At 72.0% G+C, this 115,343-nt stretch carries 95 protein-coding genes and 2 riboswitches (1 of these 97 cut by a window edge); of the genes, 57 read left to right on the forward strand and 38 right to left on the reverse strand.

Going from position 1 to position 115,343, the window contains the following annotated elements:
• Positions 1-422: the beginning of a serine hydrolase domain-containing protein gene (locus H293_RS0114555; RefSeq protein ID WP_028807847.1), read on the reverse strand. The gene continues 622 nt to the left of window position 1, outside the view; only the first 422 of its 1,044 coding nucleotides appear in the window; its start codon is at positions 420-422; its stop codon lies beyond the left edge, outside the window.
• 352 nt (positions 423-774) lie between these two features.
• Here H293_RS0114555 and H293_RS0114560 point away from each other — a divergent pair, with 352 nt between their 5' ends.
• The 10 genes from H293_RS0114560 to H293_RS0114600 all read left to right on the forward strand — a co-directional run bounded on the left by H293_RS0114560 (position 775) and on the right by H293_RS0114600 (position 16,817).
• Positions 775-2,973, forward strand: a complete 2,199-nt coding sequence (locus H293_RS0114560; protein ID WP_020118596.1) for a serine/threonine-protein kinase — start codon at positions 775-777, stop codon at positions 2,971-2,973.
• 174 nt (positions 2,974-3,147) lie between these two features.
• Positions 3,148-5,841 (forward strand): protein kinase, encoded by a 2,694-nt coding sequence (locus tag H293_RS0114565; protein WP_199790161.1) that lies wholly within the window; start codon positions 3,148-3,150, stop codon positions 5,839-5,841.
• Positions 5,842-5,993: 152 nt separating this feature from the next.
• The gene (locus tag H293_RS0114570; protein WP_020118598.1) at positions 5,994-7,688 is read left to right on the forward strand and encodes a serine/threonine-protein kinase; all 1,695 of its coding nucleotides are present in this window, start codon (positions 5,994-5,996) and stop codon (positions 7,686-7,688) included.
• 718 nt (positions 7,689-8,406) lie between these two features.
• A complete protein-coding gene (locus tag H293_RS0114575) occupies positions 8,407-10,086 on the forward strand; it encodes a serine/threonine-protein kinase (protein ID WP_020118600.1) in 1,680 nt (559 codons plus the stop codon).
• A 122-nt stretch (positions 10,087-10,208) separates the two neighbouring features.
• Positions 10,209-11,780 carry a serine/threonine-protein kinase gene (locus H293_RS0114580; protein WP_020118601.1) on the forward strand — a complete coding sequence of 524 codons (1,572 nt, stop codon included), beginning with the start codon at positions 10,209-10,211 and terminating at the stop codon, positions 11,778-11,780.
• Between the two features lie 15 nt (positions 11,781-11,795).
• Positions 11,796-12,152 (forward strand): DUF3710 domain-containing protein, encoded by a 357-nt coding sequence (locus H293_RS61650; protein ID WP_078612576.1) that lies wholly within the window; start codon positions 11,796-11,798, stop codon positions 12,150-12,152.
• A complete protein-coding gene (locus tag H293_RS0114585) occupies positions 12,056-12,301 on the forward strand; it encodes a DUF3710 domain-containing protein (protein WP_259294471.1) in 246 nt (81 codons plus the stop codon). The genes H293_RS61650 and H293_RS0114585 overlap by 97 nt, the downstream gene beginning before the upstream one ends.
• A gap of 33 nt (positions 12,302-12,334) precedes the next feature.
• Positions 12,335-13,270: a serine/threonine-protein kinase gene (locus H293_RS0114590; protein WP_020118603.1), complete on the forward strand. Its 936-nt coding sequence runs from the start codon at positions 12,335-12,337 to the stop codon at positions 13,268-13,270.
• A gap of 126 nt (positions 13,271-13,396) precedes the next feature.
• Entirely contained in the window at positions 13,397-15,010 is a 1,614-nt protein-coding gene (locus H293_RS0114595; protein WP_020118604.1) for a succinic semialdehyde dehydrogenase, read from the forward strand.
• Between the two features lie 28 nt (positions 15,011-15,038).
• A complete protein-coding gene (locus tag H293_RS0114600; protein WP_020118605.1) occupies positions 15,039-16,817 on the forward strand; it encodes a GMC oxidoreductase in 1,779 nt (592 codons plus the stop codon).
• Positions 16,818-16,975: 158 nt separating this feature from the next.
• Here the strand turns inward: H293_RS0114600 and H293_RS59170 are convergent, their stop codons facing one another.
• Complete coding sequence (locus H293_RS59170; RefSeq protein WP_020118606.1) at positions 16,976-18,004, reverse strand: LPXTG cell wall anchor domain-containing protein; 1,029 nt, start codon at positions 18,002-18,004, stop codon at positions 16,976-16,978.
• A 178-nt stretch (positions 18,005-18,182) separates the two neighbouring features.
• Between H293_RS59170 and H293_RS0114610 the strand changes: the two genes are divergently transcribed.
• Positions 18,183-19,328: a hypothetical protein gene (locus tag H293_RS0114610; protein ID WP_020118607.1), complete on the forward strand. Its 1,146-nt coding sequence runs from the start codon at positions 18,183-18,185 to the stop codon at positions 19,326-19,328.
• Between the two features lie 535 nt (positions 19,329-19,863).
• Here the strand turns inward: H293_RS0114610 and H293_RS0114615 are convergent.
• On the reverse strand, positions 19,864-20,118 hold the full coding sequence (locus H293_RS0114615; RefSeq protein WP_020118608.1) for a chorismate mutase: 255 nt from the start codon (positions 20,116-20,118) through the stop codon (positions 19,864-19,866).
• 314 nt (positions 20,119-20,432) lie between these two features.
• Between H293_RS0114615 and guaA the strand changes: the two genes are divergently transcribed.
• The gene (gene guaA, locus H293_RS0114620; RefSeq protein ID WP_020118609.1) at positions 20,433-22,010 is read left to right on the forward strand and encodes a glutamine-hydrolyzing GMP synthase; all 1,578 of its coding nucleotides are present in this window, start codon (positions 20,433-20,435) and stop codon (positions 22,008-22,010) included.
• A gap of 3 nt (positions 22,011-22,013) precedes the next feature.
• Here guaA and H293_RS0114625 read toward each other — a convergent pair whose 3' ends face one another.
• Positions 22,014-22,481 carry a pyridoxamine 5'-phosphate oxidase family protein gene (locus H293_RS0114625; protein WP_020118610.1) on the reverse strand — a complete coding sequence of 156 codons (468 nt, stop codon included), beginning with the start codon at positions 22,479-22,481 and terminating at the stop codon, positions 22,014-22,016.
• A gap of 151 nt (positions 22,482-22,632) precedes the next feature.
• Between H293_RS0114625 and H293_RS0114630 the strand changes: the two genes are divergently transcribed.
• Entirely contained in the window at positions 22,633-23,406 is a 774-nt protein-coding gene (locus H293_RS0114630; RefSeq protein WP_020118611.1) for a class II aldolase/adducin family protein, read from the forward strand.
• 34 nt (positions 23,407-23,440) lie between these two features.
• Here the strand turns inward: H293_RS0114630 and H293_RS0114635 are convergent, their stop codons facing one another.
• Entirely contained in the window at positions 23,441-24,340 is a 900-nt protein-coding gene (locus H293_RS0114635; RefSeq protein ID WP_020118612.1) for a DUF4429 domain-containing protein, read from the reverse strand.
• Between the two features lie 232 nt (positions 24,341-24,572).
• Here H293_RS0114635 and H293_RS0114640 point away from each other — a divergent pair, with 232 nt between their 5' ends.
• Together H293_RS0114640 and H293_RS0114645 are read left to right on the forward strand one after the other, a co-directional pair.
• Positions 24,573-25,862: a hypothetical protein gene (locus H293_RS0114640; RefSeq protein WP_028807849.1), complete on the forward strand. Its 1,290-nt coding sequence runs from the start codon at positions 24,573-24,575 to the stop codon at positions 25,860-25,862.
• 119 nt (positions 25,863-25,981) lie between these two features.
• Positions 25,982-26,512, forward strand: a complete 531-nt coding sequence (locus H293_RS0114645) for a DoxX family protein (protein WP_020118614.1) — start codon at positions 25,982-25,984, stop codon at positions 26,510-26,512.
• A gap of 83 nt (positions 26,513-26,595) precedes the next feature.
• Here H293_RS0114645 and H293_RS0114650 read toward each other — a convergent pair whose 3' ends face one another.
• Both H293_RS0114650 and H293_RS0114655 read right to left on the reverse strand, forming a co-directional pair.
• Entirely contained in the window at positions 26,596-26,865 is a 270-nt protein-coding gene (locus tag H293_RS0114650; RefSeq protein ID WP_020118615.1) for a hypothetical protein, read from the reverse strand.
• Positions 26,852-28,375 carry a PspC domain-containing protein gene (locus tag H293_RS0114655; protein WP_020118616.1) on the reverse strand — a complete coding sequence of 508 codons (1,524 nt, stop codon included), beginning with the start codon at positions 28,373-28,375 and terminating at the stop codon, positions 26,852-26,854. The genes H293_RS0114650 and H293_RS0114655 overlap by 14 nt, the downstream gene beginning before the upstream one ends.
• Positions 28,376-28,553: 178 nt before the next feature.
• Between H293_RS0114655 and H293_RS0114660 the strand changes: the two genes are divergently transcribed.
• Both H293_RS0114660 and H293_RS0114665 read left to right on the forward strand, forming a co-directional pair.
• The gene (locus H293_RS0114660; RefSeq protein WP_033415423.1) at positions 28,554-29,846 is read left to right on the forward strand and encodes an ATP-binding protein; all 1,293 of its coding nucleotides are present in this window, start codon (positions 28,554-28,556) and stop codon (positions 29,844-29,846) included.
• Positions 29,843-30,568, forward strand: a complete 726-nt coding sequence (locus H293_RS0114665; protein WP_007384162.1) for a LuxR C-terminal-related transcriptional regulator — start codon at positions 29,843-29,845, stop codon at positions 30,566-30,568. Before H293_RS0114660 ends, H293_RS0114665 begins: the two co-directional genes overlap by 4 nt.
• A gap of 18 nt (positions 30,569-30,586) precedes the next feature.
• On the opposite strand, the gene H293_RS0114670 is transcribed toward H293_RS0114665, so the two are convergent.
• Positions 30,587-31,648 (reverse strand): C40 family peptidase, encoded by a 1,062-nt coding sequence (locus H293_RS0114670; protein ID WP_020118618.1) that lies wholly within the window; start codon positions 31,646-31,648, stop codon positions 30,587-30,589.
• 454 nt (positions 31,649-32,102) lie between these two features.
• On the opposite strand from H293_RS0114670, the gene H293_RS0114675 reads away from it, so the two are divergent.
• Complete coding sequence (locus H293_RS0114675) at positions 32,103-32,456, forward strand: hypothetical protein (RefSeq protein ID WP_020118619.1); 354 nt, start codon at positions 32,103-32,105, stop codon at positions 32,454-32,456.
• Here H293_RS0114675 and H293_RS0114680 read toward each other — a convergent pair.
• Both H293_RS0114680 and H293_RS0114685 read right to left on the reverse strand, forming a co-directional pair.
• Positions 32,434-33,417 (reverse strand): tellurite resistance/C4-dicarboxylate transporter family protein, encoded by a 984-nt coding sequence (locus H293_RS0114680; RefSeq protein ID WP_028807850.1) that lies wholly within the window; start codon positions 33,415-33,417, stop codon positions 32,434-32,436. The genes H293_RS0114675 and H293_RS0114680 overlap by 23 nt on opposite strands.
• Positions 33,418-33,541: 124 nt before the next feature.
• Positions 33,542-34,675: a C40 family peptidase gene (locus H293_RS0114685; RefSeq protein WP_020118621.1), complete on the reverse strand. Its 1,134-nt coding sequence runs from the start codon at positions 34,673-34,675 to the stop codon at positions 33,542-33,544.
• An 8-nt stretch (positions 34,676-34,683) separates the two neighbouring features.
• A riboswitch (cyclic di-AMP (ydaO/yuaA leader) is annotated at positions 34,684-34,853 on the reverse strand.
• Positions 34,854-35,326: 473 nt separating this feature from the next.
• Here H293_RS0114685 and pcrA point away from each other — a divergent pair.
• A complete protein-coding gene (pcrA, locus tag H293_RS0114690; RefSeq protein WP_020118622.1) occupies positions 35,327-37,807 on the forward strand; it encodes a DNA helicase PcrA in 2,481 nt (826 codons plus the stop codon).
• A gap of 25 nt (positions 37,808-37,832) precedes the next feature.
• Here pcrA and H293_RS0114695 read toward each other — a convergent pair whose 3' ends face one another.
• Both H293_RS0114695 and H293_RS0114700 read right to left on the reverse strand, forming a co-directional pair.
• The gene (locus H293_RS0114695; RefSeq protein ID WP_020118623.1) at positions 37,833-39,359 is read right to left on the reverse strand and encodes a M23 family metallopeptidase; all 1,527 of its coding nucleotides are present in this window, start codon (positions 39,357-39,359) and stop codon (positions 37,833-37,835) included.
• Positions 39,360-39,651: 292 nt separating this feature from the next.
• Positions 39,652-40,521, reverse strand: a complete 870-nt coding sequence (locus tag H293_RS0114700; RefSeq protein WP_020118624.1) for an esterase/lipase family protein — start codon at positions 40,519-40,521, stop codon at positions 39,652-39,654.
• 562 nt (positions 40,522-41,083) lie between these two features.
• Between H293_RS0114700 and H293_RS0114715 the strand changes: the two genes are divergently transcribed.
• Positions 41,084-41,500, forward strand: a complete 417-nt coding sequence (locus tag H293_RS0114715) for a cobalamin B12-binding domain-containing protein (protein ID WP_020118627.1) — start codon at positions 41,084-41,086, stop codon at positions 41,498-41,500.
• A gap of 96 nt (positions 41,501-41,596) precedes the next feature.
• Here H293_RS0114715 and H293_RS0114720 read toward each other — a convergent pair whose 3' ends face one another.
• Together H293_RS0114720 and H293_RS0114725 are read right to left on the reverse strand one after the other, a co-directional pair.
• Entirely contained in the window at positions 41,597-43,219 is a 1,623-nt protein-coding gene (locus H293_RS0114720) for a DUF5691 domain-containing protein (RefSeq protein ID WP_020118628.1), read from the reverse strand.
• Positions 43,220-43,260: 41 nt separating this feature from the next.
• A complete protein-coding gene (locus H293_RS0114725) occupies positions 43,261-44,616 on the reverse strand; it encodes an SWIM zinc finger family protein (protein WP_033415403.1) in 1,356 nt (451 codons plus the stop codon).
• Positions 44,617-44,772: 156 nt separating this feature from the next.
• On the opposite strand from H293_RS0114725, the gene H293_RS0114730 reads away from it, so the two are divergent.
• The 7 genes from H293_RS0114730 to sucD all read left to right on the forward strand — a co-directional run bounded on the left by H293_RS0114730 (position 44,773) and on the right by sucD (position 55,880).
• Positions 44,773-45,903, forward strand: coding sequence for an ATP-binding protein (locus H293_RS0114730; RefSeq protein WP_020118630.1), 1,131 nt, complete (start codon positions 44,773-44,775; stop codon positions 45,901-45,903).
• 333 nt (positions 45,904-46,236) lie between these two features.
• Entirely contained in the window at positions 46,237-48,768 is a 2,532-nt protein-coding gene (locus H293_RS0114735; RefSeq protein ID WP_051138107.1) for a DUF5682 family protein, read from the forward strand.
• A gap of 259 nt (positions 48,769-49,027) precedes the next feature.
• Entirely contained in the window at positions 49,028-50,230 is a 1,203-nt protein-coding gene (locus tag H293_RS0114740; RefSeq protein ID WP_020118632.1) for a vWA domain-containing protein, read from the forward strand.
• A gap of 231 nt (positions 50,231-50,461) precedes the next feature.
• A complete protein-coding gene (locus tag H293_RS0114745; protein WP_028807852.1) occupies positions 50,462-51,424 on the forward strand; it encodes a hypothetical protein in 963 nt (320 codons plus the stop codon).
• A gap of 173 nt (positions 51,425-51,597) precedes the next feature.
• The gene (locus H293_RS60105; protein WP_020118633.1) at positions 51,598-53,349 is read left to right on the forward strand and encodes a hypothetical protein; all 1,752 of its coding nucleotides are present in this window, start codon (positions 51,598-51,600) and stop codon (positions 53,347-53,349) included.
• Between the two features lie 446 nt (positions 53,350-53,795).
• The gene (gene sucC, locus H293_RS0114755; protein WP_020118634.1) at positions 53,796-54,974 is read left to right on the forward strand and encodes an ADP-forming succinate--CoA ligase subunit beta; all 1,179 of its coding nucleotides are present in this window, start codon (positions 53,796-53,798) and stop codon (positions 54,972-54,974) included.
• A 21-nt stretch (positions 54,975-54,995) separates the two neighbouring features.
• Positions 54,996-55,880, forward strand: coding sequence for a succinate--CoA ligase subunit alpha (gene sucD, locus H293_RS0114760; RefSeq protein ID WP_020118635.1), 885 nt, complete (start codon positions 54,996-54,998; stop codon positions 55,878-55,880).
• A 120-nt stretch (positions 55,881-56,000) separates the two neighbouring features.
• Here sucD and H293_RS0114765 read toward each other — a convergent pair whose 3' ends face one another.
• Positions 56,001-56,885 (reverse strand): RNA polymerase sigma factor, encoded by an 885-nt coding sequence (locus H293_RS0114765; protein WP_020118636.1) that lies wholly within the window; start codon positions 56,883-56,885, stop codon positions 56,001-56,003.
• A gap of 96 nt (positions 56,886-56,981) precedes the next feature.
• Here H293_RS0114765 and H293_RS0114770 point away from each other — a divergent pair, with 96 nt between their 5' ends.
• On the forward strand, positions 56,982-58,610 hold the full coding sequence (locus H293_RS0114770; RefSeq protein ID WP_020118637.1) for a cell division protein PerM: 1,629 nt from the start codon (positions 56,982-56,984) through the stop codon (positions 58,608-58,610).
• A gap of 27 nt (positions 58,611-58,637) precedes the next feature.
• Here the strand turns inward: H293_RS0114770 and H293_RS0114775 are convergent, their stop codons facing one another.
• Entirely contained in the window at positions 58,638-59,471 is an 834-nt protein-coding gene (locus tag H293_RS0114775; RefSeq protein WP_028807853.1) for a hypothetical protein, read from the reverse strand.
• A gap of 291 nt (positions 59,472-59,762) precedes the next feature.
• On the opposite strand from H293_RS0114775, the gene purN reads away from it, so the two are divergent.
• Together purN and purH are read left to right on the forward strand one after the other, a co-directional pair.
• The gene (purN, locus tag H293_RS0114780) at positions 59,763-60,410 is read left to right on the forward strand and encodes a phosphoribosylglycinamide formyltransferase (RefSeq protein WP_020118639.1); all 648 of its coding nucleotides are present in this window, start codon (positions 59,763-59,765) and stop codon (positions 60,408-60,410) included.
• Positions 60,407-61,981 carry a bifunctional phosphoribosylaminoimidazolecarboxamide formyltransferase/IMP cyclohydrolase gene (purH, locus tag H293_RS0114785; RefSeq protein WP_020118640.1) on the forward strand — a complete coding sequence of 525 codons (1,575 nt, stop codon included), beginning with the start codon at positions 60,407-60,409 and terminating at the stop codon, positions 61,979-61,981. Before purN ends, purH begins: the two co-directional genes overlap by 4 nt.
• A gap of 22 nt (positions 61,982-62,003) precedes the next feature.
• Here the strand turns inward: purH and H293_RS0114790 are convergent, their stop codons facing one another.
• From H293_RS0114790 to H293_RS0114805, 4 genes are all read right to left on the reverse strand, one after another.
• Positions 62,004-63,659 (reverse strand): serine/threonine-protein kinase, encoded by a 1,656-nt coding sequence (locus H293_RS0114790; protein ID WP_020118641.1) that lies wholly within the window; start codon positions 63,657-63,659, stop codon positions 62,004-62,006.
• A gap of 282 nt (positions 63,660-63,941) precedes the next feature.
• A complete protein-coding gene (locus H293_RS0114795) occupies positions 63,942-65,501 on the reverse strand; it encodes a serine/threonine protein kinase (protein WP_020118642.1) in 1,560 nt (519 codons plus the stop codon).
• Positions 65,498-66,238: an FHA domain-containing protein gene (locus H293_RS0114800; RefSeq protein ID WP_020118643.1), complete on the reverse strand. Its 741-nt coding sequence runs from the start codon at positions 66,236-66,238 to the stop codon at positions 65,498-65,500. Before H293_RS0114800 ends, H293_RS0114795 begins: the two co-directional genes overlap by 4 nt.
• A gap of 140 nt (positions 66,239-66,378) precedes the next feature.
• Entirely contained in the window at positions 66,379-67,044 is a 666-nt protein-coding gene (locus H293_RS0114805) for an RDD family protein (protein ID WP_020118644.1), read from the reverse strand.
• Between the two features lie 239 nt (positions 67,045-67,283).
• On the opposite strand from H293_RS0114805, the gene H293_RS0114810 reads away from it, so the two are divergent.
• The 6 genes from H293_RS0114810 (at position 67,284) to H293_RS0114835 (ending at position 73,421) form a co-directional block, all read left to right on the forward strand.
• On the forward strand, positions 67,284-68,138 hold the full coding sequence (locus tag H293_RS0114810) for a bifunctional methylenetetrahydrofolate dehydrogenase/methenyltetrahydrofolate cyclohydrolase (protein WP_020118645.1): 855 nt from the start codon (positions 67,284-67,286) through the stop codon (positions 68,136-68,138).
• 262 nt (positions 68,139-68,400) lie between these two features.
• On the forward strand, positions 68,401-68,970 hold the full coding sequence (locus H293_RS0114815) for a DUF3017 domain-containing protein (RefSeq protein WP_020118646.1): 570 nt from the start codon (positions 68,401-68,403) through the stop codon (positions 68,968-68,970).
• Between the two features lie 240 nt (positions 68,971-69,210).
• On the forward strand, positions 69,211-69,696 hold the full coding sequence (locus H293_RS0114820; RefSeq protein ID WP_020118647.1) for a helix-turn-helix domain-containing protein: 486 nt from the start codon (positions 69,211-69,213) through the stop codon (positions 69,694-69,696).
• A gap of 236 nt (positions 69,697-69,932) precedes the next feature.
• Positions 69,933-71,123 (forward strand): helix-turn-helix domain-containing protein, encoded by a 1,191-nt coding sequence (locus H293_RS0114825; RefSeq protein ID WP_020118648.1) that lies wholly within the window; start codon positions 69,933-69,935, stop codon positions 71,121-71,123.
• Between the two features lie 317 nt (positions 71,124-71,440).
• Complete coding sequence (locus tag H293_RS0114830; RefSeq protein ID WP_020118649.1) at positions 71,441-72,430, forward strand: malate dehydrogenase; 990 nt, start codon at positions 71,441-71,443, stop codon at positions 72,428-72,430.
• Between the two features lie 127 nt (positions 72,431-72,557).
• Positions 72,558-73,421, forward strand: a complete 864-nt coding sequence (locus H293_RS0114835) for a hypothetical protein (RefSeq protein WP_020118650.1) — start codon at positions 72,558-72,560, stop codon at positions 73,419-73,421.
• Between the two features lie 358 nt (positions 73,422-73,779).
• Here H293_RS0114835 and H293_RS0114840 read toward each other — a convergent pair whose 3' ends face one another.
• A complete protein-coding gene (locus tag H293_RS0114840; RefSeq protein WP_020118651.1) occupies positions 73,780-75,186 on the reverse strand; it encodes an MFS transporter in 1,407 nt (468 codons plus the stop codon).
• A 92-nt stretch (positions 75,187-75,278) separates the two neighbouring features.
• Here H293_RS0114840 and H293_RS0114845 point away from each other — a divergent pair, with 92 nt between their 5' ends.
• A complete protein-coding gene (locus H293_RS0114845; protein WP_028807854.1) occupies positions 75,279-76,235 on the forward strand; it encodes a LysR family transcriptional regulator in 957 nt (318 codons plus the stop codon).
• Here H293_RS0114845 and H293_RS0114850 read toward each other — a convergent pair.
• Positions 76,187-77,083 carry a bifunctional helix-turn-helix transcriptional regulator/GNAT family N-acetyltransferase gene (locus tag H293_RS0114850; RefSeq protein WP_020118653.1) on the reverse strand — a complete coding sequence of 299 codons (897 nt, stop codon included), beginning with the start codon at positions 77,081-77,083 and terminating at the stop codon, positions 76,187-76,189. The two genes, H293_RS0114845 and H293_RS0114850, sit on opposite strands and share 49 nt — an antisense overlap.
• 140 nt (positions 77,084-77,223) lie before the next feature.
• Here H293_RS0114850 and H293_RS0114855 point away from each other — a divergent pair, with 140 nt between their 5' ends.
• The 8 genes from H293_RS0114855 (at position 77,224) to H293_RS0114890 (ending at position 87,906) form a co-directional block, all read left to right on the forward strand.
• Positions 77,224-79,005 (forward strand): hypothetical protein, encoded by a 1,782-nt coding sequence (locus tag H293_RS0114855; RefSeq protein ID WP_028807855.1) that lies wholly within the window; start codon positions 77,224-77,226, stop codon positions 79,003-79,005.
• Complete coding sequence (locus H293_RS0114860) at positions 78,992-79,348, forward strand: hypothetical protein (RefSeq protein ID WP_020118655.1); 357 nt, start codon at positions 78,992-78,994, stop codon at positions 79,346-79,348. The genes H293_RS0114855 and H293_RS0114860 overlap by 14 nt, the downstream gene beginning before the upstream one ends.
• 96 nt (positions 79,349-79,444) lie before the next feature.
• Positions 79,445-80,629 carry a hypothetical protein gene (locus H293_RS60110; protein ID WP_259294473.1) on the forward strand — a complete coding sequence of 395 codons (1,185 nt, stop codon included), beginning with the start codon at positions 79,445-79,447 and terminating at the stop codon, positions 80,627-80,629.
• Positions 80,630-80,796: 167 nt separating this feature from the next.
• On the forward strand, positions 80,797-82,323 hold the full coding sequence (locus H293_RS0114870) for an aldehyde dehydrogenase family protein (RefSeq protein ID WP_020118657.1): 1,527 nt from the start codon (positions 80,797-80,799) through the stop codon (positions 82,321-82,323).
• A gap of 61 nt (positions 82,324-82,384) precedes the next feature.
• On the forward strand, positions 82,385-83,914 hold the full coding sequence (locus H293_RS0114875) for a GMC family oxidoreductase (protein WP_020118658.1): 1,530 nt from the start codon (positions 82,385-82,387) through the stop codon (positions 83,912-83,914).
• Positions 83,914-85,020: a quaternary amine ABC transporter ATP-binding protein gene (locus H293_RS0114880; protein WP_020118659.1), complete on the forward strand. Its 1,107-nt coding sequence runs from the start codon at positions 83,914-83,916 to the stop codon at positions 85,018-85,020. Before H293_RS0114875 ends, H293_RS0114880 begins: the two co-directional genes overlap by 1 nt.
• Positions 85,020-86,957 carry an ABC transporter permease gene (locus H293_RS0114885; RefSeq protein WP_020118660.1) on the forward strand — a complete coding sequence of 646 codons (1,938 nt, stop codon included), beginning with the start codon at positions 85,020-85,022 and terminating at the stop codon, positions 86,955-86,957. The genes H293_RS0114880 and H293_RS0114885 overlap by 1 nt, the downstream gene beginning before the upstream one ends.
• Position 86,958: 1 nt before the next feature.
• Positions 86,959-87,906: an ABC transporter substrate-binding protein gene (locus tag H293_RS0114890; protein WP_020118661.1), complete on the forward strand. Its 948-nt coding sequence runs from the start codon at positions 86,959-86,961 to the stop codon at positions 87,904-87,906.
• A gap of 6 nt (positions 87,907-87,912) precedes the next feature.
• On the opposite strand, the gene H293_RS0114895 is transcribed toward H293_RS0114890, so the two are convergent.
• Genes H293_RS0114895 through H293_RS0114905 form a run of 3 tightly spaced genes read right to left on the reverse strand, consistent with a single transcriptional unit; the run spans position 87,913 to position 89,599 of the window.
• Positions 87,913-88,635: an isocitrate lyase/PEP mutase family protein gene (locus H293_RS0114895; protein ID WP_020118662.1), complete on the reverse strand. Its 723-nt coding sequence runs from the start codon at positions 88,633-88,635 to the stop codon at positions 87,913-87,915.
• Positions 88,632-89,075: a carboxymuconolactone decarboxylase family protein gene (locus H293_RS0114900; RefSeq protein ID WP_020118663.1), complete on the reverse strand. Its 444-nt coding sequence runs from the start codon at positions 89,073-89,075 to the stop codon at positions 88,632-88,634. Before H293_RS0114900 ends, H293_RS0114895 begins: the two co-directional genes overlap by 4 nt.
• Entirely contained in the window at positions 89,072-89,599 is a 528-nt protein-coding gene (locus tag H293_RS0114905; RefSeq protein WP_020118664.1) for a carboxymuconolactone decarboxylase family protein, read from the reverse strand. The genes H293_RS0114900 and H293_RS0114905 overlap by 4 nt, the downstream gene beginning before the upstream one ends.
• A gap of 46 nt (positions 89,600-89,645) precedes the next feature.
• Between H293_RS0114905 and pdxR the strand changes: the two genes are divergently transcribed.
• On the forward strand, positions 89,646-91,037 hold the full coding sequence (pdxR, locus tag H293_RS0114910) for a MocR-like pyridoxine biosynthesis transcription factor PdxR (protein ID WP_020118665.1): 1,392 nt from the start codon (positions 89,646-89,648) through the stop codon (positions 91,035-91,037).
• Between the two features lie 92 nt (positions 91,038-91,129).
• Here pdxR and H293_RS0114915 read toward each other — a convergent pair whose 3' ends face one another.
• The gene (locus H293_RS0114915) at positions 91,130-91,993 is read right to left on the reverse strand and encodes a hypothetical protein (RefSeq protein WP_028807857.1); all 864 of its coding nucleotides are present in this window, start codon (positions 91,991-91,993) and stop codon (positions 91,130-91,132) included.
• 309 nt (positions 91,994-92,302) lie between these two features.
• Here H293_RS0114915 and H293_RS0114920 point away from each other — a divergent pair, with 309 nt between their 5' ends.
• Positions 92,303-93,154 (forward strand): LLM class flavin-dependent oxidoreductase, encoded by an 852-nt coding sequence (locus H293_RS0114920; protein WP_020118667.1) that lies wholly within the window; start codon positions 92,303-92,305, stop codon positions 93,152-93,154.
• 110 nt (positions 93,155-93,264) lie between these two features.
• Positions 93,265-93,354: riboswitch (ZMP/ZTP riboswitch) on the forward strand.
• A gap of 40 nt (positions 93,355-93,394) precedes the next feature.
• A complete protein-coding gene (locus H293_RS0114925; RefSeq protein WP_020118668.1) occupies positions 93,395-94,846 on the forward strand; it encodes a glycine hydroxymethyltransferase in 1,452 nt (483 codons plus the stop codon).
• Between the two features lie 38 nt (positions 94,847-94,884).
• On the opposite strand, the gene H293_RS0114930 is transcribed toward H293_RS0114925, so the two are convergent.
• The 3 genes from H293_RS0114930 to H293_RS0114940 form a co-directional block, all read right to left on the reverse strand.
• The gene (locus tag H293_RS0114930; RefSeq protein WP_033415425.1) at positions 94,885-95,535 is read right to left on the reverse strand and encodes a hypothetical protein; all 651 of its coding nucleotides are present in this window, start codon (positions 95,533-95,535) and stop codon (positions 94,885-94,887) included.
• A gap of 368 nt (positions 95,536-95,903) precedes the next feature.
• Positions 95,904-96,797, reverse strand: a complete 894-nt coding sequence (locus H293_RS0114935) for a hypothetical protein (protein WP_020118670.1) — start codon at positions 96,795-96,797, stop codon at positions 95,904-95,906.
• Positions 96,790-97,350 carry an RNA polymerase sigma factor gene (locus tag H293_RS0114940; RefSeq protein ID WP_020118671.1) on the reverse strand — a complete coding sequence of 187 codons (561 nt, stop codon included), beginning with the start codon at positions 97,348-97,350 and terminating at the stop codon, positions 96,790-96,792. Before H293_RS0114940 ends, H293_RS0114935 begins: the two co-directional genes overlap by 8 nt.
• Before the next feature lie 142 nt (positions 97,351-97,492).
• On the opposite strand from H293_RS0114940, the gene trpS reads away from it, so the two are divergent.
• Together trpS and H293_RS0114950 are read left to right on the forward strand one after the other, a co-directional pair.
• On the forward strand, positions 97,493-98,506 hold the full coding sequence (trpS, locus tag H293_RS0114945) for a tryptophan--tRNA ligase (RefSeq protein ID WP_028807858.1): 1,014 nt from the start codon (positions 97,493-97,495) through the stop codon (positions 98,504-98,506).
• Between the two features lie 187 nt (positions 98,507-98,693).
• Complete coding sequence (locus H293_RS0114950; RefSeq protein ID WP_020118673.1) at positions 98,694-99,278, forward strand: 2'-5' RNA ligase family protein; 585 nt, start codon at positions 98,694-98,696, stop codon at positions 99,276-99,278.
• Between the two features lie 65 nt (positions 99,279-99,343).
• Here H293_RS0114950 and H293_RS0114955 read toward each other — a convergent pair whose 3' ends face one another.
• Together H293_RS0114955 and H293_RS0114960 are read right to left on the reverse strand one after the other, a co-directional pair.
• Positions 99,344-100,099, reverse strand: coding sequence for a decaprenylphospho-beta-D-erythro-pentofuranosid-2-ulose 2-reductase (locus H293_RS0114955; RefSeq protein ID WP_020118674.1), 756 nt, complete (start codon positions 100,097-100,099; stop codon positions 99,344-99,346).
• Positions 100,100-100,165: 66 nt separating this feature from the next.
• On the reverse strand, positions 100,166-101,539 hold the full coding sequence (locus H293_RS0114960; RefSeq protein ID WP_020118675.1) for an FAD-binding oxidoreductase: 1,374 nt from the start codon (positions 101,537-101,539) through the stop codon (positions 100,166-100,168).
• 226 nt (positions 101,540-101,765) lie between these two features.
• Between H293_RS0114960 and H293_RS0114965 the strand changes: the two genes are divergently transcribed.
• On the forward strand, positions 101,766-102,677 hold the full coding sequence (locus tag H293_RS0114965) for a YihY/virulence factor BrkB family protein (RefSeq protein WP_020118676.1): 912 nt from the start codon (positions 101,766-101,768) through the stop codon (positions 102,675-102,677).
• On the opposite strand, the gene H293_RS0114970 is transcribed toward H293_RS0114965, so the two are convergent.
• Positions 102,622-103,917 (reverse strand): D-alanyl-D-alanine carboxypeptidase family protein, encoded by a 1,296-nt coding sequence (locus tag H293_RS0114970; RefSeq protein WP_020118677.1) that lies wholly within the window; start codon positions 103,915-103,917, stop codon positions 102,622-102,624. The genes H293_RS0114965 and H293_RS0114970 overlap by 56 nt on opposite strands.
• A 91-nt stretch (positions 103,918-104,008) precedes the next feature.
• Here H293_RS0114970 and H293_RS0114975 point away from each other — a divergent pair, with 91 nt between their 5' ends.
• The 3 genes from H293_RS0114975 (at position 104,009) to H293_RS0114985 (ending at position 107,335) form a co-directional block, all read left to right on the forward strand.
• Positions 104,009-104,269, forward strand: coding sequence for an SCO4848 family membrane protein (locus H293_RS0114975; RefSeq protein WP_007384221.1), 261 nt, complete (start codon positions 104,009-104,011; stop codon positions 104,267-104,269).
• 6 nt (positions 104,270-104,275) lie between these two features.
• A complete protein-coding gene (locus H293_RS0114980; protein WP_020118678.1) occupies positions 104,276-105,583 on the forward strand; it encodes a metallophosphoesterase in 1,308 nt (435 codons plus the stop codon).
• A 195-nt stretch (positions 105,584-105,778) separates the two neighbouring features.
• Positions 105,779-107,335, forward strand: a complete 1,557-nt coding sequence (locus H293_RS0114985; protein WP_028807859.1) for an ABC transporter substrate-binding protein — start codon at positions 105,779-105,781, stop codon at positions 107,333-107,335.
• Between the two features lie 32 nt (positions 107,336-107,367).
• Here the strand turns inward: H293_RS0114985 and H293_RS0114990 are convergent, their stop codons facing one another.
• Both H293_RS0114990 and H293_RS0114995 read right to left on the reverse strand, forming a co-directional pair.
• Positions 107,368-108,822, reverse strand: a complete 1,455-nt coding sequence (locus H293_RS0114990; RefSeq protein WP_020118680.1) for a sensor histidine kinase — start codon at positions 108,820-108,822, stop codon at positions 107,368-107,370.
• Positions 108,819-109,520 (reverse strand): response regulator transcription factor, encoded by a 702-nt coding sequence (locus tag H293_RS0114995; RefSeq protein ID WP_007384225.1) that lies wholly within the window; start codon positions 109,518-109,520, stop codon positions 108,819-108,821. Before H293_RS0114995 ends, H293_RS0114990 begins: the two co-directional genes overlap by 4 nt.
• Before the next feature lie 163 nt (positions 109,521-109,683).
• Here H293_RS0114995 and H293_RS0115000 point away from each other — a divergent pair, with 163 nt between their 5' ends.
• A complete protein-coding gene (locus H293_RS0115000; protein WP_020118682.1) occupies positions 109,684-112,095 on the forward strand; it encodes an MMPL family transporter in 2,412 nt (803 codons plus the stop codon).
• 5 nt (positions 112,096-112,100) lie between these two features.
• Here the strand turns inward: H293_RS0115000 and H293_RS0115005 are convergent, their stop codons facing one another.
• From H293_RS0115005 to H293_RS0115020, 4 genes are all read right to left on the reverse strand, one after another.
• On the reverse strand, positions 112,101-112,853 hold the full coding sequence (locus H293_RS0115005; protein WP_020118683.1) for a TetR family transcriptional regulator: 753 nt from the start codon (positions 112,851-112,853) through the stop codon (positions 112,101-112,103).
• Positions 112,854-112,864: 11 nt separating this feature from the next.
• Entirely contained in the window at positions 112,865-113,371 is a 507-nt protein-coding gene (locus H293_RS0115010; protein WP_020118684.1) for a thiol-disulfide oxidoreductase DCC family protein, read from the reverse strand.
• Positions 113,368-113,763, reverse strand: coding sequence for a hypothetical protein (locus tag H293_RS0115015; RefSeq protein ID WP_020118685.1), 396 nt, complete (start codon positions 113,761-113,763; stop codon positions 113,368-113,370). Before H293_RS0115015 ends, H293_RS0115010 begins: the two co-directional genes overlap by 4 nt.
• Positions 113,764-113,880: 117 nt before the next feature.
• The gene (locus H293_RS0115020; RefSeq protein WP_020118686.1) at positions 113,881-114,291 is read right to left on the reverse strand and encodes a VOC family protein; all 411 of its coding nucleotides are present in this window, start codon (positions 114,289-114,291) and stop codon (positions 113,881-113,883) included.
• Between the two features lie 128 nt (positions 114,292-114,419).
• Between H293_RS0115020 and H293_RS0115025 the strand changes: the two genes are divergently transcribed.
• Positions 114,420-114,842 carry a TM2 domain-containing protein gene (locus H293_RS0115025; protein ID WP_020118687.1) on the forward strand — a complete coding sequence of 141 codons (423 nt, stop codon included), beginning with the start codon at positions 114,420-114,422 and terminating at the stop codon, positions 114,840-114,842.
• A 7-nt stretch (positions 114,843-114,849) separates the two neighbouring features.
• Positions 114,850-115,260: a DUF2752 domain-containing protein gene (locus tag H293_RS0115030; RefSeq protein ID WP_020118688.1), complete on the forward strand. Its 411-nt coding sequence runs from the start codon at positions 114,850-114,852 to the stop codon at positions 115,258-115,260.
• Positions 115,261-115,343 lie beyond the last annotated feature (83 nt).

Genomic DNA, 115,343 nt, shown 5'->3' on the forward strand with positions numbered 1-115,343 from the left:
CCCAGGGTGTCCGTGGTGAAGTCGTGCAGGCCGCTGGTGTGGGTGAGCAGGGCGCGCAGGGTCAGCGCGCGGCCGTCGTTGCCCGCTCCGCGCACCAGGCCGGGCAGGTGCTGTTCCACCGTGTCGGACAGCTTCAGCCGGTGTTCCGCGGCCAGTTGGAGGACGACCGTCGCGATGAAGGTCTTGGTGATGCTGCCGGCGCGGAAGTGGTCGGCGCGGGCGATTCCCGGGCCCGCCGCTGCGTAGCGGGTGCCGCTCTGCTCCTCGGCCAGGAGTGCGGCGGCGGGAGCGCCGCCGTGGGCCACCAGCAGCGGAAGCAGTGCGTCCGGAGTTCGGGCCGCGGGGGCCGGGGAGGCAGCCGGGGCCAGGGCGAGCAGCACCAGGGCGGCCGGGACGGCCAGTAGTGCCCGAAGCGGCGGCATCGCGGATCCTCCCTTGTCGGAGGCCATCATGCAGTGTCGCGGAGCGGAATGGGCACCCGGTTCTTGCGGGGGTGCGCGGGGTGGTTCCGGAGGCGGGGCGCGGGCGGGTGCGAGGGACTCTCGGGGGTCCTGCGCGGAAGGGGACGGGGGGCGGCCGGTGCCCGCGGGGGTGAGGGATCTGTAAGCGGGTGGGAACTGTGCGTGGAGAGGGGACTTGGGCCGACGGGACCTGAGTGCCGACATCCAGGGGTCGTGCCGCGGGCGAGGCGGAGTCAGGGGCACCCGGGGCGTCGGGCACTTGTCGGGTGAGGGACAATGGAGGCTCTGTCAGGGCGGGTTCATGAGGGGACGCATGTCGGACGCGGAGCGGGCGGGAGCATCCCGGCAGAACGAGAACGAGCGTCTCCTCGCCGGGCGGTACCGGCTGGGAGGAGTGCTCGGCCGCGGAGGCATGGGCACGGTGTGGCGCGCCGAGGACGAGACCCTTGGCAGGACGGTGGCCGTCAAGGAACTCCGGTTCCCGTCCAGCATCGACGAGGACGAGAAGCGCCGGCTGATCACGCGCACCCTGCGTGAGGCCAAGGCGATCGCGCGGATCCGCAACACCAGCGCGGTGACCGTGTACGACGTGGTCGACGAGGACGACCGGCCGTGGATCGTGATGGAGCTCGTCGAGGGCAAGTCGCTCGCCGAGGTCATCCGGGAGGACGGGCTGCTGGAGCCCAAGCGCGCGGCGGAGGTGGGCCTCGCGATCCTCGACGTGCTCAGGTCCGCGCACCGCGAGGGCATCCTGCACCGGGACGTGAAGCCGTCCAACGTGCTGATCTCCGAGGACGGCCGGGTCGTGCTCACCGACTTCGGCATCGCCCAGGTCGAGGGCGACCCCTCGATCACCTCGACCGGCATGCTCGTCGGCGCGCCCTCCTACATCTCCCCGGAGCGGGCGCGTGGGCACAAGCCGGGCCCCGCGGCAGACATGTGGTCGCTCGGCGGGCTGCTGTACGCGGCGGTCGAGGGCGCCCCGCCGTACGACAAGGGGTCCGCGATCGCGACCCTCACGGCGGTGATGACCGAGCCGCTGGAGGAGCCGAAGAACGCGGGTCCGCTCAAGGACGTCATCTACGGACTGCTCACCAAGGACCCCGCCCAGCGCCTCGACGACAGCCGCGCGCGGGCCATGCTCACCGCGGTGATCCACGCGCCCGAGCCGAAGCCGGCCGAGCCGGAGCCGGCGGCGGACGCGACCCGGGTGGTGCCGTTGCCGGCCCAGCCGCAGGAGCGTGCGGGCGGGGAGCGGCTGCGCGGGGCGCTGCGTTCCGTGCGCAAGGTCACCGGGGCGGCGGCGACGTCCGCGGCCGCGTCCCGTGCCAAGTCCGGTAGCGGTACGGCGGGTTCGGGCACGGGGGGTTCGGGCGCGGCAGGCTCGGCTTCTGCGGGTTCGGGGGGAGGGAAGGTGCCCGCCCAGGCTTCCGAGGCTGCTCCGGCGCCTTCGGCTTCTCCGTCCTCTCCGGCGGCTCCGGCCTCTCCGACCGCATCGGCCTCGCCGACCGCATCGGCCTCTCCCTCTTCCTCGGCGCCTTCCGCGTCTCGGGGGAAGGGCACGGCGGGGGTGCCGGCCGCGTCGGGGGCGGCCTCCGCATCGGCTTCGACCTCGGCCACGACCTCGGTTTCGACCGGTGCGGCCGGAGTCCGGGACGGGAAGACGCGGCAGACCGACGCGGTCTCGGACGGGCGGAGTTCGGGATGGCCCGTGATGACGCCGCCGCCGGACATGGCGCCGAGGCCGGTGCCCAGGGCGCCGCTGACCGACGTGGTGCCGCGGCGGACGCTGGTGATCATCGCGGTGGTCGTGGCGCTCGCGGTCATCGGCACCGTGCTGGCCCTCACGCTCGGCGGGGACGACGGCGGCGACGGGGCCAAGGGCGGCGGTGCCAAGGTGACGGCGAGCACGAGCGCCGACACCAAGGAGGACGAGAGCGGGGGCACCCGGACCGCCGGGTCCACCGCCGGGTCCGCTTCGTCGGGGGCGGGCAACGGGTCCTCGAACACGCCGAGTACGGAGGAGAGCGGCCGGAGTTCGGAAGGTTCCTCCGGTTCGGGGGGCTCCGCGGACGACGGTGCGGTGACCTCCACGTACAAGGGCGGCCAGGGGTACTCGATCGGGCTGCCCAAGGGGTGGAAGTTCCGGACCAGCAGCTCCGCGGGCGACCGGTTCAGCGGGCCCGACGGGCAGAAGCTGCTCGTCGCCTGGACCAGCACGCCCAAGGGCGACCCGGTGGCGGACTGGGAGAACCAGGAGCGGGGCATGCGCCGCTCGCAGTACACCAAGATCCGAATAGAGAAGGTGGACTACCGGGGCTGGAACACGGCCGACTGGGAGTTCACCTACGAGGATGGTGGGACGAAGTACCGGACGATCGACCGTGGATTCGTCGTCAATGACCATCTCGGATATGCCTTGATGTACACCGCGAAAGCCGCGAACTGGGGCACTGAGCTGCGCAAGGACACATGGCAGACACTCGCCCGCACCTTCGAACCGAAGTCGTGAAGCGCCGTGCGGTAAACGGTCATGTGTTTGAGCCCTGATATCTGGAATCCCCTCTTTGCGGGTTGCCTCCGGCACGTATCGTGAGTGTTCGTGGACCGTCCGCATCCAGGTTCGGATACGGAACGGGCCGCTAGGCGAACGGAATTGACCAACCGGGCGGCCGGGGGAGGCAACGTGGACGACTATGCGGGTCGGGTGCTCGCCGACCGCTACCGCCTGCCGCTGCCCCCGTCCGACGAGTACGAACTCACCGAGACACGCGCCTTCGACACCTACAGCGGTCAGGAAGTCCTGGTCAGGCAGGTCCCGTTGCCCGAGGTCGTCGAGGCCGAGGTGCTCGACGCGGAGGGGCTGCCCGACGGGTTCACCGCCCGCGACCCCCGCGGTGCGCGGCGGACCCCGGGGCGGCGCGGCGCGCGCCGGCCCACCGAGCCCGCCGTGCGGCGGGCCGTCGAGGCCGCGCAGGCCGCCGCCCGGATTCCCGACCATCCGCGCCTCGACCAGGTCTTCGACGTGTTCGCCGAGGGCGGTTCGCTGTGGGTCGTCAGCGAGTTGGTGGCCGCGCGGCCGCTGTCGGCGCTGCTCACCGAGAAGCCGCTGACTCCGTACCGGGCGGCCGAGGTCGCCTCCGACGTGCTCATGGCGCTGAGGGTGCTGCACGCGCACGGCTGGGTGCACCGCAACATCACCGCCCGCACGGTGCTCGTCTGCGACGACGGCCGGGTCATGCTGACCGGCCTCGCGGTCGGCGCCGCCGAGGAGGCACTGTGCGGATACGACCCCGTGCCGGCCGAGGCGGGTGAATGGGGCTCCGGAGGCGGGGAGCCCGGGGCGGACGACGGCACGGTCGGTGGGACGGACGGGCGTGGGGGGCCCGGTGCACTCCCGGTTCCCGGACAGTCGACGGGCCCGAACGGCGGGCCGGGCGGTGCTCGTACGGCGGTCGAGGACGGCGTCGCCGACGCGGCCTTCGGACTGGGCGCCCGGAGCGCCGGGCCGGGCCCGGGCGATGCCGTCACCTTCGGCGGAGGCGATCCCGAGGCCGCCCGGCGGGCCGCGATCGAGGCCCGGGAGGCCCGCGGGCTGCCCAGCGCCGGCGTGGAGACGGCGAACGCGAACGGGAACGGCGCGTCGGCCGAACTGGTCCGCAGGGAGCCCGACGGCGGTACGGACATCCGCGCGGCGCGGGCCGGGGCGATCGCCGCCTATCGCGCGGGCGCACGGGCCGCGGCCCGGGTCCAGGAGGCGCAGAACGGCAGGGCCGCCCTGCCCGGAGCCCGCCCCGCACCGGAGGCCGACCCCGCCGCACGGACGCGGGGCGCCGACCCCGCCGTACAGCCGAACGTCAGGTCGCAGTCGCCCTATCCCTCGGCCAACGGCCTTGCGCAGCCGTCGTATCCGGGCCTGGACGGCGTTGAGCAGGTGCCCGGCGCCGGGGCCGGGGCTCCGGGGCGGACAGCCGACCCCTACGGAGTGCGACCCACCCCCTGGCACGGTGCCGTGCCGCGCGGTGCGGGTGCGGTGCCCGTGGGGGAGGGACCCGTCGCCGACGCTGCGCCCGCCGTGGAGCAGGCGCCGGCGCCCACCCGTTGGGAGGACCTCCCGCCCACCGATGCCCCCGCCCGCCGCGGCCCCGCCACCGCGCTCGCGGCCGAGCGGGCACGGCAGGCCAGGATGGCAGTGGTGGGGCCCGTCACCGAGCGCTGGGCGCCGGAGCAGGCCGGGCCGGTGCACGAGAACTGGCAGCTCGCCGCACCCATCGGTCCCGCGACGGATCTGTGGGCGCTCGGGGCGTTGTTGTTCCGGGCCGTCCAGGGGCACGCGCCCTATCCCGAGGAGTCGACGGCCGAGCTGGTGCAGTTGGTGTGCGCCGAGCCGCCCGCTTTCGCGGAGGAGTGCGGGCCGCTCAGGCCGGTCGTGGAGACGTTGCTGCGGCAGGACCCGACCGAGCGGCTGGACTTCGAGGAACTGCGCGGCTGGCTGCGGTCGCTGGTGCGGTCAGCGCCCGAGCCGGAGGCCGGCGCCCATGTGGTCGCCGCGCCGCCCGTGGACGCGAGCCGGCTGCCGATCGTGCGGCGCCGGGGCGAGTTGGTGCGCAGGCGGCGCGCCGGGCTGCCCGCGACGCACGGGCGGCACAAGCGGGCCCGGGAGGAGGCCCCTTCACCCCGTCGGCTCGGCCGCAATCTGCTGCTGCTCATCCTGCTGGTGATGGCCGCGGCGATCGCGTACGCCATGTACTTCATGCCGAAGTCGGGCCCCGACGACAAGGGCGCCGGCAAGGAGACGGGGTCCACCAGCCAGGCCGGTACGGCGCAGTCCCCCGAGGCGGGCGGTGAGCCCCGGCCCGAGCCGACCACCCCCGAGCCGTCGCAGTCCAGTGGTGCCGCCGAGACCCAGACCGCCGGGCCGGAGGTCGCCGACGGCTTCACGCTGCGCACGGACCCCGAGGGCTTCAAGGTCGCCGTGGCAGCCGGCTGGGACCGCACGCCGAGGAACGGCCGTGGACAAGTGGTCTACTCGCACGGCGACTTCGAGCTCATCGTCGTCCCCGGGCGCGACACCGCGGCCGCCAACGGCGAGGATCCGATGGCCTATCAGCGGGACAAGGAGCCCGAGCTCCAGCCGTACCGCGACTCCAGTTGGGCCACCGCCACCGGGCTGAAGTCGATCCAGGTGGGCACCAGGAGCATGGCCGAGGGGCAGTTCACCTGGACCGACGGCGACGGGCGTGAGCTGTACGTGCGCAATCTCGCGATCCTGATCGGCGGAAAGTACCACGTGGTGCAGGTGCGCGGGCCCGAGGCGGAGCGGGACGAGGTGACCCGGCTCTACGAGCAGGCGTCGGCCACGTACCAGGTGACCGGCTGACGGACGCCGTACGGGCGGCGCGGGTTCACTCGTGCTTCGCGGAAGCGACAACCGTCACAGTGAGGTCTCCTTGACGCCCCCCTGGTTCCCCTCGGCGCGGGCCGGTCCTTAGTCTGACTGCGTCAAGAGCATTGCGGGGAAACGTGAATCAGATGCAGGGCCTGCTCCTCGCGGGGCGCTACCGGCTCGCCGACCCGATAGGCAAGGGCGGCATGGGCCGGGTCTGGCGTGCCCACGACGAGGTGCTGCACCGGGCCGTGGCGATCAAGGAGTTGACCGCCGCGCTCTATGTTTCCGAGAGCGACCAGGCCGTTCTGCTCGCCCGTACCCGCGCCGAGGCCCGCGCGGCCGCCCGGATCAACCACTCGGCCGTAGTCACCGTGCACGACGTGCTCGACCACGACGGCCGGCCCTGGATCGTGATGGAGCTGGTCGAGGGCCGCTCGCTGGCCGACGCCGTCAAGGAGGACGGCCGTATCGAGGCGCGTGAGGCGGCCCGAATCGGGATGTGGGTACTGCGGGCCCTGCGCGCCGCGCACTCCGCAGGCGTCCTGCACAGGGATGTGAAACCCGGCAACGTCCTCCTCGCGCGGGACGGCCGTGTCCTGCTCACCGACTTCGGGATCGCCCAGATCGAGGGCGACACCACCATCACCCGTACCGGCGAGGTCGTCGGCTCGGTCGACTACCTCGCCCCCGAGCGGGTCCGAGGCGCCGACCCCGGCCCGTCCGCCGACCTGTGGGCGCTCGGCGCCACGCTCTACACGGCGGTCGAGGGACGCTCGCCGTTCCGCCGTACGACCCCGCTGACCACCATGCAGGCCGTCGTGGACGAGGAACCCGCCGAGCAGCGCAACGCCGGTCCGCTCGGGCCCGTCATCGCCGCCCTGCTGCACAAGGACCCCGCCGTGCGGCCCGACGCGGCCGAGGCCGAGCAGATGCTCGCCGAGGCGGCGGAGGGACGGCGCTCGGCGGCTGCGCAGGCGTATGTGCCGACGGGGTCGGTGCGGTACGAGACGGGGAGCGCGACCGCCGGTGTCGGCACCGGAACCGGTACCCGGCCGGTGCAGACGGCCGCTGCCACGCCCTACCCCTCGGCCGTTGGCACGCCCTACCCCCCGGTCACGGCCACGCCCTACCCTCCGGTCACGGCCGCGCCCTACCCTCCGGTCACGGCCGCGCCCGTGCGGCGGAAGCCGCGGCGCCTGCGCACGGTCGCCCTGCTGGTCGCCCTCGCGGCGATCGTCGGCGCGGGTACCTTCGTCGCGTTGCAGCAGTTCGGTACGGCCGGCCTCACCGGCTCCGGCGCCGCCTCGCAGACTCCGAGCGCCACTCCGACCGATCAGGGCGACCAGCCGGGGGTTCCCGCCGACTGGCAGCGCCACAACGATCCGGCGGGCTTCACCATCTACCTGCCCCAGGGATGGAAGCGGTCCATCTCCATCGACCAGGACGGCCTCACGCAGGTCGACTACTCGCCCGACCAGGGCAAACACCTCGTGCGCGTCGCCGTCGACACCGCCCCGGACTTCACGACCTCGTACGAGCACATGCGCAACCTGAACGCGCAGATCTCAGGGCTGCAGAACTACCAGCAGCTGAGCCTCAAGAAGGCGCTCTTCCGCGACCTGCCCGGCGCGCGCTGGGAGTACACGTGGAATGCGCTGGCCAAGGACCCGCCGCATTACTTCGCGGCTCCCTACCACGCCATCGATGTCGGGTTCATGGAACGCGACGGCACCGAGTACGCCATCTACGCGTCGTCGCCGACCGCCGACTGGGCCACCACACGTAAGCAGTTCGACTTGATTCTGCGGAGCTGGCAAGAGGGCGACGTGCAGCAGTGAGAGCAACACGCCTTCGGCGGAGCTCCGTACGCTGGCTCCGCCGAACAGGATCGTGAAGGTGGACCGGATTGTCGTGCGGGGGGGGCTCAGGCCCAATCCGAGCAAGTGAGCTCGCCGACTATGTGGTCCCCCTCAAAGACCGCCACGTGCACACCGACATCGCGGAGCGAACCATCCGCCGTATTCATGACGCCTGGGCCAATAGGTTACGTTGGGAAGGTTGTTGGTGGAGATGAGCTGAATGGCCACATGATGGCCATCGGCAGCGGTGTCCTTGACCCAACCGCTGATGTCCACGTAATTGCTCGACCAATTGGTGAATGTCATGCTCCCCGTGGCGCCGGTTGTGGAGCACGAGGCGCCGCCACTCGCTGCGCTGGCACTGGTCACCGTGGTCGTGGCGAATATGGCCACCGCCGCGACACCCGTGACCGAAAGGCGCTTCCATGTGTTTCCCATGGGGGAACGCCAAGGCTTCCATGATTCACAAGACAGCAAGATTCCAGTCACCCGGTTTGCCGAATATCGGGCGTATGTCCTGGTGTTGTGCCACGCTTTGCCTCCATTCAGAAACGGGTCACGGCTGGAAAGGGGCGCTCTTGGGCGCGAGTGAGCTCGAGCTCGGCGTGGCGCTGGATCACCACCTCCGGGAGGGTGATTCCCACTTGGCCGGTCAGCGTCCCGGAAGGGGTCCGTCCGGCGCGGCATCATGGGGCGCATGAGCACCCCGGGGGACGACTTCCGCGTGATCGCGGGCCGCTACCGCCTGGAGGCGAGGATCGGCCGCGGCGGCATGGGCGTGGTGTGGCGCGCGACCGACCAGCTGCTCGGCCGGCAGGTCGCCGTCAAGGAGATCCCGCTCGACGAGACGCTCTCCGCCGAGGACGCCCGGCTCCAGCGGGACCGCACCCTGCGGGAGGCCGGCGCGGTCGCCCGGCTGAGTCACCCGCACATCATGGTGGTCCACGACGTCGTCGAGCAGGACGAACGGCCGTACATCGTCATGGAGTTGATCGACGGCGGCTCCCTCGCCGACCGGATCTCCGCGCACGGCCCGGTCGACGCCGCCGAGGCCGCCCGGATCGGCGCCGACCTGCTGAGCGCGCTGCGCGCGGCGCACGCGGCCGGGGTGCTGCACCGGGACATCAAGCCCGCCAACGTGCTCGTCGAGTCCGGCACCGGCCGGGTCGTCCTCACCGACTTCGGCATCGCCCAGGTCGCGGGCGCCACCACCCTCACCGAGACCGGCTCATTCGTCGGCTCGCCCGAGTACACCGCGCCCGAGCGGATGTCCGGGGCCAGGACCGGCCCGGAGGCCGACCTGTGGTCCCTGGGCGCGCTGCTGTGCACGGTCCTCAGCGGTGAATCGCCTTTCCGGCGCGACTCGTTGGGCGGCATCCTGCACGCCGTCGTCATCGACGAGATCCGGCCGCCCGCGCAGGCCGGGCCCCTCCTTCCGGTCGTACGGGGCCTGCTGGAGCGGGATCCCGAGCGGCGGCTGGACGCGGTGGAGGCGGAGCGGATGCTGCGGGCCTTCCTGGAGACGGGCCGCACCCCTCCCCGGCGGGCTCCCGAGCGCGCGTACACGCCGACCCAGCGGGATCTTCCGCTACGGCGGCCCCCAGCGCCCGAGCGGTCGAGAAGCGGCGGGCTCCTGGCGTCCGTCCGGTCGAGGCGGGGCGTGCCCGCGGCGGCGCTGCTGGTGGCCGTGCTGGCGGGAGCGGGGGTGTCGGCGGCGGTGCTGCTGATGGACCGGGACGGCCGGGACGGGGGTACGACGGCCGGCAGTTCCGCGCCCGGGAAGCCGGGTGGGCCGGCGTCCGGGTCGGCCGGTGGTTCGTCGCAGGAGACGCCAGGTGGTTCGTCGCAGGGGACGCCCGGTGGTTCGGCGCCGGGGTCGTCCGCGGGCAGCTCCACCGGAACGGCGGAGCCCGCACCCACCGCGACCCTGCCCTCCGCTCCCTCCGGTTACCACGTCGCCCAGGACCCCGCCGGGTTCGCGCTGGCCGTGCCCGACGGGTTCAGGCGTGAGCCGCAGGGGGAGCGGGTCTTCTACCTGTCCTCCGGGGAGACCTTCCGCCTCGGCGTCAAGGCCACCGATCCCCAGCCCGGTGGCCCGCTGGGCGTGATGCGGCGCGCGGCCGCCAAGGGGCCGGAGGCCAACCCCGGTTACCGCGACGGGCGGGTCACCTCGGTCACGCACCGCGGACACCCCGCCGCGTTCTGGGAGTTCACCTGGGACGGCTTCAGCGCGGCCGAGGGCGCCCGGCACACCTACGACGTGTGCTGGGAGGAGAACGGGCGGCTGTACGACGTGTGGGTGTCGGCGCCGGTCGGCAAGGTGCGGGAGGCCAAGGAGCACTTCGACGTGGCCGTGGACACGTTCACCGTGCGGTAGGGATACCGCACAACGCGCGGTTGGGATACCGCACACCGCGCGGTAGGGGATACGTCACGGGTGTGTGACCGGAACGCGTCACCTCTGGCTGCCTGCCTGTCTGGCGCGATATGGATGAACCCATGAGCAGCAGCGGGGGAGTCGGCCACGAGTCCGACGAGACGACGAGTTATGTTCTGCAACCTCCCAGACCCCCTCAGCAGGAGTCGGGCGTCGGCCGGCTCATCGCGGGCCGGTACCGGCTGCTCGCCAAGCTCGGGCACGGCGGGATGGGCACGGTGTGGCGGGCCAAGGACGAGACGGTGGACCGCGAGGTGGCCGTCAAGGAACCCCGCGTCCCGGACCATCTCCCGGAACGCGAACGAGGCAACGCTTTCGAGCGGATGCGGCGGGAGGCCCGTGCCGCGGCCCGGCTGGATCACCCCTCGGTCGTGAACGTGCACGACGTGGCGGTCGTGGACGGCCGGCCGTGGATCGTGATGGAGCTGGTGCAGGGCCGTTCGCTGGGTGACGCGTTGCAGGAGGGCACTCTCGGGGCACGGGAAGCGGCGAGAATCGGCCTCGACGTGCTCGGCGCGCTGGAGGCCGCGCACGCGGCGGGCATCCTGCACAGGGATGTGAAACCGGACAACGTCCTCCTCGGCCGCCATGACCGGGTCGTCCTCACCGACTTCGGCATCGCCCAGATCGAGGGCGAGACCAGCCTGACCGACACCGGAGGCTTCGTCGGCTCGCCCGAGTTCATCGCCCCCGAGCGGGTGCTGGGCCAGCGTCCCGGTCCCGCCTCCGACCTCTGGTCCCTCGGTGTGGTCCTGTACGCGGCGACGGAGGGCGTCTCGCCGTTCCGCCGCAGCAACACCCCCGCGACCCTCCAGTCCGTCCTCAACGCCACGCCCGCGCCGCCCGCCGCCGCGCACGGCCCGCTGGCCGACGCCATCAACGGCCTCCTCCAGAAGGACCCGGCGCGCCGCCCGAACGCCGCGCAGGTCAGGGCACTTCTGGAGGCCACCGCCCACCCGCCCGTCCCGGAGCCCACGCAGATCGTGCGGACCCTGGAGGTCCCGGTGCGCGGTGGTCTCCGGCTGGGCCGCAAGGCGTGGTTCGGGCTCGGCGCGGCGGTCGTCGCGACCGCGCTGGCGGCGTATCTGGTGATCGCGGACCCCTTCGCGGGACCACTGCCGGACGGCTGGACGACGAAACACACCAAGGACGTGGCCGCGACGCTGGCGGTGCCGGCGGACTATCAGCCCACCACGCCCGACCGGAAGACGGACAAGACCCACTGGATCAGGTACACCGACTACAGCGGCGGCATCTGGATCCGCCTGAGCCTGCAGCGCAGGGCCGAGGACACCGCGCACAACATCGCGGGGTCCGCGGCGGCCGAGATGTACGACGACGACGGCCAGTTCAAGGAGAGCGGCGATTACGACCTCAGCATGCCGGACACCGCGAAGACCCGGCCCGAGGACCAGACGTACCAGGGCCGGAAGGCCGCCAAGAACACCGTCACGTACAACACCACCGACAGCCAGAACTCCCGCCCGCGCGAACTCCAGATCTTCTACTACCGGACCACCACCGGCGACATGTACAAGCTCACCGTCAGCTATCCGGGCAAGGGGGACTTCACGAAGAGGGGGCGGGAGGTCGCCAGGACGGCGATCGCGAATGTGGGGGTGGACCGGCTCTGAGGCGGGGGACGGGACATGTGCGAAGACGAAAGCAGCGGTGCCGTCGGACCGTGGGACGAGAGCGATGCCCGTCGGCCGCGGGGCGGTGAGCTGGTCGATCTCGGGGGCCTGTTGGTGCCGACCCGGGCCGGAGCGGAGATGCGGCTCATGACATCCCGTGACGGCTCCCTCGTCGCCGTCGCCGTCATCCGTGGCCGGACGGCGATCCAGCTTCAGGCGTTCCGCACGCTGGGGGACACCTCCTGGCGACCGTCCGTGAGGATCTGGCCCGTTCGGTGCGCGGTCGGGCGGTCGGGGCGGTCTCGCGGAGGAGTCAGGCCACGCGCGTGCTCGGCCACGACGGTCCGGGGTGGATCCTGCGGGGCTTCGTGACGGGAGTCGGCGCGGAACCCGACAACACCGAGGAGTGGCCCTACGACACCTTCCAGGGCACCGTCGTCCGTATGCCGGCCGAGCCCCGGGGCACCGCACCCTCGTCCGGCTGCGCCGGCCGGAGTCCGGTGTCTGAGCCCGCCGCTTAGACAAGGGCATGACCCGCACGGTACTCATGTGCCATGAGTGAAGACGGCGAACTCCCGCTCGACGGACGTCTGATCGGTGGGCGTTACCGGCTCGTCGAGCGGGTCGGCTCCGGGCCGAACGGCACGGTGTGGCGGGCACGTGACGAGCAGGACGAGCGGTACGTCGCCGTCAAGGAGCCCCGGCTGACCGGGGATCCCGAGGACGAGGAGCGGCGTCGGGCCGCGCACCGGCTGCCGCACGAGGCCCGGGCCGCCGCACAGGTCGACCATCCGGCGGCCGTCGCCATTCACGACGTACTCCTCGACGACGAACTGCCCTGGATCGTCATGGAGTTGGTGGAAGGGGAGTCGCTGGACGCGGCTCTGGCCGGGCGGGGGCCGCTGGCGGACGCCGAGGCCGCCCGGATCGGGCTCGCCGTCCTCGGCGCGCTGCACGCAGCCCACCGCGTGGGCATCGTCCACCGCGACCTGAAGCCGTCCAACGTCCTCCTGGAGGCCCGGAGCGGACGGGTCGTCGTCACCGACTTCGGGATCGGCGGCGCCGGACACTCCGGTGGCCGGGAGACCTCCACGGCGTTCGCCGCCCCGGAGTGCGCGTCGGGGCCCGGCGCGGGGCCCGCCTCCGATCTGTGGTCGTTGGGGGCGCTGCTGCGTGCGGCCGTGGCGGACCCGCAGTCCGGTCGGCTGGGGCCACTGCTGCAGCGGCTCCTCGTCACCGAGCCGGAGGAGCGGCCCCTGCCGGAGGACGTCGCCCGGGTGCTGGCCGAGGTCGCCGGGACGGGTCTGCCGAGGTGGGCCGAGGAAACAGTCGCTTCGCCTGCGGCCGCGGAGACGCCCACCTCGGCACCAGCCCAGGAAGCCCCGGCACCCACCCCCGCTCTCTCCACCTCCATCACCCATGAACCCCGTCGCCTCTCCGCCCTCTCCGCCCTCGGCCTCCTGCTGCAGAAAAAACCCGAACGCGGCTGATCAACCCTGCCCAACCCCCTGATCAGCACATTCACCGCCAGTCATCACTGGCAAGGTGTGTGTATGTCGTGAGCGCCCGTTACCGACGGGTACCCAAAGCCCCCGCTCCCGCATACCCTGCGGCTCATGACGGACGCGCAGGCCCCGGCCAAGACCGGCACGAACCCCCTCGCCCCCGCCCCGGAGGGCGCCCGTACCGCGGCCGACGTGGTTACCCCGGAGCTGGTCGCCCAGCTCACCAAGGGGGTGAGCGGGTCCGGCCGTACCGCCAACCACACGCCGTTCACCGGCGAGAAGCTGGCCGACCTGCCCGAGTCGACGCCCGAGGACGTGGAGAAGGCGTTCGAGGCGGCCCGCCGGGCACAGGCGGTGTGGGAGCAGACCCCCGTACGGCAGCGCGCGGCCGTCCTGCTCCGCTTCCACGACCTGATCCTGGAGCGCCAGGCGGAGGTCCTCGACCTCATCCAGCTGGAGACCGGCAAGGCCCGGCTGCACGCCCACGAGGAGGTGCAGGCGGTCGCCGTGGCCGCCCGGCACTACGGCCGCAAGGCCCCCGCGTATCTGCGGCCGAAGCGGCACACCGGGGCCGTGCCCACCCTCACCAAGGTCACCGAACTGCGTCACCCGCGCGGTGTCGTCGGCCAGATCGCCCCCTGGAACTACCCGCTCGAACTGTCCGTCGGCGACGCGCTCCCCGCCTTCGTCGCGGGCAACGCCGTCGTCATGAAGCCGGACACCGAGACCTGCCTGACCGCCCTGTGGGCGCGGGATATGCTGATCGAGGCGGGCCTGCCCGCCGAGGTGTTCCAGGTCGTCCTCGGCGACGGCCCCGTCGTCGGCCCCGAGGTCGTCCGGCACGCCGACTACGTCTCCTTCACCGGCTCCACCCGCACCGGCCGCGAGGTCGCCCAGGGCGCCGCCGCCCGTCTGGTCGGTGTCTCGCTCGAACTCGGCGGCAAGAACGCCATGCTGGTCCTCCAGGACGCCGACATCGAGAAGGCCGCCGCCGGTGCCGTCCGCGCCTGCTTCTCCTCCGCCGGCCAACTCTGCATCTCCATCGAGCGGTTGTACGTCCACGAGTCGATCGCGGACGCGTTCCTGGAGCGTTTCGCCGCCCGTACGAAGGCCATGCGGCTCGGCACGTCCCTCGCCTACGGTGCCGACATGGGCTCCCTGGTCGGGGAGCGGCAGCTGGAGACCGTCACCCGGCATGTCGAGGAGGCCGTGTCCAAGGGGGCGAAGGTCGTCGCCGGCGGTGTCGCCCGCCCGGACATCGGCCCGTACTTCTTCGAGCCGACCATCCTCGACGACGTCACCGAGCCCATGGCGGTCTGCGCCGAGGAGACCTTCGGCCCGGTCGTCTCCCTCTACCGCTTCAAGACCGAGGACGAGGCGGTCCGGCTCGCCAACTCCACGCCGTACGGGCTCAATTCGTCGGTGTGGACGAAGGACGGCAAGCGCGGTCGCGAGATCGCCTCCCGGGTACGGGCCGGCACCGTCAACGTCAACGAGGGATACGCCTCCGCCTACGGCAGCGTCCAGTCCCCGATGGGCGGCATGAAGGACTCCGGCCTCGGCCGCCGGCACGGCTCCGAGGGCATCCTCAAGTACACCGAGGCCCAGACGGTCGCCCAGCAGCGGCTGCTGCCGATGGCGCCCTCGCTGGGGATGGACGACGAGAAGTACGCCCAGTTCATGAGCCGGAGCCTGAAGGTGATGAAGGCCTTCCGCTTCAAGTAGAAACGTTCGTTCTCAACGAGGAGAGCACGTGCCACAGGACACCTACGACTACGACGTCATCGTCGTCGGCTCCGGCTTCGGCGGCAGCGTCACCGCCCTCCGCCTCACCGAGAAGGGCTACCGCGTAGGTGTCCTGGAAGCCGGCCGCCGCTTCACCCGCGAGACGCTTCCCAAGAACTCCTGGGACCTGAAGAACTACCTCTGGGCGCCGAAGCTCGGCATGTTCGGCATCCAGCGCATCCACCTGCTGGGCAACGTCATGGTCCTCGCGGGGGCGGGCGTCGGCGGCGGCTCCCTCAACTACGCCAACACCCTCTACGTCCCCCCGAAGCCCTTCTTCGAGGACCCGCAGTGGCGTGACATCACGGACTGGCAGGAGGAGTTGAAGCCGTACTACGACCAGGCCCGGCGCATGCTGGGCGTGCGGCTCAACCCGACGATGACCCCCTCCGACGTCCACCTGAAGGCGGCCGCGGAGCGGATGGGCGTCGGCGACACCTTCCACATGGCCCCGGTCGGCGTCTTCTTCGGCGACGGCGAGGACGCGGAGGGCACGCGGAAAGCCGCCCCCGGCGAGCAGGTCGACGACCCCTACTTCGGCGGCGCGGGCCCTTCCCGCAAAGCCTGCATCGAGTGCGGCGAGTGCATGACCGGTTGCCGGCACGGCGCCAAGAACACCCTGAACGAGAACTACCTCCACCTCGCCGAGAAGGCGGGCGCGGTCGTCCACCCCCTCACCACCGTCGTGTCGGTCACGGACGACTCCCAGGGCGGCTACGCGATCGCGACCCTGCCCACCGACGACCGCCGCAAGGCTGGCGGCCGCACCTTCAAGGCCCGCAAGGTCGTCATCGCCGCCGGCACCTACGGCACCCAGACCCTGCTGCACCGCATGAAGGCGGGCGGTCAACTGCCGTACATCTCGTACCGGTTGGGCGAGCTCACCCGGACCAACTCCGAGGCCCTGGTCGGAGCTCAGACCGACAACCGCCGCTACCGCAAGGCGACCGGTGCGCCGAAGGTCGACTTCACCCAGGGCGTCGCCATCACCTCGTCCATCCACCCGGACGAGAACACCCATATCGAGCCGGTCCGCTACGGCAAGGGCTCCAACTCGATGGGCGGTCTGTCCATCCTCCAAGTCCCGTACGCCGAGGGCTCGTCGAGGGTCCTGGCCTGGCTGGCGAACGCGGCGAGGCACCCGCTGCTCGTGCTGCGCTCCCTCTCCAACCGCCGCTGGTCGGAGAAGACCATCATCGGCCTGGTCATGCAGTCGCTGGACAACTCCCTGACGACGTACCTGAAACCGGACGGCGTCGGCAAGGGACTGCTCACCGCGCGCCAGGGCCACGGCGCCCCCAACCCCAAGCAGATCAGGGCCGCTTCGAAGGCCGCGTCCGCGATCGCCGCCGACATCAACGGCTTCGCCGGCTCCAATGTCGGCGAGCTGATGGGGGCCCCGCTCACCGCTCACTTCCTCGGCGGCTGCCCCATCGGCGCCTCCCGCGACACCGGTGTGATCGACCCGTACCACCGGCTCTACGGCCACCCCGGGATCTCGGTCGTCGACGGCGCCGCGGTCTCCGCCAACCTCGGCGTGAACCCCTCGCTGACCATCACCGCGCAGGCCGAGCGGGCGATGTCCTACTGGCCCAACAAGGGCGAGGAGGACCCGCGTCCGGCGCAGGGCGAGGCGTACGTCCGTCTCAGCGCCGTCGAGCCCAAGGCGCCGGCGGTCCCGGCGGAGGCCTTCGGCGCGCTGAAGCTGCCGTTCCTGGGCATACCGGCGGTCCCGAAGAAGTCGTAGCCCACGAAAAGCACAAAGAGCAAGGACAAAGAGCAAGGACAAAGAGCAAGGACAAAGAGCAAGGACAAAGAGCAAGGACAAAGAGAAGGACCCGCACCCCCCTCCGAGTGCGGGTCCTTCTCCTGTCCTGCGTCAAGCGGTGTCCACCGCGCTACGACTCAGGCGTGGGCGCCGGCCGCACCCTTGCGCCGCTTCACCGCGAAGACCACACCGGTACCGGCGACGACGGCGAAGCCGCCGACGAGGCCGAGGACCGGCAGGGCCGAGCTCGAACCGGTCTCGGCGAGCTGGCCGTCCACGTCGACGCCGTTGACGTCGGAGATGGGGCTCTTGCCACCGGTCTGCGGCTTGGTGTCGTTAGGCTTGCCGGCGTCGGAACCGGCCGGCAGGACCTCGAAGTAGTAGATGCCCATGTTCTCGTCGGCGGAGACCCAGCAGCCCTTGTCGTCCGAGTACTCGGCGAGACCGATGGCGATGCCGATCGCGCTCGGGACCTCACGGTCGACCTTCACGCGCAGCTGGTAGCTGAGGGAGTCGCCGCCGTCGAGGTCGAAGGCGTTGAACGAGCCGCCCTCGCCGAACTGCGTGGCCACGTCGACCCAGCTGCCGCCCTGCTTCACCTGCACGGTGACCAGGTCGCTGTAGTCCTTCTCGAAGTCCCAGTCGACCGCCCCGACGCCGACGATGGGCTGAATGTCCTTGATCGTCTCGTCGCCGGAGTTGCTGACGTTGAACTTGAAGTTCGTCCAGCCGCTGCCCGCCACGATGCTCTCGGGCAGACCGGTCAGCGAGCTGTGCAGCACGTCGCTGTCGCTGATGACCGGGTCGTCGTCCTCGTCGACCTCGCACTGGTCGACGGGCTCGTCGCTCGTGCTCGGGGAGGGGCTGGCGCTGGTGGTGGCCGAGCTGGACGCGCTCGCGGACGGGCTGCTGCTCGTGGTGGCCGAGCTGGACGCGCTGGTCGAGGGGGTGCTGTCGGCGGGCGTGCTCGCCGGGTCCGCCGGGGTCGACGCCGGGTCCGCGGGGGTGCTCGCGGGGTCCGTCGGGGTGTTCTCGCCTGCGGGCGTGCTCTCGGCCGCGGCCGGCGTGGGGGACTCGTCCGCGAAGGCGCTCGGCGCGGCGAACAGGGCCAGCGGCGCTATCGCGGCGGTCGCGGCCGCGGCGGCCAGTGCACGACGAAGCTTCATGAAGACCTCGGAAGTCAGGTGCGCCGCACAGTGCGCGGCACGCGTCAGGGAGAGGCCTCCGCGTGTGGGGCGCGGGTGGGGCCCTTGATTCGTGAGGTTTGATCCATGAACCCTGTGAAAGGTTGTGCAGGCATTCACAGAAAACTTATGTGGGCTGAGTCACACACGGGTTCTCCTTGTGAACGGGCTTTCCAAGGCCCTAGAACTGACCGACGTGTCAGAAGACCCCAAGATCCCGGACGACGTCTGGGCACAGTTCGCCCGTGACACCGAACGGGACATCCGAGACTCCGCCCCCAAGGAACCCTCCGCACGGGCCCGTGAGGTGACGGAGCGACTGCGGCGACAGGAAGCGCGCGGCGAACTGCCGGAGGGCTGGCGCACCGGACCGGCCTGGCAGCAGAAGAAGAGCCGACGGGGCCTGTGGAGCGTCCTCGCTGTCGCCGTCGCGGCCGGGGTGGCCGTCGTGGCGGTGAAGCCCTCGCTGGTGCCGGGTGACCCCTTCGGCGCCAGGATCACCTCTTCCGGGGCCGCGTCCTCCCCGCTGCCGCAGGAGACGGCGGCACCGACCGCCGCGCCCTCCGCCGAGCCCTCACAGGTCCCCACCCTGGACGACCCGTTCGCCGGTTCGCCCGCCAAGCGCTGGGCCGACGGGGCCGCCGGGATCGCCGTACCGAAGGCGAAGCCCGTCGGCGGCCGGTCCGAGGCCAAGGTCCAACAGGCACTGGAGCTGACCAAGAAGCTCCTCGTCGAGTCCAACCTCGACCCGGCGACGCTGCGCGGCGAACGGCCCCGGGTGGCGCTCGATGTGCTGGACCCGCAGCAGAAGGACGTCCGCGGACTCCTGGAGACCGGCCTGCGCAAGCCGGACGAGAAGCACGACCCGCTGTGGATGTTCAGCCGCTTCGACCCCGGGGAGGTCCGGCCGGTCGGCGAGGTCGTGAAGACCCGGGGCCGTATGACCTTCAAGGCCGGCGACCACGCCTCCGTGGCCGTGCACGCCGACTACACCTTCGTCTACCCGGTCGTGCAGACCAACGGCTCCACCGAGGTCACCCGCACCATCATCCGCCGGATCCTCGACGTGGAGATCTCGGACCCGGCCAAGTACCGGGTCACCCCGGGCAAGCTCAACGTCGTGAACTGGGACCAGGACATCAACAACTCGGCCTGCGAGGTGTACGACGGCTATCTGCACCCGTCGTTCAGCTCGGCCGAACCCACGGGACCTGACCCCACCGGACCGACCTCGGACCCGTACGACCGCAGCAAGCCCCTCGACGTGAACCGTGACAAGAGCTGCGGAACCGTCTCCCGCGTCTGACCCCTGAAATCCGGGCATGGGAAGGGCCCCGCGGGACGGAGTCGCGGGGCCCTTCTTTCGTCAGCACCGACGTCAGGGCAGCGCCGGTGCCTGGGAGCGGCGCCGGGGGGTTGCGCCGCTTGCTCTGCGTGCCGTCGTGCTCGCCGCCCCTGTTGGTCTGGACCTTTGGCAGTACGGCGAGACAAAACGAATACGGTTGTCTGCGGAGGGACTTGGGGGCTTTCTAGGCATCGTGCTGGATGGGCGCGGCCTCCGCAACCGTTTGACCCAGCCTTGTGCCGGTACTTACCCCGCCGGCCGGCCCCGGGCGTCCCCGGAGCCGGCCGTTCTCTTGGGTGACCGGGCTGCTGTCCCCTGCCGTCCGGTCACTTCCTGGAGCGAGGTCCCACGGCGCACGGCGTGATCCGTGCGCCTCATCGCTCCAGCGAGCCACGCGTGGTTCTGTCGGGCCCGCCCCTGGCTGGCACGGACACCACCACCAACGAGGCGGTGCGGGCCGCGGTCACGCGCCGTACGGGTGAGGTGGGGCCCGAACTCAGATGCGACCGCGGCTCAGTTCGAGCAGCGTCATGGCGAGGGAGGTGCCTGGCCTGCCGAGGGCGTCGCGGTAGCGGCCGAGGATCTCCATCTCGCGGGCGAGGTGGACCCGTCGGCCGCCGGAGGCGAGCCGGGTCCGCTGGACCACGGACGAGACGGCCATCCGTTCCTGGATCAGACCGATGATCCGGTCGTCGAGCGCGTCGATGCGCTCACGGGCGTCCGCGATGGTCGCTTCCGGTGTGGTGGTCACGTAGGGCTCCTGGGTGGGGTGGATGCCCCGGAGCGGCAAGGTCCGGAAAACACGGGCGCCCCGGACCTTGTCGGCCCGGGGCGCCTGGGAAGTCGCTTGTCAGTTGCTCAAGCAGCACGACCATGGCAGCCGGCGGGCCGGGTGCCATAGGTAAACAGGAAGGTCGTCTGCGGGAGCATGGCAGCAGTATGCCGGGCCCTCGGGGAGTGTCCAAGCCGGCTCGCATCCTGAGACGAGCCAGGCCCCGATCCGGCCCCGCGGCTCCCGGTAGACTCGCTACCACACACACCTCGCTCACCGCCGGAAGGCAACCCGTGTCATCAGCGAACCCCGCCGCCGCCCCCGACACCGTCCTGGTCGTCGACTTCGGTGCGCAGTACGCCCAGCTCATCGCCCGCCGTGTCCGCGAGGCCCGGGTCTACAGCGAGATCGTGCCGAGCACCATGCCGGTCGCGGAAATGCTCGCCAAGAACCCGGCGGCGATCATCCTCTCCGGCGGCCCCTCGTCGGTGTACGCGGAGGGCGCCCCGCGCCTGGACCGCGAGCTGTTCGAGGCCGGTGTCCCGGTCTTCGGCATGTGCTACGGCTTCCAGCTGATGGCCACCACCCTCGGCGGCACCGTCGACAACACCGGCGCGCGTGAGTACGGCCGTACACCCCTGCACGTCTCGAAGTCCGGCTCGACCCTGTTCGAGGGCACCCCGGACGAGCAGTCGGTGTGGATGTCCCACGGCGACGCCTGCTCCGCCGCCCCCGAGGGCTTCACCGTGACCGCGTCCACGGACGTCGTCCCGGTCGCCGCCTTCGAGAACGACGAGAAGAAGCTCTACGGCGTCCAGTACCACCCCGAGGTCATGCACTCCACGCACGGCCAGCAGGTGCTTGAGCACTTCCTGTACCGGGGCGCCGGTCTGAAGCCGGACTGGACCACCGGCAATGTGATCGAGGAGCAGGTCGCCGAGATCCGCTCGCGCGTCGGCGACAAGCGCGCGATCTGCGGTCTCTCCGGCGGTGTGGACTCCGCAGTGGCCGCGGCCCTGGTCGCACGGGCCATCGGCTCCCAGCTGACCTGCGTGTACGTCGACCACGGCCTGATGCGCAAGGGCGAGACCGAGCAGGTCGAGAAGGACTTCGTGGCCGCGACCGGCGTGAAGCTGGTCGTCGTCGACGCGGAGGAGCGCTTCCTGACCGCGCTCAAGGGTGTCTCCGACCCCGAGGAGAAGCGGAAGATCATCGGCCGGGAGTTCATCCGGGTCTTCGAGCAGGCCCAGGCGGAGATCATCGCGGACGAGGGTCCGGCGGTGGAGTTCCTCGTCCAGGGCACGCTCTACCCGGACGTCGTCGAGTCCGGTGGCGGCACCGGCACCGCCAACATCAAGTCCCACCACAATGTCGGCGGCCTTCCCGAGGACCTCGAGTTCCAGCTGATCGAGCCGCTGCGCAAGCTGTTCAAGGACGAGGTGCGGATGGTCGGCCAGGAGCTCGGGCTCCCCGACGAGATCGTCCAGCGCCAGCCGTTCCCCGGCCCCGGCCTCGGCATCCGCATCGTCGGCGAGGTCACCAAGGAGCGCCTGGACCTGCTGCGCGACGCCGACGCCATCGCCCGCGAGGAGCTCACCGCGGCCGGCCTCGACCGCGACATCTGGCAGTGCCCGGTGGTCCTGCTCGCGGACGTCCGCTCCGTCGGCGTCCAGGGCGACGGCCGCACCTACGGCCACCCGATCGTCCTGCGCCCGGTGTCGAGCGAGGACGCCATGACGGCCGACTGGTCGCGACTGCCGTACGAAGTCCTCGCGAAGATCTCGACGCGGATCACCAACGAGGTGGCCGACGTCAACCGCGTGGTGCTCGACGTGACGTCGAAGCCGCCGGGGACGATCGAGTGGGAGTAGGCCCTACGCGCGCTTTCGGGTGCGCAGGGGTTCGCCGGGCCGCCAGAACTGGACGACGAGGTACGTGTCGTCCTCGACGTAGGTCCTCACGACCTCGGTGAGTTCGGTGCGGAAGAGGTGGAACGGCTCCGGCGGTTCCACCTCTTCGGTGTATCCGGCCTTGGCCGCGGAGTCCTCGACCTCGATCGCCCGCCCCGCGATCCGTACGTCGCCGCCGCCCATCCCGGTGCCTTCCCCCGGATTCGCCTGGAGCGCGAAACGCGGGTCCCGGCGCAGGTCTCGCGCCTTGAGCGAGTCCGGCATCATGCCAAGCCAGAGCTCGCCGTTCAGGAAGCGGACCTCCAGGCCGGTGGTGCGGGGGGAGCCGTCCTTGCGGAGGGTCGCGAGGGTGTGGTGTGTGAAGGCGCCGAAGCGGTCTTCGACCGTCCTGGCGAGGTCGGGCTCCGTGGCGGAGAAATCTGCCCAGTTCATATCGGGCAGTCTGGCGTCGATATGCGACATCTTCTGTCAGGTATCCGCTGTGTGCGTCATCTTTACAAACCACCTCTGTTCTCTTGCGCCGCCCGACGGTAACTTCCGCCCCGTGACGCAACACGGGACGCCCCTCGGGCCCACTCCGCCGATGCCGCTGCCCACCGAGAAGCTCCAGTTCGCGATGCCGCCGATGCACGACTCCGTCGAGGAGGAACGCCGGCACCGCAAGGAGCGTCTCGCCGGCGCGCTGCGGATCTTCGGCCGGCTCGGCTTCGAGGACGGGGTGTCCGGGCACATCACCGCTCGCGACCCGGAGTTCACCGACTGCTTCTGGGTCAACCCCTTCGGCATGCCCTTCAAGCACGTCACCGTGAGCGACCTCGTGCTCGCCAACTCCGAAGGGCAGGTCCTCGACGGCCGCTACCACGTCAACCAGGCGGCCTTCACCGTGCACTCCCAGGTGCACGCAGCCCGCCCCGATGTCGTCGCCGTCGCCCACTGCCACTCGGTGCACGGGCGGGCGCTGTCCGCGCTCGGCGAGCTCCTCGACCCGATCACCCAGGAGAGCTGCGCCTTCTACGAGGACCACGCCCTGTACGAGGCCTACACCGGGGTCGCCGTCGACGCCGACGAGGGCCGCCGGATCGCCGCCGCGCTCGGCTCCCGCAAGGCGCTGGTGCTCCGCAACCACGGCCTGCTGACCGTCGGGGACTCGGTGGACGCGGCCGCCTGGTGGTTCCTGTCGATGGAACGCTCCAGCCAGGTGCAGCTGCTGGCCCGGGCGGCGGGACGCCCCGTGCTCATCGACCACCGGGCCGCGGTGGCGACCCGGGAACAGCTGGGCGGGGACCTGGTGGCGTGGATCAACTACCAACCGACGTGGCAGGACATCAGCCGCAGCGAACCGGACCTGCTGAGCTAGACCCCCCGTATGAGCTGAAAGGTACCCGTATGAGCTAAAAGCCCCGCAGTACGGCGGCCTTCGTCCTCGCGAACTCCTCGTCCGTGAGCACCCCGTCGCGGTGCAGCTCACCCAACTCCCGCAGTCTGCGGAGCAGCACGTCGTGATGGTCGGCCGACGGGGGAACGGCGGCCGCTGCCAGCCGGGGGCGGTGGGCGCGTTCGTCGCCGTGCGCGAGCTCCCCGCGGGTGGACGGGTGCGGCAGCCGGGCCGTGACCGCCGTCGCGACGAGGGCCGTGAGCAGGTCGCGGCGGGTGCTGCCCCACAGGTCGAGGGCGTACGGGTCCTTCTCCGGCGGCAGTTTCGAGAAGGACGTCTCACGGGTCACGAACCGCATGAAACCGTCCTCGTAACCGGAGTTGGGCAGCCACTCGACCTGGACGAGGTCGCCCACGTCGATGATCCGCGGGCCGGTCGCCCGCTTGACCCGGTCGGAGGTGTCGGCCCAGTCGATGCGGACCTGGGTGCCGTCGAAGGAGACCGTGCCGTCGGAGGAACGCACCGAGACCGGGACCGGCGGGCCGGGCAGCAGATACGTCTTCGTCGGCTCCTTCGGGATCTGGTCGAGGAGCAGGGCGTGGCGGATCTCCTCGGCCATGTACTCGGCGACCCCGGCGCGGTCGACGTCCACGAGCAGGCGGTACGGATCGGCCGGGTCCGGCAGACGTCCGCCGGTCGCGTGCAGCAGGGGGTCCGCGCCCTCGCGCAGCCGCATCCGCAGCCGGCCGCGCCTGCGTTCCGGCTCGAACGCCACGCCCGCGACGGCCTCCAGGGGCACGGCGACCTCGCCGTACGTCTGCCGGAAGAGCGGTACGGAGCGGTGGAGTCCCGGTGTGATCCTGACCGTTGTGCCGTCGAAGGCCCAGGTCCCGTCACGCTGGATGATCTCGGCCATACGGAAATTCTCGCAGCCGGGTCAACACGGCGGGCCCGGCTTCACCCGCGCTGACCACACCTGCCGGACGGGGGCGGTGTGCTGTAGGGCACAATTCGCTGACATCACGGGGGAGTTGTCCGGGGCTTCTCCGGGGCGTGGGGCGCGAGGCGTTCGCGGGTGGTGCGGCCGGTCGGCCGTGAGGTCATGTGGGGCCAGGGAATCAGGAATCGTGGGAAGGCGGGCGTCGGGCGTGGCGGTGCAGGAAGCGAGACAGAGCGCGGCCGGAGGTGTGCCCAACGGTGCGCACGAGGGCGGCTGCAGCTGCGGGGACTGTCCGCACGGGGCGCGGGCCGGTCATCGGCGGGCGGTGGCCGCGTTCCTCCTCAAGCGTGACGAGTTCGCCGCCGGGCAGGGCCTGCCCGCGGCCGTCGCGCACTCCGCGTCGGCCTCCCGACAGTGGGTCTCCGAGGAACTGACCCAGTCCGCCGAGGCGGTGGCCGAGCGGGGTCGCGCCGAGGGGGCCGCCTGGCTCGCGCGGCTGTGGCGTCGTACCGCGTTCGCCGTGTGGGCCGCTGTCGTGGTGCTGCTCCTCGTCCAGGCGCTGACGGCCATCGGGGCGGGGTGGACCGCGGCGCGTACGGCCGGGCTGGTGGCGGCGCTCGCGGTCGCGGCCTCGCTGACCGCCGCGTCCTGGTTCCACCGGGCCCGGGGCGGGGTGCTCGCTCCGGTCATCGGTGAGGACAACCGGCTGTCCACCTCGCGGGCCGTCGCGGTGGCATGGGTGCTGTTCGTCGCCTACGCCGTGCTGGTGCTGGTGGCCCGGCTGGCCGCGGCCTCCGACAGCCGTGAGCGGGACGCACTGATCTCCGGGCTCGAACTGGCCCGGGGCGCGGGGGTCGTGACCGTGCTCGCCGTGGTGTGCGCGATCGCCGTGCTGGTGCGGCGGGTGGTGGGGCTGCGGGTGCTCGGGCAGCGGCTGCAGAAGGTGCGGGCGGACCGGCCCCGCGCCGCCGACCTGCTCACGGACGACTCCGGGCGCGGGACCTTCGCCGACATCCAGTACGTCGTGATCGGTGGGGTCGCCCTGCTGTTCGCGGCTGTGCGGCTGGCCCGGCGGCCGGACCAACTGCCGGATCTGCCGTGGGGACTGGCCGTGGTGGTGCTGGTGTCCGCGGCAACCTATGTGGCGGGGAAGTACGCGGAGGGCGGGCGGCCGGTGATCCTCTCCGTGGTGCGGTCGCGTGAGGCGGGTGACCTGGACGGGCCCATCCGCACCGGGGACGACATCGAGATCCGGGGCGCGGGGTTCGTGCCGCCGGGGGCGCAGCGCGCGGATCGGCTGTCCCGGATGGTGGTGCGGATCGGGCCGGTCAACGTCCATGTGCCCTTGGTGCCGGTGGCCGGGGGATTCAGCAACCCCACGGACGAGGTGCTGACCGTGCCGGTACCGGCGGATGTGGAGCCGGGGCGGGTGGAGGTGCAGGTGGTGACGGCTGCCGGGGCGGAGACGAACCGGTACGCCATCGACGTGACGGACTGAGGGCAGAGGCCGCGTCCTGACGGGCGCGGAAACTCGCTGTCGTATTGAGCATTGCCGCCCCCTCGTTCGTATGGTCTGGTGAGGGGTCTCGGCTCGCTGGTGAGAGGCGGCTCGAAGCGATGACTCACGGTTTTCGTACGGACACGCACACCCCCTACTACAACGAAGAACGAACCTGGCGTGACAGCCTCGGCCAGTACGCCCTGCTGCCGTTGCGCATCTTCCTCGGCGTCACCTTCATCTACGCCGGCCTGGACAAGCTGACCGACAGCGCCTTCATGAAGAGCTCCGGCTCGGGCTCCATCGGCGACATGATGCGCAGCGTCCGGGACTCCTCGGCCATCCCCGCACTGGTCGACCTGTCCCTGAAGAACCCCGTCGGCTTCGGCTACGCCATCGCCTTCGGTGAACTCGCCGTCGGTATCGGCACCCTGCTCGGCATCCTCGCCCGCCTGGCGGCGCTCGGCGGTGCGCTGATCTCGCTCAGCCTGTGGCTGACCGTGAGCTGGGCGTCCGATCCCTACTACTACGGCAACGACCTCGCCTACCTGATGGCCTGGCTGCCCCTCGTGCTCGCGGGCGCCTCCGCGTTCTCCGTGGACGCCGCCCTGCGCTCCCGACGACGGCAGCGGGCGGGAGGTTACCGGTAGCTCCGGTCGGCGGAGCCACCGGTGGGACGCCTTCCTCAGCCGTCCTGCCCGTGCTCAGTGCTCAGTGATCAGTGATCGCGGGCTCAGCGCGGCACGGGCGGCACGGGTGGCTGGGGCGGCGTCCGGTCTGCCTCCGGTGGTGTGCTCGTACGGCGGCTGTCGCGGCGGTTGCGCACGGCCCGGGCCAGCAGGCCCACCACGCCCGCCAGGCAGAGGCCGCCCACGACCATGGGGATCACCGCGAACCACGGGGTGTCCCAGGCGTCGCCGGCGTCCCCCGCGTAGGTGATGCCCGCGACGGTCAGGAAGAGGCCGGCGACCAGTTTTCCCGGCCGGAACTCATGACGCAGCACGGCTCACCTCCGCCTGGCCGATGCCCACACGTAGGCCGAGGTCGAGGGTGGCGGTGTTCTTGGCGCCCGAGGCCGGTTTCAGGGTGATCTCCTTGCGCTTGCCCGGTGCCACGTCCACGTCCCGCTGGTCGTCGCCCGGCAGTTGGATGTCGCCCACTCCCACGTCGATGACCGCCTTCACGGTCACGTCCGGCGGCACGATCACCACCAGTCGCCCCACCCCGACCTCGGCCTCGGTGGTCACCGTCCGGCCCTTGGCGAAATCGACGCGGGACAGGTCCAAGGTGCCCACACCGGTGCCGAGTTCGTAGTGCGGGTGGATCGTCTGCGTGGCTGCCGGTGTCCAGTTCGTGCGGACCCAGCGGGTGGTGATGTCCTTCGGGAGCGCGGCCGACGTGGCGAGCAGGCCCGCTGTGATGATCGCCAGGAGGATCGAGCCCGCTCCGGTGCGGCCCAGGAAGGAACTGACCGCTATGCCCAGGCCCAGGACGATCAGCGCGCAGGACAGACCGGTCTGCAGGCTGGTGCCCAGGGCGTGGTCCTCCCAGGTCGCTCCGGTGCCGAGGCCGCCCGCCAGCAGGGCGAGCAGGAAGACCCAGCCGCCGATCCACCGGGGGCCGCGGGGCTTCGGTGCCGGGAGCCGGGCCGCACGGATGTCCTCGCCCCGGCTCCAGGAGACGCCCCGGCCGATGTTGACGGCCGCCGCGATGTCACGGTCGCGGGAGTCGCTCGGGCCCCACAGATAGCCCGTGCCGCCGACGTGGGTGCCGTCCTTGACGATGGGGTCGCGCCACCAGGACGGGTAGCCGGCGGGCACCGGCGGGGCCTGGGCCTCCGGCGGGGCGTCGGCGACGGCCTGGGCGGCGAGCGGGTCGGGGTCGGGGGTGCCGCGGTTGCGCGACCAGTACCCCGCGCCCGCGAGGAGAAGGGAGAGGACCACGGCGAAGGTCAGCACGCTGGTGTTGCTCAGCATGGTGAGGAACACCCCGCAGCCGACCAGGGCGAAGAGCACGCCGGTCAGGGCCTGGCCGTCCACCCGGCCGGTGAGCAGCTTGCGCACCTCGTTCTCGTCCTCGTCCTCGTACGGGACGAAGAGCCAGGCGAAGCCGTAGAAGATGAGCCCGATGCCGCCGGTCGCCGACAGCACGGCGAGCGTGATCCGGAAGATCACCGGGTCCATGTCGCACTGCCGCCCGAGTCCGGCGCACACCCCGGCGAGCAGCTTGTGCCGCCGGTCCCGCCGGAAGCGCAGGGGGGCCGCGGCCACGTCCTCGGGGGTGGCCGTGTCCTGGGGGGTGGCGGCGGGCGGGGCGGGGGCGTCGGTCGCCGTCCGGCGCCCGAGGGGCTCGGGGTGCGGGTCAGCCGGTGTGCCTCCTTCCTGCCGTGTGCCCGCCCGCCCGTGCGCGCGCGAGGCGTCGCCGGTGCCGGCGGGCGTGCCCGCGCCGGGGCCGGTGCCCGGGTCCGGTCCTCCGCCGGATCCGGCGCCCGCGGCGTGCTGGTGATCTGTCATGGGTCCATGGTGACGGGCCGGGAGGCGTGACGGGAGTCGGAACGACCCTGGCCGGACCCTGATATCGGCCCTGAGAGGGGCGGGGGAAGCGTTCGGAGGGCGCGCCGTTCGAAGATCAGGGGAGTCTCGGGGGCCAACCCTGATGCCCGCGCACCCGGGTCGTGTGACCATCGATGCCATGCCGGAAGCCGCAGCAGCGCCCCTCGTCGAACCGCGGCCGCCGCGCAAGCTCTACCGCAGCAGTGACGGACGCTGGCTGGGTGGTGTGGCGCGGGGGCTCGCGGGGCATCTCGGGCTGCCCGTGATCTGGGTGCGGCTCGTCTTCGTCGGCCTGTTCATGGCGGACGGGCTCGGTGCGCTGCTGTATGCCGCGTTCTGGTTCTTCGTGCCGCTCGGCGTCGGCGGGGTCGGTGGGCAGCGGCCCCCGGCCCTCGTCACCACCGAGACCTCACCGGACGGCCGCCGCAGACTGGTCGCCCGCCGCCCCGACAAGGGCCAGATCGTGGCCCTGCTGCTCATGGTCGTCGTGGCCATGGTCTTCGTCGGCAATGTCAATGTGGGCAACGGGGCGAAGGCCTACCTCTGGCCCGCCGTCCTGGTCGGCGCGGGCGTCGCCCTGGTCTGGCGCCAGGCGGACAACGCCCGCCGGGCCCGCTGGATGGAGGTCGGCCGCCGCAGGCGCACCCTGAGCCTGCTGAGGGCCGCGGGCGGTGTCCTCCTCGTCACCGCCGGTGTCACCGGGGTCTTCGTCCTCCAGGGCTCCGCCGCCCACCTCGGCTCCGTCCTCCAGGCGGCCCTCGCGGTCCTCGTCGGGATAACGCTCCTCGCGGGGCCGTATCTCGTCCGCATGACCCAGGACCTCTCCGAGGAGCGCCTGATGCGCATCCGTGCCCAGGAGCGCGCGGAGGTCGCGGCCCACGTCCACGACTCGGTGCTGCACACCCTGACCCTGATCCAGCGCAACGCGGAGAACGCGAGCGAGGTGCGCCGCCTCGCCCGCGCCCAGGAGCGCGACCTGCGCACCTGGCTGTACAAACCCGAGGGCACCGGCAAGGACGAGGCCGACGAACCCACCGACCTCGCCGACGCCGTGCGGCGCAACGCGGCCGAGGTCGAGGACAAGCACGGCGTCCCCATCGAGGTCGTGGTCGTCGGCGACTGCCCGCTCGACGAGAGAACCGGCGCGCAGATGCAGGCCGCGCGTGAGGCGATGGTCAACGCCGCCAAGTACGGTGGCGAGGGCGGGGCCGTACAGGTGTACGCCGAAGTCGAGGGCAGGAAGGTCTTCGTGTCCGTGCGGGACCGCGGCCCCGGCTTCGACCTCGACTCGATACCCGCCGACCGGATGGGTGTCAGACAATCGATCATCGGCCGCATGGAGCGCCATGGCGGCACGGCCCGGCTGCGTGCGGTGCCGGGCGGCGGCACGGAGGTCGAGCTGGAGATGGAGAGGGCGGAGAAGACGTCATGAGCGACCCCACCGAGGCGAACACCGAACCCGTGGAGCCGACGCCGGCCGGCGGCGCGGGAGAGCGGCACGTGCGCGTGGTCCTCGTCGACGACCACCGCATGTTCCGTACGGGCGTCCAGGCCGAGATCGGCCGGACCGAGGAGACCGGTGTCGAGGTCGTCGGGGAGGCCGCGGACGTCGACCAGGCCGTCACCGTCATCACCGCGACCCGTCCCGAGGTCGTCCTCCTCGACGTCCATCTCCCGGGCGGCGGCGGGGTCGAGGTGCTGCGCCGGTGCGCGCCCTTGATGGCCGACGCCGAGCAGCCCGTCCGCTTCCTCGCCCTGTCCGTCTCGGACGCGGCAGAGGACGTCATCGGAGTGATCCGGGGCGGTGCGCGCGGCTATGTGACGAAGACGATCACCGGCACGGACCTCGTCGACTCCGTCTTCCGCGTCCAGGAGGGCGACGCGGTCTTCTCGCCGCGCCTGGCCGGCTTCGTCCTGGACGCCTTCGCCTCCACCGACGCCCCGCCGGTCGACGAGGACCTCGACCGCCTCACCCAGCGCGAGCGCGAGGTGCTGAGGCTCATCGCGCGCGGTTACGCCTACAAGGAGATCGCCAAGCAGCTGTTCATCTCGGTGAAGACGGTCGAGTCCCATGTCTCGGCGGTGCTGCGGAAGTTGCAGCTGTCGAACCGTCATGAGCTGACCCGGTGGGCGACGGCTCGCCGACTGGTCTGACGCGGGTACCGCTCGCGCTCACACCACGCGCGTGGCGCCCGCGAACGGCATCTGGTCGATCGGTGCCACCCGCACCGGAGCCGACGGGTTCGGGGCGTGGATCATCTGCCCGTTGCCGATGTAGAGGCCGACGTGGCTGATGCCCGAGTAGAAGAACACCAGGTCTCCGGGGAGGAGCTCGGAGCGGGAGACCCGCCGCCCGGCGTCGATCTGGGCGTAGGTGGTGCGGGGCAGGGAGATGCCCGCGGAGCGGTAGGCGGCCTGGATGAGGCCCGAGCAGTCGAAGGCGTCCGGGCCGGTGGCGCCCCATACGTAGGGGCTGCCGAGCTTGGCGTAGGCGTAGGAGACGGCCGCCGCGGCACGGGAGTTGGGAGCCTCCGTAGTGGCGGCGCCCGGGGTCGCCAGCTCCTCGCGTGCGCCCGTCGTGGCCCGTGAGGCGCGGTCCCCGTCGCCGCCGAGCACCGCCCGTTCCTCGGCCGGCAGCTGGGACAGCAGCCTGCGGGCCGCGCCCAGTTTCCCGGTGATCGTCTTCTTGTGCCGCTTCAGCTCCGCCTGGCGCGACTTCAGCGAGGCCAGCTCGATGTGCGCGGCCCCGCGCAACTGCTCGATCTCCCGCAGCTGCCGGCGCACGTTCGCCACCGAGGCGGCCTGGCGGGTACCGGCCCGTTCGACGAACTCGGCGCTGTCCAGGTACCGGTCGGGGTCGTCGGTCAGGGCGAGCTGCATCGCAGGGTCCAGGCCGCCGCCGCGGTACTGCGCCGCGGCGATCGAACCCAGCGCGTCCCGCGCCTCGTTGAGCTGTTCCGTCCTGCGGGCCGCCTCGTCCCGCAGGCCGTCCAGCCGGTTCTCGGCCGCCTCGGCCTGCTCCTTCGCGCCGTTGTACTTCTCGGTGGCCGCCTCGGCCTCCTGGTACAGCTGGTCCACCTTCGCCTTGACCTGGGCCGGGGTGAGCTGCGGCTGGGCGTGTCCGATCCCGTCGAAGCCCGTCGCGGTCGCGGCCCCCGCGAGGGCGATCGTCGCTGCCGTACGGACCGTATGGCCGCCGGCCGAGCGCCTGCGGGGCTTGCGGTGCGCTGCCACGTGGACTGCACGTCCTTTCGTACGTTCGTCCGCCCCGGACTCGGGACGTACGAACGCCAGGGGGGAGCGGCCGTACGACCGCCCGGGGCGGTGTGCGCGTCCGGCGACGGCCTGCACAGGGGGAGCGGGCCGCCGCCGGACCTTCTCGGCGGTGGTGGCCGACTGCCGCCCCTGGCCCGGGCGGCGGTGGGGAGCCGGTCACCTGGTGGAGGACGCTAAACCTGACCGTGTCCGAGAGGTGACGGGTTGTGCGGAACTGCCGTCAGGGGACCGCCGGGTGATCGAAGGTGACCGTGCTGCCGGGGTGCCGCCGTCGACTTCGCGCGGGGCGGTGACCGAACTCCGGATTCCAGGAGCCGTGACGGGCGGGGAGTGCTATAGGGCGCATATATGCAAGATCTGCTCCAGGGGCCGGTGCGAGCGTCCCTGGGGCCCCGGCATAGGCTCCGGCCTCATGGACGTACTCATCCATCTCTTCGTCGGCCTGCACATCATCGGCATCGCCTCGCTGCTGGGCGGCTTCCTCACCCAGATGAAGGCGATGGGCCGGGGCACCGCCCGCTTCGTCCCCGCGATGCTGCACGGCGCCGCGACCATGCTGGTCACCGGGGTGATCCTGGTCGGCCTCAACCAGGCCGACGACCAACACGTCAACAACATCAAGATCGGCGTGAAGCTGGCCCTGCTGATCGTGATCCTCGGCCTCGTCTATGTGAAGCGGGACGACGAGACGGTGGACAAGCGGCTGTTCGGCCTGGTCGGCGCGCTGACCACGGCCAATGTCTTCATCGCGGTGCTGTGGACCTGACGGCGGCGAGGGCGGAGCCGACCGCCCCAGCGGCGACGGCCAGCCAGGCCGCAACCGAGATCCACAGCAGCACCTCACCCGGGGTCCGCGGCCACGGCACGTCCGCGGCGGCGGGGACCGACAGGGTCGCGACCGCCGTCATCCCCATGGGGAACACGGTGGCCCAGCGGCGTACGTCGTAGCGCGGTCGCGGCCGTACGCACTCGGCCGCCAGCAGGACGACGTACCAGGCCAGAGAGAGAACCAGCAAGGCGACGGTCACCGCGCGCAGGACGCCGTGGTCGTCGTCGTTCCACAGGTACAGGCGCGTGCTCTCGGCGGCGAGGAGCCTCGAGCCGGCGAGCGCCGAGATGGCGAGCGCGCCGCCCGCGATCCACTGGTCGCCCGGTCCGACCAGCACCTGGCGCAGGTCGAAGAGGTAGAGCGCGACGCCGTAGAGGACCAGGCCGAGCCAGAACAACGTGAGCGCCGTGTGCGCGAGCCATGCCGCCGACTCGGCCGCGGCGAGCGTGGCGCACAGGACCGCGAGGCCCTGGGTGGCCACACAGCACAGGAACACCCCGCCGGGCATCTTCCGCTTCCAGTGCCGCACGACGAGCACCGTCAGCACCGGCCACAGCAGCGCGGACAGCGCCAGCAGCGCCTCGGCGAGGGTCTGCCGGCCCAGCGCGGAGAATCGGATGCCGAGCACGGTGGTCGCCGCCACGGCCGTCAGGCCGCCCGGTGTCCCGGCGTCCGCGGCCCAGCGCGCGCGCTCCCCCAGCAGTCCTGCGGCGAACTCGGCGGCCAGCCCCAGCCAGGCCGCGCAGCCGATCACCAGGGCGATCCGCGACAGCGTCTCGTGGCCGGCCAGATGGAGCCCGACCGACAGGATGCCGGTCGCCATCACGGCGGCCCCGGCCGCGGGCGGGCGCCGTGTCCACCAGGCGCGCAGGGGGGAGTGGGGGGAGGGAGCGGGCATGGGTCGATGCTAGGAAGCTCCCCGCGCCGTGCGAGCGGGGCGCGCACGCGCGTGCGGGGAAATGCACGCGAGTGCGGGCTCTGAGCGACCGGCCGAAGAGCCCTGGTCCTCAGAGCCCGAGTCCTCAGGCCGGGCGGACCACGCTGTGGATCCCCGACTCGCCGTCGTAGTAGATCGACTCCTCACGGACGTACGCGCCCGGCTTGGGGGCGTGGATCATCATGCCGTTGCCGATGTAGAGGCCCACGTGGCTGATGTCGTCGTAGAAGAAGACCAGGTCACCGGGCTGCGCGTCGGCCAGGGAGACCGTGGTGCCGGCGTTGACCTGGTCGTAGGTGACGCGGGGGAGGTCGACGCCGGCGGCCTTCCAGGCGGCCTGGGTGAGCCCTGAGCAGTCGTAGGAGTCGGGGCCGGTGGCCCCCCAGACGTACGGCTTGCCGACCTGCGCGCGGGCGAAGGCGATGGCCTTGGCGGCCTTGGTGGCGTACGAGGAGTCGGGCGCCGTCGACGTGCTCTCCTGAGGGGCGGTGGCCTCCTGCGCGGCTTTCTCCGCCGCCGCCTGCTGCTGCGCCAGCTCCGCCGCCTTGCGGGCCGCCTCCTGCTGCTTGCGCTGCTCGATCGCCGCGAGACGCGCCTTCTCCTGGGCGGTCAGCTCCGACAGCAGCTCGCGCGCGTCGGCGAGCTTCTTCTGGACGGTCGCCTTGGCGGTCTTCAGGTCGCTCTGCGTCTCGGTGAGCGTCCGAAGGCTCTGGGAGGCCTCCTGGCGCTTCTTCATCGTCGTGGACTGCTCGGAGACGTAGTCGTCGACGGCGCCCTTCTGGCGGCTCGTCAAGCGGCCCATCAGCTGGGTCTGGTCGAAGTAGTCCTGCGGGGTGTCGGCGAGCAGGAACGTCGCCGTGCCGGGCGCGGCGGCGCCGGTGCGGTACTGGGCCGCGGCGAAGGAACCGAGTTCCTCCCGTGCCTCGTTGAGCTTCTGGGTGCGCTGGGCGACGTCCTCCAGGAGCGTGTCCACCTGCTTGCGCTGCTTGGTGGTCTTCTCCTTGGCGGCGTTGTAGTTGTCGGTCGCGGACTCGGCCTGGCGGTAGAGGTCGTCGACCTTCTTCTCGACCTCTTCGAGACTCGGCCTGTCATCGGCCGGCGCGGCGTTCGCCGACTGGGACAGCAGGGCCACGGAGGTGAGGGCGGCCGTCGCGAGGGCCGGGGTCCGTATGCCTGCTACGCGCGTACCGACGGGACGCGACTTGCGGTGCGACGCCAAGGGAGGCGACTCCTTCCCGTGCTCCGCCTACCGGGTTAGCTGTCGGGTTCGGGCGAGGTGCTTCGGAAGGTTTGCCCTACGGCCCTTCCCTGCGTGGGAGTCGGCCGATTCACCCCGGGTTCGGTGGGTCCCCGGCTCCGGGCGCGCGGCGGCGCTGCGGACTCGGCGGAGGCCGTGCGGCCCGGCGAGGTTCGCCGGAGGGGGTCGTACGGCCTGCCCGGAACGGTAGCCAACCGGTGTGGCCCGTGTGAAGGTTGATGTTCGATATGCCCGATACATTTTCGTGACCTTGGTCCCCAGGCGTCGCCGCGCGTGGCCAACCCGGGGTGAACTGTGATGATTTGGGTCTGTTTCCTCCGGGAGTGACGGGTGACGGGTGACGGGTGACGGGTGACGGGTAAGGCGGTGCGGGACGGCCGTGCCGTGGTGACCAAGGTCTCGCGGGGCGAGCGCACCAACCTGCGGGTGCCGTTCCCGGCGGGCGTCGCCGTCGGCCCTGCGGCGGCCGGACCCGCCTCTCGGCCCGGTCGGTCGCGGACAGCGTCCGGGGGTGCCGGAGGGCAGGTCCGGAAGATCATCGGCTGTTGATACCGGTGGATGTTCTCAGGGCGGCGGCGGTGTGTCAGTGGGGCACCCTAGACTCGGAGAGCGATGAGCAGCCTCTTTGACGACAGCTTCCTGGCGGACCTCCAGGCCCCTCGGGCCCACGGGGAAGAACCGCCGCCGCCCGAGGACGAGCACGGACCGGAGCAGGTTCCGGACGACCTGTTCGGCGGGAAGTTCGACGTGCCCCCGGACCGGGACGCCTACTACCGCGACGGAGCCCCGCGCCCGGTGGTGGACCCGGCCGCCCTCCTGGAGGGGCTGAACGAGAACCAGCGCGCGGCCGTCGTGCACTCCGGCACCCCGCTGCTCATCGTGGCCGGTGCCGGCTCCGGCAAGACCCGGGTGCTCACCCACCGCATCGCCCACCTCCTCGGCGAGCGCAATGTCCACCCGGGCCAGATCCTCGCGATCACCTTCACCAACAAGGCCGCGGGCGAGATGAAGGAGCGCGTCGAGCAGCTCGTCGGCCCGCGCGCGAACGCGATGTGGGTGATGACCTTCCACAGCGCGTGCGTGCGGATCCTGCGGCGGGAGTCGAAGAAGCTCGGGTTCACCTCCTCCTTCTCGATCTACGACGCCGCCGACTCCAAGCGCCTCATGGCGCTGGTCTGCCGCGACCTGGACCTCGACCCCAAGCGGTACCCGCCGAAGTCCTTCAGCGCCAAGATCAGCAACCTGAAGAACGAGCTGATCGACGAGGAGGACTTCGCCGCCCAGGCCACGGACGGCTTCGAGAAGACCCTCGCCCAGGCCTACGCCATGTACCAGTCGCGCCTGCGCGAGGCGAACGCCCTCGACTTCGACGACCTGATCATGACGACGGTCAACCTGCTCCGGGCGTTCCCCGATGTCTCCGAGCACTACCGCCGCCGTTTCAGGCATGTCCTCGTCGACGAGTACCAGGACACCAACCACGCGCAGTACGCCCTGGTCAGGGAGCTGGTCGGGACCTCCGAACACCCCGTGGACGTACCGCCGAGCGAGCACGACCTGCCGCCCGCCGAGCTCTGCGTGGTCGGTGACGCCGACCAGTCGATCTACGCCTTCCGCGGCGCGACCATCCGCAACATCCTCCAGTTCGAGGAGGACTACCCGGACGCGACGACGATCCTCCTGGAGCAGAACTACCGCTCCACCCAGACGATCCTCACCGCCGCCAACGCCGTCATCGAGCGCAACGAGTCCCGCCGCCCCAAGAACCTGTGGACCAACGCGGGCGCGGGCGCGCGCATCACCGGCTATGTCGCCGACACCGAGCACGACGAGGCGCAGTTCGTCGCCGACGAGATAGACCGCCTCACGGACGCGGGCGACGCGAAGGCCGGCGATGTCGCCGTCTTCTACCGCACCAACGCACAGTCCCGTGTCTTCGAAGAGGTCTTCATCCGCGTCGGCCTGCCCTACAAGGTCGTCGGCGGCGTCCGCTTCTACGAGCGCAAGGAGGTCCGGGACGTCCTGGCCTACCTGCGCGTCCTCGCCAACCCCGAGGACTCCGTACCCCTGCGGCGCATCCTGAACGTCCCCAAGCGGGGCATCGGCGACCGCGCCGAGGCGATGATCGACGCCCTGTCCCAGCGCGAGAAGATCAGCTTCCCGCAGGCGCTCAAGCGCGTCGACGAGGCATACGGCATGGCCGCGCGCTCCACCAACGCCGTGAAGCGCTTCAACGTCCTGATGGAGGAGCTCCGCACGATCGTCGAGTCCGGCGCGGGCCCGGCGACCGTGGTGGAAGCCGTCCTCGAACGCACCGGCTATCTCGCCGAGTTGCAGGCCTCCACCGACCCGCAGGACGAGACCCGCATCGAGAACCTCCAGGAACTCGCCGCCGTGGCCCTGGAGTTCGAGCAGGAGTCCGGCGAGGAAGAGGCGTCCGGCTCGCTCTCCGACTTCCTGGAGCGGGTCGCGCTCGTGGCCGACTCCGACCAGATCCCCGACGAGGACGAGGACGGCTCCGGCGTCATCACCCTGATGACCCTGCACACCGCCAAGGGCCTGGAGTTCCCGGTCGTCTTCCTCACCGGCATGGAGGACGGCGTCTTCCCGCACATGCGCGCCCTCGGCCAGGCCAAGGAGCTGGAGGAGGAGCGGCGCCTGGCGTACGTCGGCATCACGCGCGCGCGTGAGCGGCTGTATCTGACCCGGTCCTCCCTGCGCAGCGCGTGGGGGCAGCCGTCGTACAACCCGCCCTCCCGCTTCCTGGAGGAGATCCCGGCGCAGCACGTCGACTGGAAGCGCACAGGGGCGGTCGGCGCTCCGGCGGGGCCGGTCTCGGGAGTCGCCGCGTCGCTGTCCTCGTCCCGGTCCCGCTCCTCGGCGTCGGGCGCGTCCGGCTTCGCGACGCGCAGGAGCGCGGAGAAGCCGGTGGTGTCCCTGGCCGTCGGCGACCGGGTCACCCACGACCAGTTCGGTCTGGGCACGGTGGTCGGGGTGAAGGGCACGGGCGCGAACGCCGAGGCGACGATCGACTTCGGGGAGGCGAAGCCGAAGCGGCTGCTGCTGCGGTACGCGCCGGTGGAGAAGCTGTAGCTCCGAAGGGGGCTGGGCCCGGGGGTTACGTCGGGTCCAGCCCGTGGCTGCGCAGCCACGGCAGCGGGTCTATGGCCGAACCGCCCGCCGGGTGCACCTCGAGGTGCAGGTGGGGGCCGGTCGAGTTGCCGGAGTTGCCGGAGTAGGCGATCGGGTCGCCGGCCTTGACCGTGGTGCCGGAGGCGACGCGGTAGCTGGAGAGGTGGCAGTACCACGTCTCCGTGCCGTCCTTCGCCGTCACGACCATCATGTTGCCGTACGCGCTGTTCCACTGCGTCCGGACGGTGCCGTCGGTCACGGCCATCACCGTTGTGCCGTACGACACCGGGAAGTCGATGCCGGTGTGGACGGACATCCAGTTGACGCCGGCCTGCCCGAAATAGGCGCTGAGTCCCCGCTGTGCGACCGGAAGCGCGAACTTCGGGCGCAGCCGCTCCTTGCGGGCCGCCTCCTCCGCCGCCTTCCTCTTCTCGGCCACCTGCTGGGCCTTGAGGTCGATGCGTTCCTGCGTACGGCTGGCCCGGTCGGCGAAGTCGTCGGCACCGGCCGCAAGGCTCTCGAGCTGGGTGTCCAGCTTGTTGTTCGCGATGGCCGGCTGGACGGCGGTGTCCGCGAGGGTCGTCGAGGTGTCCTGGTCGTCGCCGGTCAGCGTGCCGACCGAGGCGGCGGCCATCCCGGCGACACCCATGACGCACGCCGAGGGCACGGCGATCGTCAGCAGCGCGGAGCGCTTGGCGGGCATACGGCGGCGGGAGCGGTTGGCGTTGCGCGCGGCGACGCGGGAGCCCGGGGCGGGGGCCGTGGTCGGAGCGGCCTCTTCCTGGTCGTCCAGGAGCGGGACGTCGGCGTCGTGCACCGCGGGCATCTCGCCAGTGGCGGTGGCATCCGTGGCGGCGCTCGGCTCGTCGTCGTGCGAGGTGTGTTCGCCGTAGGCGTCGCCGTAAGGATTCGCCTCGCCGTACGCGTGGGTCTCGGCGTAAGCGTGCGTCTCGTCGTACCCGGCCTGCTCGAAGGCGGCCGTCGGCTGCGGCTCGGCCGCCGTGCCGTCGGAGTTCCACTGCGTGGCGTCGTACGTCCCGGTGTCGAAGGTCTGCGTGCCCCATTCCCAGTGCTGGGTCTGGTCGGCCTGGCCCGCGGACGGGTCCGCCTGGTGCCAGGAGCTCGCGTCCCACTGGCCGCTGTGATCGGGGCTGCCTGCCTGCGGCGGGATCGCGGCGAGCTGCTGCTCGGCGCCCCACTGCGTGGCGTCGTACGCGCCGGTGTCGTAGGCGGCGTGGTGCTGGGCCGCGTACATGTCGTAGTTCAGGGTCTGGTGACCGCCCGTGGTCCACGGCGAGGCGTCGTACGAACCGGTGGCGTCGCCCGGCATGTCGCCGAAGAGCGGGTCGGCCGCGAAGGTGCTGGTGGCCTGTGCGCAGGTCGCGCCCGTGGCGTCGAAACCGGTGGCGTCGTAGCCGCCGTACGGGGTGAAGTCGCCGTACTGGGCTTCCTGGGTGCCGTACGACGCGTAGTGCGACGAGTCGGCGTCGGAGGCCGGAGTCGGGGTGGTCATGGTCCCCGACGGGTGACGGTCGTTCACCAACTTCTCTTTCGCCTCGACAACAGGGGCTGCCAGAGCAGTGCGGCGACTGTACCCGGCGGTATGCGGGCGCGACAATCTTCAACTGGTTTTACGCGCGCAGGAAACGGGCATTCGGCTGTGTTTCGGGGGACTGCGGGCGCGACTTTGGCTCTGTGTTCGACGTTTGTTCGATGTCGGTCCCCGGTCCGGTGCCTGTCGGTGGGCTGTCGCGGGCCTGTGGGACGAGCTGCGGGCGGCCCGCGTGCGACGGCCGATACGACCGTTACGCCACGGTCAGTCCGCTCGCGCGGTCGGCCGTCTCCTCCCCGGCCCGCGCGGTGTCGAGCACCTGCCGTATGCCGGTCGCGACCGCGGGGTGCACGGGCAGGGCGAGATGTCCGATCCCGCTCACCCGGACGTTCTGTGCCATCAGGTCCTCATGGTCGATGCAGGCGGCCTCCAGCGGGTCCATCACATGGTCGAGGTCGCTCCAGAAGCTGACGAAGTGCGTACGGCAGCCCGGGGCCGGCTGGGTGAGCTCTTCGAGCACCTCCGAGCCGGGGCGCATCTGGCGCACGATCGGGTGCGCGTTCGCCAGGGGCGCCACCCGGGTGCCGGAGTGCGGGGTGCCGAGCGTCACCAGCGTGCGGACCCGGGAGTCACCGCCCAGTCGCTGCACGTAGTACCGCGCGATCAGGCCGCCGAGGCTGTGCCCGACCACGTCGACCCGCTCGCTGCCCGTGCGCTCGCAGATCCCCTCTATGTGCCGGCCGAGCAGCTCCGCCGCGGCGCGGATGTCGCAGGTCAGCGGGGAGTAGTTCAGCGACTCGATCTGCTGCCTGCCGTGCTGGGCGAGGCTGCGGCGCAGGAGCACGAAGACCGAACGGTTGTCGATGAAGCCGTGCAGCAGGACGACCGGGGGCTTGGCCTCCGTCGGCAGTTGCGCGGCGCCGTTCTCCGGTGCGGGGAGCGGGGGCAGGGGGGAGCGGCGCTCCTGGGTGATGCCGGACGGGTAGAGCAGGAGGTGTCCCGCGAGGATCGCGATCTCGAGCGCGGTCGCCTTCAGGAGGGCCAGGGAGACTCCCGCCAGCCTGCCGGGAAGCAGTCGCTGGCAGAGCGGAAGAAAGGGCAGCGCCGCCCTGGTGACCTTCATGGCCGACCTCCTGTCGGCACACGGGAGGACTGCTCCGTCCCCCGTGTGCGCTCATGGGCAGTCGCGGCGAAGGTCGTCGTCGACACCGGCGTGGCGCGAGAGGGGCATGGAGGGTGGGTGCGGCGGTCGGCGCTCGGTCCCGGGACCGCCGATGCGGTCGGCGGAGCTGACGGAACCGGTGGTGCGGGCGACGCCGACGGTACCGGTGGCTGTGCCGGCCGTATCGGTGGTGCCGATGGTGCTTGTGGTGCTGGTGTTGCGCCGGTGACGTGAGGAGTCGCCCTGTCGGTGTGGCGACGAGGCTCCCCGCTGTCGTGCCTTACCTGTCCTGCGTGCCCTTCGTGCCGTCGCCGGCGCGCCGCGCCACCGTGACGCGCGGCCTGCGGCGCGGCGGTGCGGCGACCTCGTTGCGGCTCCCGAACGTGTCCCACCATGAGATTTCCCCCTCGGTCACCACTGGAAACTGCATCGTGCGAGATGGTGGCGATAACGTTCGTTCACATTCCCGGTCTGTGCGGTACTAGTCGGTAGGAATGGACGCAGTCGCTTCATGGAGGCAGTGATGGGTGTGTCAGCCGGTCCGATCCGCGTAGTGGTGGCCAAGCCGGGCCTCGACGGCCATGATCGCGGAGCCAAGGTGATCGCGAGGGCCCTGCGCGACGCGGGGATGGAGGTCATCTACACCGGCCTCCACCAGACTCCCGAGCAGATCGTCGACACGGCGATCCAGGAGGACGCCGACGCGATCGGGCTCTCCGTCCTCTCCGGCGCCCACAACACCTTGTTCGCCGCGGTGATCGACCTGCTCAAGGAGCGGGAGGCCGAGGACATCCTGGTGTTCGGCGGCGGGATCATCCCGGAGGCGGACATCCCTCCGCTGAAGGAGAAGGGGGTCGCCGAGATCTTCACGCCGGGGGCGACGACTCAGTCGATCGTGGACTGGGTCCGGGAGAACGTACGGCAACCGGCCGGCGCGTAGGACCCGCCTGCCGGATCCCGGGGGCGGGCCGGTCGGGGCGGCGGGAGCGCACCGACTCTCGTGGCGCGGCAGATTTTCCTCCCCCGCGGCGAACGTCTACGTGCCCTCCAGCTCCTCCGCCATCGCCGCCCGCAACCGCAAGGTCGTCACCAGCCGCTGGAACGCCTCGGCCCAGTAACCCCCCGCCCCGGGACTCGCGTCCTCCCCCTCGTCCGGCACCGCCATCAGCCCCTCCAGCCGCCCCGCCTCGGCCGGATCGAGACACCGCTCCGCCAGCCCCATCACCCCACTGAAGCTCCACGGGTAACTCCCCGCGTCCCGAGCGATGTTGAGCGCGTCGACCACCGCCCGCCCGAGCGGCGGGGCCCACGGCACCCCGCACACCCCCAGCAGCTGGAACGCCTCGGACAACCCGTGCGTCGCTATGAACCCGGCGACCCACTCGGCCCGTTCGGCGGAGCCCAGCGTGCCCAGCAGCTTGGCCCGCTCCGCCAGCGACACCGCCCCCGGGCCTCCGGCCTCCGGTGCCGCGGGCGTCCCGAGCAGTGCCCGCGCCCATCCGGCGTCCCGCTGCCGTACGGCGGCCCGGCACCACGCCGCGTGCAGTTCGTTCCGCCAGTCGTCCGCCACCGGCAGCGCCACGATCTCCGCGGGCGTCCGCCCGCCGAGCCGCCCCGGCCACCCGCCCAGCGGCGCGGCCTCCACCAACTGCCCGAACCACCAGGATCGTTCCCCCCGGCCGGAGGGCGCCTTCGGTACGACGCCGTCGCGCTCCATGCCCGAGTCGCACTCGTGCGGCGCCTCCACGACGATCGTCGGCGTGTCCCGCGTGTGGTCGACGGCCACGCACGCCCCGGCCCTGACCGCCATCCGCGCCGCCAGCGCCGAATCCGGCAGCGCGGACAGCAACTCCGCGGCGGTGGCCCGTACGTTGCGGCTCCGGTCGGCCAGCGTCTGCTCCAGGAACGGCTCGTCGTCCGGCCCCAGCCCCGTGCGCAGCGAGTCGAGGAACATCAGCCTGTCCTCGGCCCGCTCGGTCGTCCACGTCGTCGCGAGCAACTCGCGCGCGGCAGCGGGGTCCCGGGCCCGTATCGCCGCCAGGAGCGCCACCCGCTCGGCGAACAGGCCCTCCTCCCACAGCAGCCGGATTCCCGCGGTGTCCTGCGCCGGCGGCAGCGCGGCGCCGCCACCGGGTGTCGCCCGCAGGGCGAACCGCCAGTCCGGGTTCAGCCGGGCGAGCCAGGTGGCCCGCGAGCCCGCGAACGCAAGCACCGCCGGCCGCAGATCCGTACGTCCCCGGGCCGCGTCCAGCAACGCGGGCAGCAGCTGCGGGGGCGCCGCGTAACCGTGGGTGTTCGCCGCCGCGAGCCACTGCGGGAGCAGCTCCATCAGATCCGGTGCGGTACCCCTGCGGCTACCGCCGCCCGTGCCCGGCCGGTCGGCGAGCAGCATCGCGAGCCGGCGCCCCGCCGCCGCGGGCAGCTCAGGGCGCGGGTCCTCGGGCGCCGGCTGCGGCCGCTGCACCGCGCGCGCGGGCCGCAGCCCGGCCCGCCGCCGTACCGTCTCCATTGCCGCCGCGTCCAGCAACGCCACCGGCGCCTCGGGACCGGGCTCGATGCCGGGTGGCGTGCGGCGCGCGGTGCCGAGCAGGGCCGAGGTGACGAGTTCCTCCCAGGCGTCCGGCGCGGAGGTCGTGTCCCTCGCGGAGGTCCTGTCCATGCGGTTCCTTTCCGTCCGGTCGGGTGCTGGGTCGATTCCGTTCAGCACAGCCGCACCGCCTCGCCCGCGCCCTCCGGCCACGCCGTCAGCGGGGTGAAGCCGCGGTGGCCGCACTCGCCGAAGACCTTCACCGGGGCCCCGCCGGAGAGCGCGACCAGGCGCCACAGGCCCGGACGGGAGCGGGCGGAGGCGGTGAGCGGCAGGGCCGAGTCGCCCTCCGCGTCGGCCAGTTGCCAGGAGTCCCCGTCCGGGGCGGGTATCACCCGGTCCAGGGTCACGGGGACGGAGTCCAGCCACGGGTCGTCGCGCAGTGCCTCGCCGTAGCGAGCGGCCGCCTCTTCGGTTGTCATCCCCCGCGGGCGGGCCGCCGACGGCGCGGGCGGTGCGAACCGCTCGCCGAGCGCCGCCCGCGGCTGACCGGTACCGGGATAGGGGGACACCTCCGCCTCCAGCTCAAGACCCACCGGCAGCGCCAGTTCGGGGGCGCGACCGGCCGCGCCGTAGGAAAGGAGCAGTGCCGTGCGGCCCGAGTCCGTGCCGTGCAGCCAGATCCGGCGGGTCGTCAGACGGGAGTCCGCCGTGTCGTACTGGGCGAGGACCAGCCAGCGGTCCCGCATCGCGGGGCCGTCCGCCGAGGCGGGCAGGCCGATCCGGGAGCGGACCGTCGACGCGAGGCCGTCCGGCAGCCGCTCGCGGCGCAGCCAGCCCCGGTCGAGGAGGTGGAGGAGAGCGCACTCCTCCAGCAGCCGCACCGGCCAGCCCGGACCGGACGACGGGATCGACCCCAACTCCCGCACCCGCGCCGCCAGTCCCGGCGCCTGTGCGTCGACCATGCGCGCGGCCGTCTCCTCCCACATGCCGTACCCCGCCTGCTCCGCTCCCGCCAGACCACCGCGCAGCAGATCCGCCAGCCGCTGCTCCAGCTCCGTCGCGCCCGCCGTGATCCGCACGGCCCGGCGCTCCGCCCTGCGCCGGGCCGCCTCCGGATCACCGGCCCCTGAGGCGGAACCGGCCGCGTCCGTCGCCCGCTTCTCCTGCGCCCGCCGCCGTCTCCCCTCTATCCACTGCTCCGCCCAGTCCGGCGCCGGTCCCGGCGGCACCGCACCCTCCCCACCGGCCCAGAGCAGCAACAGCCCGAGCGCGTGCTTGCACGGGAACTTGCGGCTCGGGCAACTGCACTTGTATGCCGGACCTGCGGCGTCCGCGATGTCGATGACCGTCTGATACGGCTTGCTGCCAGTGCCCTTGCACAGCCCCCACACCGTCCCCTCGTCGGAACTGCCCGCCTCGGACCACGGCCCGGCCGCACCGAGTTTGCTTCCCGCTTTGCGTGAAGCGGCGTCAGGAGCCAGTGCCAGCACCTGATCCGCCGTCCAGCGCACCCCCTGCTGAGTCATGTCTTCGACGGTAGATCCCCCCACTGACAATCGGACCCGGACCGACCGCCGCTGCGGCCCCGTGGGCGCGTTTGCGCAGGTCGGATCGCATTGTCAGTGGCGTGGTGCACGGTTGGTGACAGATCCGAACCGGCCGAGCTGGAGGGGGCCTCAGCCATGTCTGTGTCCGTTGAACCGACGACCGTGGAACCGAAGCGGGGAGAACCGGCCGAGGCGTTGCGGCCGCATGCCGAGGAAGCCTTCGCCGGTGAGCTCGCCGCGCTGGCCGCGCGGGACGACCGCCCGCGCCCGGCCCGCTGGAAGCTGTCGCCGTGGGCGGTGGCGACGTACCTCCTCGGCGGCACCCTGCCGGACGGCACGGTGATCAGCCCGAAGTACGTGGGCCCGCGGCGCCTCGTCGAGGTCGCCGTCACCACCCTCGCCACCGACCGCGCCCTGCTTCTCCTTGGTGTGCCCGGCACCGCGAAGACCTGGGTCTCCGAGCACCTGGCCGCGGCGGTCAGCGGAGACTCGACGCTGCTCGTGCAGGGCACGGCGGGCACACCGGAGGAGGCGATCCGGTACGGCTGGAACTACGCGCAACTGCTCGCCAACGGCCCGAGCCGGGACGCGCTCGTGCCCAGCCCGGTGATGCGGGCCATGGCGGAGGGGATGACGGCGCGAGTGGAGGAGCTGACCCGTATCCCGGCCGACGTGCAGGACACGCTGATCACGATCCTGTCCGAGAAGACGCTGCCGATACCGGAGCTGGGCTCGGAGGTGCAGGCGGTCCGCGGCTTCAACCTCATCGCCACGGCCAACGACCGCGACCGCGGGGTCAACGACCTCTCCAGCGCCCTGCGACGCCGTTTCAACACGGTCGTGCTGCCGCTGCCGGAGAGTGTCGAGGCCGAGGTCGGCATCGTCTCGCGCCGCGTCGACCAGATCGGCCGCTCCCTCGACCTGCCGGCCGCGCCCGACGGCATCGCCGAGATCCGCCGTGTCGTGACGGTCTTCCGGGAGCTGCGCGACGGGGTGACGTCCGACGGCCGTACCAAGCTCAAGTCACCCAGCGGCACGCTGTCGACGGCCGAGGCCATCTCCGTCGTCACCGGCGGCCTCGCCCTCGCCGCCCATTTCGGCGACGGCGTCCTGCGGGCGGGCGACGTCGCCGCGGGCATCCTCGGCGCCGTCGTCCGCGATCCGGCGGCCGACCGGGTCGTCTGGCAGGAGTACCTGGAGGCGGTCGTCCGCGAGCGGGACGGCTGGAAGGACTTCTACCGGGCCTGCCGGGAGGTGAGTGCGTGAACGACGGCCCAGGGCGCTCGCGGGTGGTTTCGGGGAGGGCCGTTCAAGGGTGCGGAGACGGCGGAGACAAGGGGACGGTCGTGACTGGTGTGGAGCGGGGCGGCGGCAACGGGACCGGGTGGGGCGACCGGGACGACTCCAAGTGGCCACGGAGGGGAGGGGGTCGGCGTGACGGGCGTGGGTGAGGTCGAGAGCGGAGCGGCGAGCGGTTCCACAGGGGCCGGGGGCGAGGGGTCGACCGGTGGGACGGGGCCGGGGGACGGGGGAGCGGTTCGGGGCGGTGCGTCCGGGGACGGGGGAGTGGTCGTCGCGAGCGTTCACGACGGTGAGGGTGTGGTCGGCGTCGGCGTTCAGGGGAGCCGGAAGTCCCGGTCCGGGCCGTTGCTGCTCGGCGTGCGCCATCACGGGCCCGGGTCGGCGCGGGCCGTGCGGGCGGCGCTGGACGCGGCCCGGCCCCGGGTCGTGCTGATCGAGGGACCGCCGGAGGCCGACGTGCTGATCCCGCTGGCCGCCGAGGAGGACATGCGACCGCCGGTGGCGCTCCTCGCCCATGCCGTGGACGAGCCCGGCCGCTCGGCGTTCTGGCCGCTGGCCGAGTTCTCCCCGGAGTGGGTGGCGATCCGCTGGGCGCTGGAACACGAGGTTCCGGCCCGTTTCATCGACCTGCCGGCCACCCACACCTTGGCGTGGGGCAGAGACGAGGCGGGCGAGGGGCCGGCGGACCGACCGGACGAGCCCGCCGCCGAACCCGCCGCCGAGATGCCGGAGCCGACCGGGTCCGAGGCACCGGACGGTGGGGGCACGGACGGGACGGAGGAGTCCGCCGGCGGGGACACCGCTCCGGGCGACGGGGCCGCCGTTCACGACACCGTCCGTGTCGATCCCCTCGGGGTGCTTGCCGAGGCCGCCGGATACGACGATCCCGAGCGGTGGTGGGAGGACGTCGTCGAGCACCGCGGCGCGGGGCAGGGGGAGGTGTTCGAGCCGTTCACGGTGCTGGAAGAGGCGATGGAGGTGCTGCGGGAGACGTACGGAACCGGCGGCCACGACCGGGACCTCGTGCGGGAGGCGTACATGCGGCTCCAGCTGCGGGCGGCGCAGCGGGAGTTCGGGGACGACGTGGCCGTGGTGTGCGGAGCTTGGCACGTGCCCGCGCTGCGGCGGAGGAGCACGATCGCCGCCGACAAGGCGCTGCTGAAGGGGCTTCCCAAGGTCAAGGCGGACATGACCTGGGTGCCGTGGACGTACCGCAGGCTCTCCCGGCGCAGCGGCTACGGCGCCGGGATCGACTCGCCCGGCTGGTACGGGCACCTGTTCGGCGCGCCGGACCGGCCCGTCGAGCGGTGGCTGACCAAGGTGGCGGGGCTGCTGCGGGACGAGGACCGGATCGTGTCCTCGGCGCACGTCATCGAGGCCGTACGGCTGGCCGAGACGCTCGCGGCGATGCGCGGCCGCCCCCTGCCCGGCCTGAGCGAGACGACCGACGCGGTGCGGGCGGTGATGTGCGAGGGCTCGGACGTGCCGTTGGCGCTGGTGCACGACCGGCTGGTGGTCGGGGACGTCCTGGGGGAGGTGCCGCAGACGGCGCCGGCGGTGCCGTTGCAGCGGGACCTCGACCGCAGCCAGCGGCGGTTGCGGCTCAAACCGGAGGCCCTGGAGCGGGAGTTGGAGCTGGACCTGCGCAAGGAGAACGACGCGGAGCGCAGCAGGCTGCTGCACCGGCTGCGGCTCCTGGGCGTCGCGTGGGGTGAGCCGGCGGCCTCGCGGGGGAGCACGGGCACATTCCGGGAGACGTGGCGACTGCGGTGGGAGCCGGAGCTGTCGGTGCGGGTCGCCGAGGCGGGGGTGTGGGGCACGACCGTGCTCGCCGCCGCCACGGCCAAGGCGGAGTCGGACGCCGTCTCCGCGTCCGGGCTCGCCGACGTCACCGCCCTCGCGGAGCACTGTCTGCTGGCCGAACTCCCGGACGCCCTGCCCACGGTGATGCAGATCCTCGCCGACCGCGCCGCGCTGGACGCGGACGTCGGCCATCTCGCCCAGGCCCTGCCGGCCCTCGTCCGGTCCCTGCGCTACGGCGATGTGCGCGGTACCGACACCGGCGCCCTGACGGAGGTCGCGGCGGGCCTCGCCGAGCGGGTCTTCGTCGGTCTGCCGCCGGCCTGTGCCGCGCTCGACGCGGAGGCGGCGGCGGAGATGCGGAGTCATGTGGACGCGGTGCACGGGGCGGTGGGGCTGCTGGTCGAGGTGGCCGCCCCGGGCCGGGGTGGCGGGGATGACGCGCCCGCTCAGGCTCACCGTGGCCTTCGCGGCCGTTGGCAGGCCGTGCTCAAGGTGTTGTCCCTGCGGGACAGCGTGCCCGGTGTCATTCGGGGACGGGCTGTGCGACTGCTGCTGGACGACGGGGAGTTGGCGCAGGACGAGGCGGCGCGGCTCATGGGACTCGTCCTGTCGCCGGGGACGGAGCCGGCGGACGCGGCCGCGTGGATCGAGGGCTTCGTCGGGGGCGGGTCCGGCGGCGGGATGCTCCTCGTGCACGACGAGCGGCTGCTCGGGCTGGTCGACGCATGGCTGACCGGGGTGTCGGCGGCGGCGTTCACCGATGTGCTGCCGCTGCTGCGGCGCACGTTCTCGGCGTACGAGCCGGGAGTGCGCCGGACCCTGGGCGAACTGGTCCGGCGGGGCCCGGGACCGCGGGGGAGCGCGGCGGGAGCCGCTTCCGGGATACCGGGCTTCGGGGCCGGCCTCGACAGCGACCGGGCCGACGCGGTGCTGCCGGTGGTGCGGCTGCTGCTCGGCCTGGACGACGACCACGACGACGACTTGGCGCACGCCGACGACAACGACCTTGCGGGGGTGGCGGGATGACGACCGAGGTATCGCGGACACCGAGGGGCGGGGCCGACGGGACTGCCGCCGCTGCCGGGGGCGGGCGCTGGGGCGCACCCGGGAACAGGGCGGGGTCCCGGACGAAGCACGGCTCGGTGACGAGCGTGGCCGTGGTCCCGCTCTGGGACCGGTTCCGGACGGGGGTACGGGCATGACGACCGAGCCGAACAACCAGGCGACACCAGCGGCACCGGCGACGCCGAGGACGGCAGAACCGGCCGCGAGTCCGCAGGTGCCGATGAAGGTCCCGGTGCGGCTCCCAGCGGAGGTCCAGGCGATCGCTTCCGGTGCTGCCCCGGCCGACGAGCGGCTGCGGCGGTGGCGGCTTGTGCTGGGCGGGGAGGCGGCCGATGGCACCGGGTGCGCGCTCACTGGGCGGGACGCCGCGATGGACGGGGCGTTGACCGCGCTCTACGGCAGGGGAGACGGGAAGGGGCAGGCGGGGAAGGAGCGTTCGGCGGGGCTCGGGGCCTCGGCTCCGTCCGTGGCGCGGTGGCTGGGGGACATCCGGACGTACTTCCCCTCCTCCGTCGTCCAGGTCATGCAGCGGGACGCCATCGACCGGCTCGGGCTGTCCGCCCTGCTGCTCGAACCGGAGATGCTGGAGGCGGTCGAGGCCGACGTACACCTGGTCGGCACGCTGCTCTCCCTCAACAAGGCGATGCCGGAGACGACGAAGGAGACGGCACGTGCCGTCGTGCGCAAGGTCGTCGAGGACCTGGAGAAGCGGCTCGCCACCCGCACGCGTGCCACGCTCACCGGTGCCCTCGACCGCAGTGCCCGGATCAACAGGCCGCGCCACCACGACATCGACTGGAACCGTACGATCTCGGCCAACCTCAAGCACTACCTGCCGGAGTACCGGACGATCGTGCCGGAGCGGCTCGTCGGCTACGGCCGGGCCTCCCGGTCGGTGAAGAAGGAGGTCGTCCTCTGCATCGACCAGTCGGGGTCGATGGCGGCATCCGTCGTCTACGCGTCCGTGTTCGGGGCGGTGCTGGCGTCCATGCGATCGATCGACACACGGCTCGTCGTCTTCGACACGGCGGTCGTCGACCTCACCGACCAGCTCGACGACCCGGTGGACGTGCTCTTCGGCACGCAGCTCGGCGGTGGCACGGACATCAACCGGGCGCTGGCGTACTGCCAGTCGCAGATCACCCGGCCCGCGGAGACGGTGATGGTGCTGATCAGCGACCTCTACGAGGGCGGTATACGCCACGAGATGCTCAAGCGGGTCGCGGCGATGAAAGCGTCCGGGGTGCAGTTCGTGACGCTGCTCGCGCTGTCGGACGAGGGTGCGCCCGCCTACGACCGGGAACACGCGTCCGCGCTCGCCGCGCTGGGCGCACCGGCCTTCGCCTGCACTCCCGACCTGTTCCCCGAGGTGATGGCGGCGGCCATCGAGAAGCGTCCGCTTCCGATACCTGACCCGGTATGAACCAGGGCCACCCCTTGGTGATTTGTCGACCCGGTGACCTGCGGGTCCGCCCAGCAAAACGGACATGACTACGCATCGGTAACAGGGGACTTGCGCGACCTCGGGCACCCCGTGCAAGGATCGGTTTCTCCAGAGTCTTCACTCTTCCCCTCCCTTTCCCCTTCGCATCGGTTCCGTTTCACTCCGGTTTCGTTTCGCTTCGTTCCGTCGCACGGAAGGACCCGCCCCGTCTTGACCTGGTCAGCAGCCTTTCCCGGTGCCACGGTGCGCATGCTGCGCGCCGTGGTCGGGCGGCGAGCGCTGCACGTGGGTCTGCTGGTGGGCGGGTTGTTCGTGCTCGGGTTCCTCTGCGGGGAGCAGGCGCACGCGGCGGACGGCACCGGGGCGTTGCCGGGGGCGACGGTCGGTCAGCTGGTGAACCAACCGACCGAGCCGACGGCCACCCCCACGGGCGCGGCAAAGGGCGGCGCTCCCCGGCCGGTTGTCGCCGGGCCGACTGCCTCCGAGCCCGACACCGAGCCCAGCACAGACGCTCTCACCCACCCGGACGGCGACAAGGTGCTCCTTCCGGTGACCGAGGGCGTCGTCGGGGCCGTGGTCACCGGTGTCGTGCAGCCGGTCGGAGATCTGGTCGAGACGGTGACCACCGGGTTGACCGAGACGGTCGGGATACCGGCGCAGCCCACGCAACCGGGCTGGCCGACGGTGCCGACGCTCCCGGAGACCCCGTCGTGGCCGACCCTGCCGACAGTGCCGGGTGTGCCCACGGTGCCGGGCCTGCCCGGAACCCCGGGCCAGACCTTGCCCGCGCCCGCGCCGGTCACCTCGGCGCCGCAGCCCCAGCCGGTCGATCACGCGGCGCGGAAGCCGGCCGGTGACGAGGGCTCCGCGGACGGCGGTGCCGGGTTCGGGCCGCGGTTCGCCGGTCACGGCACCGTGACCGTCGCGCGTCACTCCGCCCACCGCGCCACCTCCACCGCCCACGTGCCCTCGCACCAGGCGCCCTCCGACAGCCCGGGCGGCGCCCTGGGCGGCAAGTCGGCACTGGACAACGGATCGTCGCGACACGGCGACGCGCATGCCGTCACCCCCGACCACCGGGCGCCGCTGCGGCTCGTGCCCGGTGCCGCCGCGAGCGTCGACGCGGCCGGGACCCGGGACAGGCACCGGGACATCCCCGTCTTCCCCGGCTAGGGCAGACCTCCCCCCGCCGGCTTGCCGCGCGGGGGTGGAACAGGTCTGCCCCGGCCGTTCGGACACCCCCAGAACTTCTCTGATCTCCGGACGGATCCCCCCTGGAGCCCTGTGGCTCCGGATGTCCCCATGCCTTTCCAGGCTCCCCAAAGATCCAGGGATCTGACGCACTCATGAACAAGAACATCCGCCGTTCCCTCGTCATAGCCGCCGGTGTCACCGGCGCGTGGGCGCTCGGCTCCGCCGCCGCCAGCGCGGACGAGCTCCCGGCCACCTCCCTCGCCGCGACGGACACGGCGTCCGACGCCGCCTCCGACACGAGCACCACCGTCACCGAAACCCTCGGCACGGTCACTGACACCCTCGGCAGCACGGTCGACGGCGTACTCTCCGGCGTCACCACCACCGCCTCCACCGCCACCACCGCCACCACCGCCACCACCGGCACCATCGATCCGACGACCCACCGTCACGCGGACACCAGGACCACCGTCACCCCGCAGGTGTCCAAGGTGAAGGGCGCCGCGGCCATCCAGGGCGCGAAGGCGGCCCGTGCCGAGCGGGCCGAGGCGAAGGCCCACGCCGCCAAGGCATCCGAGGTCGCCGTACCCACCACGCCCGGCACACCCAGCACACCCACCGCCCCCACCCCCCAGCACGGCGTCGACTACCTCTTCGGCCCCCTCTCCGCCTTCGCCCCCGAGGTGGAGCGGGCCCTGGCGGGCGCGCAGACGAAGCTCCAGGGCGTCCAGACGGCGGCGCGTGCCCAGGCGCAGGGCGTCGACGGCGTCGTACGGACGAAGAAGCAGCACACCCTCGCGGGCGCGGGCCGCACCGCCACGGGCACGGCCGACGCGGCGCAGGCCACGTTCACCGCGGCGCGGGCCCGGATCGCCGATGTCCCCGGCGCCGTGACGCCCGCCGTGGACCAGACGGTCGCCGTCGTCGTGCCGCCCGTCGTGACGGCCACCGTGGATGGCGCGGTCCCCGTCGCCACGCATGCGGTGGACGGGGTTGTGCCGCTCGCAGAAGGGTTCGCCCCCGCCGTCGGGCGGACCGTGGGCGGAGTGCCCCCGGTCGCCACCGGCGCGGTGGCCGGCGTGACGCCGGTCGCCGGAGGAACCGTGAGTGCGGTCGCCCAGACCGCCGGGCACACCGTTGGCGCGGCGACCGCGCTGGCGTACGGCGTCGTCGGGGACGTGTCCCCGGTCGTGGGCGACGTCGCCGAGGGCGTGCGGCCCGTGGTCGGCGGAGCGGTCGCCGGGGTCGGCGGCATCCAGGACGGCGTGGCCGCGTACGCCACCGGCACGGTCGCCGGTGTGCTCCCGGTCGCCGACGGTGTCGTCACCGACGTGCCGCCCTACGCCACCGGCCTCGTCGGACAGGTCGCCCAGGACACCACCGGCGCCGTGCTGCCCCCAGTCGTGAACACCGCCGTGCACGGCGTGGTGCCGGTCGCCGGGCAGGCCGTCGCGGACGCGAGCACCCTGGCGTACGGCGTCACGCAGGACGTCCGGCCCTTCGCGGCCGGAGCCGTCGGGGACGTCCCGCCGCTCGCGTACGGGGTGGCGGGCCACTCGACCCAGCTGGCGTACGGCGTCACGGGCGAGGTCCCGGCCTTCGCGCACGGTGTCACCGGGGCCGTCCGGCCCGTCGTGGACACCGTCAACCGGACGGTCGAGCCGGTCGTCGACAGCGCCACGGCGCTCGCGTACGGCGTGACGGGCGACGTCACGCCCTTCGCGCACGGCGTCGTCGGCGAGGCCGCCCCGGTCGTGGGCCAGGTCGGCCCCTTCGCCGGCGACCTGACCAGGACCGTCCAGGACACCGCGGGACCGCTCGCCGGGCACGCCGTCACCGGCGTCCAGAGCGTTGCGGAGTCCGTCACCCCGGGCTACGCGCAGGACCTCCCGTACCGCGCCTGACCACCTCCCACCCATCGACTTCGTGAGGTGACGGGCTCCGGACGGCCGAAAGCCGTCGGTCTGTCCTGCCGGAACCTCACGGACAGGGCGAAGAGGTCCCCATTGGGGTGGGGATCTACCGCCCGGGCCCCTTGAAGAACGTGGAGAAGGGGCTGTACAAGGGGCCTCACCGGGACAACCCCACCCCGGTGAGGCCCTCCCCACGAGCTCACACACGGCACGCCGTGCCAGTGAGCGAGGCATCATGTGACAGGTATCACCGCTCAGGTGTGACCCTCGATTTAGGGGCCTCCGGCAAGCAGCGATAACCTGCGAGACGGACATGCCGCGCGCTCGGACACCGTGTGCGCCTCCCTTGTGACAGACAGCGGTCGGACGTCACGTTGCCCTCGCGGCACGCCCACGCAGACAACGAACCGCGAGATCACTGATAGGGACGGAAGCGCGTGGACCTGTTCGAGTACCAGGCGAGGGACCTCTTCGCCAAGCACGATGTACCGGTGCTGGCCGGTGAAGTCATCGACACGCCTGAGGCGGCCCGCGCAGCCACCGAGCGCCTCGGTGGCAAGTCCGTCGTCAAGGCTCAGGTGAAGGTCGGCGGCCGTGGCAAGGCGGGTGGCGTCAAGCTCGCCGCCTCCGCCGACGAGGCGGTCGAGCACGCGACCAACATCCTCGGCATGGACATCAAGGGCCACACGGTCCACAAGGTGATGATCGCCGAGACGGCTCCGGAGATCGTGGAGGAGTACTACGTCTCCTTCCTCCTGGACCGGGCCAACCGCACCTTCCTCTCCATCGCGTCCGTCGAGGGCGGCATGGAGATCGAGGAGGTGGCGGAGACCCGCCCCGAGGCCGTCGCCAAGACGCCGATCGACGCCAACGTCGGTGTGACCCCCGAGGTCGCCCGCCAGATCGTCGAGGCCGCGAAGTTCCCGGCGGAGGTGGCCGACAAGGTCGCGAACGTCCTCGTCACCCTGTGGAAGACCTTTGTCGAGGAGGACGCCCTCCTGGTCGAGGTCAACCCGCTGGCCAAGGTCGCCTCCGGCGAGGTCATCGCCCTCGACGGCAAGGTCTCCCTGGACGAGAACGCCGAGTTCCGTCAGCCGGGGCACGAGGCCCTCCAGGACAAGGACTCCGCGAACCCGCTGGAGGCCGCCGCCAAGGAGAAGAACCTCAACTACGTCAAGCTCGACGGCGAGGTCGGCATCATCGGCAACGGCGCGGGTCTCGTCATGAGCACCCTGGACGTCGTCGCGTACGCCGGTGAGGCGCACGGTGGCGTCAAGCCCGCCAACTTCCTCGACATCGGCGGTGGCGCCTCCGCCGCCGTCATGGCGAACGGCCTGGAGATCATCCTCGGCGACCCGGACGTCAAGTCCGTCTTCGTCAACGTCTTCGGCGGCATCACCGCGTGCGACGAGGTCGCCAACGGCATCGTGCAGGCGCTGCAGCTGCTCGCGGACAAGGGCGAGGACGTCACCAAGCCCCTCGTCGTCCGCCTCGACGGCAACAACGCCGAGCTGGGTCGCAAGATCCTCTCCGACGCCAACCACCCGCTGGTCCAGCGCGTGGACACCATGGACGGCGCGGCCGACAAGGCCGCCGAGCTCGCGGCTGCGAAGTAAGGAAGAGGGACAGACACAGCCATGGCTATCTTCCTCAACAAGGACAGCAAGGTCATCGTCCAGGGCATGACCGGTGCCACGGGCATGAAGCACACCAAGCTCATGCTGGCGGACGGCACCAACATCGTCGGTGGCGTGAACCCCCGTAAGGCGGGCACCTCGGTCGACATCGACGGCACCGAGATCCCGGTCTTCGGCACCGTCGCCGAGGCGATCGAGAAGACGGGCGCGAACGTGTCCGTCCTCTTCGTGCCGCCGGCCTTCGCCAAGGCGGCCGTCGTCGAGGCCATCGACGCCGAGATCCCGCTCGCGGTCGTCATCACCGAGGGCATCGCGGTCCACGACTCGGCCGCGTTCTACGCGTACGCCGTGTCCCAGGGCAACAAGACCCGGATCATCGGCCCGAACTGCCCCGGTCTCATCACCCCGGGCCAGTCGAACGCCGGCATCATCCCGGGCGACATCACCAAGCCGGGCCGCATCGGTCTGGTCTCGAAGTCCGGCACGCTGACGTACCAGATGATGTACGAGCTCCGTGACATCGGCTTCTCCTCCGCCGTCGGCATCGGTGGCGACCCGATCATCGGCACCACGCACATCGACGCGCTCGCCGCGTTCGAGGCCGACCCCGACACCGACCTGATCGTGATGATCGGTGAGATCGGCGGCGACGCCGAGGAGCGCGCGGCCGCGTTCATCAAGGAGAACGTGACCAAGCCGGTCGTCGGCTACGTCGCGGGCTTCACCGCGCCCGAGGGCAAGACCATGGGCCACGCCGGCGCCATCGTCTCCGGCTCCTCCGGCACGGCCGCCGCGAAGAAGGAGGCCCTTGAGGCCGCCGGCGTCAAGGTCGGCAAGACGCCGACCGAGACGGCGAAGCTGGCGCGGGAGATCCTCGCCGGCTGAACAGGCATCGACTGAACGTCGGTGGGCTCGCTCCGTGGGTTGGGGCGGGCCCATCGGCGCGTTACGGGGGGCCGGGTCGGCTCGTCGGGAACTGCGCGACCAGCCTCCACAGGTCCGCAGTCAACGACCGAGCGGTACCAGCCTCTCCGGTCCGCTCGTCGCCGATTCCCGCAGCTTCTCCCGCAGACCCTCCTCCGCCTCCGACAACGCACCCCGCCCCACCCGCGGCGGCACCCCCTGAACCTCCGCCCCCGGAGGCACCGGTGGCTCGTAGTGCGTCGGAGCCGTCCGCAGCGTCAGTGCCGTCGTGCCGATCAGCGCCACCGTGAACGCGATCGCCGCCCGGGTCCAGAAGCGTGCCCGGCGCTCGCTCCCGGTGCGCACCGCGGGCGGCTGCGCGGCCCGCAGCCGCTGTGTGGAGGCCAGCAGGGCCAGGCGCTCGTGCAGGTCGGACGGGTCCGCCAGGTCGGGCAGCCGGGCCGCGATCGCCGCGCGCGCGTTCATCAAGCGGTACGCCGTCGCCGGGGTGCTCGCCTCCGTCTCCGCCGCCGTCTCCGGAAGGTCGAGGCCCACACCGTCGTACAGGAGGAGCGTGCGCCGCTGTGGTGGCGGGAGTTCCAGGAGTACGGCCATCAGCGCGCGGTCGGGCGGGTCGGCGACGGGTGGGTCGGGGTTGCGGTGGCGGGGGCGCAGGCGGTGCCAGGGCGACAGGGCGTACTCGTACGCCACGATCCGGACCCAGCCCGGCGGATCCCGGTCCACGGCCACCTCGGGCCAGCGCTGCCAGGCGAGTTGGAAGGCCCGTTCGACCGACTCGCGGGCGAGTTCGCGGCGGCCGGTGAGCAGGTAGGTCTGCCGGACGAGGGCGGGCGCGCAGAACGTGTACAGCGCGTCGAAGGCCTGAGCCGGTGTCAGGGGGGCGGCCGGGAGCTCCTCGTGCTCCTGCTGAGCGGCCGTCAGCTCACCGGTCGCGCCAGCCCCTTGTGCGACCTGATCCCGCGTCACAGGGCGCCCCTTCGTGCGAAAAAGTACATAGTCATATATTGAGCGACACATCGGGGGTTCGCCTGTTACGACGAGAAAGCGCGTGTCGTTGGGAGCATGGCGGGCGTGATCCAGATGACCGCTCGCCGCACCTCGTTGTCGCCCCTGCTCACCCGGTTGCGCGACCGGACGCCCGGCCTGGCCGCCAGCCTCCTGGGCGGTGCGGTGGCCGCCGGGCTGGGGCTCGGTTCGTTCGCCGTGCTCGTGATCGTGCTGTGGATCAGTTCGCCGTACCCCGACAGCGGTCCGGGCGGCGCGCTGCACGTGGCCGCGGCGCTGTGGCTGCTCGCGCACGGGGCCGAACTGGTCCGGACGGACACGCTCTCCGGTGTTCCGGCCCCCGTCGGCGTCACCCCGCTGCTGCTGCTCGTGCTGCCGTTGTGGCTGGTGCACCGGGCGGCGCGGGACGTGGCGTCCGGCGACGAGGAGCCGCCGCAGGCGTCCGGGCGGACGGCATGGACGGGGGTCGTGCTCGGGTACCTCGCGGTCGGCGCCGCCGTCGCGCTGTACGCGTCCGGCGGGGCGCTGCGGCCCTCGTGGACGTGGACCTGTGCGGGCCTGCCGGTCGTCGTCATGGGCGCGGCCGGCGCGGGGGTGTGGACGGCGTACGGCCGTCCCGCCGAGGCCCTGGACGACGTTCTCGTGCTGCTGCCCGCCGGGGTGCGGCGCCTTGTCCTCGGGGCGGCGGCACGGGCACGGCTGTCCGCGGCGGCACGAGCCGCGGGGGCCGGGCTCTGCGTGCTCCTCGGGGGTGGCGCGGTGCTGCTCGCGGTGTCGCTGGTGGCGCACGGCGGTGCGACGCGGGGGTCGTTCTTCCAGCTGACGGAGGGGTGGTCGGGACGGTTCGCCGTCCTGCTGCTGTGTCTGACGCTGGTGCCGAACGCGGCGGTATGGGCGGTGGGGTACGCCGCCGGACCCGGGTTCGTCCTGGGCGCGGGGCATGTCGTGGGGCCGCTGTCGTCGGATCCCGCGCCGCTGCTGCCGCCGTTTCCGCTGCTGGCGGCGGTGCCCGAGGCCGGGGCCGGCGGGCCGGCGCACTGGGCGGCGGGGGCCGTCCCGGTGGTGGCCGGGGTGGTGGTGGGCTGCTTCGTGGGGCGGGCCGCAGACGCGGGATGGTCGCGGGGCCGGACGGCGGGCGCGGTGGTGTGGGCGGCGGTGCTGTGCGCGGGTGCGGTCGCCGTACTGGCGGCACTGGCCGGCGGACCGATCGGGGTGGGTGTGCTGGCCCGGTTCGGGCCGGTGTGGTGGCAGGTCGGAGCGGCGGTGGTCGGATGGATCACGGCGGTGGGTGTGCCCGTGGCGCTGGCGGTACGGGCCTGGCGGGGCCGGACCAGGGGCGGGCTGCGGGCGCGGTTGTCCTCGGCGCGGGCCTTGTTCCACCGGCGGAAGAAGGCGGAGGAGCCCGAGGCCGGACCCGTGGAGACACCCGCCCCGCAGGACGTCGCGGCCTACGACCAGGGCGGCGCCCATGGCCAGGATCCCGCCTACGACCAGGACGACGCCTTCGAGCCGTACGGCTGTCTGCCCCCCGCGCCCTCGACGCAGCCGGTGCCCTCGTCGACGCCCTGGTACGAGGACGCACTCCGCGAGACCCGCTGGGCGGCGCTGAAGGAGGCGTCCACACCACTGGAGGAGCCCGCCGAGCACTCCCCGGCCGCCGCCGAGAACCCCCCGGCCACCGACTGACCCCGGCCCCGGCCCCCGCCCCCGGCGTCAGCCGTTCGTGCTCAGAAAGCCCCGGAGTTCCTTCGGGAGGAGGTCGGTGCAGGACTTCTCCGCGGCGTTGGTGAGGGCGTCGTTGGCGCAGGTGTAGTAGTCGCTGTAGACGAGTCTCGCGGTGAAGCTCGCGGCGACCAGGACGATGGCCAGGGACGCCGTGACCAGGCCGCTGATGGCCGCGGTGGACTGGGGGCGGGCCGACTGGGGCGGGGCGGGGGTGTCGGGGTCCGCGGTGCGGGGCTTGGCACGCAGGGCGCTGATGCCCCAGTACAGGGCCAGCGCGCCCAGCAGCAGGCTCATGTACGGCCAGCCGAACAGGACGAAGAAGAAGGCCCACATGCCGCAGAGCAGGGCGTAGCGCGCACGGCGCTGCGAGGGGTCCGTCGGGTCCCAGCGCTGACCCGGTCCGGCGCTGCCCTGCCCCTCCGCGCCGCCACCGGGTGCCGCGCCCGGGCGCTCGCCGAAGCCGCCGTCGGAGCGGCCCGGCTGGCGGTCGCTCCACTGGCTGCCCCACGGGGTCCGGGCGCCGCTGTCACCTTGGTCCGCGCCGCCCTCGCCCCCGTCGCCGTCCGAGCCCTCGGGGCGACGTGGCTGCCACGGCCGGTCCGGGGTGCCCTCCGGCGGCGGGGCGAAGGGGTTGTCGTCCTCGGCCGTACCGCCCTGCCCCTGGCCGTGCCTCCGGCCGGACTTCTTCTCGCCGGACTTCTTCGCGGACGACGGGGCGTCCGGCGGCGAGGCGGGCTGCTCCCGCCGCAGCATGCCGCTGCGCTCCCCTTCCTGCACCGACTGCTGGGGGAGCGTAAGGAGTCGCAGGCTGCGGTCCGACATCAAGTGAGCGTCTTCCCCTTGAAGGATGTGGCTTGCCATGGCTTATGTGGATCGAACGGTTCGGTGGGCCCTCGGCGCGAGCCTCATCCCGTGAACGCACCACGCACCACCCGCGTTCCCGGACCGGTCCCTCGCAGACGCTACCTTCCGGCCACGCCCCCGTCCCGTGGGGGCCTCCCGGTGTGCCGGTATCGTTGCTGACGTTCGGCCGCTTCGTAGACTTCCCCGTATCCCGGGGCTCGAAGCATTCGTACGACCGTACAAACGCTCCCCCGAGAAAGGGCCCCCGCCGTGGCCGCCAAGCCCGTGGCCGAGCAGGCCAGGCCGGTCCAGCGCCTGGTCGTGCTGGTCTCCGGATCCGGTACGAACCTCCAGGCGCTGCTGGACGCCATCGCGGCGACCGGCACCGAGGCCTACGGCGCCGAGATCGTGGCCGTCGGGGCCGACCGGGAGAACATCGAGGGGCTCGCGCGGGCCGAGCGGGCCGGGCTGCCGACCTTCGTGTGCAAGGTCAAGGACTTCGGGGCCCGCGAGGAGTGGGACGCCGCCCTCGCCGAGGCCGTCTCCGCGTACGAACCCGACCTCGTGGTGTCCGCCGGGTTCATGAAGATCGTGGGCAAGGAGTTCCTCGCGCGCTTCGGCGGGCGGTTCGTGAACACCCATCCCGCTCTGCTGCCCAGTTTTCCGGGGGCCCACGGAGTGCGCGACGCGCTCGCGTACGGAGCCAGGGTCACCGGCTGCACCGTCCACTTCGTCGACGACGGCGTCGACACCGGACCGATCATCGCCCAGGGCGTGGTGGAGATCCGGGACGAGGACGACGAGAGCGCTCTGCACGAGCGCATCAAGGAAGTCGAGCGAAGGCTGCTCGTCGAGGTCGTGGGGCGGCTCGCCCGCAACGGCTATCGCATTGAGGGACGAAAGGTAGTTATCCAGTGACCGCCGAGAGCATCGAGAGCGGCAAGCGGGCCATCCGTCGCGCGCTCGTCAGCGTCTACGACAAGACCGGGCTCGAGGAGCTTGCCCGCGGGCTGCACGAGGCCGGCGTCGAACTCGTCTCCACCGGGTCCACCGCGGGCCGTATCGCCGCCGCCGGGGTCCCCGTCACCAAGGTCGAGGAGCTCACCGGCTTCCCCGAGTGCCTGGACGGCCGCGTCAAGACCCTGCACCCGCGCGTGCACGCCGGGATCCTCGCCGACCTGCGGCTCGACAGCCACCGCGAGCAGCTGGCGGAGCTCGGGGTCGAGCCCTTCGACCTCGTCGTCGTCAACCTCTACCCGTTCCGCGAGACCGTCGCCTCCGGTGCCACCCCCGACGAGTGCGTCGAGCAGATCGACATCGGCGGCCCGTCCATGGTGCGCGCCGCCGCCAAGAACCACCCGTCGGTCGCTGTCGTCACCAGCCCCGAGCGGTACGCCGACGTCCTGACCGCGGTCAAGGACGGCGGGTTCGACCTGACCTCCCGCAAGCGGCTCGCCGCCGAGGCCTTCCGGCACACCGCCGAGTACGACATCGCGGTCGCGAGCTGGTTCGCCAGCGCCTACGCGCCCACGGACGACTCGCCGTTCCCCGAGTTCATCGCCGCCGCCCTGGAGCGCAAGAGCACCCTGCGCTACGGCGAGAACCCGCACCAGCCCGCCGCGCTCTACGTCGACGGCACCGGTGTCGGTCTCGCCGAGGCGGAGCAGCTGCACGGCAAGGAGATGTCGTACAACAACTACACGGACACGGACGCCGCCCGCCGTGCCGCGTACGACTACACCGAGCCGGCCGTCGCGATCATCAAGCACGCCAACCCCTGCGGCATCGCGGTCGGCGCGGACGTCGCCGAGGCGCACCGCAAGGCACACGCGTGTGACCCGCTGTCGGCGTTCGGCGGTGTGATCGCGGTGAACCGTCCGGTCTCCAAGGAGATGGCCGAGCAGGTCGCCGAGATCTTCACCGAGGTCATCGTCGCGCCCGACTACGAGGACGGCGCCCTCGAAGCCCTCGCCAAGAAGAAGAACATCCGCGTCCTGAAGGCCCCGGCCGCGCCCGCGCACCCCGCTGAGGTCAAGCCCATCGACGGCGGCGCGCTCCTCCAGATCACCGACCGCCTCCAGGCCGAGGGCGACGACCCGGCGAACTGGACCCTGGCGACCGGCGAGGCCCTGAGCGCGGACGAGCTCGGCGAGCTGGCCTTCGCCTGGCGGGCCTGCCGGGCCGTCAAGTCCAACGCCATCCTCCTCGCCAAGGGCGGCGCCTCGGTCGGCGTCGGCATGGGACAGGTCAACCGCGTCGACTCCGCGAAGCTCGCCGTCGAGCGGGCCGGTGCCGAGCGCGCGCAGGGCTCGTACGCCGCCTCGGACGCCTTCTTCCCGTTCCCGGACGGACTGGAGGTCCTCCTGGAGGCCGGGGTGAAGGCGGTCGTCCAGCCGGGCGGCTCGGTCCGTGACGAACTCGTCGTCGAGGCCGCCAAGAAGGCCGGCGTCACGATGTACTTCACGGGGACGCGGCACTTCTTCCACTGACGGAACACCGACCTGGGCGGCGCTACGTGGAACTGCGGAGCGCCGCCCAGGTGTGGGGCCCCACCTGGCCGTCCACCTCCAGCCCCTTGGCGCTCTGGAACTGCTTGACCGCCGACTGCGTGTCTTTGCCGAACTCGCCGTCCACGCCCGAACCGCCCACGCTGTAGCCGCGCTTGGTGAGCATGCACTGCACCTGGACGACGCGCTGGCCCTTGTCGCCGTATTCGGTCTGTTCGGTGCCCGAGTAGTAGGTGCAGCCGGAGATCCAGGCCGGGGTGGCCGGTGGCGCGGCCGTCTTCGTGACGGTGGCGGTGGGGGTGGGGGTGGTGCTGCTGCCCCGGCCCGCGCTGCCTCCGCCGTGAGCGGCCGCCGCGGACGGGGTGCCGGCCGGCGCGCCGCTGCTCTCCTCGGGGGCGGCCGTCTGCACCTCGCTCGTGTCCTTCTTCTCCCTCTTCTTCTCCTTCTTCTTCCCGCCGTCGTCCTTGCCGGAGGGCGAGGCGGAGGCGCTGGGCCCCGAAGAGATCGGTGTGGCGGCCGCGGCCGGGACGTCGTGGGCCGGGCGGGTGAGCAGAAACGCACCGACGGCCACGGCCCCGACGGCGATGCCCGCGACGGCGGCCAGCAGGGGCCTTCGTCGTCCGCCGGTCCCGGTGGCCGGTCCGCGAACCGGTGCGAGCACCGGCTCCACAGGGGTGCGGAAGTGGGCGGACTGCCGGACGGGCACGTCCTCCAGCGCCGCGCACCCCTGCTGCCGCTCGCGGAGCCGGACGGCCAGCAGTTCGTGCCAGTCGGACGCCCGGCCGTGCCCGGCGGCCGTGGCCGCGTCGATCAGCTGCCGCGGGCCGGGGCGCCCGGCGGGGTCCTTGGCCAGGCAGGCGGACAGCAGCGCGGCCAACGCCGGGTCCGATGCCGCGAGTTCGGCCATGACCTCGGTGTCGGGCGCCTCGAAGGCGACCCGGTGCATGACGTCCACGCCGGTTCCGTCGCCGAAGGGGGCGTGGCCCGTGGCTGCGTAGACGATGGTGCAGCCGAGGGAGAACACGTCGGAGGCGGCGTCGCAGCGGCCCTCGCGCAGGTACTCGGGCGCCATGTACGCGGCCGTGCCGACCCGGTTGCCGGTCGTGGTGATCACGCTGCTGTCGGCCGCGCGCGAGATGCCGAAGTCGATGACGTGCGCGCCGCGGGGGGACAGGATCACGTTGGACGGTTTGAGGTCCCGGTGCACGACCCCGGCGGCGGCCAGCGCCGACAGGGCCTCCCCGAGTTCCGCCACCAGCCGCCACACCCCTGCGGGCTTGAGCAGACCGCACTCGCGCACGGCCTCGGCGAGGCTGAGGCCGGGCAGGTACTCGGTGGCCATCCACAGCAGCGCGTCGTCGAACCCGGTGCCGAGCAGATGCGGCGCACGCGGGGTACGGACCCGCCCGTGCACGGCGGCCTCCCGCTCGAACCGCCGCCGGAAGTCCGGGCCTTCGGCGTACTCGGGCCGGATCACCTTCACGGCGGCGAGCCCGGGGGCGTCGTCGGCGCGCCGGGCCAGATAGACCCGGCCCATGCCGCCGCTGCCGAGCAGCCCGAGTGGCACGTAGGGCCCGATACGCGCGGGGTCGGCGGGCAGCAGCGGGACCGCGCCCGCCTGCCGCAGCGCGGTGTCACCGGCCGCCGGTATATCTGTCACGGTCCCCCCGACCTGCCTTTTCGTTCCTCAATGTGCTCTGGTGTCACACCAGTTGACTGAGGAGAGGCTAGCGCCCCGCCGCCGGGGAGTGCCGGGATACGGGGGATCGAGGGCGGGCGCGCCCGGGAGCGCGGTCTCCGGCCCTCCCCCGAGGGGGCCGGAGACCGCGCGGTCCCGTACCGGGTCGGGTCACCCGGGTGCCGTCGGGCCGCACGCCGCCGAAGCGGTGTCCCCTCACCCTCCTGGACCGGGCCGCGCGGGGGTACCTGAGAAGTCTGAGGGTCACGTCCTGCCGGGCGGCGTGTACTCCTTGAGGTACCGCGCCACCCGGGCCGCGTAGGCGCCGTACTTCTCCGGAACCCCGCCCGCGTCGTTCACCTTGCTGTAGGACGTCCGGTAGGCAGCGGCGATCAGCACCCGGCGGTCGCCCGGCAGCCCTGTGTCCAGGCGGGGCGCGATCCAGCACAGGTAACGGCCCATCGCCGGGATGGACTCGGCGGGCGGGAAGGGCGGTTCGGGGACGGTGTCGGCGGGGGTGCCGTCCGCGTTCATCCAGAACCGCAGCACCCGCGGGGTCCAACGGGCGATGCCGTACTCGTCGTTGGCGGGGTCCGAGAGATCCGGGTCGAAGTCGCTCTCCGCCTTGAGCATGGCGGCGATCAGGGCCGGCGTGACGTCCTGCTGCGCGCAGTCGTGCGCCGACTCGACGATCAGTACCCGGTAGGCGGCCGGGACGCCTTTGCCGGTACGGAGTTCGGCGGCGCCGTAGGTCGCGGAGGAGACCGTCGCCGTGGCGGAGGGGCCCTGGCCACGGTCGCCCGTGTCGTCATCGGCGCTCAGGGTGCTGATCCCGTAGCCGAGCGCGGCCGACGCGGCGGCGGCGAGGACGGCCGCCGTGAGCGTCCTACGGCGAGGGCGGTGGGCGAGGAGGGGACGCGCGAGGACCCGGCGGGGAGAGCGGGCGGTGCCGGCGGCGGTCTCGACTCGGCGCAGCAGCGGCTCGACGGTGACGCGCTCGGCGTGCGTGCGGGTGAGGCAGTCGCGGATGATCTCCCGCCAGTCGTCGGGGAGTTCGGGCGACAGCCGCAGGTCGTCGGTGCCGCGGGCGTAGGCGGCGGCCGCGTCCCGGCGGGCCGACGGAGTGCCGCCGGGCAGCGGGAAGGTGTCGGTGAGGACCAGGTGCGCGAGGACACCGAAGGCCCAGACGTCGGCGGAGGGCCGGATACGCCGGCCGCGTTCGCCGATCTCCGCCCACAGCAGCTCCGGCGGGGTGTAGTCCGGTGTGGAGAAGGCGGGCGTGTAGGCGTGGGTGCCCTCCAGTTCCGCGGCCATGTTGAAGTCGGCGAGCCGCGCCGAACCGTCCTCCATCAGCAGGACGTTGGCGGGCTTGAGATCGCCGTGCACCCAGTGCGCCCGGTGCAGCTGGGCCAGCCCCTCGCAGATCTGGGCGAGCAGGACGGGGCCGGACGGCGGGCGGGGCCGTGCGGCCAGCAGAGCCGACAGGGAGGTCTGCGCCTGCTCCAGTACGAGGACGGTGGCGCCGTCCAGCTCCGGGCGCTCGGGGTCGTCGACGACGAGGGTGTCGTACATCCGGATCAGGCGGGGGCGTTCGAGGCGGCGGTACAACTCCACCTCGCGCTCCACCAGTTCGCGCAGATGGGTGAGTTGGCGCGGGGTTCCGGTGCCCGTCGGCAGGAACTTCAGGGCGGCCGTAGCGGGCTGTCCGTCCCGCCGCCGGCCCTCGTACACGCTGCCGAAGGCGCCCGTGGCGATCGGCTCGCGCACCTCCCAGCCACCGATCCGGTAGCCCCGGGGGACCGGCACGGCGTACGGCTCGGTCACCGGGCCGGCCCGCCGGGTCCCGTCAGCACCACCAGGTCCTCCTCGCGGACCAGGTCGAAGCGGAGCGCCAGGGAGACCAGGGACTCCTTCTTGCCGTTCAGCCGGGGCCCCGGGTCGGCCTCCTCCGGGCCGGGCTTCAGGCGCAGCTTCACCGCCAGGTAGTCGATGTTCCACTGCACGGACGTGCGGGAGGCGGCCGGCCAGTGGGGGCGCAGCCGCTCGACCACCTGGTCCACGGTGGGCGGCGGGGCGTGCGGTGCGCCGCGCAGCCGGGGCTCGCACAGGGCGGCCAGGACCGCGAAGTAGCGCTTGGAGCGGTCGACGGAGAAGGCGGGCGCGGTCGTCGTCCCCTCGATGTCGCCGTCGGCGCGCAGATAGTCGTGGCGCGGCGCCCACACGTCGATGCCGATCAGGTCGCCCGCGGCCGGCAGCACGATCCGCGAGAACTCGAAGGGGACCGGCGCCTCCAGCCGTCCCGGCCCCACCTTGATGTGCTCGCCCGCGCCCTCCGGGTTCTCCACGACGTACGTCTGCCGCCCGGAGAGGTTGCTCAGCGTCCAGAACGCGCCCTGCGCGGTGATCTCGCCGGCTCGTCGGGACACCCCCTCGTGGGGGATGCGCACCGCGCAGGCGGCACCGCGTCCGAAGGTCAGCCGCTCGCCGGGCGCGAGTCGCAGCTGGGTGGGCGTAGTCCGGTCCTCCGCGGTCGGCGGAGGTACCACGATGATGCTGTACACGGTCCGTCTCCCCGTCCCCGCGTGTCTACGAGCCAGGGTGGGTGACGCCGCGGGGCCGTGTCACGGCGTGACACGGCCCCGGGGAAAGTATGGCGAGAAGGTGACGTGGAGATCCGCCCCCGACTGTGGTGAAGCGGTGCTCAGTTCGTACGGATGACGATGGACGAGCAGACCTTGTCGGCGAAGGTCTGGCGCTTGGCGTCCCAGGCGGGCCACAGCCAGCCGAGGTAGCACGCGAGGCTGTCCAGGAAGTGCGCGAGACGGCGCACGAAGGCCATGCCGACACCGAGGGGCTGCCCGTCGCTCTCCCGCACGAGGCGGATGCCGAGCGCCTTCTTGCCGAGCGTCTGGCCGTTCTTGCCCTCGATGATCAGCTGGTAGATCGCGAGACCGAGGAGCGCGAGGCCGCCGATCACCGACAGGATCGCCGTCCTGGCGTTGGCGCCGACGATGACCAGGATGTACGGAACCGCGAACACGAGCATGTCGACCAGGGTGCCCAGGAAGCGCTGGCCCCAGTTCGCGTACGGGGGCTGGGCGCCGTAGCCCGGCTGCTGCGGGTAGCCGTAGGCGGAGGCCGGAACCTGCGGGGCCTGCGGGTAGCCGTATCCGGGCTGCTGCGGGTATCCCTGCTGCTGGGGGTATCCCTGCTGCGGCGGCACACCCTGGGGGGCTTGCTGCGGGTAGCCGTATCCGGGCTGCTGCGGCTGCGGAGGCTGCTGGGGGTAGCCGTAACCGGGCTGCTGCGGCGGCTGCTGCGGGTTCTGCGGCTTTTCGTAAGGGTTGTTGGGCGAGCCGAAACTCATGGTGATCCTCCGTTGGCCAGGCTGGGGACAATGCGGACTGCGCGGAGGAACGTCATGTCTGAGCGGTCTGCCCCCCGTACATCAACCGCGATACTGCGCCAGACATCGTTCTAGGCAGGTGTGTTGTTGTCCAGACCCATTCGGTAGGTGTTGTGCAAGTGCAACCTCGCCGATCTTGGACGGGGCCCCGGTGGAACCCTGATTGGAACCGGGGCCGGGTCATCCGGGAGGATGGGGTCATGACCGCCCAGATTCTCGATGGCAAGGCCACCGCAGCCGCGATCAAGTCCGATCTGACCGCCCGCGTGGCGGCGCTGAAGGAGAAGGGCGTCACGCCCGGCCTCGGCACGATCCTCGTCGGGAGCGACCCCGGCAGCCAGAAGTACGTCGCCGGCAAGCACCGGGACTGCGCGCAGGTCGGCATCGCCTCCATCCAGCGCGAACTGCCCGAGACGGCCACCCAGGAGGAGATCGAGGCGGTCGTCCGCGAGCTGAACGACGACCCGGCGTGCACCGGCTACATCGTCCAGCTGCCGCTGCCCAAGGGCATCGACGAGAACCGCATCCTGGAACTCATGGACCCGGACAAGGACGCGGACGGCCTGCACCCGATGAACCTCGGCCGCCTCGTCCTCAACGAGCCCGCGCCGCTGCCCTGCACGCCGAACGGCGTCCTGACCCTCCTCCGTCGCTACGGCGTAGAGATCAAGGGCGCCGAGGTGGTGGTCGTCGGCCGTGGCGTGACGATCGGCCGCCCGATGCCGCTGCTGCTCACCCGGCGCAGCGAGAACGCGACGGTGACCCAGTGCCACACCGGCACCCGTGACCTGTCCTCGCACCTCAAGCGCGCGGACATCATCGTCGCCGCGGCCGGTTCCGCCCACCTGATCCGTCCCGAGGACGTGAAGCCGGGCGCCGCCGTCCTCGACGTGGGCGTCTCCCGCAACGCCGAGGGCAAGATCGTGGGCGACGTCCACCCCGGCGTCGCCGAGGTCGCCGGCTTCATCTCCCCGAACCCGGGCGGCGTCGGCCCGATGACCCGCGCCCAGCTGCTCGTCAACGTGGTCGAGGCGGCGGAGCGCAGTGTCGGCTGAGCCCCGGGGTCCCGAGAAGCGGGGAGCGACGACGGGGGCCGCCCCGGGGGCCACCGCGGGGCGGGGCTCCCAGGAGACGGCCACGGAGCCGGCCGGGGCGCGGAAGCCGGGTGCGGAGCCGGATGAGACGCCTGGGTCGCGGACGGCGGGCGCTGGTTCGGGTTCGGGTTCGGTCGAGGCGCGTGGGCATCGGAAGCCCGATGCGGAGGACGCCGGGTCCCAGGAGCCGGCGGCTGTGGCGCGGGGCTCTCAGGAGGTAGGTGTGGGATCGGCGGAGTCCCGGAAGGGCGCGTCGGGGGAGGTCCGTAGGGCGCGTGCTTCCTCGGGCGAGTCCGGTGGGGCCGACGTCGCGTCGGACGAGGCGCCGGACGCCGGCGCGCAGGACGAGCTCGTCGTGCGGGATCCGATCAGCGCACCCGACATCGACGGACGGCCCCGGCGGGCGACACGGCGGTTTCCGCTGTTCACCCGGGACACCGCGCGGCCGGAGGGCGGTGGCCGCGCCGCGCCGCGGGACGCTCCGGCGCCCGCCCGGCAGTGGCCGGTGCTCACCGTGCTGGCCGTGGTGGGGCTCGGCCTGCTGCTGACCGCCCTCGACCAGTTCCGCTACGGCACCCTGCTCATCGGTGTCGCCCTGCTCGCCGGTGCGGTGCTGCGCTGGCTGCTGCCGGACGTCGGCATGCTCGCCGTCCGCTCCCGTTTCACCGACATCGCCACCTACGGCGTGCTCGGCGCCGCGATCGTCCTGCTGGCGATGATGGTGCAGCCGCACCCGTGGCTGGAGATCCCCTTCCTCAAGGACACCCTGCACTTCACGGTCAGCAGCAGCTGACCCGATGCGGGCACGGACGGCGGTCCGCCCCCACCCCCGATGAGGGACGGGCCGTCGTCACGCTCCAGCCTCCCGCGCCGCGAACCGCCTGTTCAACCGCTGTCCGTTCGCTGTGGCACAGCGGTGACGGTTCCGGCACGGTGTGCGCGACCTGCCACAGCCGGCCCCGGACCAGGAACCGATCAGGCCTGTGACGTCGTCATTTGCCGGGAAGCAGGTAGGACGCCGCGGAGGTGGGCGATGAGTGGCTGGCAGGCGCTGCCCGACGATCTGCCGCCGGAGGTGCGGCACTTCGTGGAGCAGCTACGGCAGCTCAAGGACCGTACGGGGCTCAGCCTCGTCGCGCTCGGCGCCCGCACCGCGTACAGCAAGTCCTCCTGGCACCGCTATCTCAACGCCACCCAGCCCCCGCCCCGCCAGGCCGTCGCCGCCCTGTGCCGGATCGCGGGCCTCGACACCGCCGACGCGGCACGCTTCGGCGTGCGCTGGGAACTGGCGGTCGAGGCCTGGCCCCGGCCGACGGCGGAACCCGCGCGGGCCGCCGGGGGCGAGAAGGGCGAGAACGGCTTGGGGAGTGAACGGTACGAGGACGATCCGACGCTGCCGTGGTGGGACGAGCCGCCCAAGGAGCGCGCGAGCGGCATGAACCGGCTCCTGCTGGCCGCCGCGCTGCTGCTCGTCCTCGTCCTGCTGCTCGGGTTGGCCGGTGCCGTGGCCTCTGGGTGATCCGGCGACTTCCGTGGCGGCCGTTATTTCCGGTGTGTTCCACCTGTGGCGGTGTATCGACAAGTTTGCGTATTTGATATGGAGCTGTTCGATCCCACGGCTAACGTGTCGAACTTGCAGATGCTCCCGTGCGCCCCCACCCGGGGAGCTGAGATCCTTGCGGCACGGGGGAAGAGCGGGGAACAACCAGCACCGACCGGGGGGAAAGAGGGGGAGCAATGCCTCGTTGGAGGGCCTTGCCGGATGAACTGGATCCGCAGGTCAGGGAGTTCGCGAGCCAGCTGCGGCGGCTCGTGGACCGCAGCGGCCTGAGTATCGCGGCCGTCGCCGACCGCACGGGTTACAGCAAGACGTCCTGGGACCGGTATCTCAACGGTCGGCTGCTCGCGCCGAAGGGTGCGATCGTCGCCCTGGCCGAGGTCACCGGCACCAATCCCATTCACCTGACCACGATGTGGGAGCTCGCCGAACGCGCCTGGAGCCGTTCGGAGATGCGCCACGACATGACCATGGAGGCCATCCGGATCTCCCAGGCGCGAGCCGCGCTCGGCGAGTTCGGCGCACCGCCCGTGAACGCCACGGGCGGCAAGACGGCCCGCAGGAGCGGCAGCGCGACGGTGACGCCGGGTGTGGCGGGACCGGCCGGTGTCGCACCCACGGTGCCGCCCCAGCCGACTTCTTCGGAGACCGACAGCGTGGAGGCGCGGGGAGGCTCCTCCGGCGGGAACTCCTGGGGCGTGGCCGGGTACCAGGGACCGGCACAGCCTGCCCCGGGGCGTACGGCCGCGGCGGCGCCCGTCTCCACCGGCGGTCCGGGGCGGACGCTGGGGACACCCGGGGCGCACGACCAGCCGCAGGACGCCCGTCCCGGGGACGGGGTCTCGGGTGCCTCCGGTGACTCCGGAGGACCCAGCGGTTCCGGCGGTTCCGGGACGGGGAAGCGGCGGCTGACGATGTTCCTCGCGGGAGTCGTCGGGGTGCTCGTCGTGGTCGCCGCCGTGTTCTTCCTGACCGACCCGGGCGGGGACAAGAAGAACCAGGCCGAGAAGTCGCCTTCGCCGTCAGCGAGCACGACCGTCTCGCTGCCCGCCGGGGTGAAGTGCGGCGGCCGGGGGTGCACCGGGAAGGACGCCGAGGCCATGGGGTGCAGCGGGAACCTGGTGACGACCGCCAAGACCGCGACGGTGGGGGCGACCGTGGTCGAGGTGCGCTACAGCGAGACCTGCGGCGCGGCCTGGGGGCGGGTCACCCAGGCCGGGCAGGGGGACAAGGTCGAGGTGAGCGCCGGCAAGGCGGTCGAGCGGAGCGGGAGCATCACGGAGGCCGGGGACACGATCGCCTACACGCCGATGGTCGCCGTGAAGGACGCGGGCGAGGCGAAGGCGTGTGTGACGCTGGCTTCCGGGCAGCGGGGGTGCACCGGCTGAGGGAGGGCCGCCCGCGCCCCGGGAGGGTGAATCCTCGCGGGATGTGCATGAGTCCGTGAATTGGGGGCACGCGAACCGTACCCCCACGGGAGTCCGGAAACGGTACCCCCCTACGGCGGCCGCCTTCGTCCCCTCTCCCGGACGGGCGGCCGCCTTTTCCGTCGGGTCAGCGGTGTGTGGGCTGGGCCACACGGGGCCGGACGTCCGGGATCCCGGATGCGCGATAGCCTGACCGCTGGAGATCTCTTGACGCCGAGAGATCGATCAAACGTCCGGGGCAGGGACGCCCCACCGCCAGCTGTCATACGGAGAACGCCATGACCCGCACTCCCGTGAACGTCACCGTCACCGGCGCGGCCGGCCAGATCGGTTACGCCCTGCTCTTCCGCATCGCCTCCGGCCAGCTGCTCGGCGCGGACGTGCCGGTCAAGCTTCGCCTCCTGGAGATCACCCCGGCGCTCAAGGCCGCCGAGGGCACCGCCATGGAGCTGGACGACTGCGCCTTCCCGCTGCTCCAGGGCATCGACATCACGGACGACCCGAACGTCGCCTTCGACGGCACCAACGTCGGTCTGCTCGTCGGCGCCCGCCCCCGCACCAAGGGCATGGAGCGCGGTGACCTCCTGGAGGCCAACGGCGGCATCTTCAAGCCGCAGGGCAAGGCCATCAACGACCACGCCGCGGACGACGTGAAGATCCTGGTCGTCGGCAATCCGGCCAACACCAACGCGCTGATCGCCCAGGCCGCCGCCCCGGACGTACCGGCCGAGCGCTTCACCGCGATGACCCGCCTGGACCACAACCGCGCGCTGACCCAGCTGGCGAAGAAGACGGGCAGCACGGTCGCCGACATCAAGCGGCTGACCATCTGGGGCAACCACTCCGCCACCCAGTACCCGGACATCTTCCACGCCACGGTCGCCGGCAAGAACGCCGCCGAGACCGTGAACGACGAGAAGTGGCTGGCCGAGGAGTTCATCCCGACCGTCGCCAAGCGCGGCGCCGCGATCATCGAGGCCCGTGGCGCGTCCTCCGCCGCCTCGGCCGCCAACGCCGCCATCGACCACGTGTACACGTGGGTCAACGGCACCGCGGACGGCGACTGGACCTCCATGGGCATCCCGTCGGACGGCTCCTACGGCGTCCCCGAGGGCCTGATCTCCTCGTTCCCCGTCACCACCAAGGACGGGCAGTACGAGATCGTCCAGGGCCTGGACATCAACGAGTTCTCCCGCGCCCGTATCGACGCTTCCGTGAAGGAGCTGGAGGAGGAGCGCGAGGCGGTCCGCGCGCTCGGCCTCATCTGAGGTTTCTCCACAGCTCTGTCACGAGCCTGCACGGGCCCTGTTCCGGTTCCCTCCGGAACAGGGCCCGTGGCCGTTTTTCGCCCTACCGTCGAAGCCGTGCCCGGTGGGGCGATTCGGGGGGTTCGCGATGAACGGCTGGAACGGCTACAGCTCCGGTTCCGGAGCGGAACACGAGCCGAGCGAGGACAGGGGCAGGTCGGCCTGGAGCTCGGGAGAGACGGGGACCGCTCCGCCGTGGGCCTCCGCGGAGACCCAGACCTCCTTCGCCCCGCCCTGGGCGACGGCCGGGACGCAGGCCGCGCCGGCCCCGCACTGGGCGCCGGTGGCGCCGACTCCCGTGGGTCCGCCGCACGCGCCCCGCCGGGTCGGGCGGGTGCTCGCCGCGCTCGCGGTGGCCGTCCTGGTCGGGGTCTCGGTCGGCGTAGGTGTCTGGTGGCTGCTCCGAGGCACCTCCCTCGGGTCCGGTACCCGCGCGGGCGCCGGTCCGGTGCCCGGCGTCACGGCGCCCTCGTCCCCGTCGCCCTCCGCTTCCCCCGCCTCGCGGTACCGCAGGGTCCAGGACCCCGTCGGCTACTCCGTCGACCTCCCCCAGGGCTGGACCCGCACCGAGAAGCAGGGCCGGTTCGCTCCGGTCGTCGTCTACGACGCTCCCGCCGACGGCCGCCGGCTCCAGGTCTTCCGGATCGCGGAGGACACCCCGGCCCAGTCCCTCGGCCTGGCCGAGAACGACCCTGGCTACGGCTTCAGCCGCCAGCCCGGCTACCGGGTCCTCGACCGCGCCACGGGCGTCACCTGGGCCGAACTCGCCTACCGCTACGACGACTCGGACCTCGGCGCCCGCCAGGTCGTGGACCACCGCTTCCAGGCCGCCGACGGCACGCTGTACGCGATCCGCGCGGCCGGCCCCGCCTCCCTCACACCCGCCCTGGTGCGCGAGCCGCTCACCAGGGCGCTGGCCTCCTTCTGCCCGGCGGACACGGAGTGCCACTGAGCGGCCGGCCCCTCACCGGAGAGGGCACGGCGGGCGGTGCCGGGCAGCGCGTGAACGCCCCCTGGGGTCCGCCGATCCGCACCTGCCGGCCCGCCGCGACTCCGCGCGCCGACGCCGCTCCCGATCCCGCATCGCGCAGGAGACACAACTCGCCCGCACCGGGCGGCTCCTGGCCTCGCAGCGCACGTGCGGCCGAGGGGCGGGGCTCTGCTCCCCGGGTCGGACCTCGGGACCGGTGACGGTGTCGCCCTCGACGCCCGCGCGGAGCATCAGCAGGCCGAAGACCGGGTTCAGAAAAGAGGGCACGGCGGCTCCTCGGGTCAACTGGGGGGCAGACTGGGATGGTTGGACCGCCCCTTCAGCGACGGACCGAACGCGATAGTACTCGTTTCCGGTTGGACGCGATAGTGCGCGATTCTCCGGATCGGTCGCGGTGTCCCAGGACCACGACCCCCGTGCACACCAGCACCAGCACGGCGACCGTGCGCAGAGCCGGGCCCATGCCGTGCGCGAGGTCGGGGTGGGAGGCCAGCACCGTGCCGGTGACGGCGACCCCGAGAGCCGCTCCGATCTCGCGGGCCGAGGTGCCGAGACCCGAGGCGAGCCCCGCCCGGTGCGGTGGGAGCGCGGTGGCGACGCCCAGGGTGAGCGCGGGCATGGACAGTCCGGTACCGGCCGAGATGACCAGCAGCCAGCAGGCGTACAGCGGGTAGGGCGTCCCGGCGTCCACGGTGGACACGCCCAGCAGGCCGAGGCCGATGAGGGCGAGACCGGTCGCGATGACGGGCAGGGGGCGCCCGGCCCAGCGGGTGGCCAGCCTCGGCAGTACCGCCATGCCCACGACGATCGGCAGGATCGCCACGCCGGTGACGGCGGGGCCGTAGCCCTTCACGCCCTGCAGGTACTGGGAGTTGACGTAGAAGAGGGAGAACAGGCCGAAGAAGCCGGTCGCCAGGCCGAGAGTGGTCGAGCGCAGCCGGGGCGAGGCGAAGACGCGCGGGTCGAACAGCGGGGTGCGGGAGCGCAGTGAGTGGGCGGTGAAAGCGGTCACGAGGGCCGCGCCGGCCGCGAAGGCGGTCAGGATGCGCGGTGAGGTCCAGCCGTGCACCGGGCCCTCGATGATGCCGAAGAGGACGGCCACCAGGCCCACCGTGAGCAGCAGGGTGCCGAGCGGGTCGAGGCGGTGCTGAGGGGCGCGTTCCGTGCGCGGGGTGGTGAGGGCGACGGTGACGGCCAGGAGCGCGGCGAGCGGGACCATGAGCGCGAACAGGGCCCGCCAGGTGAGGAACTGGCCCACGAGGCCGCCGCCCAGGTTGCCCAGCATGCCGCCGAGGCCGATCGCCAGGGTCCAGGAGGCCATCGCCCGGGCCCGGCCCTCGGGACCCGCGAGGCGCAGCAGGATCGACATGGTGGCCGGGGTGATCAGCGCGGCCCCGGCCCCTGAGACGCCCCGGCCGGCGATGAGGAGCGCCGGGCTCTGTGCGAGGGCGCTGGTGGCGGCACCCGCGGCGAAGAGGCCGAGGCCCGTGAGCAGGGCGCCCTTCTGCCCGTGGCGGTCCCCGAGGGCGCCGGCCGGGATGAGGAGGGAGGCGAAGACGATGACGTACATGTCGACGGTCCACAGGATCTCGGTGGACGAGGGGTGCAGCGAGGACGAACTCAGCTGCGGGATCAGGAGATTGATGGCGGCGACCATGCCCTGGGCGACGAGGACGCAGGCGCACAGGGCGAGGAGGGTGGAGCGTTTCAGGGCGTGCGGGGGCATGGCTCCTCCGGGGAGCGGGGTGTCGGTGTGGGTGCCCTGTCACCGTAGGCTCGGGGTGTCCTGCACTCCAGTGCAAGTTCTGCAAGGGGTCGATGCGTGTGACGCAACTGGATCTGAATCTGCTGGTCGCCCTGGACGTGCTGCTGGAGGAGCAGAGCGTGGGCGGCGCGGCCCGGCGGCTCCATCTCTCCGAGCCCGCGATGTCCCGCACCCTGGGCCGGATCCGCAAGGCGCTCGGTGACCCCGTGCTGGTGCGCGCCGGGCGGCAGATGGTGCCGACCCCGCGCGCGCTGGCCGTACGGGCCGAGGTGAGTGCGGTCGTGGAGCGGGCGCGGGCCCTGTTCACCCAGGGGCGGGACGTCGATCTGCGCACGGTGGAGCGGACGTTCACGGTTCTCGGGTCCGACACCATCGCCGCGGCCTGCGGTGCGGCGCTCTTTCGGCGGACCGCAGCCGAGGCGCCGGGGGTACGCCTGCGGTTCCTGGCCGAGAGTCATGTGGACGCCCCGCTCCTGCGCGAGGGCACCGCCGACCTGGAGATCGGCGCCGTCGGCGTCGCGGCCCCCGAGGTGCACGTGGAGACCCTCCACGAGGACCGCATGATGGGGGTCGTACGGGCCGGACATCCTCTGCTGGAAGGAGAGTTGACGGCCGAGCGGTTCGCGACGGAGGCCGGTCACCTGATCGTGTCCCGGCGGGGCAGGCGGCGCGGGCCGGTTGACGAGGCGCTCGCCGAACTGGGCCTGGAGCGCCGGGTGGTGGGGGCGGTCGGAACCTTCCCCTCCTCCCTGTTCGTGATCCGGGACACCGACCTCGTCGGTCTGATCAGTTCCTGGGCGCTGCCGCTGGCCGCCGCGCTGGACCTGGTCACCTTCGACGTGCCGCTGCGACTGCCGCCGCTGCGGCTGGGGCTGGCCTGGCATCCGCGGCACGACGCCGACCCGGCGCACGCGTGGCTGCGGCGGACGATGCGGGAACTGCTCGCCCAGTGGTCGGGCGGTCAGCTCACCGGGCCGGACAGCCGCTTCTCGAACCAGTGGTCGCCGTAGACGTGATCGGCGTAGGGCGGGATCTCCGTGTAACCGCCCGACCGGTACATCGCCTGCGCCTCGGTGAGGGACGCGTGGGTGTCGAGGCGCAGGACCGTGAAGCCGCGTGCGGCGGCCTCCCGCTCCAGGGCGGTGAGGAGGCGTCGGGCCAGGCCCAGGCGGCGGGCGTCCGGGTGCACCCACACATGGCGCAGCTCGCCGACCCGCGGCTCCAGCCGGCGCAGTGCGCCGCAGCCCACGGGGCGGCCCTCCTCGTACGCCACGAAGAACGCGCCCGCCTCCCCGGAGACCTCCTCGGGGCGCACCAGGTCGGACCTGTCGAAGCCCTCCGGGAAGCGGGCGTCGATGTCGGCGGCGTAGGCGTCGAGGCAGGCGCGGGCGTCGGGGGCGGCGCCGTCGACCGGGGCCACGGTGATGGCGGCCAGGCGCAGCAGGCGCTGGGCGGTGCTCATCGCCTCGGTGAGCCGGTCGCGCTGGGCCGTGGTGAGTCCGTCGAGCAGTCCGGCGGCGAGGGCGTCGGCCCGGCGGTTCTGTTCCTTGAGCTCGATCCTTCCGGCGCGGGTCAGCTCGACCATGCGCAGCCGGCTGTCGTGCGGGTGCACGCTGATCCGGACCAGGCCCTGCGCCTGGAGGGTCTTCGCCATCCTGCTCAGATATCCGGCGTCCAGCCCGAGCCGGGTCCTGAGCTCGCGCAGCGAGACCCCGTCGCCGATCTCGAACAGCAGCCGCGCCTCGCCGAGCGGGCGGTCCTGGCCGAGGTAGTGGTCGTCCAGGGCCCCGATACGGCGGGTGAAGTAGCGGTTGAACTGGCGGAACTCCGCCACGTGCTGTGTCGACACCGGGTCCATAATCTTTGACTTTAGTCAAAGGATCGCGCCGGTGTCCATCCATATCCCATTCCGGTTTCCTGTCCCCACCCGCACCCCTATGCTGATGGTTTGTCAACAACTGACGTGAGCAAGGCCTTTGCACGCATCGGGGGAGTCGTGTGACTACTACATCTGTGCCTCGGCAGCCGCAGTCCGCACCACCGGGCCCGGCCACGCCGCCGCACGCCAGTGAGGCCACCCGGCTGCTGTGCGCGGGCACCTATCTGGATTCCGGTTACCGGGACCGGGTCATCGAACAGCTCCACCTGAACGAACAGCGGATCGTGGCGCCCTCACTCGGCCTCGACGCGGCCCGGGTGCTCGCGCACGCGCTGCGCGCCCGGCGCCAGGAGTTGCTGTGGGCCGGGCTGATCCTGGGCCTGTGGGTGATCGGGCTGCCGCTGACCGGCGGACTGCTGTTCGCGTTCCTCGGCCCCAGCCTGCTGCTCGCGGCCGCCTCCTGGGTCCGGGGCAAGGGCGCGAACCCGCCCCTGTACCGACGGCTGCCCGCCTTCGTCATGCGCTGGTGGGGGCGTCTCGTCTTCGCGATGTTCCTGATCCTGGCCCTCGTGGTCGCGTTCGGCGGGGGCGACGACGACTCGTCGTCCTACGGCGGCTCGGGGTCCTTCGGCGACTCGTACGGCTACGGCGACTCGTACGGCTCCTACGGCGACTCGTCCAGCCCGTCCGATCTGCTGTTCCCCGACTTCGACGGGGTCAGCGGGCTGATCGGGCCGCTCCAGGCCTGGCTGATGATCGTGATCTTCGCGCTGATCGCGGTGTGTGTGGCCGCTCAGCGCGGCCAGTTCGCCCGGGCGGTCGGCGCCGAACTGTCCCCGCAGCGCTTCCCGGACGCGGCCGGCGACCCCGCCGAGCGCGCCGAGGGCCAGCGGTTCCAGCGGCTGAAGCAGCGCATCCGGATCGAGCAGCACGCCCCGCTGGTCATGTACCACGAGAAGCGTCCCTTCTGCGGCGCCGGATTCGCCTACGAGACCTGGGTGCTCGCCGTCGAACTGCGGCCCGACGGGACGAAGAAGGAACAGCTGCCGCTGAACAACCGCGCGATCCTGGAGAAGATCCGCCCGCTGCTCGAACAGCTGCGGCTGCCCTCCGAGTTCGCCGGGCACACGGTCCGCGACCGGCTGCGCTGGATGGAGATCGACGAGTGCGTGTTCCTGCCCGCGGAGGGGCTGCGCCGGCGTGAAGAGGCGCCGTACCACCCGCAGGCCTTCGAGGACCACCGGGCGCGGGCGGTCGAGGAGGGGGCCGAGAAGCGGCGGCACTTCCTGCGGATCCGGGTCGGCGGCTGGGAGGAGGAACTGGTCGTCACGATCTTCGTGCGCGTTCACACCCAGGGCCGGATGCTCATGCTGGAGATCGCCCCGCATGTGCTGCTGCCGGTGCGCGAGGACTTCAAGGACGCCGACCGTACGGCCCACACCTACCGGCACAACAACGCGCTCGGCAAGGCGGCCTGGGCGGTGGCCCGGGTGCCGGGCTCCGCGGCCCGTTCCCTCGTCACCCTCGGCAGGGGCGTGGCGTACGCGTGGAAGCTGCTGACCGGCGGCTACGCGGGCGCGCTGCCCGACGGTCCGGCGCTGTCGGTGCGGGAGCTCGGTTCGGCGGACGAGGGGTCCCTCTTCCAGGACATGGACGCCTACCGCTACCTCAGGAGCGTGCAGGACCGGGTCGCGCACGGCGTGCTGACGGCCCTGGCCGAATCCGGTTACCAGACCGGCGAGTTCGTCCAGAAGATCGTGAACATCAACAACGGCGTGCACGTCGAGGGCGGTGTCCACGGCAGCACGTTCGCGGCCGGCACGCACGCCTCCGCGTTCTCCACCACCGGCGGCCCGGGGACCGCGTCACAGAAGGGAACCAGCGCTCATGGCAACGGATGAACCGGGCGTCAGCATCAGCGGCGGTGTCCACGGCAGCACCTTCGCGATCGGCAGCCACGCACACGCCGAGAGCCACCACGGCACGGCGCCCCAGCGGGACGAGACCGCCGAGGCGCTCCTGACCGCCGTACGGGAACTCCGTGAGGACCTCACGCGACTGCGGGCCACCGACGAGACGGCCGCGCTGGACACCGCGCTGGCCGAGACGGAGGAGGAGATCGTCGCCACGGGGCAGGCGGGGCCGACCCGTCGGGAACGCCTGCGGGCCCTGCTGGACGACTCGCAGGCGCTGGTCGGCCTGGTCGCGTCGGCGGGGGCGGTGGCCGGACTGCTGGGGTTGTGAGCGAGGGCGTACGGTGCCGGTCTGCGAAGGACGCGGTGAGCCGTCCCGCCCGGCATCGGGGCGAACGGGGGACGCGGTGAGTGGGAAGGGGACGCCATGAGCGGGGGAGTGCGGTACTGGAACGAGGAGACGCAGCGGTGGGAGGACGGGGACGGGAGCCGGACGGTGACCGGTCCCATCACTCCGCCGCCGGCGCCCCGGCCGGACGCGGTGCCGCCCACCGAGGGGACCGCCGCTCCTTCCGCGGAGCCGACCGCGCCCGTGTGGCCGCCGGCGGCCGGTTCGGAGACGGTCCCTGACACGGCCGCGGGGCCCGGCTCCGCGCAACCGCCGGCGTCCTCCGCGCCCGCCTCGCCGCCCCCGCCCGCCCCTCCCGCCGGCTGGCCGGGCGCCGGAGGCGGCAGCACCTGGCACGGACCCGGCGATCCCGGCGCCCCCACTGGCGGCTGGTCCTCCGTCGAGCAGCTCGGTGGCGGATCCGTCCCGTCGGCCGAGTGGTCGGGGGCCGCCTGGTCGACCGCCGGTCAGCCGGCCGTCACCGAGCCCCCCGCGGGGAGAGACCGCCGGCTCCTGTGGTCCGCGCTCGCCGGGGTCGCCGCCGTCGGTGTCACCGTGACCCTGGTGCTGACGCTGGTCGTCGGCGGCGGGGACGAGGACGACAAGGCCGGCGACGTGAGCCCGACGCCCACGGGGGCCGTCTCGCAGCAGAGCGGCCCCGACGGGTCGCCGCCTCCCTCGCAGACCCCCTCGCCGACCGAGGACACGGCGTCCCCGCTCGCCTCGACGCCCCAACTCCCCGCCGGATACGAGCTGTACGAGGACGAGGAGCACTTCCGTATCGCCCGGCCCACGGACTGGGCACGCACCACCGTGGCCTCCCAGTTCGGCATCGACGTGGTCAACTACCGCAGCCCGGACGGCGAACACCGGCTGCAGGTGTACCAGGTCGCGGAGGAGTCCCCGGAGGCGTCCTTCGAGCTGTACCTCTCCGCCGACACCCGCAAGCCGGACGGCTTCGAGAAGCTGGACCTCCGGCCCGTCGAGGCGGACGGGTTCACCGGCGAACGGCTGGAGTACCGGGCCGACTCCCTCGGCGGTGAGCCGGACATCGGCGCCTGGCACGTCTACGACGAGCGGTTCGTCGCCCAGGACGGCAATATCTACGCGATTGCCGCGTACGGCCCGGACAGCGACGGCGGCCAGGACGAACTGGAACTCCTGACCACCGCTCTCTCCGGTTTCTGCGCGCCCTACGCCTGCGACGCGGCGTCGATCGACTGAACCGGCGCCCCTTTCCTTCCTGTTTGTCCGCATTTTCAGTGAGCCAGCACACGTTCGGGCACCGATTGCGCATGCAATCGAGGCGCCGGGGAATGCGACGACGGTCCCCGTGAGTGACACCTGTGTGACACAGGGGAACCGAACAGGAACGGAAGGCAACACCGATCATGGCCGGACAGCACGCGCGGCAGGAGCCGCACACCATCCACGCGGGCGGCGAATGGCGCGCAGCCGTCTCCGGAGCCACCCGCGAGATCCTCGACCCCGCCGACGCGCGACCGTTCGCCGTGGTCGCCGAGGGGGACGAGAAGGACACGGACCTGGCGGTCGACGCCGCCCGCCGGGCCTTCGACTCAGGACAGGGCCCCTGGCCGCTCACCTCCGTCGCCGAACGCGCCGCACTGCTGCGCCGCGTCGCCGATCTTCTCGTACGCGACCGCGAAGAACTCGGCCTCCTGGAGAGCCGGGACGCGGGCAAGACGGTGGAGGAGGGCCGGGTCGACATCGACTGCGTCGCCGACGCCTTCCGCTACTTCGCCGACCTGGTCGCCGGTGAGGCGCCCGGCCGGGTCGTCGACGCCGGCTCGACCGAGGTCCACAGCGTCGTCGTCCACGAGCCCGTCGGCGTGTGCGCGCTGATCACCCCCTGGAACTACCCGCTCCTCCAAGCCAGTTGGAAGATCGCCCCGGCGCTCGCGGCGGGCAACACCTTCGTGGTCAAGCCGAGCGAGATCACCCCGATGACGACGATCGCGCTCATCGAACTGCTCGTCGAGGCCGGTCTGCCGGAAGGGGTGGCCAACATCGTGACCGGCCCCGGCCACACCGTCGGCGCCCGGCTCGCCGAGCACCCCGACGTCGACCTGATCTCCTTCACCGGCGGCCTGGTCAGCGGCACCAAGGTCGCGCAGGCCGCCGCCGTCTCGGTGAAGAAGGTCGCCCTGGAACTCGGCGGCAAGAACCCCAACGTGGTCTTCGCCGACGCCTGCGCCACCCCCGAGGGCTTCGACACCGCCGTCGACCAGGCCCTCAACGCCGCCTTCATCCATAGCGGCCAGGTCTGCTCCGCGGGCGGCCGCCTCATCGTCGAGGAGTCCGTCCGGGACCGCTTCGTCGCCGAACTCGCCCGCCGGGCCTCCAAGATCCGCCTCGGCCGCGGCACCGAGGACGGTGTCGAGTGCGGTCCGCTGGTCTCCGAGCAGCAGCGCGCCAAGGTCGAGTCCTACGTCGCCTCCGCGCTCGCCGAGGGCGCGGTGCTGCGCTCCGGCGGACAGCGCCCCGAGCCCTCGCCCGAGCGTCCCGCCGACGGCTACTTCTACGAGCCGACCGTCCTCGACCGCTGCCACCGCGAGATGCGGGTCGTGCGGGAGGAGGTCTTCGGGCCGGTCCTCACGGTCGAGACCTTCCGTACCGAGGCCGAGGCGATCGCCCTCGCCAACGACACCGAGTACGGCCTCGCGGGCGCCGTCTGGACCACCGACGCCGGACGCGCCCGCCGGGTCGCCGGCCGGCTGCGCCACGGCACCGTCTGGATCAACGACTTCCACCCCTACCTCCCGCAGGCGGAGTGGGGCGGTTTCGGCAAGAGCGGAGTGGGTCGCGAGCTCGGCCCCGCCGGACTCGCCGAGTACCGCGAGAGCAAGCACGTCTACCAGAACCTGGCGCCCAAGCCGGTCCGCTGGTTCGCGGGCTGAGCCCACTCCCGCCCCCCTCTCCACGCTCTCTTCGCACTCAAGACTTCCCTGGAGTACCCCCATGTCCGAGATCAAACAGGAGTACGACTACGTCGTCGTCGGAGGTGGAACGGCAGGCTCCGTCATAGCCTCCCGCCTCACCGAGAACCCCGACGTCACCGTGGCCGTCATCGAGGGCGGCCCCAGCGACGTCGGCAGAGACGACGTCCTCACCCTGCGCCGCTGGATGGGCCTGCTCGGCGGCGAGCTCGACTACGACTACCCGACCACCGAGCAGCCCCGCGGCAATTCCCACATCCGGCACAGCCGCGCCCGGGTCCTCGGCGGCTGCTCCTCGCACAACACCCTGATCGCCTTCAAGCCGCTGCCGTCCGACTGGGACGAGTGGGAGGAGGCCGGTGCCAAGGGCTGGGGCGCGGTCCCGATGGAGGCGTACTACGCCCGGCTGAAGAACAACATCGTCCCGGTCGACGAGAAGGACCGCAACGCCATCGCCCGCGACTTCGTCGACGCCGCCCAGAAGGCCGTCGACGTCCCCCGGATCGAGGGCTTCAACCAGAAGCCCTTCGACGACGGCGTCGGCTTCTTCGACCTGGCCTACCACCCGGAGAACAACAAGCGTTCCTCGGCGTCGGTGGCGTATCTGCACCCGGTGATGGACGAACGGCCCAACCTCACGATCCTGCTGGAGACCTGGGCGTACAAGCTGGAGCTGGACGGCACGCGCGCGGAAGGCGTGCACGTGCGGTCCAAGGACGGCGAGGAGACCCTGATCAGGGCCCGCCGTGAAGTCCTCCTGTGCGCGGGCGCCGTCGACTCGCCCCGCCTGCTGCTCCACTCCGGCATCGGCCCCCGCGAGGACCTCGAAGCCCTCGGCATCCCGGTCGTCCACGACCTGCCGGGCGTCGGTGAGAACCTCCTCGACCACCCCGAGTCGGTGATCGTCTGGGAGACCAACGGCCCGATACCCGAGAACTCCGCGATGGACTCCGACGCGGGCCTGTTCGTGCGCCGCGACCCCGACCACGCGGGCCCCGACCTGATGTTCCACTTCTACCAGGTCCCCTTCACCGACAACCCGGAGCGCCTCGGCTACGAACGCCCGGCGTACGGCGTCTCGATGACCCCGAACATCCCCAAGCCCAAGAGCCGCGGCCGCCTGTACCTGACCAGCGCGGACCCGGAGGTGAAGCCCGCCCTCGACTTCCGGTACTTCACCGACGAGGACGACTACGACGGCCGCACTCTCGTCGACGGGATCAGGATCGCCCGCGAGATCGCGCGGACCGAGCCGCTCGCCGGCTGGCTCAAGCGCGAGGTGTGCCCCGGCCCCGACGTCACCGGTGACGAGGAGCTGAGCGAGTACGCCCGCAAGGTCGCGCACACCGTGTACCACCCGGCGGGCACCTGTCGTATGGGTGCCGCCGATGACGAACTGGCCGTGGTCGATCCCGAGTTGAGGATCCGCGGCCTGGACGGCATCCGCATCGCGGACGCGTCCGTGTTCCCGACCATGACCGCCGTGAATCCCATGATCGGGGTGCTCATGGTCGGTGAGAAAGCCGTGGACCTGCTGGGAGGTGGTGCGTGATGAGTACGACCGCGACCATGGAGAAGCCGCCGACGACGGATCAGGCCGTGTTCTCCGTCGAGGGACTGTGGAAGGTCTTCGGTCCCAAGGCGGAGCGCGTCCCGGAGGACGCCGAGCTGTCCGCCCTCGACCCCGCCGACCTGCGCGCGAGGACGGGCTGTACGGCGGCCGTCCGGGACGTGAGCTTCGACGTCCGCAAGGGCGAGGTCTTCGTCGTGATGGGCCTGTCCGGCTCCGGCAAGTCCACGCTGGTGCGCTGCCTGACCCGGCTCATCGAGCCGACGGCGGGCACGATCTGCATCGACGGCGAGGACGTCCGCGCGATGGACAAGTCCCGGCTGCGTGAACTGCGCCGGCACCGCGCCGCGATGGTCTTCCAGCACTTCGGCCTCCTCCCGCACCGCACGGTCCTCGACAACGTGGCCTACGGACTGGAGATCCAGGGCGTCGGCAAGGCGGAGCGCCGGGCGCGGGCCGCCGAGGTCGTCGCCAAGGTCGGCCTGGAGGGCATGGAACACCGCAAGCCGTCCCAGCTCTCCGGCGGTCAGCAGCAGCGCGTCGGCCTCGCGCGGGCGCTCGCGGTGGACCCGCAGGTCCTCCTCTTCGACGAGCCGTTCAGCGCCCTCGACCCGCTGATCCGGCGGGACATGCAGGAGGAGGTCGTCCGCCTGCACCGCGAGGAGGGCCGCACGATGGTCTTCATCACCCACGACCTGAGCGAGGCGCTGAAGCTCGGCGACCGTATCGCCCTGATGCGTGACGGCAAGGTCGTCCAGCTCGGCACCCCCGAGGAGATCGTCGGCTCCCCGGCCGACGGCTACGTCCGCGAGTTCGTCCGGGACGTGCCGCGCGAACACGTCATGACCGTCCGCCGGGCCATGAAGCCGGGCGACTGCGCGGGCCCGGCCCACCCGGGCGCCCTCGCCCCCGACGCCGTGGTCGCCGACGCCATCAAGGTCGTCGCCGGCAGCGGCAGGCCGGCCTGCGTCGTGGAGAACGGACGGTGCCTCGGCGTCGTCGACCACGAGCGCCTGCTCGGTGTCGTCGCCGGAACGGAACTCCGCGGAGGGGCGGCCGGAACGGAGCCTCGCAAGGAGGCGGTCTGATGGCTACCGTCACCGCGTCCACACCCCGCGCCCTGCCCACCGGTCTGCTCAAGCACCGGGCGGTCCACAAGCTCCTGCTCATCGCCCTCGCCGCCGCGATCCTCGTCCCCCTCGCCAACGCCCAATGGGCCAGCGGCAGTTGGCCGGCCGCCCTCACCGTCGACCTCACCAAGCCGCTCTCCGGCGCGAGCGACTGGATCATCGACAACCGCGACAGCCACCCGCTGTTCCTCTACTTCTTCGGCTATGTCAGCAACGCGGTCGTGATCTCCGTGCACGCCGTGTACGTCGTCCTGCTCGGCGCCGGCTGGGCCGGGGTCACCGCGCTCGGCGCCCTCGTGGCCTGGCGGGTCGCCGGCGTCCGGCTCGCCCTGGGCACGACGGCGGCGTTCCTCGCCTGCGGTCTGCTCGGCATGTGGGTCCCCACCATGCAGACCCTCGCCCTGATGGTCGTCGCCGTACTCGCCTCGGTCGTGGTCGGTGTCCTGCTGGGACTCGCCGCCGGACTGTCCGGCCGTATGGACAGGATCCTGCGCCCGGTCCTGGACACCATGCAGGTCATGCCCGCCTACGCCTACCTCCTCCCGGTGGTCCTCGTCTTCGGCATGGGCGTGCCCGCCGCCGTCCTCGCGACCGTCGTCTACGCCGCCCCGCCCATGGCCCGCCTGACCGCGCTCGGCCTCCAGTGCGCGGACAAGGAGGTCCTGGAGGCGGTCGAGTCGCTCGGCACCACCGCCCGCCAGCGGCTGCTGACCGCCCGAATCCCGCTGGCCCGCAAGGAACTCCTCCTCGGCCTCAACCAGACGATCATGATGGCGCTGTCGATGGCCGTCATCGCGTCCGTGATCGGCGCCGCCGGTCTCGGTGACCGCGTCTACCAGGCGCTCGCCTCGGTCGACGTGGGCGCGGCCCTCGCGGCCGGCATCCCGATCGTGCTGCTCGCCGTCGTCCTCGACCGCGTCACGGGCGCGGCGGGCGACGGCACCGAGGGACACGGGCGCGCGGGCTGGGCGTACGCCCTCGCGGGGACCGTCGTCGTGGCGGTCGCCGGACGGCTGCTGGGCCGTCTCGACTGGCCCGACTCCTGGACCCTGAACATCGCCGAGCCCGTCAACCGGGCCGTCGACTGGATGACGAACCACCTGTACTCCGGGGTTCCCGTCATAGGCGGCACCGCCGACTGGGCCGGCCACTTCACCACCTGGGTCCTCGACCCGGTCCGCGACGGACTCCAGGGGCTGCCCTGGTGGTCGGTGCTGCTCATCGTCGCCACCCTGGCCTGGCTGATCGGCACCTGGCGGACCGCGCTCACCGCGGTCCTCGCCATGGCCGCGATCGGCGTGCTCGGCGTGTGGACGCCTGCCCTGGACACCTTGTCGCAGGTCCTCGCGGCCGTCGCCGTCACCCTCGTCCTCGGCTTCGCGACCGCCGTCGCGGCGGCCCGCAGCGACCGCGTCGAACGCATGCTCAGGCCCGTCCTGGACGTCTTCCAGACCATGCCGCAGTTCGTCTACCTGATCCCGGTCGTCGCCCTGTTCGGCGTGGGCCGCGCGCCCGCCGCCGCGGCGGCCGTCGTCTACGCGCTGCCCGCCGTCGTCCGCATCACCACGCAGGGCCTGCGCCAGGTCGATCCCGCCGCCATGGAGTCCTCGCGCTCGCTCGGCGCGACCAGCTGGCAGCAGCTGCGGCAGGTCCAACTGCCGCTCGCCCGGCCCGCACTGCTGCTGGCCGTCAACCAGGGCGTGGTCCTCGTCCTCGCCGTCGTCGTCATCGGCGGTCTGGTCGGCGGAGGCGCGCTCGGCTACGACACCGTCTTCGGCCTCGCCCAGGGCGACCTCGCCACCGGCCTGGTCGCGGGCGCCGCCATCGTCTGCCTCGGCCTGATGCTCGACCGGGTCACCCAGCCGACGGAACGCCGCCCGGGGAAGGGAGCCTGACATGCGCGTACGTGCGATCGCGGGCGTCGGCGCCCTGCTGCTGCTCACCGGCTGCGGAGCCGCCGACATGACCAAGCAGGCCTCGCCCTTCGCCAACGCGCAGGGCGCCAAGAGCGTGACCCTGTCCGTGCAGTCCTGGGTCGGCGCGCAGGCCAACGTGGCCGTCGCGCAGTACCTCCTGGAGCACAAGCTCGGCTACCACGTCGACACCGTCCGGGTCGACGAGGTGCCCGCCTGGGACGCGCTCAGCCAGGGCCGGGTCGACGCCATCCTGGAGGACTGGGGCCACCCCGAGCAGGAACAGCGGTACGTCAAGGACAAGAAGACGATCACCGCGGGCGGCGGACTCGGCGTGACCGGGCACATCGGCTGGTACGTCCCGACGTACTTCGCCAAGCAGCACCCGGACGTCACCAACTGGAAGAACCTCAACAAGTACGCCTCGCAGCTCCGTACGGCGGAGAGCGGCGGCAAGGGCCAGCTGATGGACGGCTCCCCGTCCTACGTCACCAACGACAAGGCGCTGGTGAAGAACCTGGACCTGGACTACCAGGTGGTGTTCGCCGGTTCGGAGGCCGCGCAGATCACCCAGATGAGGCAGTTCGCCAAGGAGAAGAAGCCCTTCCTGACCTACTGGTACGCCCCCCAGTGGCTGTTCGAGAAGGTCCCCATGACCGAGGTGAAACTGCCCCCCTACAAGGAGGGCTGCGACGCGGACCCGGCGAAGGTCGCCTGCGCCTATCCGCACACCCCGCTCCAGAAGTACCTCAACACGGACTTCGCCAAGTCCGGCGGCAAGGCGGCGGCCTTCCTGAAGAAATTCAAGTGGACGACCGAGGACCAGAACCAGGTCTCCCTGATGATCGCCGACCAGAAGCTGACGCCGGAAGAAGCGGCGAAGAAGTGGGTGGACAGCCACCCGTCCACCTGGAAGGCGTGGCTGTCCTGAGCCCGCCTAGGTCCGGAGGCTGTCGGCGAGCTCGCGCATCTGCCGGGCCGCCCGGCGCTGGAGCCCCGGTCCGAACGTGACGCGAGTGGCCCCGAGTTCACCGAGTTCGGTGGGCGAGGGGCCCTCGCCGTCCAGCCGCCCGAACACGTTCAGCGGCCCCTGGATCCCGGACCGCAGCAACGGCAGTACGTGCGCCGTGGCGCCGATCGGATAGACGCAGTCGGCGCCCGCAGCGACATACAGCGCGGCCCGCTCGATGGCCCGTTCCGGATCGCCGTCGCCGTGGGCGAACGTGTCCACGCGGGCGTTGACGAACAGCAGGTCACCGGCCGCGTACCGTACCTCGGCGAGCCAGTCGGCGTGCCGGTGCGGGTCCTTCAGGGTCCCGTTCTCGGAGTCCTCCAGGTTGCAGCCCACGGCGCCCGCCTCCAGCAGCCGCTCCACCAGTTCCTTCGGCGCGAGCCCGTACCCGCCCTCGACGTCCGCCGACACAGGGACGTCCACGGCCCCGCAGACGCGCGCCACCGCGGCGAACATCTCGTCGGCCGGTGTGGACCCGTCCTCGTGGCCGAGGGCGGCCGCGATCCCCGCGCTGGGCGTGGCGAGCGCCGGGAACCCGGCCTCCTCGCACACCCGGGCACTGACCGCGTCCCACGGCCCGGGCAGGACGAGGGGATCGCCCGGGAGGCGGTTGCGGTGCAGGGCGCGAAAGACGTCCACCTTGCTCACGGCCGGTACCCCCCTGGCGGGATGCGGCGGGCGACCATCACCCGGTTCCAGTTGTTGATCGCGACGATCAGGCCGACGAGATGGGCGAGCCTGTTCTCGTCGAAGTACTTGGCGGCGGTGGCGTACACGTCGTCCGGCACAAAGCCCGCCGTCAGGACGGTCACCGCCTCCGTCAGCGCGAGCGCGGCCCGCTCCCGCTCGTCGAAGACGCCCTCGGCCTCCTCCCAGGCGGCCAGCAGATCCAACTGCCGCTCGTCGACCCCGTGTTCGCGCGCGATGGTCAGATGCATGTCCAGGCAGAACGCGCAGTGATTGAGCTGCGAGGCCCGGATGACGACGAGTTCGGCGAGAGCCGGGTCGCCGAGCCCCTTCTTCGCGGCGGCGCTGAGCGCGGACAGGGCCCGGCCGACCTCGCGGTCCAGGACGTCCGTACGGCTCACTGGTGCTGCCCCGCCTCGTAGTGGCCCGGGACCATACGGCAGGTCACACCGAACCGGTTCCACGCGTTGATCACCGTGATCGCGGCGATCAGCTGGGCCAGCTCGGCCTCCTCGAAGTGCTTGGCGGCCCGCTCGTACACCTCGTCCGGCACGAAGCCTCCCCCAGAGCCGAAAGCCTGGGAGGTGCCCCCAGTGAGGACGGTGACCGCGTCGGTCAGTTCGAGGGCCGCGACCTCCTTCTCCGTGTAGAAGTGCCGCGACTCCTCCCACGCGCCGAGCTGGATGATCCGTTCGACGCTCTCGCCGGCCGCGAGGGCGTCCTTGGAGTGCATGTCGAGGCAGAACGCGCAGTGGTTGAGCTGCGAGGCACGGATCTTCACCAGCTCAAGCAACCGGGGGTCCAGTCCCCGCCGGGCCGCCGTGTCGAGGCGGAGCATCGCCTTGTAGACCTCCGGGGCGTGCTGGGCCCAGGCCAGACGGGGCGGGTGTTCGGGGGTGTACGCGACGGTTTCCTCTGTGGTCATGTCTCGACCCTAGGAGCCGGGCAGCCCAGGAGTATGGTCCATTTTCATGGCGAGATCCTGGGCCACTTCCGGCATCGACCTGCACCTGGAACCCACCGGCGGGGGAGTCCGACGGGGCCTCACCGACGCCCTGCGCGAGGCCGTCCGCACCGGCCGCCTCGCCCCCGGCACCCGGCTGCCGTCATCCCGGGCCCTCGCCGCCGACCTGGGCATCGCCCGCAACACCGTCGCCGACGCCTACGCCGACCTGGTCGCCGAGGGCTGGCTCACCGCGCGCCAGGGCTCCGGCACCCACGTCAGCGACCGCACGGTCGTCCCGCCCGCCGGGCCCACCTCACCCCGCCCCCGTACCCCCGGGCGCCCCACCCACAACCTCGTCCCCGGCACCCCCGACCTCGCCTCCTTCCCACGCGCCCAGTGGCTCAAGGCCGCCCGCCGCGCCCTCGCCACCGCCCCCTACCAGGCCCTCGACTACGGCGATCCGCGCGGCCGCGTCGAACTGCGCACCGCCCTCTCCGCGTACCTCGCCCGCGCCCGAGGGGTGCGCGCCGACCCCGAACGCATCCTGGTCTGCGCCGGGTTCTCGCACGGACTGCGCCTGCTCGGCGCGGTGCTGCGGGCCCGGGGCGCCCGCACGGTCGCCGTGGAGTCCTACGGTCTCGACGCGCACTGGAACCTGCTGGCGGCCGCCGGTCTGCGGACCGTGCCGCTGCCCTTCGACGAACGCGGCACGGACCCACGGGAGTTGACCGACCAGGACGCGGTGCTGCTCACCCCCGCCCACCAGTTCCCGATGGGCGGCACCCTGCACCGCGACCGCCGTTCGGCCGTCGTGGAGTGGGCCCGCCGCACCGGCGGACTGGTCGTCGAGGACGACTACGACGGCGAGTTCCGCTACGACCGCCAGCCCGTCGGCGCACTCCAGGGCCTCGACCCCGACCACGTGGTCCACGCGGGCACGGCCAGCAAGTCCCTCGCCCCCGGCCTGCGACTGGGCTGGCTGGTACTGCCGCCCGGCCTCATGGAGGAGGTGCTGGCGGCCAAGGGCGGCATCGACACCTGCGGGTCCCTCGACCAGCTGACCCTCGCCGAGTTCCTGAGCTCCGGCGCCTACGACCGCCACGTGCGCGCCGCCCGGCTGCGGTACCGGCGCCGCCGCGACGCCCTCGTCGCCGAGCTCGCGCGACGGGCCCCGCGGGTCCACGCCACCGGGATCGCGGCCGGTCTGCACGTGGTGCTGCGCCTCCCGCCGGGCACCGAGCAGCCGGCGCTGCGGGCCGCGGCCTGGCAGGGCCTCGCGGTCCACGGGCTGCACCGCTACCAGCACCCCGAGGCCGTCGTCGAGCCGCGCGACGCGCTCGTCGTGGGCTACGGGACACCGCCGGACCACGCCTGGTCGGGAGCCCTGGAGGCGCTGTGCGCGGTGCTGCCCGAATGACCTGGCCTTTTTAGGGGATCGCCGCCTTATCGGTCTTTCGGTCGGCACGGCTCGCTCTGTCGAGCTGTTCCGGCAGTAACCCGATTGAACCCTCAAGGAACTCGGGAAGGGGATCGCGGAGCGGAATGTGCCGGGGCCTCCCCGAACCTGGCCAGCGCCAACGCCCCCGCCACGGCCACCGCGAAACCCAGCACCGCCACCCACGACAGCCCCTCCCGGGTTCGGTCCCCGAGCCACACCACTCCCACCAGCGCGGGTCCGATCGTCTCGCCGATCACCATCCCCGCGGTCGCCGTGGTCACCGAGCCCCTCTGCAGCGCCGAGGTCAGCGACAGAAAGGCCGCGCCACCGCCGACCAGAAGCGCGTACGTCGCCGGGTTGGCCACCAGTGCCGACGGCGCGAGCGAGTCGATCAGCCGCACGGCCACCTCGACCACCCCGAACCCGAGCCCGGCCCCCAGTCCGAGCGCCAACGCCCGCCCGCGGTCCGGCAGTCGCCCACCCAGCAGCGCGAGCGCCAGCACCGCCAGGGACGTTCCGAGCATCGCGTACTTCAGGGCCGCGGGACCGCCCCGGTCGCCCTCCGTCCCGGACGCGATCCCCAGCAGCGCCATCCCCGCGCACACCACCCCGACCGCGCCCCACTCGCTCCCGCTCAGCCGAACCCGCAGCAGCCGCGCCGACACCACCGCGGTCACCGCGAGACTCGACGCGAGCGCCGCGCCGACCGCGTAGATCGGGACCGACCGCAACGCGGCGATCTGCAACAGGAACCCCAGCCCGTCCAGGGCCAGCCCCGCCAGATACCGCCACTGCCGGACCGCCCGCAGGAACAGCGTCACCGCGAATGCCGTCCCCTCGCCGTCACCGCCGCCCGCGTCCGCCGCCCGTGCCGCCATCGCCTGCAGCACGGTGGCCGTCCCGAAGCAGACCGCGGCACCCAGCGCACACACCATTCCAAAGAGCACGAAGTGACCTTAGGGGAGGTGGTGGGAGGCGGGCTGAGACGGGTCGGTCGCAGGCGGGTCGCGGGATCTGCGGTGGGGGTGGCCCGTGTCCCGGCGCCGCGTCCTCCCACGCCCGTCGAAAACGCGTTGTCGCGCCTCGCCCGACCGCGTTACCGTCAGCGCACTCTGACGCACACGCTCTCTTGAACCATCGCCGCAGAACGGGAGCAGGTCCGCGCACAGCGCGCGGCACCACGGAGGGGCGGCACCGGATCCGGCCGACCGGCCGGTCTCGTACGCCCTCCGGAGGACTCTCCCATGAACATCGGCCTCGGCCTCCCCATTGACGACCCCGCCCAGCTGCTCACCTGGGCCCGGCGCGCCGACGCGAGCCCTTTCCGCACTCTCGGCCTGCTCGACCGCCTCGTCTACGACAACCCCGAGCCCCTCATCACCCTCGCGACCCTCGCCGGCGCCACTTCCCGCGTCCGTGTCCAGACCGAGGTGCTGATCGCGCCCCTGCACAACACCGCGCTGCTCGCCAAGCAGACCGCGACTCTCGACCGCCTCTCGGGCGGCCGGTTCACGCTCGGCATCGGTGTCGGAGGTCGCGAGGACGACTGCCTGGCCGCCGGCATCGACCTCCACCGCCGAGGCCGCCGCCTCGACGAACAGCTGATCCAGCTGCGCCGCGCCTGGTCCGGCGAGCCGTACGGAGAGGGTGTCGGTCCCATCGGCCCCGCCCCCGTCACCCCGGGCGGCCCCGAGGTCCTGTTCGGCGGGTTCGCCCCCGCCGCCCTCGAACGCGTCGGCCGCTTCGGCGACGGCTTCCTCGGCGCCGCCCTGCCGCCCACCTTCATGTCCAAGCTGTTCCGCGATGCCGAAACGGCCTGGCAGAAGCACGACCGCCCCGGCCACCCGCGCCTGGTCGCCCAGGCGAACGTCGCTCTCGGCCCGGACGCCACCCTGGACCTGGCCCGCCGCAACCTCCGTGACTACTACGCCTTCAGCGGCCACGTCGACTACATGGAGGCCGGCCTGCTCACCACACCGCAGCAGATCCGGGAGGCCGCCGACGCCTACATCGCCATCGGTGCCGACGAGGTGATGCTCTACTGCTGGGCCTCGGACGCCGACCAGATCGACCGCCTGGCCGACGCGCTGTTCTGACGTCCGCCGCCGCCACGGCTTCGAGGCCCGGAACCCGCGACCCGGCCTCGAAGCCGTCGCTCGCATGGTGGACGCCGCACAGGTGCCCTTCGACGTGCCCGGTAGGCTGACCGACAGGCCGTGACTGGCGCGCTGGGATGGGACGGACCATCAGGGAGCGGCCTGTGAGTGACCAAGTGCCGTGCGCCTGGGCCGACCCGTGACCCGTGACCGCTTCAGCCACGCAGCCCGGAGGCCGCCATGTCAGAGCAGCAGCCCCTGTCCACCGAGTCCACGGCCTTCCGCGCCGCCCTCGACGTGATCCGCGCCGTCGAGCCGCGCGTCGCCGACGCCATCGGCCAGGAGGTCCACGACCAGCGCGAGATGCTCAAGCTGATCGCCTCCGAGAACTACGCCTCCCCGGCCACCCTCCTCGCGATGGGCAACTGGTTCAGCGACAAGTACGCCGAGGGCACCGTCGGCCGCCGCTTCTACGCCGGCTGCCGCAACGTCGACACCGTAGAGTCGCTGGCCGCCGAGCACGCCAGGGAACTCTTCGGCGCCCGCCACGCCTACGTCCAGCCGCACTCCGGCATCGACGCCAACCTCGTCGCCTTCTGGTCCGTCCTCGCCCAGCGCGTCGAGGTCCCCGCCCTGGAGAAGGCCGGCGTCCGCCAGGTCAACGACCTCTCCGACGCCGACTGGGCCGAGCTGCGCCAGGCCTTCGGCAACCAGCGCATGCTCGGCATGTCCCTGGACGCCGGCGGCCACCTCACCCACGGCTTCCGCCCCAACATCTCCGGCAAGATGTTCGACCAGCGCTCCTACGGCACCGACCCCGCCACCGGCCTCGTCGACTACGACGCCCTGCGCGTCTCGGCCCGTGAGTTCAAGCCGCTGATCATCGTCGCCGGCTACTCCGCGTACCCCCGGCTGGTGAACTTCCGGATCATGCGCGAGATCGCCGACGAGGTCGGCGCCACGCTCATGGTCGACATGGCCCACTTCGCCGGTCTCGTCGCCGGCAAGGTCCTCACCGGCGACTTCGACCCGGTCCCGCACGCCCAGATCGTCACCACCACCACCCACAAGTCCCTGCGTGGCCCGCGCGGCGGCATGGTGCTGTGCGACGACTCCCTCAAGGACCAGGTCGACCGGGGCTGCCCGATGGTCCTCGGCGGCCCGCTCCCGCACGTCATGGCCGCCAAGGCCGTCGCCCTCGCCGAGGCCAGGCAGCCCTCCTTCCAGGACTACGCGCAGCGGATCGTCGACAACTCCCGCGCCCTGGCGGAGGGCCTGATGCGCCGGGGCGCCACCCTGGTCACCGGCGGCACCGACAACCACCTCAACCTGATCGACGTGACCTCCTCCTACGGCCTCACCGGCCGTCAGGCCGAGGCCGCCCTGCTCGAGTCGGGCATCGTCACCAACCGCAACGCCATCCCGGCCGACCCCAACGGCGCCTGGTACACCTCCGGCATCCGCATCGGCACCCCCGCCCTGACCACCCGCGGTCTCGGCACCGCCGAGATGGACGAGGTCGCCGGGCTCATCGACCGCGTCCTCACCACCACGGAGCCCGGCACCACCAGCAAGGGCGCCCCCTCCAAGGCCCAGCACATCCTGGACCCGAAGGTCGCGGACGAGATCTCCCACCGGGCCACCGACCTCGTGGCCGGCTTCCCGCTGTACCCGGAGATCGACCTCGGCTGACACATGTCCTCTCTTGAGTTGTCAAAGACCGGTGACTCCTAGAGATCGATGAGTTCCTGACGTGGTTCGTCCCGCGGCGGTCCGGCCCCTGGCCCGGCCGCCGCGCGGCGTATCAGCCGCGTGCCGCCGGCTCCCGCCGCGAATCCCACGGCGAGCCCCGGCACCGCCCACCACACAGCGCGCCCCGGCCCCGTTGAATCCTTGGCGCCGTCCTCCCGCCTCTCTCCGGCACCGCCCGCAAGGCCCACCCGGTCCAGCCGCTCGAACACCGCCCGGGATGCCCGGTGCCAGCGGATGTCGTCGTCCTCCCGCTCCGGCGCCGGATCCGAGCGCACCCACGGAGTGCCGTCCCCGGCCAGAAACAGCTGGTCCTGCCGCGCCACCGCCACATCACCGCCCGGCGCCGAATCCGTCCACGGCCAGCCGCCCACCCCCGTCAGCCCCCACAGCACGGTGAACCGCACCGGCGGGTACCGGCCCTCCTCCCAGGCGTCCGAGACCCGCTCCGTGCCCGGGTACGCCGGCTGAAGCAGCTGCCACAGGCGGGAGAAGTACGGCTCGTCGGCACGCACGGCATGCGTCCGGCCCGAGCCGCCGGTGACGACCATCGCCAGGTCGGGCCTGTCCAGGGCCGCCTCCCGCGTCCGCGGTGTCGCCGCGTCGGCCGCGGGCGCCGCGAGCACGGTCATCACCGCCACGGCCGCCACCGGTGCGAGCGCCGTGAGCACCCTGCACGCCCCCGGCCGAAGTCTTGCGAGTGTGCTCCGCATGGCCATCCCCCTCGATCGAATCAGCATCGCTTCCTCAAGCTCGCGAGCACGTCCTTTCGTCACACCGTCACCGCGAGCACCGCTGCCAACTCGCCTGATCCCGCTGCCAGTTCACGACAGCGGCCCCTCCGCCCGCTCGTGCTCCGCTTCATGCCGACCCCCGCCAGACGATCTTCGTGCGGCCCGTCCGCGAGCCGCGTGTCACTTCTGGTACACCGGCCGGCCCGGTGGGGTTCCCACCCCGCGCGCACCAATCCGAGGACTTCTCGGAGGCCTCGTACCGGCGTCTAGCCCTCGTGCCGCGGCTCGGCGAGGGACTTCGCGATCTCCACAGCCCGCGCCTTCGACGCGACCCCCTCCAGCCGCAGGGTCACATCCGGCATGTCCAGGAGGCCCGACCCGTGCATCCACAGCAGCGTCGGTCCGGCGGTCCGCTGCTCGCGGGTGTAGCGGGAGCCGGCCGCGTCCACCAGCCAGAAGCTCAGCAGGTGGGGCCGCGGAAACCACAGTGCCGTGTCATTGACCGCCCCGAGGTCCGAGGAGTCCCCGTGCAGGGAGAGCCACTCCGGCTGCTCCCGCACACTTTTGGTGAAGCCGATGTCCAGCCGGGCCGGGTACTCGTCCAGCCGGACGACGCGCCCCCGCTCACGCCAGCACAGGCTCACCAGAGACCGCCCCCGCGGCTCGGCCGTCACCGTCACCGCCTCCGGAGCGCCGAGCGCCGTCGGCACCAGTGGCTCGAACCCCGCCCGCCGCTCGGCCTGCCCCAATGACAGCGAGCGCCCGCAACCGGGCACCTCGGCTCCCGGCGAGGGCACCGCCGACGGGTCGTACCGCACCTCGACCCCACCGAAGTCGAACCAGTCCAGGACCGCCGCCCGCACCGGAGGCGTGAGCGCGAGGACCGCCAGCAGCCCGCACAGGGTCGCGGTCAGCGAACGCCACCGCGCCCGCGCCCACCGCCCCGCCCCCAGCCGCTCACCGGGACCCGGCGCCTGGGCCACCGGGACCGGCAGCCGCTCCGCGAGTATCTGCTCCAGCACCCGCTCCACCATCGACTCGGACCCGCCCGCACCCGGAGCGTCCAGCGAACGCCCGAGCGCCCGCAGCTCCTCCGGCAGCCGGGACGCCCGCTCCCGCGCGCTGTCGCCGGCGCCCTCACCGCCGTAGGACTCACTCACGCTCATCACCTCCTTCCCGAGGCTCGACATCAGGCAGCAGCTTGCCGAGCTTGCGCAGCGCGCGGTTCAGCCGGGACTTCACCGTCCCCCGGGGCCAGCCCAGGGCCTGGGCCGTCTCGGACTCGTCCATCTCCAGCAGATAGCGGTAGGTGACGACCAGGCGGTGCTCCTCGCTCAGCCTCTCCAGCGCGGACTCCAGGGCGGCGCGGCGCTCTATCTCCACGGCCGCGACCGCGGGGTCGGCCGATTCCGGTATCAGCGGCTCGGCCTCCGCGAAGGCCGCCTCGCGGCCGGTGAGCGTGCGCTGGCGCGCCGCCGTGCGCACTGTGTTCCTCGTCTCATTGGCCACGATCGACATGAACCACGGCTTGAACGCCGAGCCCTCCCTGAAGCGGCCCAGCGAGCAGTACGCCTTGACGAAGGCCTGCTGCACCACGTCCTCCGCGTCCGCACCCGCCCCGAGCGCCGCGGCCGCCCGCAGTGCCAGGCCCGTATGCGCCCGCACCAGCTCCGCGTACGCCTCCGGGTCTCCGGCGCGTACGCGTGCGATCACCGCGGCCTCATCGACGATGCGGCCCCCCTCCCGCGTCCTCACACCATGAGTACACCGCCCGGACCGAATCGGTTCCCACCCGTGGCACATCTGTTTCCGACTGGTTCCGGATCGGCCCCCGACACCTGAGAGAATGGTGGGCATGGCCTCTGACCGACCCCGTGTGCTCTCCGGAATCCAGCCCACCGCAGGCTCGTTCCACCTCGGCAACTACCTCGGCGCCGTCCGCCAGTGGGTGGCCCTGCAGGAGTCCCACGACGCGTTCTACATGGTCGTCGACCTGCACGCGATCACGGTTCCGCAGGACCCGAAGGAGCTCACGGCCAACACCCGCCTGGCCGCGGCCCAGCTCCTCGCGGCGGGCCTCGACCCGGAGCGCTGCACGCTCTTCGTCCAGAGCCACGTCCCCGAGCACGCCCAGCTCGCCTGGGTCATGAACTGCCTCACCGGCTTCGGCGAGGCCTCCCGCATGACCCAGTTCAAGGACAAGTCCGCCCGGCAGGGCGCCGACAGCGCGAGCGTCGGCCTGTTCACGTACCCGATCCTCCAGGTCGCGGACATCCTGCTCTACCAGGCCAACGAGGTCCCGGTGGGCGAGGACCAGCGCCAGCACGTCGAGCTGACCCGCGACCTCGCCACGCGCTTCAACGGCCGCTTCGGCGAGACCTTCACGATCCCGAAGCCGTACATCCTCAAGGAGACGGCGAAGATCTACGACCTCCAGGACCCGTCGATCAAGATGAGCAAGTCGGCGTCCACGCCGAAGGGCCTCATCAACCTCCTCGACGAGCCGAAGGCCACCGCCAAGAAGGTCAAGAGCGCGGTCACCGACACCGACACCGTCGTCCGCTACGACGTCGAGAACAAGCCGGGCGTCAGCAACCTGCTCACCATCTACTCGACCCTGACCGGCACGGGCATCCCCGAGCTGGAGCAGCAGTACGAGGGCAAGCTCTACGGCGCGCTCAAGACGGACCTCGCCGAGGTCGTGGTCGAGTTCGTGACGCCGTTCCGGGAGCGCACCCAGCAGTACCTGGACGACCCGGAGACGCTGGACTCGATCCTGGCCAAGGGCGCGGAGAAGGCCCGCGCGGTCGCCGCGGAGACCCTCTCCCAGACGTACGAGAAGGTCGGCTTCCTGCCCGCCAAACACTGATCGCCGTCCCAGCCCGTCGGCACCGACCGCCGGGCACCGGGCGTACCACCGCACACCAGCACCACCGGGCAGAGCGCTGCACATCACTATGCCTGCGCCTGCCCACAGCACAGCCGTGGCCGTACAGTCGATAGCCGGACGGCTGGTAACGAATCCGACAGGACGACAGGGACGAACAGGAGACGACGTGGGGACCGTAACGATCGGTGTGTCGATCGCGGTCCCGGAGCCCCACGGCAGCCTGCTCCAGGAGCGGCGCGCGGGCTTCGGCGACGCCGCGGCTCACGGGATCCCCACCCATGTCACCCTGCTGCCGCCCACAGAGGTCGCGGACACCGCGCTGACCGCCATCGAGGCGCACCTCACCGAGGTCGCCGCGGCGGGCCGGCCGTTCCCGATGAAGCTGTCCGGCACCGGCACCTTCCGGCCGCTGTCACCCGTCGTGTTCGTCCAGGTCGTCCAGGGCGCAGACGCCTGCACCTGGCTCCAGAAGCAGGTCCGTGACGCCTCGGGGCCGGTCGCGCGGGAACTCCAGTTCCCCTACCACCCGCACGTCACGGTCGCCCACGGCATCGACGAGGCGTCCATGGACCGCGCCTTCGAGGAACTCGCGGACTTCGAGGCCGAATGGCCGTGCACCGGCTTCGCGCTCTATGAGCAGGGGCCCGACGGGGTGTGGCGCAAGCTGCGCGAGTTCACCTTCGGGGGATCGGTCGTGCCCCCGCAGGCGGGGCACGTGGAGCGCGGCTCCCTGCCCACGAGCCAGCTGTAACTCCTGGTACAGGCGTTGTAACGGCTACAGGCGTTGTAACGGCAGCTCCCCAGCCATACCCGCGGTTACAGCGGCAGCCGTCGGATCACCGCCCGCGGCAGATGCCGCACCGCCGACATCACCACCCGCAGCGCTCCCGGTACCCACACCGTCTCGGAGCGCCGTCGCAGCCCCAGCTCGATCGCGGTCGCGACGGCCTCCGGTGTGGTCGCGAGGGGCGCCTCCTCCAGACCGGCCGTCATCCTCGACCGTACGAACCCCGGGCGTACGACCATCACGTGCACGCCCGTGCCGTGCAGGGCGTCACCCAGCCCCTGCGCGAAGACGTCGAGGCCGGCCTTGCTGGAGCCGTAGATGAAGTCGGCGCGGCGGGCGCGCTCACCGGCCACGGAGGAGAGCACGACGAGCGAGCCGTGCCCCTGGGACTGCAACGCGCGCGCGGACACCAGGCCGGCCGAGACGGCCCCCGTGTAGTTGGTCTGCGCGACCCGTACCGCGGCGACCGGCTCGCGCTCGTCGTGGGCCTGGTCGCCGAGGATCCCGAAGGCGAGCAGCACCATGTCGATGTCGCCCTCGGCGAACACCTTGCCGAGCACCGCCTCGTGGGACTCGGGGTCCAGCGCGTCGAAGGCGACGGTGCGGACCTCGGCCCCCAGGGCGCGCAGTTCCGTGGCGGCCGACTCCAGGCCGGGGGAGGGGCGCCCCGCCAGCCATACCGTGCGCGTGCGACGCACGACGAGACGGCGGACGGTGGCCAGTGCGATCTCGGACGTACCGCCGAGGACGAGCAGGGACTGGGGAATGCCGAAGGCGTCCTTCACGAGCAGCTCCTTGGGAGGGCCAGAGACGTTCAGTGGGCTCAGTGGGCTCGGAGGGTTGAAGAGGGCTCAGAGCGTGAGGCGGCGGGACAGGTCGGAGGTGAACACCCCGCGCGGATCCAGCTCCGCTCGCAGCGCACGGAAGTCGTCGAGGCGCGGGTACATCGCGGCGAGCAGGTCCGGCCGCAGACGGGAGTCCTTGGCGAGGCAGACCCGCCCGCCGGCCGCGGCGACCTCCTCGTCCAGCTCGTCGAGGAGCGGGGCGAGGCCCGGCAGACCCGCCGGGAGGTCCAGGGCCAGCGTCCAGCCGGGCACCGGGAAGGAGAGCCAACCGGGGTCGGCGTCCCCGAACCTCTTCAGGACGGCGAGGAAGGACGGGCACCGCTGCCCGCAGACCCGCCGCACGATCCGGCGCAGGGCCTCCTCCTGGCCGTGTCCGACGACGAACTGGTACTGCACGAGGCCACCGCGGCCGTAGATCCGGTTCCAGTGCGGTACGCCGTCCAGGGGGTGGAAGAAGGCGGAGATCCGCTGCAACCGGCCGGTACGCGCGCGGGGCGCCTTCCGGTACCAGAGCTCGTTGAACAGCCCCACGGTCGTGCGGTTGACGAGCCCCTCCGGGAGGAACGCGGGCGGGGACGGGAAGCGCGGGGGCCGGAAGGCCAACGGGTCCCTACGCGCACGCGTGCCCCCGGCGAGGGGTCCCGGCGTCCGCAGCGCCTCCAACGGCGCGTGGTCGCCCCGGGTCAGCACCGCCCGCCCCGTCGCGCTCCCGCGGGCCAGCAGGTCGATCCAGGCGGCCGAATAGCGGTAACCGCGATCGCCGGTCGTCAGACGGGCCATCAGATCGTCGAGGTCCCGCGCGCGTTCCGTGTCGACCGACATCAGTGAGGTCTCGACCGGCTGGAACTGGACCGTCGCGGTGAGGATCATCCCGGTCAGGCCCATGCCGCCGGTGGTCGCGTCGAACAGGGGGGTGCCGCGGCGCACGGTGCGGATCTCGCCGTCCGCGGTGAGGAGTTCGAACGACAGCACATGGCGGGAGAAGGACCCGGACACATGGTGGTTCCCGCCGTGCACGTCGGCGCCGATCGCGCCGCCGACCGTGACGTAGCGGGTCCCGGGCGTCACCGGCACGAACCAGCCGAGGGGCAGCAGCACCTGCATGAGCCGGTGCAGGGAGACGCCCGCGTCGCACAGCACGGTGCCGCCCTCGGCGTCGATCGCGTGGACGCGGTTCAGAGCGGTCATGTCGAACACCGCGCCGCCGGCGTTCTGGGCCGCGTCCCCGTAGGCCCGCCCCAGGCCTCGGGGGATGCCGCCGCGGGCCCCGCAGCCCCGGACGGCGGCCACGGCCTCCTCGTAGCTCCGCAGGCGGATCGGACGGGCCGCGGTGGGGGCGGTGCGGCCCCATCCCGTGACGGGAACGGTGTCGGCAGACATGCCGGTGACCGTATCGCCGCTATAGCGGCAATTCGCTCGTAAACCTCACAACTCTCCCCGAAATGGGTGATTAATGGGATGTCGCCCAATATGTCTCTGCTGTGTACGGCGGGCCGGCACTCCTTCCGGTAGCCGACCGCCCCCGCAACCGCCCGGCACGCGCGGCACTCCCGCGTTTTCGGGGTACTCACACATCGGTCTTCCACCCGGAGGGCAAGATCCGATCATGGACTGGCTGAAGAGACTCCCCGTCGTCGGGCCCCTGTGGGTGCGCCTGACGGCCACGCACGCGTGGCGGTCGTACGAACGGCTGGACCGGGTGAAGTGGACCCGGCTGGCCGCCGCGATGACGTTCACCAGCTTCGTCGCGCTGTTCCCGCTGCTCACCGTGGCCGCCGCGATCGCCGCCGCCACGCTCAGCACGAAGCAGCAGAACGACCTCCAGAACAAGATCGCCGACCAGGTGCCCGGCATCTCCGACCAGCTGAACATCGACGACCTGGTGCAGAACGCCGGCACCGTCGGCCTCATCGCCACGGCCGCCCTGCTGTTCACCGGCATCGGCTGGGCCGGCTCGATGCGCGAGTGCCTGCGCGCGGTGTGGGAGCTGCCCGACGAGGACGAGAACGCGGTCCTGCGCAAGGGCAAGGACCTGGGCATCCTGGTCGGGCTCGGCGGCGCCGTCCTGGTCACGCTCGCCATCTCCACCGTCGCCTCCGCGCTGGTCGACCGGATCGGCGGCGAACTCGGCCTCCAGGAGGGCAGCGCGGGCCGGGTCCTGCTGCGGATCGCCGCATTCTCCATCGCGGTACTCGCCGACTTCCTGCTCCTGCTGTACGTCCTGACCCTGCTGCCCGGCGTCGAGCCGGGGCGCCGCCGGCTGTTCGTCGCGGCACTGACCGGCGCGGTCGGCTTCGAGCTGCTGAAGCTGCTGCTGAGCGGCTATATGCAGGGCGTGGCGACGAAGAGCATGTACGGCGCGTTCGGCGTCCCCGTCGCCCTGCTGCTGTGGATCAACTTCACGGCGAAACTGGTGCTGTTCTGCGCCGCGTGGACGGCGACGGGGAGCAAGGAGCAGGAGCTCACGGACGGGGCGAGCGCCGACGTACCAGATCCGGCAACGGCCAGCGGCGGTTGACGAGGAACGCGGCGCCCGCGAGCAGTACGAGGAGGCCGCCGGCGATCGCGAAGGCGGTCTCCATGCCACGGGAGCCGCCGCCGGCCGTGGCGGACGTGACGGGCTTCGCCGAGGCCCCCGGACCCGCGGACTGACCCGAGCCGCCGGAGCCGCCGCCCGCCTGCCCGGAGGTCCCCGACTGCGCGGCGCCCTTCGGCGGCACCAGCTCACCCACCGGCTGCACCTTGCCGGCCGCCTTGAAGCCCCAGTCGAAGAGCTTCGCGGTCTCCTTGTAGACCTCGTTGTGCTCTTCCTTCGACGGGTTCATGACGGTGACGAGCAGCACCCTGCCATTGCGTTCGGCGACACCGGTGAAGGTGGCGCCGGCGTTGGTGGTGTTGCCGTTCTTCACACCTGCGATGCCCTGGTACTGCGAGATGTCGTAGTCACCGCTCAGCAGCCGGTTGGTGTTCTGGATCTCGAAGGGCTTGCGGACGACCTTGCCCTTCTTGTCCTTCTTCGTCTCGCCAGGGAACTTCGCGGTGACCGTCGAGCAGTACTCGCGGAAGTCCTTCTTCTGCAGGCCGGAGCGGGCGAACAGGGTCAGGTCGTAGGCGGAGGAGACCTGTCCGGGGGCGTCGTAGCCGTCGGGGCTGACCACGTGCGTGTCGAGGGCCTGGAGCTCCTCGGCGTGCTCGTTCATCTCCGTGACGGTCTTGGCGACGCCCTTGTTCATCGCGGACAGGACGTGCACCGCGTCGTTGCCGGAGCGAAGGAAGACGCCGAGCCACAGGTCATGGACCGTGTAGGTCTCGCCCTCCTTTATCCCGACCAGGCTGGAGCCGGTGCCCATGCCCGCGAGGTCGGAGGGGACGACCTTGTGCTTCTCGGCCTTGGCGAACTTCGGCAGCAAGGTGTCCGCGAAAAGCATCTTCATGGTGCTCGCGGGGGGCAGCCGCCAGTGCGCGTTGTGCGCGGCGAGCACGTCGCCGGACTCGGCGTCGGTGACGATCCACGACCGCGCGGTGATGTCCTTCGGCAGCACCGGGACCCCGCTCGCCAGATTGACCTGGGTGCCCGTCTGGCCGAGCCGTGAGCCGCCCACGGTCGACATGCGGGCCGGCGGAGTCGCCGAGGGACTGGCGCTCGGTGACGGGCTGGGGGCCGCGAGGGCGACGGGCGCGGTCAGCGCGAGGGACGACAGGGCGGCGGAGGTGACCAGCAGGGATCGCCCGGCGGTCTTCTTATGGGGTGCGGACACGCTCAGGAAAGTACAGGGCCCGGAGTGCGAAGTCCCGCGGCCCGCTCCACCCCGGCGGTGGAACCGGACAGCGGCCCGCGATACTGGACCCATGAAGCTCAGCCGCCCCGTCTCCTGGTTCCTGCTCGCTTTCGGGGTGTGGAGCTGGATCATCTGGATCACTTTCGTCAAGAACCTCGTCAAGGACGCCAGCGGGCTTGCGTTCGACGACGCGGGCGACCCGACGGGGTACTTCTGGGTGCACCTGCTGCTGGCCGTCGTCTCCTTCGTACTGGGGACGGTCGTCGGGCTCATCGGGTTGCGTGGAGTGCGCGCACTGCGCCGGAACTCACAGCCGACCCCGGAGAGTTAGCAGAGCGTGGTCATCGTCTTCGCACTGCTAGCCCTGGCCGTCCTGGTGACGGCGAACTGGTACCTGTGGCGCCGCCTGGTCCGGGACGCCACGAGCGGGCCCGGACGGGTCCGCCGCGCCGGCGCGGCGCTCATCGGGGGCGGCTGGGCACTGGCGATCGCCGCCCTGGTCGCGGAGCGCACCGGCGCCCCCTTCTGGCTCCAGCGCGTGCTCGCGTGGCCCGGCTTCCTGTGGCTCGCGCTGTCGATCTACCTACTGCTCGCGGTCGTGGCGGGAGAGCTCGTACGGCCCTTGCTGCGCCGGTTCCTCGAACACCGGGACCGGCGCAAGGGGCCGGCCCCGGCCGCCGTACCGCGTCCGGAGCGGGTGCCTGCGGGTGCGCCGGCCGAGAACCCGCGGGGGGACGTGAGTCCGCCCGAGGAGCCAGGAACCCAGGAGCCAGGAGCTAAGGAGCCGCAGGAGCCCGGCCCGCCCGCCCCCATCACCGCCCCCTCCCGCCGCCTCTTCGTCTCCCGGGTCGTCGCCGGAGCCGCCGCCGCGGCCGCCGTGGGGACCGTCGGCCACGGCACCTACGGCGTCCTGCGCGGTCCCGGAGTCAAGCGGGTCACCGTGCCGCTGGCGAAGCTCCCGCGCGCGGCGCACGGCTACCGGATCGCGGTGGTCAGCGACATCCACCTGAGCCCGGTGCTCGGCCGCGGTTTCGCCCAGAAGGTCGTCGACACCATCAACTCCACCCGGCCCGACCTGATCGCCGTCGTCGGCGATCTGGTCGACGGCAGCGTGAAGGACCTCGGCCCGGCTGCCGCCCCGCTCGCCCGGCTCGACGCACGGCACGGCTCGTTCTTCGTCACCGGCAACCACGAGTACTTCTCCGGTGCCGCGCAGTGGGTCGAGGAGGTACGACGGCTCGGCCTGCGCCCGCTTGAGAACGACCGCACGGAACTGGCCTGGTTCGACCTCGCCGGTGTCAACGACATCGCCGGCGAGAGCGAGGGCCAGGGCCCCGACTTCGCCAAGGCCCTCGGTGACCGGGACACGGCACGCGCGTGCGTGCTCCTCGCCCACCAGCCGGTCCAGATCCATGACGCGGTCGACCACGGCGTCGACCTCCAGCTCTCCGGTCACACCCACGGCGGTCAGCTCTGGCCCGGCAACCTCCTCGCGAAGGCGGCGAACCCCACAGTCGCCGGCCTGGAGCGCTACGGCGACACACAGCTCTACGTCAGCCGAGGCGCCGGCGCCTGGGGCCCGCCCACGCGTGTGGGCGCCCCCTCGGACATCACGGTGATCGAACTGGCGTCGAAGCAGGCCTGAACGGCGGCCGGGCGATCTTCGCGGGGAGAGGCTGTGAGAGGGCTGTGAAACATGGCCGAAACTGCTCGCGGTAACGTCTTGCCCAACTCGACAAATCCCTCTTCCCCCAGGTGAAACACCTGTGATTAGGTGATTCGCGCCACTAGGGGGTGGCACGTGCATGGGGACCCATAGGGGTCAGGGGAGGGCAAACCGATGCGGTCGGTTCGCACGCGGGTTCTCGCGACGCTGCTCGTTCTGGGGGTTGTGGGAGTAGGCGGCTGGCAGTTGCTCCCGTCCGGGGGGAGCGGGGGCAAGGCGATCAAGGTGGGGACGACCGACGAGGTCACCTCACTCGACCCGGCCGGCGCCTACGACGCCGGTTCGTGGGCGCTGTTCAACAACGTCTTCCAGTCGCTGCTGGCCTTCGAGCCGGGCAGTGCCACACCCGTCCCCGACGCGGCCGAGAGCTGTGACTTCAAGGGCAGCGACCTGCGCACCTACCGCTGTGTGCTGCGCGAGGGCCTGAAGTTCCCGAACGGCCGCGAGATGACCGCGAAGGACGTCAAGTACTCCTTCGACCGGGTCAAGAAGATCAACTCCGATGTCGGTCCGGCCACCCTGCTGGACACCCTGGAGTCGGTAAGCGCCAGCGGCCGTACGGTCACCTTCCGGCTGTCCTCGCCCGACGCCACCTTCCCGTTCAAGGTGGCCACCGGAGCGGGCGCCATCGTCGACAGCACCAAGTACCCCGCGGGCTCCCTGCGCACCGACAGCGGCGTGGACGGCACCGGGCCGTACGAGCTGACGTCGTACACGAAGGGCAAGAAGGCGGTCCTCACGCCCAACGGCAGCTACAAGGGCGAGATCAAGAGCACCGGCCGCCCGGTCGAACTCGACTACTACGGCGGCTCGAACAAGCTGAGCGCCGCCTGGAAGGCCAAGCGGATCGACGTCGCCTACCGCCAGCTGCCACCCAACGTCCTCGCCGGACTCAACCCGAGCGACCCCGGCCAGCGTGTCTCGGAGGCCGACAGCTCCGAGGTCCGCAACCTCTACCTCAACACCCGCAAGGGCAAGCCGCTGCACGAGGTCAAGGTGCGTCAGGCCCTGGCCTGGCTGATCAACCGCGAGCAGCTGGCCGCCTCGGTGTACGAGGGGACCGTCGACCCTCTCTACTCGCTGATCCCGGCCGGCATCACCGGCCACACCACGTCCTTCTTCGACACCTACCCGGAGCCGAGCGTCAAGAAGGCGCGCGCCCTCCTCACCGAGGCCGGTGTGACCACCCCGGTCAGCTTCACCTACGGCTACGGCCTGACCAGCGGTTCAGCCGCCGCGGAGGCCAAGGAGCTCAAGAAGCAGCTGGAGGCGAGCGGCCTGTTCAAGGTGACGCTCAAGGGCTACGAGTGGACCGACTTCCAAAAGCGCTGGGCCACCGGGAAGCTGGACGCCTACGCGGTCGGCTGGGTGGCCGACTACCCCGACCCGGACACCTACGGCTCCCCGCTGGTCGGCACCGACGGCACCATGAACACCGGCTACAGCAGCAACCAGGTCGACCATCTGATTCAGGACAGCCAGCGCTTCGCCGACCGCGGCGAGGCCGAGCAGGACTTCCGTGACGTCCAGGCGTCGGTCGCCCACGATGTTCCGGTCATCCCCCTGTGGCAGGCCAAGGACTACGTCGTGACCAGCGAGGACGTCGGTGGCGGCCAGTACCTCTCGGACGGCACCGGCGTCTTCCGGCTCTGGCGCCTCAACTGGATCTGACCTCGGCCGACTGAGCGGACGTACGACTGGGGTCACTGCCCCGCACACGCGCGTACCGGCAGGGTGACCGTCACCGCGAGCCCCTTGCCCGGGGCCGTGGCCACCCCCACCTCGCCGCCGTGGGCCCGGACCACGCCCTGCACGATCGCGAGGCCCAGGCCGCTGCCCGCACCACCGCCGACCCGGAAGAACCGGTCGAAGACGCGGGCCGCGTCGTCCGCGGCCAGCCCCGGACCCTCGTCCGCGACACACAGCCGGACGACCCCGTCCTCCCGCTCCACCCCCAGCCGCACCGGCACATCGGCGGGCGTGTGCGTGCGGACGTTGCCCACCAGGTTGCCCAGGACCTGCCTGAGCCCGGACTCGTCGGCCCGCACCAGCAGGGAGCCCTCGGCGGCGACCTCGACAGGCCGGTCGGGCTGCTGCACCCGCAGGTCGTCGGCCGCCTCCCGCACCAGCCGGCTCAGGTCGACGTTCCTGAACCGCAGTTCGGGCTGCTGGTCGAGGCGGGCGAGGGTGAGCAGCTCGTCCACCAGCCGCCCCATCCGGTCCGTCTCCGCGAGGACCCGGGTCCAGGCCCGCTTTCGCTCGTCCGGGTCGGAGAGCATGCCCTTGTCGTACAGCTGGAGGTAGCCGCGTATCGCGGACAGCGGGGTGCGCAGCTCGTGCGAGGCGTCGGCGACGAAGCTGCGCAGCTGGGCCGCGCTGCGCTCGCGCGTGCGGTACGCCGACTCGACCTGGTGGAGCATGGAGTTGAGGGCGACCCGCAGCTGCTCGACCTCCAGGGTGGCCTCGCAGCTGGAGGGGATGCGCCGGGTCAGATCGCCCTCGGCGATCGCCGACGAGGTCTCCACCATGTCCTCCAGCGGCCGCATCCGGCGCCGGACGCTGAACATCGTCAGACAGGCCAGCAGCGCGAGCAGCAGGCTGCCGATCGCGAGATCGAGCCGGACGGCCTTGGCGACGCCCTGGTGCAGGACATCGGTGGGCGCGGCGAGCAGCGCGTACGTGCCGTCGCCGAGGCGGGCCGCCGTCGCGCGGTAGGTGGAGCCGCCCAGGGTGACGTCGTGCGGTGCGGAGTCGGCGGCGAGCGCGCGCGGGTCGCCCACCGCCTTCGCCAGGTCCCGCTGGGACTCGCTCGGATCGAAGCCGAGGATCCCGATCGGCTCACCCTTGCCGTCGACGGCCGCGAAGACGGTCCCCGCCGAGCGCTCCTTGTCGTCCTGTGCGGGGATGAGCCGTTCGCGGACGAAGCTCAGCATGCTCAGCGAGTCGATCTCCCGGAGCGTGAGCTCCGAACCGCCCAGGGAGTCCCGGGTCTTGATGAGCTGGCTGTCGATCTGGTCGAGCAGGTAGTACCGCATGCCCATCACGCTGACGGCGGTCGCCGCGACGATGCCGATCGCGAGCAGCGCCACATTGGCCAGCGTCAGCTTGCCGCGCAGGGAGTGGATGCCGTGTCGGCGACGAGACAGGAGGAACGTCATGCGAGCCCGTATCCGACACCACGCCGGGTGGTGATCACCGGCGGGCCCAGGGCGTCCAGCTTGCGCCGCAGGTAGCTGATGTAGGTCTCGACGACGGTCGACTCGGGCGGGGTGTGCTCGTACTGCCAGACGTGGCGCAGGAGTTGCTCCTTGGGGACGATCCGGCCGCCGTTGCGCACCAGGAAGCGCAGCAGCGCGTACTCGGTGGGGGTGAGCTGGACCGTGCGGCCGTCGCGGTGCACCGAGTACGTCGTCTCGTCCAGCTCCAGGTCGCCGTAGCGCAGTGGCGGCCGCTGCGGCAGGACGTCGGCGGGGCGGGTGCGGCGCAGGACGGCGGTGATCCTGGCGACGACCTCGTCGATGTTGAACGGCTTGGTGATGTAGTCGTCGCCGAAGCCGAGGGCGCCGACGATCTCGGCGGGGGAGTCCCGCGCGGTGAGGAAGACCAGGGCCAGGTCGGGCCGCCGCTCGCGCAGTTCACGGCCGAGGGCGCGGCCGTCGCCGTCGGGCAGCATGACGTCCAGCAGGGCCGCGTCCGGGCGGGTGCGGTCGGTGAGCGCGAGCGCCTCGCGGACGGACCCCGCGACCATCACCTCGAACCGGTGGTAGCGCAGGGCGATGGCGAGGACGTCGGCGATGCTCTCCTCGTCCTCCACCACCAGCACGGTGCCCGGACTCTTCGTCTCTCCCCCAGTCATGCCCCCAGTATCGGCCGGGCCACTGACAGTCGGGCCGGTTCGCCCTTTGGAGTTCCTTGAGAGTCATGGGCATCTCGTGTCCACGCGTGTGTGCCGCTGCCGATCCTGTTCCGCAGGACCTGGGGGACCGACCGACTACTGAGGAGAGTTGAGCGTGGCGGCATTGGCACGTTGGTGCTATCGGCACCGGCTGGTGGTCCTGTTGCTGTGGGTGGGGGCGTTGTTCGGGCTGGGCTTCTCGGCCTCGACGGCGGGCACGAACTACGCGAACGTGTTCTCCCTCCCCGACACGGACTCCAAGAGCGCGTACGACCTGATGGAGAAGGCCTTCCCGAACACCTCCGGCGACACCGACACGGTGGTCTGGAAGGTCGACGAGGGATCGGTGCGGGACCAGGCGGTGCGGGACCGGATCCGGCCCGTCCTGGACGACATCGCGAAGATGCCGGGCGTCGGGGCCGTGACCACTCCCTACGACGCCCGGGGGGCCGCGCAGGTCAGCCGGGACGGCACGATCGCGTACGCCCAGGTGACCTTCGTCAAGCGGGCGAACGAGGTGCCCAAGGAACTCGTCCAGGACGTCGTCGACACCGCGCAGGGGGCCGAGCGGGCCGGTCTCCAGGTGGAACTGGGCGGCCAGGCGATCCAGCGTGTGCAGGAACCGCCGCAGGGGCTGTCGGAGGGGGTCGGCATCGTCGCGGCCGCCATCGTGCTGTTCCTGGCGTTCGGCTCGTTCTTCGCCATGACGCTGCCGATCGCGATCGCCGTCTTCGGCGTGGGCACGGGCCTGTTCGCCACCCAGCTGCTCAGCCACACCACCGACGTCCCCGACATCGCCCCGCTGCTGGCCTCCCTGATCGGCCTCGGCGTCGGCATCGACTACGCCCTGTTCATCGTCACCCGGCACCGCAAGGGCATCCAGCGCGGCCTGGACCCCGAGGAAGCGGCGGTCACCGCCCTCAACACCTCGGGCCGGGCGGTGCTGTTCGCGGGCGGCACGGTCTGCATCGCGCTGGCCGGCATGCTGGTGACGCGACTGCGCTTCCTGGACGGCGTGGTGATCGGCACCTCGCTGACCGTGGTGCTGAGCGTCCTGGCCGCCACGACCCTCCTGCCGGCTCTGCTCGGCTTCCTCGGCCCGCGGGTGCTCAGCCGCCGCCAGCGGCGCAGGCTGGCCGCCCAGGGGCCGGAGCCCGAGGGCGCCTCGGGTCTCGCCGCCCGCTGGTCGACGGCCGTCCAGAAGCGCCCCCGCAGGACCGCCGCGCTCGCCCTGGTCTTCATGGCCGTGCTGGCCGTTCCCGTGCTGTCGCTCCGCCTCGGCGCCACCGACCAGGGCAATGACGACGCCTCGACGACCACCAGGAAGGCGTACGACCTGCTCGCCGAGGGCTTCGGACCGGGCTTCAACGGACCGCTCCAGGTGGTCACCGAGGGCCGCGAGACGAGCGCCCTGGTCAAGGGCCTCCAGGACACGCCCGGGGTCGCGCGGATGGCCGCGCTGCCGCCCGCACAGGGCGTCACCGTGATCCAGGTCGTGCCGACGACCTCACCGCAGTCCGTGGAGACGGACCGGCTCATCGACCGGCTGCGGGACGACGTCATTCCCAAGGCCGGGGTGGAGGCGCACGTCGGCGGAGTGACGGCCGTCTCGAAGGACTTCTCGACCGTCACGGGCGACCGTCTGCCGCTGTTCATCGCGACGATCATCGGACTCGGCTTCCTGCTCCTGCTGGTCGCCTTCCGCTCGCTGGTGGTGCCGCTGACGGCCGCCCTGATGAACCTGATCGCCGCCGCGGCCTCCTTCGGCGTCCTGGTCGCGATCTTCCAGTGGGGCTGGGGCCTGGAACTGCTCGGTCTCGGCAAGGAGGGCCCGATCAACGCCTTCCTGCCGGTCATCATGCTGTCCCTGCTGTTCGGACTCTCGATGGACTACCAGGTCTTCCTGGTGAGCCGTATGCACGAGGAGTGGGTGCACACGCGCGACAACGCGCGCGCGGTACGCGTCGGCCTCGCGGAGACCAGCCGGGTCATCAACTCCGCCGCCCTGATCATGGTCTGCGTGTTCATGGCGTTCGTCCTCAGCGGTGACTCGGGCGCGGCCGTGGCGGGCGTGGGCCTCGCCGCCGCCGTCGCCCTGGACGCCTTCATCCTGCGCACGGCGTTGGTGCCGGCCGCGATGCATCTGCTGGGCGACTCCAACTGGTGGCTGCCCAAGGGGTTGGAGAAGAGGCTGCCGCACCTGGCGGTGGAGCCGAAGGAGGAGGCGGCGCCCTCGCCCGGGGCCCGCGCGGCCGGTGGTCCGGCATCGGCCGTCCACGGCTTCGTCCGTACGGCGGACGGGGAGCCCGTGGAGGGCGCGGCCGTCACCCTGCTGTCGGGCGGGGGCCGTCAGCTGGACCGGGTGGAGTCTCTGGCCGACGGCTCGTACATCGTCTCGGTCCCGGCGCCGGGGACGTATCTGCTGGCGACCACGGCCCCGACGTACGGCTCGCGCGCGCGGCACGTCGAGGTGGGGGAGGGGCCACTGGTGTACGACGTCGAGCTGGTCGAGGGGGAGGTCGACGCCGTCAGCTGACGTGACTACGCCTTCCTGCCGGGGTCCGGCATCACCTTCGTCATCCCCGGCAGGAAGTCCGTGAACAGCTCGTGCACCTCCCGTACGAGCGGCCGCAGCACCCGGAACCGGGCCAGCGACACGCCCCTCGCGGTGAGCCGGGCACCGCGCTCGGCGAGCCGGTAACTGCGCTCACGTCCCGCCGTGCGGTCGAAGATCCAGTACAGGACGAGCCCCATCTGCGACAGCCACATCAACTCAGGGAGGATGTCCCGCAGTTCCTCGGGCACCTTGGTCCTCGTCGCGCCCCGCAGCACCTCGCGGTGCACGGCGATCGCCTCCACGCGCGCGTGCTCCGACTCGGGCGAGAAGGGACTGAGCGGGCTGTCGGGATCGGCGGCGTTCTTGAAGAACTGCACCGCGAACTCGTGATACGGCTGCGCGATGTCCAGCCAGACCTTCAGAACCCCCGCGAGACGGGCCTCCAGGTCGCTCTCCCGGGCCAGGACCTCCCGGACCGCCACCTGGTGCTCGGCGGCGATCCGGTCGTAGAAGCCCTGGATCAGGTGTTCCTTGCCGGCGAAGTAGTAGTACGCGTTGCCGACGGAGACTCCGGCCTCCTGGGCGATGGCCCGCATGGTGGTCTTGTCGTACCCCCGCTCCTGGAACAGCCGCATGGCGGTCTCCAGGATCAGCGCGCGCGTCTGTTCGGACTTGCTCGTCTGCTCGGACTTGCTGGGGGTACCGCCCTCGTCGGGGCCGTCGTTGTTCGCAGGCACGGAACGAGAGCCTAACCAGTGGTGCAACCGCCGCCGTCGCACCCCGGTGCGGCGGGGACCCAGCCCCGGCCGGGGATGTACGTCCAGCCGTCCGCCCGGCGGTACACCTTGCCGTCCCACCGGCCCTCCTGCCGCTGCGCGCCCCGCCACTTGGCGGCGGCGAGCACCGCGCCCCTCGCGAGCCGCGCCCCGGAGGGGGTGCTGAGCCGGTGCGCGAGCGGCCGGTGCTCGCGCAGCGCCCACAGGGTCACGATCCAGGCGGCGGTGTCGCGGTAGACCTGTCCGGCGTCGCCGACGACGGTGATCTCCTCCAGGGTGGCGCGGTGATCGAGCCCCGGATACCTCCGCCGGGCCTCCTCGGACCCGGCCGGCACCATCTCCAGCGGCACCAGCTGCGGCTGACGTACGAGCCAGTCGCGCAGGAAGGCGCACAGCGAGCAGTCGGCGTCGTACAGGACGGTGAGCCGGCGGACCGGGGTGCGGTCCGCCGTGCTGCCCGGGGCGGTCGGGCCCGTCATGCCCGGACCCAGTCCTGCGGCGCGACCGGCGGCACCTGCTCCCGCTCCATGGCACCCCGCCTGCGGATCCGGTTGAGGACGTACACATTGGCCAGGTGCATCACACCGAGCACCAGCAGCACCACGCCCAGCTTGGTGGACAGGGCCTCGAAGACACCGCGGGTGTCCTCGATCGTGCCGTCGCCGCTGAGGTACAGCGCGACGAAGCCGAGGTTCACGAGGTAGAAGCCGACCACCAGGAGGTGGTTGACGGCCTCGGCGAGCTTCTCGTTGCCGCGCAGAACATCGGCGAGGAAGATCCGTCCGTTCCTGCTGAGCGTGCGGGCCACCCAGACGGTCAGGGCGATGCTGACGACGAGGTAGATGACGTAGGCGACGACCGTGCGGTCCATGCGCCTCCCCCTTCTTGAACGCGTTCAAAACGCTGACAGGGGGGACAGTAGACCTCCTTTTGAACGTGTTCAACTCGCTGGCGAAGAGGTCTGCGTCACGTACGCGCGTACCGCACCTCAGGTGCGCCGGCCGAGCTCTGGACGCTTGGTGTAGTCGGTGAATCCGAGGACGTTGCCCCAGGGGTCGGCGATCTCGACGGTCCAGCCGGTGACCACGGAGAAGGGCTCGTCGAGCGGTTCGACTCCGGCCGCGCGCAGCTCCCGGGCGGCGGTCCTGGCGTCCGGTACCTCCAGCCACACGCGTGTGGCGGGCCACGGCGGCGGCCGGTGGCCCAGTCCCTCCTCCTGTCGGAGCAGGATCCCCGGCGTCTCGCCGCCGACCTTCAGCAGGGCGATCCCTGCCTCGTCCAGCCGGAAGCCCACCGTGAAGCCCGCGCGCTCGTAGAAGGAGACGGCCTCGCCGACGTTCCCGACGGGCAGCAGCACGTTGTCGAAACCGAGCAGTTCGTACGACTCGTCATCTGACATGTCGTCAGATTATGCCGGAGGTGACGGAACGGGCTTCTGCGACGCGGTGTCCGTCGGGCATGATGACCCGGCTGATTGTCGTCTTTTTTCGCGGGCCCTCCCGCTTCGGTCCCCAGGAGCAGTCCCCCTTGAGCGAACAGCAGGGTCACGAACAGCAGGACCCCAAGCAGGGCCCCCAGCCGGGTCCCCAGCCCGGATTCCCGCCGCCGGGTCCCCAGTCGGGGTACCAGCAGCCGGGTTACCCGCCTCCCGGATTTCCGCCGCCGGGCTACTACCCGCCCCCGGGGACCTACACCGGAGACCCCAACGCCCCCTACGGCTACGACCCGTACGGGCGGCCGTACTCCGACAAGTCGAAGGTCATCGCGGGCATTCTCCAGCTCACCCTCGGCGGCTTCGGCGTCGGACGCTTCTACCTGGGCAACGTCGGGATGGGCCTCGCCCAGCTCTTCACCTGCGGCGGGCTCGGCGTCTGGTCGCTGATCGACGGGATCCTCCTGCTCACCGGGAACGACCACACCGATGAACACGGCCGGATCCTCCGGAGCTAGGGCGCAGGTGAACGAGACCTCGGTGCCCCCGCGGCGCTCCCTGCTCCGCCACCCCGCGACGGCACCCTCGGCGGTGCTCGTCGCGGGAGCCGTCGGTGCCGCGTATCTCTACCGCACCGACCCGCACGAGCCCGGCCACGTCCTGCCCCAGTGCCCGTTCCGCATGCTCACCGGCCTGCTGTGCCCGGCCTGCGGCGGCACCCGCATGGTGTACGACCTGATGCACGCCCACTTCACCGAGGCCTGGCTGGACAACCGGGCCCTGCTGCTCGCCTCGCCGTACGCCTTGGTCCTGCTGGGCCGCTGGGCGTGGGCGGGCCTGCGCGGCCGCCGCTGGAGGCCCACGCTGAGTCCCCGGGCGCAGGTGGCCGTCCTCGCGGTGGCCCTGGCCTGGACGGTGGCCCGCAACATCGTCTAGCCCCTTTCCGTCCGGGGCCCGTTGTCAGTGCCGGCTCGTACTGTCTTCGGTACGGGAATCGTGATGTTCGTCGACGAGACGAC

It is taken from the genome of Streptomyces canus 299MFChir4.1 (assembly GCF_000383615.1).
GTDB lineage: Bacteria > Actinomycetota > Actinomycetes > Streptomycetales > Streptomycetaceae > Streptomyces > Streptomyces canus_C.

Excerpts from the sequence above, each read along its gene's own strand:
- H293_RS0114560 (WP_020118596.1), top strand. The coding sequence starts at position 775 with ATGTCGGACGCGGAGCGGGCGGGAGCATCCCGGCAGAACGAGAACGAG.
- H293_RS0114570 (WP_020118598.1), top strand. The coding sequence starts at position 5,994 with ATGCAGGGCCTGCTCCTCGCGGGGCGCTACCGGCTCGCCGACCCGATA.
- H293_RS0114575 (WP_020118600.1), top strand. The coding sequence starts at position 8,407 with ATGAGCACCCCGGGGGACGACTTCCGCGTGATCGCGGGCCGCTACCGC.
- H293_RS0114580 (WP_020118601.1), top strand. The coding sequence starts at position 10,209 with ATGAGCAGCAGCGGGGGAGTCGGCCACGAGTCCGACGAGACGACGAGT.
- H293_RS61650 (WP_078612576.1), top strand. The coding sequence starts at position 11,796 with ATGTGCGAAGACGAAAGCAGCGGTGCCGTCGGACCGTGGGACGAGAGC.
- H293_RS0114590 (WP_020118603.1), top strand. The coding sequence starts at position 12,335 with ATGAGTGAAGACGGCGAACTCCCGCTCGACGGACGTCTGATCGGTGGG.
- H293_RS0114595 (WP_020118604.1), top strand. The coding sequence starts at position 13,397 with ATGACGGACGCGCAGGCCCCGGCCAAGACCGGCACGAACCCCCTCGCC.
- H293_RS59170 (WP_020118606.1), bottom strand. The coding sequence starts at position 18,004 with ATGAAGCTTCGTCGTGCACTGGCCGCCGCGGCCGCGACCGCCGCGATA.
- H293_RS0114625 (WP_020118610.1), bottom strand. The coding sequence starts at position 22,481 with ATGAACTGGGCAGATTTCTCCGCCACGGAGCCCGACCTCGCCAGGACG.
- H293_RS0114630 (WP_020118611.1), top strand. The coding sequence starts at position 22,633 with ATGCCGCTGCCCACCGAGAAGCTCCAGTTCGCGATGCCGCCGATGCAC.
- H293_RS0114635 (WP_020118612.1), bottom strand. The coding sequence starts at position 24,340 with ATGGCCGAGATCATCCAGCGTGACGGGACCTGGGCCTTCGACGGCACA.
- H293_RS0114645 (WP_020118614.1), top strand. The coding sequence starts at position 25,982 with ATGACTCACGGTTTTCGTACGGACACGCACACCCCCTACTACAACGAA.
- H293_RS0114655 (WP_020118616.1), bottom strand. The coding sequence starts at position 28,375 with ATGACAGATCACCAGCACGCCGCGGGCGCCGGATCCGGCGGAGGACCG.
- H293_RS0114660 (WP_033415423.1), top strand. The coding sequence starts at position 28,554 with ATGCCGGAAGCCGCAGCAGCGCCCCTCGTCGAACCGCGGCCGCCGCGC.
- H293_RS0114665 (WP_007384162.1), top strand. The coding sequence starts at position 29,843 with ATGAGCGACCCCACCGAGGCGAACACCGAACCCGTGGAGCCGACGCCG.
- H293_RS0114675 (WP_020118619.1), top strand. The coding sequence starts at position 32,103 with ATGGACGTACTCATCCATCTCTTCGTCGGCCTGCACATCATCGGCATC.
- H293_RS0114680 (WP_028807850.1), bottom strand. The coding sequence starts at position 33,417 with ATGCCCGCTCCCTCCCCCCACTCCCCCCTGCGCGCCTGGTGGACACGG.
- pcrA (WP_020118622.1), top strand. The coding sequence starts at position 35,327 with ATGAGCAGCCTCTTTGACGACAGCTTCCTGGCGGACCTCCAGGCCCCT.
- H293_RS0114695 (WP_020118623.1), bottom strand. The coding sequence starts at position 39,359 with ATGACCACCCCGACTCCGGCCTCCGACGCCGACTCGTCGCACTACGCG.
- H293_RS0114700 (WP_020118624.1), bottom strand. The coding sequence starts at position 40,521 with ATGAAGGTCACCAGGGCGGCGCTGCCCTTTCTTCCGCTCTGCCAGCGA.
- H293_RS0114715 (WP_020118627.1), top strand. The coding sequence starts at position 41,084 with ATGGGTGTGTCAGCCGGTCCGATCCGCGTAGTGGTGGCCAAGCCGGGC.
- H293_RS0114720 (WP_020118628.1), bottom strand. The coding sequence starts at position 43,219 with ATGGACAGGACCTCCGCGAGGGACACGACCTCCGCGCCGGACGCCTGG.
- H293_RS0114725 (WP_033415403.1), bottom strand. The coding sequence starts at position 44,616 with ATGACTCAGCAGGGGGTGCGCTGGACGGCGGATCAGGTGCTGGCACTG.
- H293_RS0114730 (WP_020118630.1), top strand. The coding sequence starts at position 44,773 with ATGTCTGTGTCCGTTGAACCGACGACCGTGGAACCGAAGCGGGGAGAA.
- H293_RS0114740 (WP_020118632.1), top strand. The coding sequence starts at position 49,028 with ATGAAGGTCCCGGTGCGGCTCCCAGCGGAGGTCCAGGCGATCGCTTCC.
- H293_RS60105 (WP_020118633.1), top strand. The coding sequence starts at position 51,598 with ATGAACAAGAACATCCGCCGTTCCCTCGTCATAGCCGCCGGTGTCACC.
- sucD (WP_020118635.1), top strand. The coding sequence starts at position 54,996 with ATGGCTATCTTCCTCAACAAGGACAGCAAGGTCATCGTCCAGGGCATG.
- H293_RS0114770 (WP_020118637.1), top strand. The coding sequence starts at position 56,982 with ATGGCGGGCGTGATCCAGATGACCGCTCGCCGCACCTCGTTGTCGCCC.
- H293_RS0114775 (WP_028807853.1), bottom strand. The coding sequence starts at position 59,471 with ATGTCGGACCGCAGCCTGCGACTCCTTACGCTCCCCCAGCAGTCGGTG.
- H293_RS0114805 (WP_020118644.1), bottom strand. The coding sequence starts at position 67,044 with ATGAGTTTCGGCTCGCCCAACAACCCTTACGAAAAGCCGCAGAACCCG.
- H293_RS0114810 (WP_020118645.1), top strand. The coding sequence starts at position 67,284 with ATGACCGCCCAGATTCTCGATGGCAAGGCCACCGCAGCCGCGATCAAG.
- H293_RS0114820 (WP_020118647.1), top strand. The coding sequence starts at position 69,211 with ATGAGTGGCTGGCAGGCGCTGCCCGACGATCTGCCGCCGGAGGTGCGG.
- H293_RS0114830 (WP_020118649.1), top strand. The coding sequence starts at position 71,441 with ATGACCCGCACTCCCGTGAACGTCACCGTCACCGGCGCGGCCGGCCAG.
- H293_RS0114835 (WP_020118650.1), top strand. The coding sequence starts at position 72,558 with ATGAACGGCTGGAACGGCTACAGCTCCGGTTCCGGAGCGGAACACGAG.
- H293_RS0114840 (WP_020118651.1), bottom strand. The coding sequence starts at position 75,186 with ATGCCCCCGCACGCCCTGAAACGCTCCACCCTCCTCGCCCTGTGCGCC.
- H293_RS0114845 (WP_028807854.1), top strand. The coding sequence starts at position 75,279 with ATGCGTGTGACGCAACTGGATCTGAATCTGCTGGTCGCCCTGGACGTG.
- H293_RS0114850 (WP_020118653.1), bottom strand. The coding sequence starts at position 77,083 with ATGGACCCGGTGTCGACACAGCACGTGGCGGAGTTCCGCCAGTTCAAC.
- H293_RS0114860 (WP_020118655.1), top strand. The coding sequence starts at position 78,992 with ATGGCAACGGATGAACCGGGCGTCAGCATCAGCGGCGGTGTCCACGGC.
- H293_RS60110 (WP_259294473.1), top strand. The coding sequence starts at position 79,445 with ATGAGCGGGGGAGTGCGGTACTGGAACGAGGAGACGCAGCGGTGGGAG.
- H293_RS0114870 (WP_020118657.1), top strand. The coding sequence starts at position 80,797 with ATGGCCGGACAGCACGCGCGGCAGGAGCCGCACACCATCCACGCGGGC.
- H293_RS0114875 (WP_020118658.1), top strand. The coding sequence starts at position 82,385 with ATGTCCGAGATCAAACAGGAGTACGACTACGTCGTCGTCGGAGGTGGA.
- H293_RS0114880 (WP_020118659.1), top strand. The coding sequence starts at position 83,914 with ATGAGTACGACCGCGACCATGGAGAAGCCGCCGACGACGGATCAGGCC.
- H293_RS0114885 (WP_020118660.1), top strand. The coding sequence starts at position 85,020 with ATGGCTACCGTCACCGCGTCCACACCCCGCGCCCTGCCCACCGGTCTG.
- H293_RS0114890 (WP_020118661.1), top strand. The coding sequence starts at position 86,959 with ATGCGCGTACGTGCGATCGCGGGCGTCGGCGCCCTGCTGCTGCTCACC.
- H293_RS0114905 (WP_020118664.1), bottom strand. The coding sequence starts at position 89,599 with ATGACCACAGAGGAAACCGTCGCGTACACCCCCGAACACCCGCCCCGT.
- pdxR (WP_020118665.1), top strand. The coding sequence starts at position 89,646 with ATGGCGAGATCCTGGGCCACTTCCGGCATCGACCTGCACCTGGAACCC.
- H293_RS0114915 (WP_028807857.1), bottom strand. The coding sequence starts at position 91,993 with ATGGTGTGTGCGCTGGGTGCCGCGGTCTGCTTCGGGACGGCCACCGTG.
- H293_RS0114920 (WP_020118667.1), top strand. The coding sequence starts at position 92,303 with ATGAACATCGGCCTCGGCCTCCCCATTGACGACCCCGCCCAGCTGCTC.
- H293_RS0114925 (WP_020118668.1), top strand. The coding sequence starts at position 93,395 with ATGTCAGAGCAGCAGCCCCTGTCCACCGAGTCCACGGCCTTCCGCGCC.
- H293_RS0114930 (WP_033415425.1), bottom strand. The coding sequence starts at position 95,535 with ATGACCGTGCTCGCGGCGCCCGCGGCCGACGCGGCGACACCGCGGACG.
- trpS (WP_028807858.1), top strand. The coding sequence starts at position 97,493 with ATGGCCTCTGACCGACCCCGTGTGCTCTCCGGAATCCAGCCCACCGCA.
- H293_RS0114960 (WP_020118675.1), bottom strand. The coding sequence starts at position 101,539 with ATGTCTGCCGACACCGTTCCCGTCACGGGATGGGGCCGCACCGCCCCC.
- H293_RS0114965 (WP_020118676.1), top strand. The coding sequence starts at position 101,766 with ATGGACTGGCTGAAGAGACTCCCCGTCGTCGGGCCCCTGTGGGTGCGC.
- H293_RS0114975 (WP_007384221.1), top strand. The coding sequence starts at position 104,009 with ATGAAGCTCAGCCGCCCCGTCTCCTGGTTCCTGCTCGCTTTCGGGGTG.
- H293_RS0114985 (WP_028807859.1), top strand. The coding sequence starts at position 105,779 with ATGCGGTCGGTTCGCACGCGGGTTCTCGCGACGCTGCTCGTTCTGGGG.
- H293_RS0114990 (WP_020118680.1), bottom strand. The coding sequence starts at position 108,822 with ATGACGTTCCTCCTGTCTCGTCGCCGACACGGCATCCACTCCCTGCGC.
- H293_RS0114995 (WP_007384225.1), bottom strand. The coding sequence starts at position 109,520 with ATGACTGGGGGAGAGACGAAGAGTCCGGGCACCGTGCTGGTGGTGGAG.
- H293_RS0115010 (WP_020118684.1), bottom strand. The coding sequence starts at position 113,371 with ATGACGGGCCCGACCGCCCCGGGCAGCACGGCGGACCGCACCCCGGTC.
- H293_RS0115015 (WP_020118685.1), bottom strand. The coding sequence starts at position 113,763 with ATGGACCGCACGGTCGTCGCCTACGTCATCTACCTCGTCGTCAGCATC.
- H293_RS0115020 (WP_020118686.1), bottom strand. The coding sequence starts at position 114,291 with ATGTCAGATGACGAGTCGTACGAACTGCTCGGTTTCGACAACGTGCTG.